Here is a 115,343-nt window from a genome sequence, read left to right as displayed (position 1 = left end):
TCTTGATCACCTGGCTGTTGGCGCACACGACAACGCTGCGCATTGGCTCTGGCGGCGTGATGTTACAGCATTACAGCCCGTATAAGGTTGCGGAGAATTTCCATGTAATCAGCGCTCTGGCCGGCGGGCGTGTGGACTTGGGGATCGGCAAAGCACCGGGCGGACTGCCGCTGGCGACGCGGGCGCTACAGCAGGAGATCGGTGAAACGCAGCGGGTTGCCTTTACGGAAAAGCTACATCAGCTAAACCGCTTTCTCGACAGTCATGACGAGACGGCCGAGCGCCTGAATGCGACGCCATTACCTGAACATACGCCGCAGCGCTTTCTGCTGGGTGCCAGTCAGGAGAGTGCACGGCTAGCCGCCTCGCTGGGCTGGAGTTTTGTCTTCGCCGGGTTCATCAATGCCAGTGAAGCGCTGTTGACGGAATCTCTCTTGAGCTATCGGGAGTTGAAACCCGCCAACGCCCAGACGCTGCTGTCGCTGTCGGTGATTGCTGCCGAACGTCATGAGTATGCGGAGGCGCTGGCCAGCACGCAGCATAACTATAAAGTTTACATTGAGAACAAGCCGCCGCTGACGGTAGGCAGTCAGGAGCAGGCTGATAACTTCGTTCGGCAGGCGGGCGCGACGGATTTCCGTATCGTACAGGAGCCGCGTAATGTGCTTTATGGTACGCCAGAGCACATCCATCAGCGTCTGGAAAGTTACCATCAGCGTTTTGGCGTGGACGAGTTCATTATCCATACGCCCGTGACGTCCCCCCGCGAGCGTGAAGCGTCGATTCGGCTGCTGGCACAGCGCTGAAAACGTGAGCGATGACAAGGCGGCGCTGCCGTTTGATCGGTAACCTGATTTTGTATAGCAGAATAGTCGGGGGAGATGATGGCGGTGCCAGAAAGCAAAGAAGCCTTGATCAAGGCAATCAACAGTCAGTTTGTGCTGTTAATGAAGCGAATCGAGGCCGTTCCCGCCGATCGCGCATTCTCACCGGAAATGGCAGGACATGCGCAGGGAACGCAGATGAGTGCGGCAAATCTGGTGGCGTATTTGCTGGGCTGGGGCAATCTGGTGCTGAAATGGCATCAGCAGGAAGAGCAGGGTAATCCTATCGATTTTCCAGAGACGGGCTACCAGTGGAATCAGCTTGGTTTACTCGCGCAAAAATTCTATCAGGACTTCGCACACATTACAGAGTGGCCTGAACTGGTCGCGTTGCTTGTCGCGAATAAACGGGAACTCATCACGTTGGTTGAACGTTATACCGACGCACAGCTTTACGGTGAATGCTGGTACGGTAAGTGGACGCGTGGTCGGATGATTCAGTTCAATACCGCCTCGCCTTATAAAAATGCGGCAGGGCGGCTGCGCGTGTGGGAGAAGAACGCATAACTCACTGATAGAAAATAAAAAAAACAGTGCTGATTGTTTGCCTTCTCTTTCCCTTCGTCAGTGGCGCACTAGCGGTGTTTTTTCAGACAAAACCTTACATATTCCCCCTGCTTGATTGTTCTATACTCAGTAGTAAGCAAGATAAGTTTTACTGACAGATGAGATAAATAGGGGGAAGAAAAATGATTGGTCTTAACCTAGTTTCTCCAGTGTCATATAGCGCCATGCCTGACAAACCTGATCATGTTCAGGGCATTTCCCGCTCGTCGCAGCTGTCTGGTTACCCTAATCAGGACGCGTCTACCCGAACCCGGACGACGTACGACAATAGCGCGTCGGTCTTTAAGCCACCGATAGCCGATGGGGTTAATCGCCCAACGGAAAATAACCAGCTTAACGTTTACGTTTAAGATGGTATCAGACGGATAGAAATGGGCAATCACGTGCTGTAAACGATCGTTTCGGTGCGTAGGTTGCCCTCTTTTTTTCACTTTATTTGCATCAAGCCCTCCTAAAAAAGCATCTTCTTCTATAGTAGTCATTACGCTAGGGATAGTCGGTTTAATCGCGTATTTTTTAGCGTGTCGGCTTCCTAAACTGCGTCGCTTTTGTGTTTCCATGAGCATTGGAATGGCAAATATTTCTATGAGAGATGACAGATGAAGAAATTACTTAATATTGCATTAATAAGAAGATTTACTGTTATTGCACTGTTTGTTTTTTCAGCATCGGCATGCTCATTGAATCAGGGTACTAGCCATTTCGAAAAAGCATTGCTCACGCCTGAACAGATCAACGAAGCAATCGTTTATCAAAAGGATGCAGATAAAAATAGCGATGTTAAACCGAAAGAGGGGGAAAAATGGTTTAACGTCATCTTAGGGCAGGAGCCCATTATCATTAGCGCCCCTCATGCTACCGAACCGTTTCGGGATGGAAAATATCGTTTCTCTGACGGAGGAGGGACGGCAGCGCTGGCAATCATGTTGGGAAAACTGACGGGTTCGACGGTCATCTATACAACAAAAGCCTCTCCTTCAGACCCTAACTACTACGATAATAATGATTATAAAGCGAGGCTAGCTGAATTAATAAAATCACAAAAGCCGAAACTCATTATTGATATCCACGGCAGCCACCCTTACCGACCCTATGATGTCGATATCGGAACCATGAAGGGAAAATCTCTGCTGGGTAAAGACGAACTGGTGACCAAACTCATCGCCTCATTGCGAAATGAAGGGATTTCCAATTACTCAAACAACTATTTTGCCGCTTCCAAGAATGAAACCGTCACAAAGTTCGGTTCAGCACATGGCGTACCAACGATCCAACTGGAGGTCAACAGCGTTTGGATGGTGCCAGGTGAGGGTAATTATGAATCACATCGGTTTGCGCAATTGCTCCAGGGCATGGTTCGTTACGTCAATAGCGTAAAATGACAGTCGAGCACGTACGGTTGAATCACGTCGATCGGGTTATCTGTATTAGCTCAGACCTGAGCTGGCAATGTTGCTGCGCAGAGCTAAACGTGATCTGACGGGCGGCTCTGTGCCAGGTGCGGACGTTGGCTTGAAGCGTCATTTTCTGTGATGCTCGCCAAAAGTAGCGGAGCTATAAAAAAACACTCTAGTCGGTATAATCTCTTTCATGTTTTTCTTTTCGGTATCTAACACCATGAGCATGTCAGCATTACAACCGCAGATAGTTAAAGCAATGAAACCAAAACATGGAAAGGATTGGATGTTAGTCCGTGGAGACACGGTTTTCGTCCGCTTTTTAGCTCAAAATGATGATGGTAATTCTTTTGAAGTGCAGACACCAACGAGGCCCGAAGAGAGAATTCGCATAGGGGGTGGTTTGACTATCGGATACAAGCTGCCAGTAGACCAGAAGCTCCTTTTTTCGGTCGCTGAGACGTTAGCCCAAGAAAATCATCTTCAACCTGAGAATAAAGTAGACCGCTTTCAGAATAATTGCATCTCCATGTTTTCCATTACTATAGATCACGGCAAAACTATACAAGATGAGGTCAACGAGGAATGGGTCACTCGCTTCTTTGAGCTCTTCGATGCTCATGGGATTTCGACGAATATTGTCGAACCTGGCATGGTCGATATTTATTCTGACCTATGTGTTGAGGATGGCGAAGACGTTTATCTGAGTGATGGTATGTACATGCGCCCGAACGGGACAATTTACGAACGTTGATAATGTAGGTGCGAAAGCATAAATCAATTCCCGGCTGATAGCCGGGATATTACTTAACCATATCCGACAATTAGTCCAAGTAGCCCCACTTCTTCAGGCGACTTTTCGTATTCATGACCACTCTATGAGTTAGTTCGCCGCCACGCTCTGGACTTATCTCCTCTGCTTTCAGACGATCTGCTATTTCCTTCTCTCTTTATACATAGACAAAAGTCCGCTCCGTGCCAGAAGCGGGCATTGCTACATCACAATATGTTAATCACCGCGAACAGGTCAGTCAGATGATGGAGGGAGTTAGTTGCCAATGTTGTCGCCCGCCATCCCCCTCAGCAGGGATTTTTGACTGTACGCCTCTCAGTTACAGGTGCTTTAGTCTGTAGTTTTTAATGTAAAAGCTAAATAATTTCGTTGGTTGAAGTCCTTCTTATACAACCTAATAGTTTCTTTGTTTCTCGAAAATATAGTTTTGCAAGAGGCGCGGGCTACTTTAACATTGAGCATGTGTACTTCATCGTCACTTAGATGATGGCTCGGAAAATATTTTACACCACTGGTGTTTATTAATAGAGCCTTACTGGTGGATAATGGGTAATAATAATCAACAAATTCACCTTCACTTCCTTCTGGATTCAGATTTATTACTGGTTGGTCAGATGTAATGAAGTCAATATTGGACTTATTCTCAAGCAGAATGACTTTTCTGCTGCTGTTCAAGGACATGTCATAGGAAAGGTTTGTTGCCATAAATGAACACATAAACCACCAGTTCCTATTGTAAAAATCCCTAAGACGATCCCGGATGTGTGTTTGGGAAGGAATATTATCTAGTGACAAAATTAATAATTGCTTCATTTTCTGTGTTCTGGAAAATTGATGCCCTAAGAAATAACAAAACTCATAATAAGTGCTTTTATCATCTAGGGAAAGCAAGTTTCCTGTTTTTAATTCACTTAAAATTTTTATGGCGCTCGATTCTTGCTCGGATAAATAATTCTCGAAAATATTGCTCTGTATAATGTCTTGTAAGTTTATTCCAAGCTTTACATCAAGAGAAGGTGATAATGCGGAGACCATCTTCTGTGTTTCGAATATTTTGTTCACAAACTTCCAATGAAGTTCTTTTACTGTTTCATTGCATTTGTTTGTGAAGAGAGCTATGAGTTCTTTGTCACTTTCCTTCAACATACCCATTTTGTAGAAATCTTTTTCAAGACCCAGACCTCTGACACTGTCAGATGCAATGTTAGATTTCTTTGTGATGTAGTAAATGTTGGTTCCATCAACTGTCCAATCCTGAAGGTAGTGAGCCCATACATAATGATGTTTGGTTTTTTTCTCAAGAATTTTCATTGGATTCCTGTCGATGATAACGATAGTGAGTGATTTATAAACCATGTTACAGTTTTTGTCTTCGGTAACTTAGAAGTCTGCTGGATTAACTTTTTGTTTTTTCCAATCAATGAGTCACGCGCAGTATGACTCCATACCTTAGGGGGGGAAGTCTCGGGCTAATCCACACCATTCTCTTTTAGAGATCCTCTGCGATATGGCTGAGAGCGAACTTCCGCTCCTCACTCAATGCAGCCTGTCAGATTTGATTGTGTTCTGCCCGCGAAAACTGTCAGTTCACGTCTATAAGCTAATGCAGTTATCTGCAATCTGCGGGGGGCTGTTTTTGTTGCCGTGAAAAACGGGGTCTGAAATGACCCCGTAGCAGATTCAAACGGACTGATTACCGTACGGCCCGTTCTGAATGGAATCTCTGACCTGTAGCTCCGACAAGAACAGATTTTCTTTCGAGAAATAGCCGCCGTCCAGCATCGCGATCAGGCGGTTAATCACTTCGTTGATCATATCGCTCACCGGATCTTTGACGCTGGAGAGCGACGGTTTCAAAAACGGGGCGGTGGGAATGTCGTCGAACCCGACGACAGAAACGTTGTGCGGTACGGCAACGCCAGCGTCATCCAACGCTTTTATCGCGCCAATCGCCATATCGTCATTGCTGGCGAGAACGGCACTGAACGATACCCGGTTATCGCGCAAGGTCGTAATGGCGAGCGAACCGCTGCGCGGCGTCCATTTTCCTTTCACAATCAACTCATCCCGTACCGCGATATTGGCCGCCGTCAGGGCATCTTTATAGCCGGAAAGGCGTTCGATAGCGGTCGGCGAATCCAGTGAACCGGTGATAAAAGCGATATCTCGATGGCCGCGCGCGATCAGATGCTGTGTGGCGTTATAGCTGGAACCTTTGTGATCGCAACAGATGCAGTGGCTCTGGTGTTTACGCAGTTTACGGTTAACCACCATGATCGGCTGCTTGTGCTTCTCGATGATGTCGTCCATTTCATCCACGGTGAGAAAACGGGGATAGATGATGATCGCATCACAGCGCAAGCCCAGCAGGAACTGAATCGCGGCGCGCTCTTCATCGGCGCTGTGTTTGCCATCGACCAGAATCAGCTGACGCCCGTTGTCTTCCAGCTTTTTGGCGGCCTGTGACAGCAACTCGTTAAAATAGCTGCCGTTATAGAGCGTGTTGGTCACCACCAAACCGATGCAGGCTGATTTGCTGCTCGCCAGATTCCGCGCCAGTAAATTTGGCCGATATCCCGTCTCCTCAATGGCCTGATAGACCAGCGTTTTGGTTTCTTCACTGGTATAGCCTTTGCCCGATAGCACGCGCGACACCGTCGCTTTCGATACGCCTGCTTTCTTCGCCACTTCCTGCATTGTCGACATGGGACATCCTGAGACGTTGAATACTCCCGTCATTTTACACACTTTGGACCGGTAGCAGGGTGATGAGTGCAAAACCGAAGCGATCGAGGGGGAGTAACACGCTATTCATGACGATCGCGATCACATAAGAAAAATATTCATAACAAAATTATTGAAATCGTATTCATATATAAACACTATCATGTGGAACCGGTTACCCATCGGCGTTTCATTACGTTTCATTACGTTGCATGGAGCAGGGATACCGGCATGAATACTTTCATAACTGTATGAAATTGAATAATAAATGTATGCGCATCAAATAATACTCCCGTTTTGGATACGTTGAGCGGTGTGTTGAATTGGGTGTAGCGTGCGCGATTACGAGAGATTGTCTATCCATGTCAAAGAATTATGCGGCTGTATCCCGTTCGATCGTCGATGCTATCGGTGGGGCTGATAACATCGCTGCCGTGACGCACTGTATGACCCGTCTGCGCTTTGTGCTGAAAGATAATGATGCGGCGAATGTGGCCGAATTGAAGGCGATAAGCGGCGTATTGGGTGTCGTGAAAAATGACAACCAGTGTCAGGTCATCATCGGCAACACCGTTTCTCAGGCCTACGCCGAAGTGGTGAAACTGCTGCCGGAAGGCGTGGAAGCTGAAAAAACCGTACCGGTGAACAATAAAATTACGCTGCGACGCATCGGCGCGGGGATTCTGGATGCGCTGATTGGCACGATGTCACCGCTCATTCCTGCGATTATCGGCGGCTCGATGGTGAAACTGCTTGCCATGATCCTCGATATGACCGGGCTGTTTGAGAAGGGCGCATCGACGATAACAATTCTGAACGTGATTGGTGACGGCGCGTTCTTCTTCCTGCCGATCATGGTGGCGGCGTCTGCGGCGGTAAAATTCAAAACCAATATGTCGCTGGCGATTGCTATCGCCGGGTGTGTTGGTTCATCCGACGTTTATCGATCTGATGGCAAAAGCGGCGCAGGGCCAGCAGGTAGTGTTTATGGGGCTGACCGTCACGGCGGTGAAGTATACCTATACCGTGATTCCGGCGCTGTGTATGACCTGGATTCTGTCTTACATTGAAAAATGGGTAGACCGCATTACGCCAGCGGTAACCAAAAACTTCCTGAAGCCGATGTTAATCGTGCTGATTGCCTCCCCGATTGCCATCATGCTGATCGGCCCGATTGGGATCTGGATCGGTAGCGGTATTTCTGCGGTGGTGTACACCGTACATGACTATCTGGGCTGGCTGTCCGTTGCCATCATGGGCGCTATCTGGCCACTGCTTGTAATGACTGGTATGCACCGTGTGTTTACCCCGACGATCATTCAAACCATCGCTGAAACGGGCAAAGAAGGCATGGTAATGCCGTCTGAAATCGGTGCAAACCTGTCGCTGGGCGGATCTTCACTGGCGGTTGCCTGGCGCACCAAAAACCCGGAACTGCGCCAGACGGCGCTGGCGGCGGCGGCCTCGGCCATTGTTGCTGGGATCTCTGAACCGGCGCTGTACGGTGTGGCTTTACGTCTGAAGCGTCCGCTGATCGCCTGTCTAATTACCGGTTTTATCTGCGGTGCCGTTGCCGGTATCGGTGGGTTGGCAAGCCATTCAATGGCGTCGCCGGGGCTGTTTACCAGCGTGCAGTTCTTCGACCCGACCAACCCGATGAGTATTGCCTGGGTATTCGGCGTCATGCTTCTGTCCGTCGTGATTTCCTTCTTCGTCACCTTACTGCTGGGCTTTGAAGACATCCCAGTCGAAGAAAAACCGGAAGAGAAACGCGTACAGGGCGATGAAGTTTCCGCGCCGCAGCACGCAACGAACACGAATTAAATGAAGCACTAATTAGTACGAAGGAGAAGAGCGTATGTCTGCATCAACATTTCCCAATGGGTTCTTATGGGGGGGCGCGATTGCGGCCAATCAGGCAGAAGGCGCGTACCTTGAAGGCGGTAAAGGGCTGACGACGGTGGACATGATTCCCCACGGCGTCAATCGTCTGCCAGTGAAATTGGGGCAAGAACCGCGTTTCGCGCTGCGTGAGGATGAGTTTTATCCCAGCCATCAGGCGATCGATTTCTATCATCGCTATAAAGAAGATATCGCGCTGATGGCGGAAATGGGGTTCACGGTGTTCCGTACCTCCATCGCCTGGAGTCGGCTCTATCCGAATGGCGATGAGTTGACGCCCAACGCGGACGGCATCGCCTTTTATCGTGATGTGTTTGCCGAGTGCAAGAAGTACAACATCGAGCCGCTGGTGACGCTGTGCCATTTCGATGTGCCGATGCATCTGGTCACCGAGTACGGTTCATGGCGTAACCGGAAAATGGTCGAGTTCTTCGCCCGCTATGCACGTACCTGTTTTGAAGCCTTTGACGGGCTGGTGAAATACTGGCTGACGTTCAATGAAATCAATATTTTGCTGCATAGCCCGTTTTCCGGCGCGGGGTTGGTCTTTGCCGAAGGGGAAAATCAGGAACAGGTGAAATACCAGGCCGCGCACCATGAACTGGTGGCGAGCGCGCTGGCGACGAAGATTGCACATGAGGTTAACCCGGAAAATCAGGTCGGCTGCATGCTGGCTGGCGGCAATTTCTATCCGTGGTCGTGCAAACCGGAGGATGTCTGGGCGGCGCTGAATAAAGATCGGGAAAACCTGTTCTTTATCGACGTGCAGGCACGCGGCACCTATCCGGCGTATACCGGCCGTTTGTTTAAAGAGAAGGGCATCACGATTGCGTCCGAGCCGGGCGATGATGAGATTCTCAAGAACACGGTAGATTTTGTGTCCTTCAGCTATTACGCCTCCCGCTGCGCCTCGGCGGATATGAACGAGCACAACAGCAGCGCGGCGAACATCGTGAAGTCGTTAAAGAACCCGCACATCAAGGCGAGTGAATGGGGTTGGGGAATCGATCCGCTAGGCCTGCGCATCACCATGAACATGATGTATGACCGCTATCAGAAGCCGCTGTTTTTGGTCGAGAACGGGCTGGGCGCGAAGGACGAGATTAACGCACAGGGCGAGATTGATGATGACTATCGCATCAGCTACCTGCGCGAGCACATCAGCACGATGGCGGACGCCATTGGTGACGGTATCCCAGTCATCGGCTATACCTCATGGGGCTGTATCGATTTGGTCTCTGCCTCCACCGGTGAAATGAGCAAACGCTACGGTTTCATCTATGTCGATCGCGATGATCGAGGCGAAGGCACATTAGCCAGAAAGAAAAAGAAATCGTTCTACTGGTATAAGAAGGTGATTGCCAGTAACGGTGCTGACCTGAGCTAAAGGCAATAAGGCCGCTCGGCAATTCCTGCTGTAGCCCCCTGACGGAGACGTCTGGGGGTTATTTTTTGTCGTGTACCTGCTGAACCATTATCGTATTTCCTTGATATGTTTATAAACAGTAGCCCGTCCCATGGACAAAACCTTAGCAATATAATCTGCCGAGTTCCGGACATTGAAGGCACCCTGATTATAAAGCGAAACGACAACAGCCTTTTTCTGGCTCCGAGTCAACGTGGTGAGAGAGGTATTATTCTCGGCCAGCCAGGTATGAAGGTAAGTATTAATTTTTTCCTGCCAGTCATGTTCAAAAAGCTGTGTCGGCTGTGGCTGCAAGCGGTTTACGGATAAGAAAAGATCAAGCGCATTGCGGGCATCTTCAAAGCGCGAGGTACTGAAATTGATGCAGAAAACGTATCCCAGGCTATCTTGTTGTGGAATAAGGATGCTGACTGAGCGCATTTTTCTTCCATCCCAGTTGAGTTTTTCGTACGGCCCTGTCAGCGTACTTAACTCTCCCAGCTCGAGCTGCTCGAGCCCGGCATCATCTCCAATCTGCCGTCTGGAAAGGTTGTTTGCCAGATAAGCCACCTTCCCCTTTTTTACATCATGAATGGCGACTTCCACGGCCGGAAAAAATAAAGCGGCAATGCCGTCGGCCATCGACTTCAGGGTGTTAAAACTAAGCTGCTTATCATTGTGTTGCGGTGCCATATGCCTTCCTCCGATGCAAACCGCGACACTTTACCGAATGTTCTGAAAAGTGTCGCTACGTTTCCTTGCTCCCTGCATCAGGTTAAAAGCATACAGAGCCGGGTATATACAGCCGTTCCTGAATACTTTTTCAGCCCAGCGTTGACAGAATGCTGGCAGAAATTTGCGCATCCTGAATACCCAACCCAGTGAGATCGGCAATCGTGATATGTGACGGATCGCGTTGATACAATGAAGGGGTTGTCAGCAAGGTGCCTATTTCCACGATCAACTGATTTTCCTGATATTGCCCCTGACAGTGACTCAGTTCCCCATAGGCACGGCATTGCGCCAAAGCATCGACAAGAACCATATCTGCTGCGCCAACCAGCGCGGCATCCAGTTCCTGTTTGCCGGGAGCGTCAGCACCGACAGCGGTAATATGCGTCCCAGAGCTAACCCATTCATGCTGGATAAGCGGGGTCGTTGAAGGTGTCGCGGTGACGATGATCGAAGATAAGCGGGCTGCTTCTTCCTCATTTTGCGTTAACACGATGTTGGCATTAAGATCGGAAAGCCTTTCTTTCATGTGCTGCAGCGATTTCTCACTTCTTCCCCATACAATGACATCGCGACAGTCTGTCAGATTACATAACTGCCGGAGTTGCAGTTCTGCCTGAAGACCCGTACCGAAAATAGCGATGCGCTCAATTTTTTCTGGAAGCAGAAGTTCCGCTGCAATGCGACCGGCAAGCGCGGTACGCATACCGGTTAACCAGCCATGATCGTCCAGTAAAACCAGAGGTTGTCCTGTTATGGCTGAAAAAAGGAGGTTAAGGCCATCATTACTTGGCAGGCCCGACGAGGGATTTTGATAAAAACCACTGGATACCTTCACGCAAAAACTGTCTGAGCCTTCCATCCAGGCAGATTTGATACAACAGTCACCCTGTACATCCTTAAAAAGAAATTGCTGTACCGGTGGCATCTGCACTTTATTAGCCGAAAATGCTTGAAAACCAGCGCGCAATTTATTCAGTGCAGTTTCTTCATGGAACAGGGCGCGGATTTCATCCAGATTTAAAATTTTCACTTTATGGCTCCGACAAATTTATCAAGCGCAATATTTCGGCCGCATAAAACCACAGCGACCCGCTTGCCACGCCACTTATCGGCCTGCTGCATAAAGGCTGCCATTGCTACCCCGGCAGCACCTTCAATCATCCAGCGCTCATAACGGGCAACGGTTTTAATGGCTGACTTAATTTCTTCTTCGCTGACCAGAACACAATCATCCACAACCTGCTGACAGAGCGGGAAAGTTATCGTACCCGGTTCAAGACCGCCAGCCGTACCATCAGAGAGCGTATCATGTTCCTCTGGTTCAACGATTTTGCCGGCTTTCAGCGATTCGTACATTGCTACGGAGGCGGTCGGCCAGCAGGCAATGATGCGAGTATGCTGTGACAGTTGTTTCATTACTGAACCGACACCAGAAATCAGGCCACCGCCGCCGACGGCAATGAAAATCGCATCAAACGACTCTTCCTGCTCGAGCATTTCAAGCGCGATAGTTCCCTGACCAGCGATGACATCTACATCATTATATGGTGAGACCCAGGTCGTTCCCGTGCTAGCGGCTACTTCGGCAGCAGCAAGTTCGACGCCTAGCCCATCTTGATCCAACGTAATGACCGTTGCCCCGTATGCTTTGATGGCATCGAGTTTTAGCTGCGATGCCGTTGAAGATTCATAGACCGTTACCGGCACATTGGTTGTTGCTCCGGCAAGCGCCATACCCTGACCGTGATTTCCAGAAGATGCGGTGATAACCCCTTGTTTTTTTTGTTCAGTCGTAAGCAAACGGATTTTATTACTCGCCCCACGAAATTTGAATGAACCGGTGTGCTGCAAGTGCTCTGCTTTGAAAAACAGATCGCACTCATAGAGAGAGGATAAAGAGTGGCTACGATCTAGAGGTGTCACTTTTACCTGAGGGCGAAGCGCGATATGTGCCTGTTGGCTGCCCTTCAATATGTCGACGGGTGTGGTCATTACTTATCATCCATAAGAGAATAAAAGTCCAATATAGACAAATTGTACACATTGTCTATTTCTTAATGAAATAAGATGAAGTGTTACCCAAATGCGAAGAACGTGAATTGTGGTAGCCTGTGTCTTTGTGCATAATCGAGCAGATTAACTGTGCAATATAATGCACAATCGAGCCATAGTAAGCATTGCGATTTATCATCGTCAATGTTCAACAACGCCGTCATGCCAACGCAATAGGAAGGTAAACACCATGAGTCAGTCGCTTCCCGATATTGCTTTTTTTCATGAACTCGCCACGCTGGCTAGTCAGGAAACGTTACCGCGTTTTCGTGCCCTTACCGCCAACCAAATTGAGACGAAGCCCAAAGAGGGCTTTCGCTTTGATCCGGTCACGGAGGCCGACCGAGAGGCTGAGCGGGTCATTCGCGAGCACATCACGCGCCATTACCCCGATCACGCGATTATGGGCGAAGAATTTGGACTGAGCGGGGAAGGTCCGGTGCGTTGGGTTTTGGATCCGGTTGATGGAACCCGGCCTTTCTTATGCGGATTACCGGTGTGGGGAACGCTCATCGGCCTGCTGCACCATGAACGCGCCGTGATGGGGATGATGAGCCAGCCGTTTACCGGGGAGTGCTTCTGGGCCGATGGTTCACAGGCGTGGCGCAGTGATCGACATGGGGAAATGCGTTTAAACACTCGCAAAGGCGTGTCGCTCGAACAGGCGATTCTTCACACCACCGCTCCAGAACCGCTGGCGATGCACCCGACAGTTCGCTTCGCCGATCTAGCAGAAAGCACGCTTATGACGCGCTACGGCGGCGAATGTTACGCGATGGCGATGCTGGCAGCAGGCCAGATTGATATCTGCGTGGAATTTGCATTGCAGCCCTACGACATTGTCGCGCTGATCCCGATTATTGAGCAGGCGGGCGGCATCATTACCGATCTCAACGGACAACGAGCGGAAGCGGGCGGCACGGTAGTCGCGACCGGTAATCCCGAGCTACACCAACAGGTGTTAGCCATTCTGAATGGAACGCGGTCATAACCGCTTGTTTGTAAAACCAGTAAAAGACAACGGCTAAGAAGGAATCATGATGAAAGTGGCACACGTGGCGTTATGGACAGCCGATCTGGCTGCGCAGGCGGCATTTTGGCAAGAATTCTTCTCCGCTAAGGTGGGGGGAAAGTATGTGAGCCGGAATCGCCCCGGTTTTGAATCGCATTTTGTTCAACTGGGTGAAGGCGCCTCTATTGAGCTGATGACGCTGCCGGTGTTGGCAGAAGCCTTAACCAATAAAGAAGGCTGCGGCTGGGCGCACGTCGCAATTTCGGTCGGGAGCAAAGCGGATGTGGAAGCGTTAGCCAGCAAAGCAGCAGAACGCGGCATTCTGGTTGCTCAGCCTCGAATGACAGGGGACGGATTTTACGAAGCGATCGTCAGCGACCCAGATGGTAATCTGATTGAGATAACCTCAGACTAACTAGGGACGCTTTCATATGCTGCACAAACTGCCTTCATTCGATCGACAACATACTGCGATGCTGATTTATGCTGGTGAAATTCGGTTCGGTCCGCCTTATTTTTCGCTCTCCATCGACGGGAAAGCACTGGACGATCGCATTTTCGGCAAGGACATGCTGTGGTCGCCGGATTCGCGTTATCTGGCAGTGCAAGAGTGGCTCTCCACGGCGGAACGCGACGGCCCGCAAACGGCTTTACTCTGTATTGATGTGCTAGAAGAAAGGCAGTGTCAGGTTTCTCAGGCGGCGGGGGGATTTTCATCCCTTTAAAATTTTAGAGGTGATACTAACAGCTAGGGGAATGTGCGCTTCTCTGATTAAAAACCATTGGGATTTGAGTAACTAACTCAATAGATTAGGTTGAAAATTGACCTGCGATTCCCTACCAGATTTCTACCTGTGAACTTAAACTCATATTGCTATGTATCATTGGAATACTATCCCAGTAGTTGTAGCTTAAGCAGATGTGAGTAAGTATGAACAGAAATTTTACACCTTCCCTGGTGCTATTACAGAATGTGAAACTATTCGCCCATCATTTACGCCTTATGGTCTTAACATGACGCAGGCTCAATATAATTTCTATGGTACCTGTCGGGAAGTGGTCGATGGTGATTTTCCTGAATTAAAGGCAATGGTTAACCGAAATGAAAATATTCGTTTCTTTGTCCGTTATATTTTTAACGGTAACGTTCGTTATGATTATCTTGGCGAATTTCCAACACTATCAATCGCTCAGGCTCGCAATAAAGCCCGATATATTGCCAGCAGCAATGAGGATGAAGCTACTTATGCCGATCTCCCATTTTGATTGAAGGCTGAACAGTAAAAAAAGCAGGGGCATTTGCCTCTGCTTTTCTGTTATCACAAGGAAGGTAACTGAGCCGTGATTCGCTCAGCCAGAAGCTGACTGGTATTCTGTAAACGCTGAGGATGAAGATGCGCATAACGCTGTGATGACTGACTATTGCGATGTCCTAACTGAACCTGAACGTCATACAGTGTACCGCCGTAGGACACGATGAGCGCGGCAACCGAATGGCGACAGGTATGAATACACACTTCTTTGTCGAAAATCCCCGCCCGACGCACGATACGCTGAAAGGCTTTAACCGGATTATTCAGCGGCATTCCCGGTTTTTTACCGATAAACAACCACGGATTCCCCCGTTGCGTAGGCAGCGCTCTGATAACGTCCATAGCCAGTGAGTTAAGGTGAACAACACGGCCATAACCATTCTTTGTTTCCGGAAGCCATAAGGTGCGTTTGACGGGGTCAACGTGCTCCCATTTTGCCAGACGCAGCTCATCACGACGAAGGCCAGTCAGTAGCAGCAGTTTGACATAGCGGGCAGCGACGGGGCTGGTATCGTTATCGGCGGAGAGGAAAATACGACGAATTTCATCCTCGGTGAAATAGCGCTGTCGGGCGTTGTTCTCCCTGAGAAGCTGTACCACTCTTGCCGGATGGATAGAGGTAATGCCTTGCCTTCCTGCCCAGGTAAATACCGCTTTAACTAGTACGATGACACGATTACAGGTTGCTGCTGACAGTGAAATGCTTAACGTCTGCTGGAGGCGGAGAATCCTGGCTGGTGTGATATCACTCAGTAGCATTAGACCTAAGGCGGGACGGATATGATCCCGGTAGCGCTGGAAATCCTTTCCCCAGCTACGTTTAGCAGATTTTGCCCATACCAGATAATGCTGGTTAAAGAGCTCATCGAATGTCATTTCTTGTCTCTTGTTTTCACGTTCCTGCTTAGGGTCAGTTCCGGTGGCAAGTGAGCGTTTATGCTCCATGGAAATCTTACGGGCTAAGGTGACGTCCACCTCAGGCCAGTGACCAATGGCTATGGCACGTTTTCGTCCATGATAGAGGTAGCGTAGCAAAAATTTTTTACGTCCTTCCCCTTTGCTGACCAGACACTTCAGGCCAGAAATTTCGGTATCGCTGTATTCGGCATCGGTGCTGCGTGAATCTGATGTGTTAGGGGGCAGGGATTTAATGAGCTGATTAGTAAAACGGAAGCGTTTCGGGCTGGACATATTACCTCCTGTGACTGGTGTAAAGAACGTCAGGGTTGACCCATCCCCGGCACGGCGTTGTTAATGGCTAAGTTGATTTTCTAGTGTGGCGAAGGGAATGCTGGTGCCACATGAGATGATTGAAGACGAGAAATACCGCAAAAACGGCCTTTACGGTCTGATTCTGGTCTTTAGGGGGAAAGATGCCATTGGGGGATGCGCCCACAGAAATAATATGTGTTTCAGTCAAGAACAATTACATGCCATGAGGATCAAGAAGGTTGCCCGTATATGGCAGGTATCAAAGTTGGTTATTTGTAAAAAGCGGATGTTGACAAAGCATAGTGTTATTAAAATATAAGAAGTGATAACTTTATGTTTTTTAAGTAAAAGTTTAAATTTTCGTGATGCATTTCACTAATGTAGATAACATCATTGAAAGTATGAAATTGTTTGAAAAAAAATCATCTTTGATCAACCTTAAGATTGTTTCTAAATGGTAAAATCTTCATATGGGAAAGAGCTCACTGGTAAGGAAGACAAATCCTGATGGGGATCATCGTACGAATTCTTAAAGCTAACCATGGCGATTGCATTTTGGTGAGTCATGAAAGCAGTTTAGGCACTCTCAACTTGCTCATTGATGGGGGGCCTGCGACGACATTCAGGTATGGCATTAGGCAGCGCTATTCTGGAGCATTGAGTAATGCTCTTGATGATCTGAAAGGAAAGGGGCAAAACATTGATCTTGCTATCCTGACCCACATTGATGATGATCACATAAATGGTTTTATCAAGGCATTCGAGAGTCCAAACTATCTGCGTCAGATGGTTAAATCGATCTGGTTCAATTCTTCGAGGTTAATCACACATCATTTTAATGTGCCTGAAATTTGTGAAAATAATATTTTCTTGCAGGAAGTTTCCTCTGAAACTAGCGTTAAGCAGGGGCATGAATTTGAGGCATTACTTGATGAAATCGGTTGTGCGCGAGCACCGCTCATTATGGCAGGGCAAATCTATAAAGTAGGCCCGATTACATTAACAGCACTGTCACCTGAACGAAGACAACTCGAACAGCTTTTGCATAAGTGGCCAACGGAAGTAAGTTCAGCTGATACTTCTTCACATGAGAATGATTATCACTATTCATTGGGCGAAATTTGGGCAGATGATAGATTTGAATCTGACCCATCTATTTATAATGGAAGCTCAATTGCATTTTTACTGGAAGCAGATGACAAAAAAATGCTTTTTTTAGGAGACGCCAGTGACCAAGTTGTTACAAAAAATTTAAGAGCATTGGGATATAGCGAAATGAACAAGTTGAAGCTGGATCTGGTTAAAGTTTCGCATCATGGTAGCCAATACAACACAAGCAACGAATTTCTTTCAATACTAGATTCTCCATGTTTTGTTATTTCAACCAATGGTTCGAAGCATGGTCTTCCTAATAAAAGAACTATTGCGAGGATCTTAAAGGAAACAGATGGTGATGTTTATTTTAATTACAGCAATGTGATTGCTCCGCTGCTTTTAGCGCATGAAACTGAGAGCTATTCTTCTCGTCTAAAAGTGCTAGGTGATGAGATTAAATTCTAACATGACAGTTTACGAAATAATGCAGTCCCATTGCGTCATGGTTAATGGTGGCAGTGGTGTATTGGTCAATGCAATGACACTGGATTACACTTATGTACTGACTGCATACCATGTTATTCGTGACACCCTCGATAATATCGAAGTTACCGATCACAATGGCAATAAACTTAAAGTATTGGCTGTGCTCCTATATCCAGATATTAAAAAGGTGAACGAATCCCATTATGACTTCGCAATTTTAAAAATTGAATATCAACCAGAAGTTACACAAAGTTGTTTTACTGCTTCGACGTTGCCTCCTCGGGCTGAGCTTGCATTAGTAGGATTTCCAAATACTGAAAGAAGGAGTTCGGATCCTATAAAATATTATGATGGGCATATGACTAGCGTGGTCGATGAGCTTGTCATTTTCACTATTGATGGTGTACCTGGCTTAGCCACGATAAAGGGGATGTCAGGTGGAGGTGTATATCACATAGTTGGTAGAAATACATTTCTTGTTGGTGTTGAGTTCAGGATGGATGGCACTGAAGAGGAACAACAGTTTGGCCGAGTGCAATGCCATAGCTTAGCAAAGTTTGATGAAATAATAAGAGCATACAATAGTGCACCGATGATTCCTGCCCATTTGGAATGCTTTTCTCGAATACAAGACAAAATATTTAAATTTAATGTTATTGATCAAAATAATGTTCGTAATCTTAAAGACGCGTTAGAAACCCTTTCCGCATCGCTTATAGCTAGTGGGATGTCTCCGCCTTATAAAATTATGGGGCAATATGGATTGCAGCTTTTGATGGAGCCTAAAACTCCTAATGAGCTCAGCAACAAAGAGTTATGGATTTCTTATTTTGAATTTTTAGTTATTTGCTCTGTGATAGATAATGTAGGTATTGTGGATGATGCATATCTAAAAAGTTTGGAGCGAAAGCGGCGGCTGTTATATACCAGTGATGGTGCGAACTGGATTAGCCGTTTGGAAGAGCTACTCAAAACGGCACGAAAACTTTTAGATAAGGATGGAACTTTAATCGTTGCATCACCTGATGCTGCTGCAAGTGTCTTGCCTCCGAACTTTCGACTTAAAAATGTAATAAGTAATATAGCGGTAGTGCCAAACCAGGGGCCATTTGCTATCGATGAAGTTGAAAGTTCTATTTATACAAGCTTCAAATTAACTCATCTGGAGGGACTCCGCAAAAGCTGCGTAATAGACAGTGAGGATGAATATCTAGTAGTTCCAGCAGGTGTACCACAATTGCAGTTATTTAAGGAGAAGCTTAATGAAATTATTAAGTAAGGAAGTTGATCTGAGTGTTTTAAGTGTGAAATATGATAAAATCAGATTTCACATGTATTGCTCAGATGATCCACTTTCTTTTATTTCCTGTATAGTATGTGTATGTGAGACTTCAGCCGAGATTTTGGAGAATTGGCGTACTATTCAAAATGTGGTTTCTGTTCACTATCAACCATCGGGTGACTTAGCATCTTGGAATATGTATATTGTTTTTTTGACAACTGATGTTTTTCCTGTATGGGATAAATATGAAATAGAAAACAATAAGTTTGCTGCTCGCAAGATTATTATTGATAAATTCTCAGGTGTCCCCACCTCTGTTCAGTTAGTCACTGAGTTGCAAAAATATTTATTGGGAACAGACTTAAGACTTGATCCGAGAGTCAATGAGTCAAAAGAGGCTTTATTGTCTTTAGAAAAATACGTTCGTGGTGCTCCATTAGATTCAAAGAATGAGTCCAGAGAAATCCGCGCCTCCATGGTCAATGAAATAATTAAATTTTTGAACAAAAATGAAAATTAAAAAAGTTGAGATTGAAGCATTTCGTGCCTACAAATCTAGGTCAGATGGCACGTTTGATTTCACGAATGATGGAGATGTTGCTGCAAATTTTGTTGCGATCTATGCTCCTAATGGTTTTGGTAAAAGCTCTTTCTACGATGCTGTTGAATGGGCAATTACCAATCACATGGCAAGACTTGGCGGAGAATATAATAAATCTAATTATGAGAACGCTGCCAAAATCACAAAGGACGATAATGTTGGGCAAGAAATTTTACGTAATAAATATGTAGATAAAAATATACGCACGAAGGTAGTGGTAACAACCACCCGACCACTCCCTTTTGAGCGTAAACTACCCAAAATTAGATCTAATGGGCGTGATTTGCGATTCGGAGATAATAGTCAAAGAGAAAATGATTTTTTCCGACAAGTAATTCTAAGTCAAGATGAAATTGATAGATTTCTTCGAGAAGCCAAACCGCAAGAACGCTATGCGAAATTTATGGAAAGTTTCGGTGGAGATATTGAAATTGCCCGTAAAGAGTTATCAGTACTCATAAATGATAATAAGATTGAGTTGAATAATCTCAATAAAAAGAGAGAGTCTATTCTTGAACAATTAAAAAAACCAATAGATGCTTCAATTTTCCAAAAATTCAATTCTATTGCTACTGAATTGAATAAGTTGGGTGAGAATATTCAGTTACCTGATGAGAGTTTTTCATCTCAGCATGAATATGCTCTTAATGCTAATCTTATATCGCGACGCCATGAGCTCGACTCATCACGTTTAACGAACAATCGAACGGTGGAAGCACTGGAAGACAGACTTCTAAAAATATCTGAAACTGAATTACATGTCCGCAGTTTAGCAGAGCAGAACTCACATCTTGCTAAATTAGTGAAAGGAGTGGCCGACGCTGATAAGTACCAATCACTTTTGGATTCATACGAAAAATGTGCAGAAGATCAGAAAATCACACACACGCATATGACTCGTATTATAGAAATAATTGATTGTATTGAAGATTTTTTAAAAATTGAGTCACATATTCTCGAGTTAGCTACTAGCCAAAAGATAATTTCTGAAGAGCGCACTAAGATCTGTGCGCAGCTTGCAGGTTTTGAAACAACAATTAATCAATTGAATATGGAGCTTAAGGCTGTAGATGATAGGGTCGCTATACTTAGGAAGACCGTTGATAACGCCGGGCTAGTATATATGGAGCTCTCAAATAACAGGGCTCGAGTAAGTAACTTAACACAGCAAATATCAAAAAAAGAAATTTCTATTCAGATAGATAAGTCTAGACTTGAGGAGTTGAATCGTGAGCTTACTAGGCTTTCTGAACTCAATGTTAATGGCACCTCATTATCAAACGGAAATCTAGGGGCCTTGCTTTTAGAACCTACAAAAGTTGAACAACTGACGAGATGTTACGCCGAGTTCGATGTGCTTGAATCACAAATTCAGGCTGTGCATGTTACTCAAAAAGCATTGTCTGAGCAGATGGAATTGCATGAACGACTGATTGCCATTGGAATTGACTATCTTAGTGTACGACCATCCAGCATCTGTCCTTTATGTACAACTCCTCACCCATCTGCGGACGGCTTACTGGATAAAATTAAGGGCCAGAACCTTTTATCAGAATTAAGTGAGGAGAATTCTAAACAGCTTTTATTTTTCACTGCACGCCAGAAAGAAATTCTTCAATCAATTCAGGATATTACTCAGTGCGCAATTGATTCAAAGGCTAAGTTGATTATTAACATAAACAAGGAATTGAGTGAGACTGACGAGAGACTTACTATTGCAGGTAGAGAGATATATACAATAGAAGCAGAGTTAAAAACTCTTGAGAAACGGACCACAGAGTTAGAAAGTTTAGTTTGGGAACTTTCACATGATGAGCTGGTCTCCCGAATTGAAAAAGAAATTGGTGAGCTTTCAATCAAAAGCTCAAAGTTCCTACAAGGAAAAGCATTAATTACCCCTCAGGTTGAAATGCTTAATGAATCACTCAAAGAAAAAGACTCTGCGCAGCAAAAAATAGCTTCGGAGATGGAAGGTATCTTCAGCGAAAATATCTACATTACAGTTCATAAATACTTAAATGAAAATGCGATTTCGTCTTCATCCCTCAAAAAGCACACTGAAAACAGGAAACTAGAGATTGAGGCGGAAATAAATAAGTGTAAAGCCACTATTGAGTTTATAACTGAACAATGTAATGTTTTACAGCAAAAAATGTTAAGTGATGGCATGTGGGTGGATTTTGTTCAGTTGAGGCTGCAAAAAGAAGCTTTAGAAATAAGTGTTGCCCGCTCTCAATCAGTAATTAACACGTTTTATGAGAGTTTATCTGACCTTATTATTATCCGTCCTGAGTACAGTCTTGAAAAAGTCAAAGAGCTCATAATCGCTAAAGTTCAGGATTGTCATCTTCGTACGAAAGAATTTGATATGCTTTCAAATAATATTCATTTACTCATAGAGCTTATGAGTTCGTTTGAGCCATATATTAAACATACAGCGCTTCAGAAAGATTTAATGGCTGAACAGATGTTAATAAAACAGCGTGAAAGAGTCGACACTACTTTGAACGCAGAAAGAGCTGCAATAGTGGATAGACTAAAACTTCTTATCAATAATTTCTTCTATGAAGACCTTATTAATTCTATTTATAAGAAAATAGATCCACATCCTGCCTTTAAAAAAGTAGAGTTTAAGGCTGACTTTGATTCTGATAAGCCAGGCCTAAATATTGTGGTTAGTGATGAGGTTGGAGAGCAAATTTCGCCAATACTTTATTTCAGTGCGGCTCAAACGAATATTCTAAGTTTAAGTGTATTTTTAGCTAGCGCACTTCATGCGAAAGATGATGAGGGCAATCCCATCAATGTTGTTATGATTGACGATCCAATCCAGTCAATGGATTCGATTAACATACTTTCTACGATAGATCTTTTAAGAAGTATATGTATTCAATTTGATAAGCAAATTATTATCTCAACGCATGATGAAAACTTTTTTGCCTTACTTCAGCGCAAAATTCCTGCCCAAATTTTTGGTTCTAAATTCTTGCAATTGGAAAAGTTTGGTGTAGTCGTCCCGGTGCAACCCTTTATGAACTAAAGTGCTTACACTGCTTCTAAATAATCTTCATGCACATCTCGTTGTCTAAATTTGAAACGAGTGTGCATTGCTCATGACCTGCCCCCAGGATTACATGTAACGTTCAGTTAGAAATGTCCGTTTGGCGCGGAATATAAAAGAGTGTCTAATCACTTAAATATGTGCGTTGAAGAAAGGCCAACATCAAGTCAGCCTCAGAAGACTAGGGGATATTTAATTCAAAAGCCATTCAAGTAAGGAGTAGTCGCCTCTGGAAGCTGCTTCATCTTCAATACAATTCAAGAACAGGGTGAGATATGTAGCAGTGGTCTCAACTTTACCATTCGCAGGGAATTTATTATATTTCTTTGATTGAGGGGAATACATATAAAAACCAGTATCTGGCAAGCAGAACATCACACTTGGTATATTTTCTGTGACACCCCATTTTGACAGCGCATTATCCAAATCTGTTATAGATTGCTTATAACTGAAGCAACTAACCATAGGGTAGTTAGATTTTCCATCTTCAAGATTCCCTTTTTTAGCCGTTTTTAATCCTTGTGGGTTGTCAGGATGTAGTGACCATGCAAGGTTTAAAGTTTGATGCATCCCCTCTGTATTTAGGTCGCTCTTGATTTCGATTGCTCTATGTACGGAATCTATGAAGTAGACACCTAACCCATTCTGTTCAATGATTGGTGGTATTTTCCTTTTGTCATAAATGATGATGTCTGCCTGTGGTGAAAATCTATCCCATTTATCAACAATCTGGCCTGAGCCGATACCAAAATGAGATGGTAGTAGTGATTTAATAATCGGAATGAGAAAACTCTCTCTGAATGTGCCTTTGACAGTAGTATGGGATATGTCAGAAACAGCCTCTGCATTGTCATATGCTTGCTGAATTTTGTTATGAAGAATGGTTTTTAAAAACTGACTAGGCATGGTCAATCTTTCCTTGAATTAGTTTGATGCGGTGGATAACTAAATTTTGCCACTTTAACAGATATGTTAATTTCCGCTTGTCGCTCACAGTGGACCTTCTGCTCAGTTAACTTACTCGCTTTGTGCCAAGAGCGGGCATTGCTAATAGTTAGAGTGTGTGACCTGCTCCACGTTGATTAAGCACAAGCGCTGTATTGGTTCGTTGAACCCGCTGCTCAGAACGGACAATTAGTGTTAACACTCCAGAGCGTTTAGCTCAAGTAGTATTACTATAGATAAATCATTACATGATGGCGTGGAGAACGGGGGATTCTGAAAACGGTAAGAAGTGAAAGGGAAAGAAGAGCTTGTTGCGGGTGGACGGACTGGTGAAGATCCGCATGTGAATGGTGGAGGGTGTATGCTGCCAAATTTCCCCGCTTGCTATTGGGTGTTTCCCCACCTTATTCCCCACGACAAAATCACGTTAAGACCAGCGGATTAAGGAGAAATGATAATTCCCCCGTTTTCCCCCGTATTCTCTGCTTCATTATGAATAATCTTAGAGAAAGGAACCGTAGAGGACCGTAGAAAGACCGTAGCAGTGGGGTAAGGAAGAGGCACATCAGAGGGTGTGGAGGTGTCTAAAAGTAACGAGCATCTGCGAAAATGGCGAGAAATCCAGCAAACAAATAACGTGTTGCAACGACCAGAAATCTACCGTAGCTAAGAAAGGAAAAAGCCCCGCTTTGCAGCGAGGCCTTATGAATATTGGTGCCCGGACTCGGAATCGAACCAAGGACACGGGGATTTTCAATCCCTCGCTGTTCGTGCTGTGCGAGTTCAAGTTCCCTCATGGGTGAAACGAAAGCACACTGCAGCCTAGTGATGTAAAACTGGATGTGTCGCTTCTAACATAGATAACTGTGCCGCCTTGCCTGCATTCCTCAGGTGGAGTGTGGCGTAGAATCAGGTTTTCATAACCTTTGAGCAACTATCGACCTTGGTCGCAGACCTCTTTAATGCGCTTAATCACCATCCCTCTGCACATCTGATGTTCTTCGTGCATCGCTCTCGGATGAGCTATTCTGAAACAGATCGCATTCCCTGCTTTAAACTCCCATAGCTTTCCTGAAATGACTGATGAAGTCTCATAGCCGCCTAACTCAGTAAGCAATTGTTTGATGATGTAGTCTGTTCGCCGGGCTCCGGATGCAAAGATAATGAAATCAGGCTCCAGATATCTAATTTGTGTAGCAAGCAGCTTCAGTGAGGCCGATATCACTTCCTGTACTTCATTCTCAGGACGAGTGAGTGGAGTCAGACGGTCGTAATCCCACGCCAGTAGGTTGGCGTATACGATTGCCTGAGGGGCAATGTTTCAACTCATTAGCCAGTCGGAAATGATACTGTATGAAGCGACTACGTGATTTGAGATTAAGCGTCCCCGTCAGATGTTTCCTGTAACGAGTTATAGCTTCTTCAACTACAAGCTCTGTGGTGACATCAGGTATAAGTCCTAGGACTCGGGAAATGGTATTCTTCCCATTTAAGGTATTCCAACCCGCTGTTTCACGCCCAACCAGCATAACTTTTACGGTGGATCGCCAGTATTCATCGGAGGGAACGGGTAAAAATACGCCAGAGTATTTATCCTCCTGTAGGTTGAATGGCCGGGTGTTAAGCCCCTGCAGTATTTGTATATACGCTTTTACCAACGTTTCCATGTTTTACCTACTCCGAAATGAAAAGCCCCTCAGATATATATTATTTTCATGATATCAGTCCGATACATGAGGGTAACTATGAAAAAATCCTTCCGTGATTTTTCCCTTTGTTCAGCAATAACGAGCCCCCGTCTACCGAACTTCCACGCAGGAATGCGATGCGGGGGGCTTCTGTCTGCAACGTGTCTGGCAGGGTAACCCCGCCGACTTTAATATTATTAGACAAAATCAAACTCTCAATGATTTTTCATGTTCGTATTGTTATGTTATAACATATCAAATAATGTAAAAGGAGATTATCGCGATGGGTGTTTAAAAGCGAAACATTCGTGGCGATGAATCATTCCAAAGCAGAACAGTAAAAATGCAAATCATTAGAGAGTGTGAAATATGGCTGACGTTGTAGCTCGACAGAAAGCAGATGCAAGACTACCTGTGACCGTACTATCCGGCTTTCTCGGCGCGGGAAAGACCACGTTACTTAACCATATTCTGAATAATCGCGCTGGCCGCCGCGTCGCGGTGATCGTCAACGACATGTCAGAAGTGAATATTGATGCTGCGCTGGTGAGGGAAGGCGGCGCTGAGCTTTCACGGACGGACGAAAAGCTGGTTGAGATGAGTAACGGCTGTATCTGTTGCACGCTGCGTGAAGATCTCCTGCTCGAGGTTAATCGGCTGGCGAAAGAGGGGCGTTTTGATCAGTTGGTCATTGAATCAACCGGTATCGCGGAACCGCTTCCGGTCGCGGAGACCTTCACGTTTGCGGGTGACGATGGGGAAAGCCTCTCTGAAGTGGCTCGGCTGGATACGATGGTGACCGTTGTCGACGGCTATAATTTCTTAAAAGATTACACGTCGGTGGACAGCATCCATTCACGCGGAGAATCGTTAGGAGAGGGTGACGAGCGCAGTGTTGTGGATTTACTGATTGACCAGATCGAGTTCTGCAATGTCATTATCCTTAATAAAACTGACCTTATTGATGCGGCGCAACAGCAAAAGCTGGTTGCGATTATTCGTTCACTTAATCCGGGCGCAAGAATACTTCATGCACAATTTGGTGCTGTGCCGTTGAACGAGGTGCTCGACACGGGATTGTTTGATTTCGACAAAGCGGCGCAGGCTCCTGGATGGTTGAAAGAGCTACGCGGCGAGCATACGCCTGAAACGGAGGAATATGGCATCACCAGTTTTGTTTTCCGCGCGCGTCGGCCGTTTCATCCTGCCCGTTTCGCGCAGGTCATGGAAAACTCGCTCACCGGAGTTGTCAGATCCAAAGGCTATTTTTGGTTGGCAAGCCGCCCGGAATATGCCGGATCGTGGTCTCAGGCAGGCGGCGTGGCGCGTCAGGGGCTGGCCGGTTCATGGTGGGTCAGTGCACCAAAAGAAAAGTGGCCGACAGATAGCGAATCGCTTGATTACATTCGTTCCATATGGGTGGATGGCGTGGGTGATGCACGGCAGGAACTGGTGTTTATCGGTATCGATATGGATGAATACGTGCTGCGGACCCGTCTGGAGGCTGCACTGCTGACGGACAAAGAAATGACAGAAGGTCTGGCGATGTGGCTAGATTATCCGGACCCGATAGAGCCTTGGTTTGCGTCATAACGTGTGGGTAATTTAGAAAAGGCCTGATTGCTCAGAGGGTGGAAGATTTATCGTCCCCGCGCGTGTCGAGGACGATAAGTTTTTCTATGAAAAAATATAGCTTGGTGCAGAAAAAACGGTATCACGGAATACGAGATCCCGTTTACCGCGCTTCCACTGCGTTAGCTTTCATAGCTAACCGCATGCGCTTCCGTCGGTGCGGGAAGCTCCCATTTCGTCAGCATACCTTGCAGCGTTTTGTTGCTCAATGTGGTGTCTCGTTTCCTGTTGCGGCGCAGCAATTCCTGACGCGGACGCTCCAGATAGACAATCTCCACTTCTGCGCCGTAGGCGTAGCACAGATCCAACGTGCGGGTGCGCATTTGCTGGCTCAGGTGTGTGGCGTTCCACACGAACGGTTCATGCGTTCGCAGCAGTGAGCGTGCTTTGTCGGTCGCCCAATGCACGGCTTTTCCTTCGTTTTCTCCGTGTTTCAGCCCCAGCTCAGTTCGTGCATCGTCGAAAGAAACTACGGGTAAATCACGCCGATGCGTCCGCACCCAGGTGTCTTTTCCCGACGCGGGCAAACCGCACATCACGGTGACTTTCGATCCCGGTTCCTGAAACAGCGGATAGTCTGGATGAACATCGGCACCGCGAAAATAGCTCAGTCGCGTGTGGGCATCGACAAATGCTCTCGGCTGGCCGTAACAGACTTCCTCCCGCGCCAGCTCGCGAAACAGCTCAATACTGTCGAGCACGCGTGATTGATCCTGACAGATGCGCCCACGCATATCGGCTTCCGCCAGCGTTGCGAGCAGCGGAATGCTCAACTGCCAAGACAGTTCGCGAATCGTAAAGATCGGCGACATCCGACGGCGCTCATCCTCAAGGCAGTAAAACGGCACTTGATGCACCGAAATTAAGCGGCAAATCGCTTCCCGAATCGCAAACGGAACGCCGGCATCCCACAGCAGCACCCGGGCGTCGATGGCGCCTTTGCGAGAATGCCCTGGCTGACCAATCTGACCCGTTACCGGGTCAATCACCGTCGTGCGGTACTTTGCAACGTCATGCAGCAACGCGGAAAAAAACAAGATTTCCTGCTGCTCGCGCGTGGCTGTCTGGTAATCAGGAAGCTGCAATAGCGACTCGATCACCATGATGGTGTGTGTCCAGACATCGCCTTCGCCGTGATAGCGCGGCTCCTGCGGCGTCTCTTTGGCGCGTTGAAGCACCGGAAACGCGTCCAGACAAGCAGCAAAATCTGGCTGCGCGCCAGAGGCGGGGACCAATCCCCTAATGGTATTCCAATCCATGATAATCATACTCCTTACTTATCGGGCATCGCGGCGGCGAGCGCGTCCAAAGAACGCAGCGTATTCAGCCCCAACATTTCCCAGGATACGGTTGGACAGGGCGCGTACAGATCAACGCCGTCAGCCAGCTGGTTCGGCAAAATCGGGCGTCGAGAATGATGCGAGCCGCTGTCCAAAATGGTCTGGATGAAGTCATGGCGTACCAGCTTGTAACGTGCCAGTACCTGTTCATCATCTTCAACCTTCAAATAAAGGCCTTCCGAACGGTCCGATTTATCGGTTTGCTGCCAGCACAGCGCGAGCGGTAAGCCTTCACGCTGCACGGTGGATTCAAACGCGGTCTTCCAGTTCTGGCTTTTCGCCAGCGAACGGAACACCAGTTTCCACAGCAACGCCGGATTTGTTGGCATCTCCCCGGCGTAAAGTACCGGAACGGACAGCACGGGCGAACTGGCCAGCATCGCGTGTCGGCGCGCCGTCGATAAAAAAATGCCGTCACGACGATCGTAAATATCAAATTCGTGAAAGTAATGCGGCAACCGGTCGTAAAACACGGAATGCTTGCTGTACGCCCATTCGCCGTACATCACGAAACGGTCTTCCAGCAGCTCAAGAAAACGCATTTCGTGCGCGGTGGCCCAGAGCTTGAACTGGTTGAACTGCCGTTCCCGTGAGCCGCCAGCCAGATAGTGGCCGCGCGACTGAAGCAGGAGTTCCGCCGTTTCATTGAAGGACACGCCGCTGTTTGCGCCGTCGATCTTTTCTTCGATCACGACGTAACGGCCTGCCAGCGCTTTCAGTGCGATTTGGTCCGACGCATCGTCGCCAGACTGTAAACGCGAACCTTCCAGATGCGGGGTACGCGGATACTTTAATAACGGTATTGAATGTAAATACATGTTTTTCGCCTGCTGCGTTATTGGCGCAGCCAGGCCCATCTACGGTAAAAAAGAGGGCCGACGAACGTGTTCTGGCGCGAGTCAATAGCTGGCCGCTGGCATTCCAGAGGTCAGAGTCGCGGGGGAGGAAGCGGGAGGTTCGTTTTCTGCTCCGCACAATAGCGGGGAAAACAGGGAACTCGTACCGCAGCCAACGCTGGCGCAGACTGCGCCGAATCGAGGCTGCTTAATGCAGTCGTCGGCGGTTAGTGGGGGGCTGACGTACAGGGCACTTTATGGCTCCAAATGACACATGGGGGTGAGTAAACGGCGCGATTCTAGCGAAGGAACTCTCCGACAACAAGTTTTTGTATAAAAAATGCTATTCTTTCCTGTAGTTGTAGAATGTGTTGGCGCGTGTAAACGTGGTAAAAAGGCCAGAGGCTATCGACGTCAGCGTGATAAGAATAGCGAGTGGTGAGATAGGGGATGCACACAATGAAGAGTCGAGGAATATAATGAAAATCAGTGTGATAAAGAAAGGGATTGCGGGTCTTTTACTGGTACTGCCGTTGTACGGTGTCGCAGAGACAAAAGATCCAGATTTGTTCGTCGGCTATACCACGCAGGATCTTACCGATGCATTACCTGCGCAGCTGTTGAACATGATTCAGCGAGACAAAGTGGTCGATGCGGCAAACCACATGGTGCAGACCGAGTATGTTGACCCTACGACAGGCAATAAGGCGCTGGTTTCATTGTTCATGCTGCCGCCCGATAGAGATGGAAATGTTCCGATTGCCTCCAAGCCCAGCGATCTGGATGCGGTGATTGCCAGTACCGAGAAAGAGATGCTGCGCCAGCGCATTAAGCCCGACCAACGTGCGGGAAACATTGACGGTGCGACGCCTTTTCGCTGCTTACAAACGATTCTGAATAATAAGGTCCTGCATTCGCTGTGTTCGACGCTGATTAAAGGACGCGTGCTGGAAGTGCAGGCGATCAACACGGTCGATAACATTCAGGATGAAGCCGGGCTGAATAAGGTCATCGGGCAACAGAATGAGTTTGTTATCGGAATGGGAAAAACGCTGCTGGCGCTCAAAAAGTAATCCGTACTGACGCAGCAGGTAAACGTCAGCGGTGACAGATCGCCGCGGTTTCTCATCAATATTCTTGAGCGAAGGCGAGCACCTTCGCTTTTTTTGCACCAAAAATCCCCCGGTTCTCCCTTGCCAGATTCTCAGCGTTCGTGCATAACTGCCGGTGCCAAAGGGCCGATGCCTGAAATCAGGCATGACGAAACGACACCGGATAAACGCTATGCTTTTGTTACTCGTTTTGGCTGTGATTGTAGTCGCCGTTTACGGCTGGTTAAAACAGCCGCAGTATGTATCACCAGAGGTCAAGCCCCAGCCGGAAAACCCACTCTTTCGCGATGGCGCGTTTCATAACCCAGTGGCTCGCCCGACGGTCGATAGCCAGAACCGATTTGCGCTGCTGTACCGTTTTCTTTTCGAGAAAGACGCTGGCGCGTTGCCAGATACCCGTCTGCCGTCGGAAAAGACCGATTTGCACCAGTTGAGTAAAACGGATAACGTCATCATCTGGATGGGACACTCCAGCTATTTCATTCAACTGGAAGGGAAAACGTTCCTGCTGGATCCGGTATTTAGCGACAACGCTTCGCCGGTGCCGCGTACCAATGTTGCCTTCAAGGGCAGCAATGTGTATTCACCGGACGATGTTCCCACCATCGACTATCTGCTGATCACCCACGATCACTGGGATCATCTGGATTACCCCACGCTGGACGCGCTACGCGGGAAAATCCGCCGCATCGTCACGCCAACGGGCGTGGGCTCCTATTTTGTAAAATGGGGTTTCCCGCAGAAAGACATTACGGAAGGCGGCTGGTTCAGTTGCCTGAAAGAGAACGGAGTCGAGATCCATGTACTTCCGACACAGCATTTTTCCGGCCGACTCCTCAAGCATAATCAAACGCTGTGGGGCTCATTTGCGCTGATTACAGAACAACATCGTCTGTATCTCGGTGGGGACAGCGGCTATGGCGCTCATTACAAAGCGATCGCCGAGCGCCTGGGCGGATTCGATATTGCGATACTGGAATGCGGGCAATACGATCGGGATTGGCCCCACGTTCATATGACGCCGGAAGAGAGCGCGCAGGCGGCTAGTGATTTGCAGGCTAAAGCGGTATTACCGAGCCATAACAGCAAATTTAAGCTGGCGCACCATCGCTGGAACGACCCGCTGGAACGCATTTCTCAGGCGAGTGAAAATCAAGGCTGGCGACTGATGACGCCCCGCATTGGCGAACGCGTTCAGGTCGATAACCCGCAGCAAACGTTTAGTCAGTGGTGGAATGCCTAAATGGCATGAGTGAGATCAGCGTCAGGGACAGAAGACCTCTCCTGTCCCTGATAGGTTCCTCTGTGCAGAGCCGAGGAACCTATATCATTACGGTGTTGTAGGATTAATTGAGGCGTTTTTTGATTTTTTCTACCATCGCCGCAGTGGAAATACCATAGCGATCGTGCAGGGTTGGCAGGGCACCCGCATGCAAGAACTCGTCGGGCAACGCGATAACATCCAGTTCACAGTGCACGCCTTTGCGCATAAGCAGGGCGGCAATGGCTTCGCTTAATCCACCCACACAGGTGTGGTTTTCGGCGATGATGACCAACCGCCCGGGCTTAGCGGCTTGAGCAAGAATCGTCTTCTCATCCAACGGTTTTATCGTGGGAACGTGGAGTACAGCCGCGCTGACGTTGTCTTTACGTAGTTTTTCAGCCGTCTCCAGCGCGCGCATTGTCATCAGCCCTGAAGAGATAATCAGCACATCATTACCGTCCTCCAGAAGTTTTGCTTTACCCAGTTCAAACTTGTAGTCGTATTTGTCCAGTACAAGTGGAACTTTGCCGCGCAATAAGCGCATGTAGACTGGGCCTTGATGTTCCGCGATTGCCGGAACGGCCTGTTCAAGCTCCAACGCATCGCACGGGTCAACGATCGTCATCCCCGGAATACCGCGCATGATTGCCAGATCTTCAGTCGCCTGATGGCTCGGGCCGTATCCGGTTGTCAATCCTGGTAGGGCAGCACAAATCTTCACATTCAGATTTTCTTCTGCAATGACTTGATGGATAAAGTCATAAGCACGACGCGTCGCAAAGACCGCATAGGTGGTCACAAATGGAATGAACCCTTCTTTTGCCATTCCGCCAGCCGCCCCCATTAGCAGCTGTTCTGCCATACCCATTTGAAAGAAGCGCTCTGGGAATGCGTTAGCAAAAATATGTAGATCGGTGTATTTGGACAAATCGGCCGTCATGCCAACAATTTCACGCCGTTCTGCAGCGAGTTTTGACAGGGCGACTCCGAAGGGAGCCGCTACCGTTTCCTGGCCTTCATCGGCAATGGAGGCAATCATGGCGGATGTCGTTAAACGAGGTTTGACCTGCGCTGTCTGGCTCATTACAACACTCCTTCAGGTTTGTTTTCATCGAGTACTGAGAGCGCTTTCTGCCATTCGTCAGCATCAACGCGAATGAAATGGTTTTTATCGCGCGTTTCCAGAAACGGTACGCCTTTGCCCATCAGTGTGTCGCAGAGGATCACCCGTGGTTTGTTTTCTGGGTAACTCTTCGCATTATCAAATGCCTTAATCACGGCGGCGAGATCGTTTCCGTCAATACGCTGAACATACCAACCGAAGGAAGACCATTTGTCTTCTAGTGGTTCAAAGCCCAGTATTTTCCGGGAGTCGCCATCAGCCTGTTGTTTGTTGACGTCCACGATATTGATGAGATTGGACAGGCCATAGTGTGCCGCAGACATGGCGGCTTCCCAGGTTGAGCCTTCATCCAGTTCGCCATCGGACATAGAATTGATGACCAGCGCTGAATTTTGCTTCTGCTTAAGGCCCAGCGCCATGCCGACAGCAATGCTCAGACCTTGCCCCAACGAACCGCCTGAAATCTCCATCCCCGGTGTATACGTAGCCATACCCGACATCGGCAAACGGCTATCATCAGAACCGTAAGTCTCCAGTTCTTCCCGAGGAATAATGCCCGCTTCAATCAGTGCTGCGTAATAAGCGATAGCGTAATGGCCGTGTGAAAGCAGAAAACGGTCGCGTTCTTCCCATTTTGGTTCTTCGGGGCGGTAATTCATGATATGGGCGAATGCGGTGGCGAGGACATCGGCATACCCCAATGCTTGTCCGATATAACCCTGGCCTTGCACTTCCCCCATCAAGAGGGCGTAACGACGAATACGCCAGGCGGCAGCCGCTACTTTTTGAAAATCGGTTTGTGACATTTATCTGTCCTCACATTAATGGATTAGCATGCCGCCATTGACATCAAGCGTAATACCGGTGGAGTAAGAGGAAAGATCGCTTGCCAGGAATAATGCGGCCTGTGCAATATCAATCGCGTCGCCGAGTCGGTTAAGCGGAATCCCTGCCAGAATAGAGGTTCTCATTTCATCCGTTAATTTCCCGGCAGTAATATCCGTTTGAATCAGGCCAGGGGTGATGGCGTTCACGCGAATATTATCAGGCCCGAACTCACGAGCCATCGCTTTAGCCAGGCCAAGAACGCCTGCTTTTGCTGCGCTGTAGTGTGGACCGCCAAAAATGCCACCGCCGCGTTGTGCCGAGACGGAAGAAATACAAACGATGCTGCCTTTATTTTGTGCCCGCATAGCTGGGATTACGGCCTGTGACATCAATAACGTGCCACGCAGGCTAACATCTAAAACCGCATCATAATTGTCACGCTTAATATCGAGCGTCTTAATCGGCTGTGTAATGCCAGCGTTGTTGACTAAAATGTCTATACGTCCAAACTTAGCAATGATTTGTTCAATAGCTGCATGTACCTGCTGCTCATTAGACACGTTAGCTTTCAAACCTAAATGTTTGTCGCCAAGAGACGCCGCCGCTTTTTCACTTGCCGCTTCATCGAGATCAATAATGACAACATGGGCACCATTTTCTGCAAATAACTTTGCGGTAGCAAAGCCCAAACCACGTGGGGAGGCTGCCCCTGTAATAACAGCGACTTTATTCTTTAATAACATCATTTACTCCATTTTTGTTGAGATAATCAGAAGGTTATTTCGGTTCGTCGATCATTAATATAAAAATCAAACCCAGTGCGGCGCAAATTCCAAAATAAGAGAATACGGTATTAAAACTTCCCGTTGAGTCCAGGATAAATCCTGCGAGCATTGGAGAAACAAATCCCCCGAGGTTGCCTCCAGTATTAATAATGGAGGCGGCGATAGGATAGATTTTAGTATCAGACACAGCCATTCCGTAGGCTGTAAACGCAGGCCATCCAATATTCAAAGAGAGACCAACAAAAAACAAACCCGTACATACCGCCAAAGTATTGCTTGGTATATTCAGCATGATGGCCATCATAATAACCGTGCTTATCGCGGTAAAAATCATGGTGGGTTTTCTGCGGCGACCTAATATTTTATCCGAAACGTACCCGCCAAAGATGGCTCCGATAAATCCGCCGATGCAGGGCATGGCTGCGACAAACCCCATGCTCATAAAGTCGAACCCTTTCTCTTTCACAAGATAGAGCGGTATCCAGGTCAATAGTCCGTATAACACGCTGACCATCATGAAATAGGCCAGGGAGTCTCCAATTATATTTTTTGAGGTTAAAAGCCCTTTTACTGTCGAAACAGGTTTCAGCGCTTTTACGCGGATTATTTTATCCAATGTTGTGAATTTTTTATCAGGGACAATATTGCTTTCCCGATGTGAAGCTTCCTGTTTATCTGAATTGATATAATCGAGCTCTGCCTCTGAGACAAAGCGACTCTCGGATGGTTTCGATTTCACCAACAAATACCAGGCGATTGCCGCAATGACGCCCGGAATGGCGAATGAGAAAAATACCCAGCGCCAGCCCCATGTGACCGCGATCCATACCGCTAATGGCGGAACCAGTATTGGCGCGAACATGGTTGCAGCAATATAGACGCCCGTTGCTGTTGCTTTTTCCTTTTTAGGGAACCAACTGTTGATTGTCGACGCCAGCCCAACAGGACATGGGCCTTCTGTAAGTCCGAGCCCCAGACGTATGAATTTGAGTCCGAGGATTGACGTTGCCGTTCCCATCAACCAGGTAAAGGCTGAGAACCCGAAAATGGATACAGATATGAGCCCGCGAGTTCCCCGTTTGGCGATAAAGAAACCCGCTGGGATCTGGCTAAGTGCATAACCCAGGAAAAACATACTGGCTATGGCACCGGCTTCGAAGTTACTAATATGAAATTCTTGGATAATAAAAGGAAGCACCGCCCCAATGTTTGTACGATCGGCATAATTTATTGTATAGACAATGAAAATCAATGCCAGCACCACAAAGCGGTAGTTGGTTTTCTTTATTTCTGAGTAGGGTACGCTTTGTTCTATACGAGACATTTTTTACCTCATGGTATGAACAACTATTTTTATTAGGACCACTAAGTGGGTTCACCGCTGACTATAACGACAGGATGGAAAAATGGAATTAAATAAAACTCATTTGTAGTTGAGAAAAATTTTTATCATGAATTGGATCATAAAAATGGCTCTGCTTAGCCGTAAAAAAACACATGGTAAGACTAAATTGTGATATCCATCACAAACCTATATCTAAAAAAACTCGCCATTTATAAAAAATAGGTACTATTGCTGCTTATTACTTCAAATAAAAACTAGTTGTCACCATGAAAAAAGAGAATAACGACAATCTTCCAATCCCCTCTTTGAGGAATATTCAAGCTTTCCTTCAGGTTGCCAATTGCAACAGTATAAATACTGCCGCAGAACAGCTTAACATCACGCCATCGGCCGTTAGTCATCAAATATCAACGCTTGAGCGGTTTATCGGGAAGAAATTATTTATTCGCAATGGCAGGGGCGTTAAGTTGACATTGACGGGTGAGAAATATTTACGTGATGTATCTGGCGCGATAAGCGAAATAGGGCGGGCAACAGATCAAATAATTAATGAAGGCGGGAAGGAAATCCTTCGCGTTCACTCCTCGCCAACGTTTGGATTAACCTGGCTAATGAGGCGGTTAGGGTATTTTAGAGATCAATATCCTGACATTACGCTAAATTTGACATGTTCTTATGAGAATCTTCAGTTCTCCCGTGATAATATCGACATTGATATCAGGCATGGCATAGCCGATTGGGATGCCTATAAAGTATTGACGATAAAGAAAGACACGATGATTGTTATGGCATCTCCTGCATATTTAAAACAGCATCCCGTGATAAACCCAGAAGATTTATTGACCTATGAACTCATTAGCTCAACAAGTACGTTGATTAATTGGGATAAATGGTTTTCTTACCATAATTTATCCAAGTCACATATAAATCATAGCCTCAGTTTTGACCGTTCATTTATGAGTTTTGAAGCCGCAAAAATGGGATTGGGTTTTATTCTGGAAAGTAAAATGCTAGGCACAGATTTCCTTCGCGAAGGTTCCCTTGTTCCTGTCCTTTCTGAAGATTATGCCATTCCTGTTAATGCACATCACATCGTCATGCCACATGTTAATGAACGAACACCAAAGATAAAGGCTTTCACTGACTGGGTTCGCAAAGAACTCCAGACCAATGGGTTTTCTATCTGACTGACATCCTCACCATCAACCAAATGTTTTCTCACTCAGGCAGTCAATAAATGCCCGGAGTTTGGGAGACAGATCGCGACTGGCGGGCCAGAGAATCCACATTGGGCTGCTATTTTGAGTGAAGTCATCAAGGATGGTCTGTAATCGACCATCGCGCAGGTATTTCGCCACGCTGAAATCTGGCAGGCAGGCAATGCCTTGGGCCTGTCGGGCCAAATGGATGCGCATTTCTATGCTGTTGCAGACCAGCGAGAGCGGAATGTCGTAGGCGTTTTCCTCTGCTGCTGACGGGAGCGGCCACGGTTCGAGACGACCCGAGCTGGGAAAGCGGTAATGCAGACAGACATGCGTCTGTAGATCCATCGGGTGTTGCGGCAGTCCGTGTTCCTTAAAATATTCCGGCGCACCGACCAGAACGCGGCGGAACGTGCCCAACTGACGGCGCTTGAGTCCTGAATCTGCCAGCGTTCCAGTGCGTATCGCGGCATCAAAGCCATCACCAATGACATCCACTAAACGATCGGAGAAATCCAGATCCAGTTCTACTGCCGGATAACGCCGCATAAAATCTGCGATGACAGGCTCGAACAGGCTGCTGTGTCTGGGTAGGCTGACGCGCAGTTTACCGTGTGGCGTCTCGCTGGCCTGCGTCATTTCCAGTTCAGCGGCTTCGACCTCGCTCAGAATGCGGCGGCAGCGCTCAAGGAACTTTTCACCTTCGGCGGTCAATGCCAGCGTTCGTGTGCTGCGATGAAAGAGGCGCACACCCAAGCGTGTTTCCAACCGTGCAACCGCTTTGCCGACAGAGGAGGGAGAAACCCCCAATTCGCGGGATACGGCGGAGAACCCAAGCCGTTCCGCCACGCGCACAAAAATGCCAATACTGCCCAGTTTATCCATCATCACGCCGACCTATTTAAGACATTTTTGTCCGAAGTGTTGATAACCTTATCCTATTTTTCTCGTTATGGCTTTGGCTTAAGCTGCAGGAAACGCCCGGTGACCTCTGTTGGTGTCTTTGGGCATCACGTTATTGCAGACGAGAACGATGACTTCACTTTCTTTTCCCTCCGCCAGAATCTGGCTTCAACTGCTGGCCGCTTGCCTCACTGGCTTATTGATTCCGCTGTGTTTCACTGGCCCGGCGGTCGTGCTACCGGCGATCAGTCAGGAGTTGGGCGGCAGCCCAGTGCAACTTAGCTGGATTATGAACGCTTACATCCTCAGCTATGGCGGCGCGATGATGGTATCGGGCAGCCTGACTGACATCTACGGGCGCAGGCGTATTTGGCTGATCGGGCTGGCTTGGTTTTGTGTTTTTACCTTTGCGATTCCGTTTTCCCCCAGCGTACTGTGGATCGATCTGCTGCGGTTGCTACAGGGGCTAGGCGGCGCGGCGGCTTTTGCCGCGGCGATGTCATCGCTGGCGCCGCTTTTTGCTGGGCGAGCCCGCGCACGTGCTTTCAGTTTACTGGGTACCACCTTTGGCCTCGGGCTGGCTTTCGGCCCGCTGATATCAGGATGGATGGTTGAGGCCAGCAGTTGGCAGGGCGTCTTCTACGCTACGGGCATTGTGGGCCTGCTTGGCTTGGGGCTGGTCGCGATAAGCACTCGACAGGTGCATGAGACGAACTCTGGCACGATGGACTGGCCGGGCATGATCAGCTTCACGCTGGCTTTGGGACTCTTCACCTACGGCATGCTGCTGGTACCAGAACTGGGATGGCGCAATCCGATGGTTGTCGCCATGTTGCTCGCGTCAGTTGCCGTGTTTGTCGGTTTTGTGGTTATCGAACGGCGGGTAGCACAGCCGATGCTGGATTTGGGATTCTTCCGCTCTCCCGGATTTATTGGTGTACAGGTGCTGGCCGCCTCGCCCGCCTTCCTCTTCATCGTGTTGATTGTGATGCTGCCGGGGCGCTTCATCGGCATTGACGGCTACAGCGCATTGCAGGCAGGGCAGATGATGGTGTGGCTGGCAGCCCCGTTGCTTGTGGTGCCATTTTTGGCGGCGCTGCTGACGCGCTGGTTCACTCCCGGCTTGCTGTGCAGCGTCGGACTGTTTCTTGTGGCGGGCGGACTGATCGGGTTAGCGCATGGTTTTGCTCAGGGCGGTGAGTCGTTACCGTTGCCGCTGTTGCTGATTGGCATCGGTATCGGCCTGCCGTGGGGGCTCATGGACGTGCTGGCCGTCAGCGTAGTGACGCCGGAACGGGTTGGTATGGCTACGGGGATTTTCAATACGGTGCGGGTATCCGCAGACGGTGTCGCTATCGCCATGATTAGCGCCTTGCTTGCCACGTTGATTCAAAATGGCATGGAGCTGGAGATGGGGGAATCGGTCTCACAGGCTGCGCTTCTGGAAGCGGCCAGCCGCACCGCATTAGGAGAACTGCATACCGCCGTGTCGATCCTGCCTGAGTATGAGGATCTGTTATTACAACGCTATGCGGAGTCGTTCATCACCGTCATGTACGTATTGGCAGGAATCGCCGCACTGACGGCCTGCGCGGTATTCGTTTTGCTGCGTGAGCGGCCAGCGGGTGCGAGTACCAGCCAGCGGACATAACATGGGGTTTCATCACTCGGTTGTATTAATGAAATGACCCGTGTTGAGTGATAGGCAGAATGGTTTCCATTCATACGAATTCGCGGGTAAACGCTTTAATATCGATAAACTATCGCGATTAAGCTTTGTGAAAATCGATGGAAAACCCTTGTTGCTGCCAGTGAGAGAGTTGTTCACTCTGACTACGAGACAACGCTTTGCCTGTCCATACTAAAATGTGTTGGCCAGGAAAGAGTTCTGGGCGAAGGGAGCTAAGTGGTTCCGCTAATACTTCAATGCTCCAGCCCTGTTGTGAAAGACGCCACGCTTCTAGCCACAAACGCGTGCGGTCATTGTTATCCCATGCAATAAGTAAAGCTTCTTTCCCTTGTTTTTTACGCGACTCAGCAAGGCATAGGACAGCATACTCAATAAGAATACCATCTAGCAGGCTAGACATAATCTGTGACGTATTTTGATCAAGGCTAAGGCGTTGACGCACTGGGATAAAAATATGATCGATGAGTGAGTCGGCAGAATGCTCTCGACTTATTGCCACGATCATGGCTCGCAGTTTGGCGGGGCGAACATGGCGCAATATGGTCATCATTTCTTCCTGAAGTGCTGACCAGCCATCATTGATGGAAACGCTCTTTTTTTCTAGCAGTGCTTTAACCTTACCAACAGGAACGCCACTTTCTACCCAACGCTTAATTTCTTCGATTCTCTGAATATCACTTTCATCAAACTGGCGATGCCCGCCTTCGCTGCGCTGCGGTTTCAGCAATCCATAGCGCCGTTGCCAGGCTCGCAGTGTTACGGGATTAATTCCACATCGTTCGGCTACATCACCAATACTATAAAAAGTCATTGACTCCCTCATGCTAAAAGCCGATCTGCTCACTGCTAAAACTAACTAATCATGACAAGTTGTACAAATTTTTTTTACTGTACAAGTATGGGAACCTGACGATTACCTCAATATTGTGCTTATTCTAAAAAACTGACTTTTTTTCTGGCCAGGCGATCGCTGGGATTGTGCCAATCTCTGGTTTGGCGAACAAATATCCTTGAAAAAGAGAGATTCCGGCAGACTCCAGCCACATCCACTCTTCAGGTTTCTCTATACCTACGGCGGAAACCGAGATTTCAAGCGAGGTGCAACATTTGATAATGGCTTGAATGATGGCCTGCCGAGAGCCACTTTTATGTACGTCTTTGATCAGATCTCGGTTGATTTTGATCCTGTCAGGTTGAAACTGGGCAAGTAATAACAGCCCAGCAAAACCCGCACCAAAGTGGTCAATGGCTACACGAATGCCTGCCGCTTTCAAAAGCCTGACGGCGTCAGTAAATTCGTCAAAGCGCGAGATAACCTCACTTTCGGTAAATTCTATAATGATTTGTTCCGGTACAAGCCCGTTTGTCTGAATTTCCTGCAAGAGAAAGTTAACTGCCTGGGGGATCTTAACCAATGTCATCGGTCTAAGATTAACCGATAGACTCTGTTCCCCAAGCTGTAGCGCAGAGGCCATAGCAAATGCTATTTTTTTACTTCTGAGATCAGCCTCGTAGATTTCATCCTCTGTCAGCCCCTCGAAATAAGAGTGGGCTTGGTCGCCGGATGGTGTACGGATTAGTGCTTCCAGCGACACAATCTGTCGTGAAAGCGGGTCGATGATTGGCTGAAAAGCGAAACTACAGTCTGATGATTTATCGGTGAAAATAGTTTTTGGCTGAGCGGTATTCTCATCAAGAATGAAATCCCATGAGTCAGCAGGGGGGATTTCAAAGTAGTTCTCTTTTTCCCTGTCTTCAACAAACGTTCTGAAGAATTGAAGAGCACGGTCATCATAGGTTAACTGATATTTGGACGTGCCTTTGTCCAGTACATTCTGAAGCACTTCATTCCTGTCATATTTTCTTAAATCAAAGAGCTCCATCCCAGTCTTACCAAATCGCCGTGATGGCGCGTAGTCATACAAAAGCTCTACCACGTTATAGTGGCGATTGTCTTTGCAGATGTGGCGGTAGATAGGGATAACACTTTCTTCAGGACCTTCAAGTAATTGGAAGAAATGGGTGCCATTGAAAAGCAAAATGCCCGTTACATCAACTCGGCTATTTTTTTCATTTGCAGCAGCGACCATGTCTTCTAGTGTGTTAATCGGGATGTTGTCACAGATATGGCTACGGTAAATGATGGTCGTGAGCATGATAGTCCCGAGGCAAAAAATAAATGAACCAATACAGTAACAGATGCTTATCTACACGTCTTGTGAGGAATGCAGCTTGGCCAAAGAGATGCGATGTGTAATACCTTGACATCACAACGCTTTTCTGACGAATTGACATTTTATCTCAGTCCTTCTAATCCCTTTAGAGAGCACGTACAAATTTTCAGGTTTTTCCAACTGTTTGTTTTTTGTAATTAATTGAATTTAAAGATTTTTATATGCAATCGCCATTTTTATTGATTTATTTGTACAATTTTAATGTACGGATCTTCTTTTTTTGTATAAGTTTAATGATAATTTCATTGATTACTAAAGATTAGAGGAGTGACATATGCATCAGAATGGTTACATTCCAGATACTGCTAATGCCATTACCCGGTATTTCAATAAAGCCACGTTACCTAGCCAGCAGGAAACATTAGGACACATTGTGGTTGAAATTTTAAGTGAAGGGAAAAGCCTGAGCCGAAAAGCCATTTGCAATAAACTGTTTCGTCGAGTTGAACAGGCTTGCGATGAAGAAGAGGAAAGACACTATTATACGTTAATCGGTCTGCTTTTTGACCGTTAAACGCGTTCGCTGACCGTAATAAATACCTTAAGCTCATGTTATTAAAGTCAATTCTGGCAAGGAGTGGTGAAAGTTTCGCAAGGGGGGCTAACCTTTCTGCCTGACACCTCCATCAGAGCACCTGACTAATGCCGCTTTACGTTCCGAATATTGCGGCACCAGAGACGCAGTTATGAAAAGTAGTAAAATTAATCAACTGATAGATGAGTTAATCGGAGAGGCTGTACTGTCTCTCCTCAGGGAACATTGTCCCATCAGCCTTCAAGCACTTATCGTGAAGCTGCAAGCAATGGAGTCTCATGAACCGAACGAAGGGCGACGAGAGACAATAGTACGAATTATTGCTGAAATTACTCACAATAATGGCACGTCTATGTATCTCAGCCCAACGAACGAGGTCGGTGAATGGGATGAAGATGAAATAGATAATGTCTATCCATTGTTTGGTGGCCGTCAACAAGGTAGTTCCGATAAAAAGCACTGACAGTATCTAATGACAAATAAATGAATAACGGTGTGAATACATGAGTCAGACTACACTTAAAAAGCCAGAAAATTATGCAGATCTTCCTGATACGGTATTGTCTGAATATTTTCGTAATGCGGGAGATATGCTGGCAGATGAGTCCGCGATGCTTGGTGCGGTTATCCGTAGTATCCTCGCTAACGGCGAGACACTGAGCAATAAAACGATTATTCTGCGACTGATGGAATTGCTTGAATCTACGAATGATGTGGTTGAGGGAGATGTTATTCGTAAGACATTGGAAATTATCGTCGACCATACAACGGACGATATTTGAATATCCGCAGCATCAATAGACACTATGCTGCCAGCTACGGCCAGATAGATATTGAGAGTGGCGACGGTGCGCAGAGTAAAGTCGTAGTTGCTGCTCCACTTGTACACATCCCTATGCGTATTTTTGACTGCGCTTCCATATCACCTGAGACACCATGAAAAAAAATCCACGCAATCGCGTGGATTTTATGGGTTTGTCAGTCTTCATGCGATGCATTGAGATCGCATGAGACAACAGAAGCGAATTAGACGTTGAACAGGAAGTTCATCACATCGCCATCTTTAACGATGTATTCCTTGCCTTCTGAACGCATTTTTCCGGCTTCTTTCGCGCCTTGTTCACCTTTGTAGGTGATGAAATCTTCAAAGGCGATAGTTTGCGCGCGGATGAAACCTTTCTCGAAGTCGGTGTGAATCTTACCGGCGGCCTGCGGGGCGGTTGCACCGACAGGGATCGTCCATGCACGAACTTCTTTCACGCCAGCAGTGAAGTAGGTTTGCAGATCCAGCAGTTCATAGCCCGCACGGATTACGCGGTTCAGGCCCGGTTCTTCTAACCCTAACTCAGCCATGAATTCTTCACGGTCAGCATCGTCCAGTTCGGCAATATCCGATTCAACGGCGGCGCATACGGCCACAACGACAGAACCTTCAGCGGCGGCGATTTCGCGCACTTTATCGAGGTATGGATTGTTTTCGAAGCCGTCTTCGTTGACGTTAGCGATGTACATCGTTGGTTTCAGCGTCAGGAAGCTCAGGTAGCGGATAGCTGCTTTATCTTCATCGCTTAAATCCAGCGAGCGCAGCATGCCCGCGTTTTCCAACTGCGGTAAACATTTCTCCAGCGCGGCCAGCTCAGCTTTAGCATCTTTATCGCCGCCTTTGGCTCTCTTCTGCACGCGATGAATGGCGCGTTCACAGGTATCGAGGTCAGACAGGGCTAATTCAGTGTTGATGACTTCGATGTCATCAGCTGGATCAACTTTGTTGTTTACGTGGATGATGTTGTCGTTTTCGAAGCAGCGTACAACGTGGCCGATGGCTTCCGTTTCACGAATGTTGGTCAGGAACTGGTTACCCAAACCTTCACCTTTGGACGCGCCTTTTACCAGACCCGCGATATCAACAAATTCCATGGTGGTAGGGAGGATACGCTGTGGCTTAACGATCTCAGCCAGCTTGTCCAGACGTGGATCGGGCATTGGCACTACGCCAGTGTTCGGCTCGATGGTACAAAACGGGAAGTTGGCCGCTTCGATGCCGGCTTTGGTCAACGCATTGAACAGAGTGGATTTACCGACGTTAGGCAGCCCAACGATACCGCATTTGAATCCCATGTTTATATCACCTTAAATAACTTATTAATCAGGCAATTACTATCTCTTGCCTGTCAGAATGGAAATATTTCGGCCGATTATACACGGAATGGCGATTTATCTCGATCTGCCATCCGCATTCTGACCAGATTATGCCGCTTTGAAGGCATGCAAGCGGTTCATCGCTTTGATCATGTCTTCTTTCATCAGGATTTCTGTGCAGCGTACAGCTTCGTCAATGGCATCGTCGATCAGCGTCTGCTCGCTCGTCGGCGGTTTGCCCAGCACAAAACCGGTCACTTTGCTTTTATCGCCCGGATGGCCGATACCGATGCGTAAACGATGGAAGTTCGGGTTGTTACCCAATTTACTGATGATGTCTTTCAGACCGTTATGGCCGCCGTGCCCGCCGCCCAGCTTAAGTTTGGCAATTCCCGGTAATAAATCCAGTTCATCGTGTGCAACTAGAATTTCATCAGGCTGGATGCGGTAGAAAGTGGCCATTGCCGCGACGGCTTTGCCGCTCAGGTTCATGAACGTGGTGGGAACCAGCAGACGTACATCTTGCCCAGCCAGATTCAGGCGGGAGGTGTAACCAAAAAATTTGCTTTCTTCTTTCAGCGGCTGACGGTAAGCGTCCGCCAGACGATCGACAAACCAGGCGCCCGCATTATGGCGGGTGGCGGCATATTCAGCGCCGGGATTCGCCAGGCCGACAATTAATTTAATGCTGCTCACGGTATATTCCAGATTACGTGCTTAAACTGACGCAGGGTAGTGTGATAACGAAAGCGCTAGTTTACACACCGCATGAGGGATAGCCAAATATCGGTGTTGGAATGTAAAAATATTGTTATTTGTTTAGTGGTGTGATTATTCGGATTTTTGTCTATTTATTTGTTTAAACGTAAAAAAATATTAATCATTCCCCTTATCTGTGATCCCTCCCGCAATCATCTAAGTACATTATTGTCTATAATTACATCAATAATACGACAGTAAACAGTAATGGCACTCCGATTCATCCACAGAATTAATCTGGAGGTGGCAGATGAAACGCAAGAACGTGACAGTACTAGGTAATATATTGATGGGTATCGGGATGATCATGATGATTGGCGGTATCGGTTTTTCTATTGCCAGCCAGTTCCCGAAACTGAATGTTCCTGAATATATGACTTACATTGATCTGGTCAGTATTTTTTCTGGCGCAATATTTTGGTTGGCGGGGGCGCGTATTAGCGGGCGTGAAGAAGTCGCGGATCGTTACTGGTGGGTTAAGCACTTTGATAAGCGTTGTCGCCGCCAGCGCCATCAATAACCGTTAATTACCCATAAGTATTAATGAAAATGAACAATAGAGCCGCTGTAGCCTCGCTATGGCGGTTTTTTGTTTTTTATAGTGATAGGCAATTGGTAGCGATAAAAATAAGAAAGCCACCTTGTTACAGGTGGCTCCCTCATTATCGTTTTTGATCGATTATCTGATCAGCGGCGATTAATGTTCAAACATTGCAGAAATGGACTCTTCGTTGCTGATACGACGAATCGCTTCGGCCAACATACCGGACAGTGTCAGCGTACGAACATTCGGCAGTGAACGAATGTTTTCCGCCAGCGGAATGGTATCGCAGACAATCACTTCATCAATTACAGAGTTCTTGATGTTCTCGTAAGCATTGCCTGAGAAGATCGGGTGTGTGGCATAAGCGAATACACGTTTAGCCCCACGTTCCTTCAGCGCTTCCGCCGCTTTGCACAGCGTGCCGCCGGTGTCGATCATATCGTCAACCAGCACACAGTCACGGCCAGCGACGTCACCGATGATGTGCATTACCTGAGAAACGTTGGCACGCGGACGGCGCTTGTCGATGATCGCCATGTCGGTATCGTTCAGCAGTTTAGCGATTGCGCGGGCACGCACAACGCCACCGATATCTGGAGAAACCACGATCGGGTTTTCCAGATTCTGTTGCAACATATCTTCCAGCAGGATCGGGCTACCGAATACGTTATCTACTGGCACATCGAAGAAACCCTGAATCTGCTCAGCGTGCAGATCCACAGTCAGAACACGGTCAACACCCACGCTGGACAGGAAGTCAGCAACGACTTTCGCGGTGATTGGCACACGTGCGGAACGCACGCGACGATCCTGACGGGCATAGCCGAAGTAGGGGATAACGGCGGTAATACGTCCCGCGGAAGCGCGACGCAGAGCATCGACCATCACAACCAGTTCCATCAGGTTGTCATTGGTGGGTGCACAGGTGGACTGGATGATGAAAATATCACCACCGCGTACATTTTCATTGATTTGCACGCTGACTTCGCCATCGCTAAAACGACCGACAGCGGCGTCGCCAAGGCTAGTGTACAAACGGTTGGCAATACGTTGTGCTAGTTCCGGGATGGCGTTACCAGCAAAAAGCTTCATATCAGGCACGAGAAGAACCTCAGGCTTGCGTCCAGAGAAATATTGCACCTGCCAAGCAAGGAAGAACAACAGGTACAACATGCATACGGGTGTATGAATTAAGTTTGCTACAGACTGGCCGCATGGCAGCCGGTGTGTGGCAAAACCTAACGTTGCCCAGAAAGCGTACGGTGCAGCGGAGAGATATTAACACCTTTCGCGACGAAACCGTTTAACCATTCCGGGGCCTGGTCAAGCACCTGACGGGCTGCGAACTCGGTGTCAAACTCTGCAAACACACAAGCCCCCGTTCCAGTCAGGCGCGCCGGGGCATATTCTAGCAGCCATGAAAGTAGCTGTTCAACCTCACGAAAACGTTTTCTTGCGATAGCTTCACAATCATTGACGAAGGTCTGGTTTAATAAAGTTTCTAAATCACGAATTGGCGAATTCCGCGTCAACTCAGGATCGCTGAAAACCAACGGTGTGGCAATACTCACGCCAGGGTGAGCGACCAGATACCATTTTTCTGGCGGATTCGCGGGGGTTAACTGCTCGCCAATGCCTTCGGCAAAGGCAGAATGCCCACGAACAAAGACGGGAACATCGGCACCCAATTGCAGCCCCAGTTCGGCCAACGTATCCACGCTCAGCCCGCTTTGCCACAAATGGTTGAGGGCAACCAAAACGGTCGCGGCATTGGATGAACCGCCTCCCAGCCCGCCGCCCATCGGCAGGTGTTTCTCAATGCTGATGTCTGCGCCGAACTGGGCAGGGCGAATATTGTAGTGTTCGCAGTGCTGCTGTAATAAGCGAGCGGCGCGGACGATCAGATTTTGCTCGTTCGCTACACCGTCGACAGGGGTAAGCAGGTTAATCTGGTCGTCATCACGCGGCCGAATCGTCAGGGTGTCACCGTAATCCAGAAACTGGAATAGCGTTTGCAGCAGGTGATACCCGTCCTCTCTCTGACCGGTAATATAAAGAAACAGGTTCAGTTTGGCGGGGGCAGGCCATGTCTCGATAACCGTCGGTTGCATCGCTTATTTAACCATCCAGTTATTCATCTTCAGCTTAATACGCTGTTCACCCTGAACCAGCTCCAGGCTGGTTGGCAGCGGAGGCGTCAACTCGGTGTTGTAGCTCTGATAGCTGACATTCCAGTTTTGGTTGCCCTGACGATAGGTGATGGTTTTCAGCAGATAGCGTTCATCTAGCGTGAATTCGGTGGCGTCACCTGGGATGCCGAGAATCCACTGGCGCAAATTATTCAGTGGGATCGCCATACCGGTCAGTTGCTGAATCATATATTCGGCATCTTTACCCACGTAACGCTTGCCCTGATTGTCGGTGATTTGCACGCCGTCAGGCTGGGCACGCAGTTCTAATTCGGTGCTGCCGAGCGGGTTGGTCAGCAGCAGTCGATAACGCTGTGGCGGTGTGTCCTGCCAGAAGAAATTGGCTGATACCCTTTTGCTATCGGAGATATAGGCAAAAGCGCCGCGCGTCTGGTATTGGCTGAGCTGCTGGACTTTTTGCTGATGCTGCTGCCACTCTGGCGAGGTGGTACTTTTACCCGTTTGGGTCGGTTGATTAATGCTACAGGCGGCAAGCAATACGCTGGCTAAAGGCAGTAAACGCAGGCATCGGACGGTTTTGGTTGGCATGTTGGTCGTATCCTGTAAATGAACGAAGTCCGTGAAATACGTCACGCTAACGGGCTTACCGCTCAGCGTCAATGATTGTTATTCGTTAATGCCGTTTATTGTTTTTTGTCAAAAAGTGACTACCTCAGACGAGGTGTATCGCGTGCTGTCGCTTTTCTTGCACTCCCGCATCAAGTAGAATGCGGTTCAGACGAAATCCATACTAAGACCGGTATTACTCAGAAACAGCCTAATGACCCTGCTTGCGCTTGGTATTAATCACAAAACCGCACCGGTTTCTCTGCGTGAACGTGTTGTGTTCTCACCAGATAAACTCGGCGTGGCCCTCGACAGTCTGCTACAGCAACCGCTGGTGCAGGGCGGCGTTGTGCTGTCTACCTGCAATCGTACGGAACTCTATCTTAGCGTTGACGAACAGGAAAACCAGCGTGAGCAGCTGATTCGCTGGCTGTGTGAATATCATCAATTGCGCCCAGAAGAAGTCAACGGCAGTCTGTACTGGCATCAGGATAATGCCGCCGTTAGCCATTTGATGCGTGTTGCCAGCGGTCTGGATTCTCTGGTGTTAGGCGAACCGCAGATTTTGGGGCAGGTGAAGAAGGCGTTTGCCGAATCACAGCGTGGTCATTCCTTGTCCAGCGAACTGGAGCGGCTGTTCCAGAAATCCTTTACCGTTGCCAAACGGGTTCGTACGGAAACGGATATCGGTGCCAGCGCGGTGTCGGTGGCATTTGCCGCCTGTACGCTGGCGCGGCAGATTTTTGAATCACTGTCGGATGTCACTGTGCTGCTGGTCGGTGCCGGAGAAACCATTGAACTGGTCGCTCGCTATCTTCGCGAGCACAAAGTGCAGAAAATGGTGATCGCGAACCGTACCCGTGAACGCGCGCAGGCGCTGGCAACGGAAGTGGGCGCAGAAGTCATCACGCTGGCAGAGCTGGACGAACAGCTCGTTCAGGCTGATATCGTGATCAGTTCAACGGCAAGTACGCTGCCGATTATCGGAAAAGGGATGATGGAACGGACGCTGAAGGCGAGACGGAATCAGCCAATGCTGATGGTGGATATTGCGGTTCCGCGTGATATTGAGCCGGAAGTCGGTAAATTGCCGAACGTTTATCTCTACAGTGTGGACGATCTGCACGCGATCATTCAGCATAACCTCGCTCAGCGCAAAGCAGCGGCGGTGCAGGCTGAATCTATCGTGCAGCAGGAAAGCTCCGACTTCATGGCGTGGCTGCGTGCGCAGTCCGCGGTGGAGACCATTCGCGATTATCGTGCTCAGGCCGATGAATTGCGTGCGGAAATGACGGCCAAGGCGCTGGCTGCCATCCAACAAGGCAATGACGTTGAAGCGGTGATTCAGGAACTGACACACCGTTTGACCAACCGTCTGATTCACGCGCCGACCAAATCCCTTCAGCAAGCCGCTCGTGACGGCGACCAACACCGGTTACAAATTTTACGTGACAGCCTTGGGCTGGACTAGCATTCATCTCTATTACAGGATTTAACCGCCCGCATGAAGCCTTCTATTGTTGCTAAACTGGAAGCGTTACAAGAACGCCATGAAGAAGTCCAGGCGTTACTCGGTGAGCCCAGCGTCATCGCTGATATGGATCGCTTTCGCGCGCTGTCGCGAGAATATGCGCAGCTCACTGATATTACCCGCTGTTTCCAGCAATGGCAGCAGGCGCAAGAGGATCAGCAAACCGCAGAAATGATGCTGGACGATCCTGAAATGCGCGATATGGCGCAGGAAGAATTGAAAGAGGGGAAAGCGACGATTGACGCACTGGAGCAACAGCTTCAGGTGCTGTTGTTGCCGAAAGATCCCGACGATGAGCGCGGCTGTTTTCTGGAAGTGCGTGCCGGAACGGGCGGTGACGAAGCCGCGATCTTTGCCGGCGACCTGTTCCGTATGTACAGTCGTTATGCTGAATCACGCCGCTGGCGCGTTGAGGTGGTAAGCGCCAGCGATGGCGAACATGGCGGCTATAAAGAAGTTATCGCCAAAATCTCCGGTGACGGCGTGTACGGCCAGCTCAAATTTGAATCCGGCGGTCATCGTGTTCAGCGCGTTCCCGCGACGGAATCGCAAGGGCGCATTCATACCTCAGCTTGTACGGTCGCCGTGATGGCGGAAGTGCCAGAAGCAGAGATGCCGGACATCAACCCGGCGGATTTACGCATCGATACCTTCCGCTCTTCTGGCGCGGGCGGTCAGCACGTTAACACCACCGATTCCGCTATCCGTATTACCCACTTGCCAACCGGTATTGTCGTGGAGTGTCAGGACGAGCGTTCACAGCACAAAAACAAAGCCAAAGCGCTGTCGGTGTTGGGCGCGCGTATTCGTGCCGCAGAAGTGCAGAAACGTCAGCAGGAAGAAGCGTCAACCCGCCGTAACCTGCTCGGCAGCGGCGATCGTTCCGACCGTATCCGTACCTACAACTTCCCACAGGGAAGGGTGACCGATCACCGCATTAACCTGACGCTTTACCGGCTGGATGAAGTCATGGAAGGGAAGCTGGACACGCTGATTCAACCGGTCGTGCAGGAATACCAGGCCGATCAGCTTGCTGCGTTGTCCGAGCAGGAATAATGACGTATCAGGATTGGTTAATCTCTGCCGCGGCGCAGCTCGCGGCAGGAGAAAGCCCGAAGCGAGATGCGGAAATTTTGCTGGGCTTTGTAACCGGCAAGTCCCGTACGTTCCTGCTGGCGTTTGGTGAAACTGAGCTGAACGCGGCTGAACAGCAGCAATTAACTGAACTGTTGGCGCGTCGTGAACAGGGAGAACCCATCGCCTATTTGATCGGCGTGCGCGAGTTTTGGTCACTGCCGCTGGCTGTGTCGCCCGCCACGCTGATTCCTCGGCCCGATACCGAGTGTCTGGTCGAACAAGCCTTGCTACGCCTGCCTCAAACGCCGTGTGCCGTGCTGGATCTGGGCACGGGAACCGGTGCGATTGCACTGGCGCTGGCGAGTGAACGGCGTGATTGCCGGGTGACTGGCGTTGATGTTCAACCCGATGCCGTTGCGTTAGCGACAAAAAACGCCCAGCAATTGGGGCTCGACAACGCCCATTTCTTATCCGGAAGCTGGTATTCACCGCTTGATCACACGCGCTTTGCGCTTATCGCAAGTAACCCACCGTATATCGATGAGGATGATGTGCATCTGTCGCAGGGCGATGTCCGTTTTGAGCCTGCCAGCGCGCTGATTGCCGCCGATAAAGGATTGGCGGATCTACGTACCATTATTGAATCCGCTCCGCATTATTTATATTCCGGTGGCTGGCTGCTGCTGGAACACGGCTGGCACCAGGCTGATGCGGTGCGTCAGCTCTTGCAGGCCCGAGGATTTACACAAATAGAAACCTGTCAGGACTATGGTGGCAATGACCGCGTGTCGTTAGGACGCTGGTCGGATGCCCCAATTTATTAGGAGCAATGGACGTGATAACTCTTTACCCAGCCACGATATATCTGCATCTGGCAACGGTTGGCATTAGTATTTCCCTGTTTGTGATTCGTTTTTTTTGGCTGTGCCGACAATCCGCTATGCTGCAACAGCGCTGGGTGAAAATCCTGCCACATATTAACGACACCTTGTTATTAATCAGCGGTATTGGTTTAATCACGCTTAGCCATACGTATCCGTTTACTCCCGAGCAAAGCTGGCTGACGGAAAAACTGTTTGGCGTTATCATTTATATCCTTCTTGGCGCTATCGCCTTGGGGAAACGCCCCCGTAGCCAGAACGTTCGCTGGTTGGCGTTTGTATCTGCTTTAATATGCTTTGGTGTAGTCGTGCTGCTGGCACTGACACAGTCACCGTTGCTGATGGAATAATTATGAGTGCTATTGCTGATTTTGAATTCAACCAGTCACTGCTAAGTGATGGTGTCGTGTTGGTTTCACAGGCGATTCGCCGCGACTTTCCCGCTCAGGATGTGCGGCAAAATCTGCAACAGCTGGTTGAGAACGCTCGAGCCGCTATTCCTGACGACCTTGAGCAAGATCTTCAGCTTGAAAAGCTGATTGAGCTGTTTTATCACACCTGGGGATTCGGCGGTGCGGGCGGTGTTTATCGCCTGTCTGATGCGCTGTGGCTCGATCAAGTGCTTGAATCGCGTCAGGGCATGCCCGTATCGCTTGGCGTTATCTTTTTGCATATCGCCAATGAGCTTGGCTTGCCGCTGATGCCGGTGATTTTCCCGACGCAGCTGATTCTGCGCGCCGACTGGCTCGACGAAGAGATGTGGCTGATCAATCCGCTAAATGGCGATACGTTGAGCGAGCATGTGCTGGAAGTGTGGCTGAAAGGTAATATCGGCCCGTCAACCCGCCTGCTTGATGAAGATCTGGATGAAGCTGAGAACGTCCTGATCGTGCGTAAAATGCTCGACACGCTGAAAGTCGCTCTGATGGAAGAAAAACAGATGGAGCTGGCGTTGAGAGCCAGCGAAGCGGTGCTGCAGTTTGACCCGGACGATCCCTATGAAATCCGCGACCGCGGCCTGATTTATGCTCAACTGGATTGCGACCATATTGCGCTGTCCGATCTCAACTATTTCGTTGAACAGTGTCCGGAAGACCCGGTGAGTGAAATGATAAAAGTGCAGATTCACTCGATAGAGCAGAAACAGATTGTCTTGCATTAAAAAAACAGTCTTACATTAAGAAACCGTTTTGCAGTAATGCTACGTTAATTTATTTCCCGACATGAAGGTAAAAGTATGACGAATAAAGTGGTCAAGATAGGGGATATCCCCGTCGCCAACGATCTGCCTTTTGTGCTGTTTGGTGGCATGAATGTTCTTGAATCACGCGATCTGGCGATGCGCATTTGTGAGCATTACGTCACGGTCACGCAGAAGTTGGGCATTCCTTACGTGTTCAAGGCGTCATTCGATAAGGCTAACCGTTCCTCTATTCACTCTTACCGTGGTCCCGGCCTGGAAGAAGGGATGAAAATCTTCCAGGAACTGAAACAGACCTTTGGCGTAAAAATTATCACTGACGTGCATGAATCGCATCAGGCTCAGCCCGTTGCCGATGTGGTTGACGTGATCCAACTTCCTGCGTTTTTGGCGCGCCAAACCGATCTGGTGGAAGCGATGGCGAAAACCGGTGCGGTAATCAACGTGAAAAAGCCGCAGTTCGTCAGCCCGGGTCAAATGGGGAACATCGTCGATAAGTTTATCGAAGGTGGCAATGATCAGGTGATTTTGTGCGATCGCGGCAGCAACTTCGGTTACGACAATCTGGTTGTCGATATGCTGGGCTTCAATGTCATGAAGCATGCTTCCAACGGTGCGCCGGTGATTTTTGACGTTACGCATGCGCTACAGTGCCGCGACCCGTTTGGTGCGGCGTCCGGTGGCCGTCGTGGTCAGGTGACTGAACTGGCGCGTGCCGGTATGGCCGTCGGTCTGGCAGGGCTATTTATTGAAGCTCACCCGGATCCTGCGAATGCGAAGTGTGATGGTCCGTCTGCGCTGCCGCTGGATAAACTGGAGCCGTTCCTGCAACAGATCAAAGCGATTGACGATCTGGTGAAAAGCTTCCCTGAACTGGACACCAGCAAGTAATCTTACTCACGGTAGATTGATTACTGGTATAAAAAAACCCGCGATATTGCGGGTTTTTGTGTTTATAACGTTCGTCGTTTTCTACGACACAGCGCGATGGCTGTTATTTATAGAGATCCGCGCTGATCGTGAGGTTGTTGCCTTTACCTTCCCACTGTCTGGTGATGTGGTAGTACTTAGCACCTTTCTCGCCCGCACGTTTAGCAACGGCTTCAGACACCTGCGTCATGTTGGTGTAGTTTCCGCGGAATTTAATCGAATCGAAAGGCACCATCTGCGCTGCCGTGGCATTGTTCAGTTCTTGGATTTGTGTGCCATCAGATAGCGTTACCGTGTAACGTCCACCTTTTGACGACTGCGTTTCGAAGAAATTACCTACGTTACGGCTAGGGCTGCCAGAGTTGGCAACACCAGGAATTTCCACCTTGGCAGCTTCCGCACCACCGGCAGCCAGCGCCGCACGGCCTGCATCAGAATCCGCTGGGATGACGTCGGTGCTCTGGGTCTGGCGCTTCGGTGCGTCGGCTTTATAAATGTAGGCGGTAATTTTTTGGTTGCCGCTATTCGAGTTCACATCAACCTGACGAACGATGTAGAACGAATCGGCATTCTTCTCTTTTGCTGCTTTCGCAATGGCGTCGTTCACGTCCGGTTGGCTGCGGAAGAATCCGCCAACGGTGACGGTGTCATAAGGTTCTAATCCGTACGCCACATCTTTCGGCAGCTCTTTCACACCGTAGAAGGTGCGAAATTGGACATCCTGATTCGCCTTTGGCGCATCTTTGCGATACAGGTCGACCGTGACATTCCAGTTGCCACTCGAATTAGCGTCATCCATCGCTTGTACATAAAACGACTCTGCGCCCAGCTTGTCGGCGCGTTTTGAGGCTGCGGCTACCGCTTCATTGATCGCGTTAAAACGTCCTTTAAACGTAATTCGTTCAAAGGGTTGCAGGGATTCTGCTTGCTCAGGCGTAAGTTCCTGTGCAGCCTGCGCTGAAAATGCCGAGAGTGATAACAACAATGTAGATGCAATAACAGTAGTCTTCAGCTTCATAAAAAATCCTTTCGCCTTCCTGCCACTCGAATTATTTAAGGTATAGCAATCAACCTGTAACGGAATAGGGCTGATTATCGCACGGAATAAATTCTTGTGCTTTAGCATTTTCAGCGGGCTGAAAAGCCATGATGCTTCGGCTCGCAACAAGAAAAGTGCTAATAATAACGGTTAATGATTGTTTTGACATCATAAGGGATATTTATACAATTTATCGCATTAACAACCTTGTAACACATCGTTTTTGTGAAACAGCCCAGAAAAATACTTCTGTAATAATGCTACAAAAGGCAGAGAAGAGCATGATTTTCGACCAAGAAAGGCTGACAGAACCTGTGATAACTCGGCTTTTCTGTGAAATTCATTTTATTTATGGATCATCGATCACATTTTCAGTACGTTATAAATGAGTTCGCCTACAGTGAGACGCCTCAAAAAACGTGTGGTAAGAAGATGATAAGACCCTCTTCCTACCGCGTGAATACGGGGATATAGGGTGCAGTAGGTCTCGGCGAATTCGAATAACAGAATAGGGTGAGAATAATAACCTTCGTTAAAATAAGCGAAAAGGGTATCAGCATGCGTATTGGTGTACCAAGAGAGCGGTTGGCCAATGAAGCCCGTGTAGCAGCGACGCCGAAAACGGTTGAACAGCTGCTGAAACTGGGCTTTACGGTCTCGATAGAACGTGAAGCGGGAAAACTGGCAAGTTTTGACGATGCGGCATACGAAGAAGCCGGTGCGTCGATTGTTGACAGTTCGGAAGTCTGGCAAGCCGACATCGTCCTGAAGGTGAATGCGCCGCAGGATGATGAAATCGAACTGACCCGAGCGGGCAGTACGGTTGTCAGCTTTATCTGGCCAGCCCAGAACCCAGAACTGCTGGCGAAGCTGGCTGCCCGTCAGGTGACGGTGATGGCGATGGATTCCGTGCCGCGTATTTCGCGCGCGCAGTCACTGGATGCGCTCAGCTCGATGGCTAACATCGCGGGCTATCGTGCCATCGTTGAAGCTGCTCACGAGTTTGGCCGCTTCTTTACCGGACAGATTACCGCCGCAGGTAAAGTTCCGCCTGCTAAGGTTATGATTATCGGGGCTGGCGTGGCTGGTTTGGCTGCGATCGGTGCCGCAGGTAGCTTAGGTGCTATCGTTCGTGCTTTTGATACTCGCCCTGAAGTAAAAGAGCAGGTTAAAAGCATGGGGGCTGAGTTCCTCGAACTCGACTTTGAAGAAGAAGCAGGCAGCGGCGATGGCTATGCCAAAGTCATGTCTGAAGCCTTTATTAAAGCCGAAATGGAACTGTTTGCCGCTCAGGCAAAAGAAGTCGACATTATCGTCACTACCGCATTGATCCCTGGAAAACCGGCGCCACGCCTGATCACCAAAGAAATGGTGCTGAGCATGAAGCCCGGCAGCGTGATTGTCGATTTAGCGGCACAAACGGGCGGAAACTGCGAATTGACCGTAGCCGATCGCGTCACCGTGACGGAGAACGGCGTCAAAATTATCGGTTACACCGATTTGCCTAGTCGTCTGCCGACGCAATCCTCACAGCTTTACGGTACGAACCTGGTTAACCTGCTGAAATTACTCTGCAAAGAGAAAGACGGCGAGATTGACGTCGATTTTGACGATACCGTGATTCGCGGCGTGACCGTCATTAAAGAAGGTGAGATCACCTGGCCGGCACCGCCTATTCAGGTTTCAGCACAGCCACAGCAGGCAAAACCTGCCGCTGCAGTGGTGAAGGAAGAAGCCAAGCCGACGTCGCCGTGGAAGAAATATGCGTTCCTCGTGATCGCCATCCTGCTGTTTGGCTGGCTGGCCGATGTTGCGCCTAAAGAGTTCTTGTCTCACTTTACCGTTTTTGCGCTGTCCTGCGTGGTGGGCTATTACGTTGTCTGGAATGTCAGCCACGCATTGCACACGCCATTGATGTCAGTCACTAACGCAATATCAGGCATTATCGTTGTCGGAGCATTGTTGCAGATCGGCCACGGCGGATGGGTGTCGTTCTTCTCATTCATTGCCGTATTGATCGCCAGCATCAATATTTTCGGTGGTTTCACCGTGACTCAGCGCATGCTGAAAATGTTCCGTAAAAACTAAGGGGTAACACATGTCTGGTGGATTAGTAACTGCTGCATACATTGTTGCCGCAATTCTCTTTATTTTCAGTTTGGCTGGGCTGTCCAAGCACGAAACGTCGCAACAAGGAAACATCTTTGGTATCAGCGGGATGGCGCTTGCGCTGATCGCGACGATTCTGGGACCGGATTCTGGCAACGTGGGTTGGATCATCGTCGCGATGGCGATCGGTGGATCAATCGGTATTTATCTGGCGCGTAAGGTTGAAATGACCGAGATGCCAGAACTGGTCGCGATTCTTCACAGCTTTGTGGGCTTGGCCGCGGTACTGGTTGGCTTTAACAGCTTCCTCGATCACGGTGAAATCACCGATCCAGTGATGGTCAATATCCATTTGACGGAAGTCTTCCTGGGTATCTTCATCGGTGCCGTGACCTTCACGGGCTCAGTGATCGCGTTCGGCAAACTGCGTGGCAATATCTCCTCCAAGCCATTGATGCTGCCTCATCGCCATAAAATGAATCTGGCGGCGCTGGTTGTGTCCTTCCTGCTGCTGCTGGTTTTCGTCAATACGGGCAGCGTGGCGTTGCAGGTACTGGCGCTGATCCTGATGACGGCGATTGCACTGGTATTTGGCTGGCATCTGGTGGCATCGATTGGCGGTGCGGACATGCCGGTCGTTGTTTCTATGCTGAACTCCTACTCCGGTTGGGCGGCAGCGGCAGCGGGCTTCATGCTGAGCAATGACCTGCTGATCGTGACTGGTGCTCTGGTGGGTTCTTCTGGTGCGATTCTCTCTTACATCATGTGTAAAGCGATGAACCGTTCCTTTATCAGCGTGATTGCCGGTGGTTTTGGTACGGATGGCGTGTCCTCTGGTGAAAGTGAAGAAGTCGGCGAGTACCGTGAGGCTTCAGCGGAAGACGTGGCTGATTTACTCAAGAACTCAACTTCAGTCATCATCACGCCGGGATACGGTATGGCCGTCGCGCAGGCGCAGTATCCTGTGCATGACATCACTGCAAAACTGCGCGCACGTGGCATTAACGTTCGCTTTGGTATTCACCCGGTTGCAGGGCGTCTGCCTGGCCACATGAACGTGCTGTTGGCCGAAGCAAAAGTTCCTTACGACATCGTGTTGGAAATGGATGAAATTAATGATGATTTCACCGATACCGACACCGTACTGGTCATTGGTGCGAATGACACCGTTAACCCGGCGGCGCAAGAAGATCCACACAGCCCAATCGCTGGCATGCCAGTGCTGGAAGTGTGGAAAGCGCAGAATGTTATCGTGTTCAAGCGTTCCATGAATACCGGTTACGCTGGCGTACAGAACCCGCTGTTCTTTAAAGAGAACACGCAGATGCTGTTTGGCGATGCCAAAGACAGCGTTGAGGCGATTCTGAAAGCGCTGTAAGCGTGACAGGAAGTAGAAAACGAAAGGGGCGAAGTCGCCCCTTTTTTACATCTCAAATCTAGTGATGCGTGGCATCGCAAAAATAATGCCAGCACTGAGGCTGGCATTATTTGGTGCTGAACGTGATGACACGAGTAATCAGCTATTATCACCGTCTTCGAGCGTAATCGGTGACACGAAATCATCGGGTTTGATGGCAAGTAAATCGCACTTCAAGTGATCGATAACATGCTCGACGGTGTTGCCGATAAAGGCAGCGGAAAGACCGGTTCTACCCAGCGATCCCAACACCACGACGCCCGCCTGCAAATGCTCAGCCAGATCGGGAATCACTTCTTCTGGCAACCCTTTTTCCACGTGCGTTAGGCGTTCATCCAGGCCGAATTTCTGCCGTAGCGACTTCATGGCGATAAGGTGCTGCCCTCGAATGGCATCGTTATAGACGCTGGGATCGAAATCAGGCAGTTCAATGGCGATATTGATAGGGGTAACAGGGTAGGCACCGACCAGATGAACCTCAGTCTGATCAACATGCTGTGCCAGCTCCAGCGTTTCCGATACCAGTTTGATATTGAGCGGATCGTGATACGGATCTTCGCTAGCCAGATTGACGGCAACCAGCGCACGGCCTTCGACTGGCCAAGGCTGATCTTTTACCATCCACACGGGGCAAGGGCACTTGCGCAATAGCTGCCAGTCGGTTGGCGTAAAGATAACGGCTTCCAGCCGATCGTGCTGATGTGCCATTTTCAACAACAGGTCATGCTGACCGGAAATCACTTCACGAATAATGGCTTCAAAGGGCTTGTTGTGCCACACCACTTTGATTTCTATCGAAACGCCCGCTTCAAGGTAGTATTTGCACTGTTCCGCAATCCACTCGGTCCGTTGCTGAATAACGCCCTGACGCATTTCCACCCGTTCATCGGGAGAAAGCAGGGTGGTCATTTCATAAGAGAAATCATAAATCGGCAGAAATGCCTTGATACGGCCGCCAAGTCGCTGAACCAGGTAAACCGCCCGACGCAGCGCTGGTTGGTCATCCTGATTTGGGTCAATAGCTACCAGTAAGTTCTGATACTTTGCCATAGCTCCTCCAAACAGCTGTTACTCCACAGCCTGTCATTCAAGAGTACCGCAATGGAATCGTTTTGGACAACAGAGATAAGCCGCAGAACAACAAAATAGGAAATATCACGGATGGGGCGGAAAAGAGGGGATAAAATTGACGTTGCCACAGTAAAAAAAGCGGCAACGTCAAATAGTTAGGCTGGAAAGATTATTTGCGCGAGGAACCTGCTAATTCGGAAAGCGCATCAAGATTCTCGATCGTGATGTATTTTCCTTTTACCGCCAGCGTTCCGCTTTTCTGGAAACGACCCAGCAGACGACTGATGGTTTCAACGGTCAGCCCCAGATAGTTGCCGATATCACCGCGCGTCATGGTCAGACGGAATTCGCGAGGCGAGAAACCACGCTGGGCAAAACGGCGGGAGAGGTTGTAGACAAACGCCGCCAGACGCTCTTCAGCATTCTTCTTTGACAGCAGCAGAATCATGTCCTGATCGCCACGGATTTCGCCGCTCATCAGGCGCATCATCTGCTGACGCAGGTTAGGCATTTTCCCTGAGAGATCGTCCAGCGTCTCGAAAGGAATTTCGCAGACCATTGAGGTTTCCAGCGCCTGAGCGAAGCTCGGGTGTTGGGCTGTACCGATAGCATCAAAGCCCACCAAGTCACCCGCCAGATGAAAACCGGTGATTTGCTCGTCGCCTTGCTCCGTGATGGTATAGCTTTTTATCGTACCGGAGCGGATCGCGTACAGCGATCTCAGCTCATCGCCAGCCTTAAACAGCGCTTGCCCCTTCTGGATAGGCTTCTTCCTTTCGATGATATTGTCGAGCTGATCGAGCTCGTGTTCATTCAGGGTGAAAGGGATGCATAGCTGACTGATACTGCAATCCTGACAGTGGATTGCACAACCGCCAGACTGGATGCGTCGGATAATTCGCTTTTCCGGGATCATAGGCTTTGCTCAGGCAATAATTGATATTGGTCAATTTTAACAGCTTTTATCGGCTCTGATAAGACCAGTAATCACCGGAATAGACCAATAAATAGTGAACTAACTATAATTTTTCGATTTTTCTGGGAAATATTCCGATATATAAGACCCGTGCAGAGGTCATATTTTTGTCTATTACGTTACAGTACGGTTAACACATTGATTAATCCGAATTGCTTACGGTGATAAGCAATTCGGCGGGCATGTTCGCGTGTCGCGAAGCGTAAATTATAACGGCAAATTATTCAGTCTAGGTAAATAGTTGTCGAGGTAAATAACCTTCGTGAGCGAGCAGCCACTGTTTACGGTGAATGCCGCCCGCATAGCCTGTCAGCGCACCGCCCGTACCAATAACACGATGGCACGGAACCACGATGCTGACAGGGTTGGAGCCGTTTGCCATGCCGACCGCACGTGCTGCGCCGGTGCGTCCCAGTAACGTCGCAAGCTCGCCGTACGTGGTAATTTCTCCACAGGGGATTTTACGTAATTCCTTCCAGACCTGCTGTTGAAATTCGGTTCCTACGGAAGCTACGGGCAGCGTATCAATAATCGCTAATTCGCCATCAAAATAGCGTTGCAGGCTCTCTGTCAGGCCACCGGGATTATGACGCGGCTGTAACGAAAAGGGATCATTTCGATAACTGCGATTGAGCAGGCGAAATAAATCGTCTTCATACTCGCGCCACTCGACGGCACGCAAATGATTATTTTCATCCGCAATAATCAATAACTCCCCAAGCGGAGTTGCCATCGTGTCCTGAAAAAAAATCTGCATAGTGATTCCTTACGCGCTTATCGCTTTCTTGCTTCTCTCGTGAGTGACGTGCCGATTATCCGGCATCCTCCGACGGATTGAAAATAAAATGCGAGATATGTCACGCGGTAAGGTGAAAAAAGAGAAAACCGTCACGATCGTATCCACCGTGTTGGGTAGCGCCACGTGAGAGCAGATCCCGTTGATGCGCGAACACTTAAGAGAGGCAATGCACATCCAGCGTGGAGTATGCGAGGGTGTCCTGCCAACATTACCAATAAAATCAATCGCTAATGTAGGAAATGCTCAATTTGTATTTATGAGAGATGGAACATGCCAATCTTCATCCTACTGCCAGATAACATCGTCGCATGGCAATAATATGAAGGTGAACGAGGTTGGGATGCTCTATTTTTTTATGGCAAAGGCCATGTGTCCTACGTTATTTGGAGGAAATGCGCAGAATGAAAAAAAAATATGCCGTTGTGGGAACGGGAGGCCGCGCGGGCCTTTATCTGGAATCGATCGCCAGGGATTATCAGGATCAGGGACAATTTGTTGCTTTTTGCGATACCAACCAGACGCGAATGAATTACGCCAACCAGATTGTCCATAAGTATGGGCACGATAATGTGCCGACGTACCGCGCCGAACAGTTCGAGCAGATGATCGCGGAAACCAAGCCGGATGTGGTTATTGTGACGTCTCTGGATCGGACGCATCATCACTATATTATTCGGGCAATGGAATTGGGCTGTGATGTCATCAGTGAAAAACCGATGACGATTGATGAAGAGAAATGTCAGGCGATTATTGATGCGATTAACCGTACTGGCCGTAAATTGCGCGTGACCTTTAATTACCGCTACGCCCCGCATCATAGTAAAGTTCGTGAATTAATTGCCGCTGGGGTGATTGGCGAAGTCTATTCCGTTCACTTTGAGTGGCTGCTGAATACCGAGCACGGGGCGGATTATTTCCGTCGCTGGCACCGTGACAAACGCAATAGCGGCGGGTTGTTGGTACACAAATCCACGCACCATTTTGATCTGGTGAATTTCTGGCTGAATAGCGAACCGGAAACGGTCTATGCGCAGGGTGATTTACGTTTTTACGGTAAAGCGAATGCCGAAGCGCGCGGCGTCACAGAGTTTTATTCCCGGTCACATAATAGCGCAGCGGCAGAAAACGACCCGTTTGCGCTGCACATGAATAAAAGCGAACAGCTGACCGCCTTATATTTAGACGCCGAACATGAAGATGGCTATTACCGCGATAAAAGCGTGTTCGATGACGGTATTAATATTGAAGATGTACTGGGTGTGATGGTGCGCTATAAGAGCAAAGCTATCATGACGTACTCATTAAACGCCTATTTACCCTGGGAAGGGCTGAACGTGGTGTTTAATGGCAGTAAGGGCCGGTTAGAAATGAAACTGGTAGAAAAATCTTATGTAAACGGAGGCGGACAAAAAGAGGATGAAGGTGCGCTGAATGACTGTGAAATAAAGATCTATCCGATGTTTGACGAGCCTTATGTCGTACCGGTTGAATTTAAAGCGGGCGGACACGGCGGCGGCGATCAGGTCATGTTGAACGATCTGTTTGGTACACCGGAACCCGATCCATTACATCGCGCAGCAGATTATCGTGATGGGGCAATGTCTATTTTAACTGGCATCGCTGCCAATCGATCATTACGCACCGAACTGCCAGTGAAAATAAGCGAACTGGCCGTTAACCTGAAAAGAGGGAATTAATCAGAGTACCTGCCATTTCAGGCAGCAAATGCTTCCGCATCCGTAGTACCTGTCTGTCCGCATACCGGCAGGCAGGTGGAAACCTCCGAATACTATTATAAGGGTTTTATTATGGCGAAAACACGGAACAAATTATCTCACCTACTCCTGCTCTGTGCTGCGCTGCCCGTGGGCGCGGCATTCTCTCAATCTGCTGACGCCGCCGAGATCCGTATCTCCTGGTGGGGGGGCAATCAGCGGCATGAGGCAACACTCGCGGCGATTAACGCATTTCAAAAAGCCAATCCGACGATTACCGTCAAAGCCGAATATGCTGGCTGGGACGGCTACCTTTCTCGCCTGTCAACCCAGATGGCCGGGGGGCAAGAGCCTGATGTGATTCGTATTGACTGGAACTGGCTGCCGCAGTTTTCCCGCAATGGCGACGGCTTTTATGATTTGAATAAGCAAAAAGATATTCTGGGGCTGGGAGATTTTTCGCCTAACGCTCTGAAAACGGCGGACGTAAAAGGGAAGCTGCAAGGTCTCCCGATTTCGATGACGTCCCGCAGCATGATTTACAACAAAACCACCTGGGATAAAGCAGGCGTCGCCTATCCGCAAACCTGGGATGAGCTGTTTGCCGCTGGCCCGGTGTTTAAACAAAAACTGGGCGACAATTATTACCCGCTTGGCGTTGCTCAAGGTTCAAGCGATCTGCTGGATATTCTGACGCTCGGCCGTAGCTATCTGGCACAGAAATACGGCATCGATATGATCGATGAGAAGAAGCAGAGCATTGCCTATAGTCGCGATCAGGTACGGGAACTCTTCGGCTTTTATAAAAAGCTGGTTGATTCCCATGTGATACCCGATCAGCGCTATTTCTCCTCATTCGGTCGCACCAACGTCTATGAGATTCGCCCCTGGATTAACGGTGAATTAGCCGGGATGTATTTATGGGATTCGGCCATCTATACCTATTCCAGCAATATGCCGAAGGATGCCGTGCTGGAAACGGGGCCGTTCCTCACTATGCCCAATGCTAAAGATTCGGGGCTGATCACCAAACCGTCTTCGCTGTTCGCCATCAGTAAGAACAGCAAGCATCCGAAAGAAGCGGCGATGCTGATGAGTTTCATGCTGAGTAACCCGGAAGGCGTGAAGGCATTAGGCTTGCAAAACGGGATGCCTGCTAACCCGAAAGCGCAAAAACTGCTGGAAGATATCGGCGTGATCAACCCCGGTAACCTGTTAGCAAACGCCTATCGGGCGGCAGCGGAGCAACCGGCGTCTAAGGTGCCCGTTTCACCGTTTATGGAAAATCAGGAGCTGGTTCAGCTGTGGACGAGCAGTCTGCAAAAACTGGATTACGGTAACGGAGAGGTGAATAAGGTTGCCGATGATTTCCTGAACAGTGCTAACCGTATCTTAAAACGTGCTATCCGCTAACCACCGCTGTTAATGTGCGATGCCATGTCGAAACGAGATGGCATCGCACGTCTCGAACGTGACGCCTTACTTAATCACACCACACGCCATTCTGGCTCCGCCACCGCCCAGTTTTGCTGGCGTGTCAGCGTAGTTGTCTCCGCCGACGTGAACCATCAATGCATGGTTTTTCACCTCAGACAGCGATTTTATCCGAGGAGCCAGAATCGGATAGGTTGACGTGCCGTCCGCATTCACAACCAGGCCGGGCAGGTCGCCCAAATGTCCCTGATCGTTATAAGGGCCAAGGTGTTTGCCGGTTTTTTTCGGATCGAGATGGCCACCTGCCGCCAGAGCAGGAACCGGTTTGCCGTCTTGCTCAGCAGGTTCACAGCTGGCATTTTCATGCACGTGGAACCCATGAATTCCCGCTTTCAGTCCTTTCAGGTTCGGCGTGAAAAGCAGGCCGTACGGCGTTTCCGTAATGGATACCTCACCGATACTTCCACCCGTGCCTGTTGGCAGCGCTTCATTCAGCGTCACCGTGGTATCTGCCGCGAAGGTGGAACAGGAAAAGAACACGCCTGTCAGGATAAGTGCCTTCAGTTTCATTGTCTTTTGCCTCTTAGGGGTTGAGTGTAAAGAATCAGTCGCGATGCTTTGTGCTCATGGTCTTTCTGCGGTGAGCTGTACCGTGCTAATGGTGCGTGCGCGAAAGCCCGCCTCACAATAGCAAAGGTAAAACACCCACAGGCGTTGGAACGGTTCATCAAAGCCCTGAGCACTCAGCATATGCCACTGCTGATAAAAGCGTTGCCGCCATTCGCTGAGGGTGCGGGCATAGTCCTGACCGATATCAAACAGGTCACGGGTGATAAAGTCGGTATGCCGCGTCATGGTGGCGGTCATCGCGGTAATTGAGGGCAGAAAGCCGCCGGGGAAAATATAGCGTTGGATAAAATCGACATTGCGGCTGTAATGACTGTAGCGCTGGTCGGCAATCGTGATCGCCTGAATTACCATGCGGCCTTGTGGACGCAGCAGTTGCTGGCAGCGCTTGAAGAAGGTGGGCAAATACGCTTTTCCGACCGCCTCGATCATTTCAACCGACACCAGTTTGTCATACTGACCAGTCAACGAACGGTAATCCTGTAGCAGCACCGTCACTTTATGGCTCAGGCCTGCTTGCTGAATGCGCTCAACCGCGTAGTCATACTGCTGTTGCGACAGTGTCGTAGTGGTGACGTGACAGCCATATTCACGTGCGGCCAGCTCGGCTAATCCTCCCCAGCCAGTGCCAATTTCCAGTAAATGATCCGTTTCACAGAGTGCCAACTGTTCGCAGAGGCGACGCAGCTTGGCGCGCTGTGCGTCTTCCAGCGTCATTTCGGGTTGCTGATACCAGGCGCTGGAGTAGAGCATTTCGCTATCGAGAAAGCTGCGGTAAAAATGGTTGCCCAGATCGTAATGGGCGGCGATATTTTTCTGCGCCTGTTGCGGGCGATTACGACGGCACCAGTGGATGAAACGATGAAATGGCCCGGTCAGCCAGCCAAAACGCGTTTCAAGCGTATCGACTAGCGCCTGATTCTGTGCCAAAAGCTGGAGGACGAGCGTGAGGTTGCTTGAGCTCCAGTCGCCATCGATATAGCTTTCACCCGCAGCGATGCTGCCACCCAACAAGACACGGCGATAAACACGAGGGTTGTGTATCGTGATGTCGCCTTGCAGAGCCGCGTGTCGATCCCCGAATAACGTTTCATTGCCTTCTGGTTCGCGAAGGTGCAACCCTCCGCCTTCTATTCGACTAAGCAGAAGAAATACCACTTTTCTGGCCCGCGTATAGCGAGCGGTATTGCTCGGGTGACGCACCAACTGTGTTTCCGTTGAACTCATGAGTTGTCCTTCTTTTCAGACTGCGGATGAGGATAAACGGGCGAGCGTTTAATCCACAGTTTCAAAGCCTGCCAATATATGGTGCAGGCGGTTTTCATCGTCATTAACGGCAGAGACCAAAGCTGAGCGCGCAGGGCGGCACGAGTGAGCGGCTGACGGTGTAGCACCAACGTCGCGTCAAACTCGCGTCCTTGCCGGTGGTTCTCGATGTGGATCCGCAGACGCGCGTCGGGCGGCGTGAGTCGCCAGTGATACACCATGTCCATCGGGTTAAAGGGCGACACATGAAACGCTTTGGAAATCGGCGTAGAACCATCGGGGACGACGGCATAAGTATGACGTTCGTTCCAGGGCGTATTACGCACTTCTGCCAATAACCAGCGTAGTTCGTTATGCTCATCGTACAAATAATAGAAATTGACCGGATTGAAATAGCAGCCCAGATAGCGTAGCTGGCACAGCAGCAACACCTTCCCCGTGAGGCGTTCTCCGGTCAATTCTGCAATCCGATCCTGCGCTTTGGATTTGATATCGCCACCGCCGAGATAATCGCCGCGACAAAATGACGCAGGGGAAAAGCGCTCCAGCGCAATGCCGACATGCGGCAAGGCGGGAATCTCATCTAAATCGATTAACGCCATAAATAACGCATAGTCAAAACGATGCGTGACGGGCGTGAAGCGTCGATGGCGAACCTTGCCAACATACAAGGCGCTATTCATCTTGCACACTCTGATGGAGGAGGTTGACGACATCCAGCGCGCTTCTGACGCCATCTTCGTGAAAACCGTTGTACCAATAAGCACCACAAAACCAGCTGCGGTTGTGCCCATTAATACGTTCGCGCTGCTGTTGATACTCTGTCGTCTGTTGAGTAAACACCGGGTGATGATAAATCGCGTGGTGCAGTATTTTATTTGGGTCGATATCCTGCTGGGGATTCAGCGAGATGCAGAAGGTGGTGGATGAACGAATGCCTTGCAGGATGTTCATGTTATAGGTCACAGAGGCCCGCGCGCGGCTCAATGCCTGATCGACTGGTAGACGGTAATTCCAACTTGCCCACGCTCGCCGATTATGGGGCAGAAGCCGGGTGTCGGTATGCAGGATCACGTGGTTCGGCTGATAGTGCATGCCACCGAGAATTCGCTGCTCATCGGGCGTACTCGTTGCCAGCAGCGCCAGCGCCTGATCGGAATGGCAGGCGAAAATCACCTGATCGAACCGATATGTCTGATCGGCGGTATGCACCGTCACACCCGCATCATCGCGTATTACCTGACTGACGGGTGTCTGTAGGTGGATCGTCGCTCGATCGCGGATACGTTCTGCGAGTCGCTGCACGTACTCCCGTGAGCCACCGGGCACGACCATCCACTGCGGGCGATTGACCAAATCCAGTAACCCGTGATGGTTGAAGAAGGTTAGGAAAAGCGACAGAGGAAAATGCCGCATATCCTCAAGCGACGACGACCAGATCGCCGCGCCCATCGGCAAAAGATAGTGTTGGGCAAAGAACGGCGAGAATTTTTCCTGCTGCAATAAATGGCTTAGCGTCAGCCCCTGATAATCGCCGTTGGCAAGATACCGCTTGCAGACACGGTTAAAGCGCACAATTTCCGCAACGAAACGATAGAAACTGGGGCGGAGCAGATTGCCGCGCTGGGCGAACAGCGTGTTTAACGTATGGCCGTTATATTCCAGACCCGAAACCGGATTACTGACCGAAAAGCTCATTTCTGTCGGCTGACCGGTTAATCCCAGCTCATCCAGCAGCGCAATAAAATGGGGATAGGTCCGCTCGTTGTAGACAATAAATCCCGTATCGATGGCGTAGGTCGTGCCATCCTGAACCACATCGACCGTTGCCGTGTGGCCCCCCAGATAATCGTTCGCCTCAAATACCGTCACCTGAAAGCGATCGGATAACCTGAGTGCACAGGTTAAACCAGAAATGCCGCTACCAATAATGGCAATCTTCATACTTTTACCTTACTAACCGGCTGGCGAGCAGACGTTGCCATGACTGTGGGAGAACAGAAACCGCTTTGAGCAACAGTGCAAAGCGCAGAGGGAAGGCGATTTCGCGTTTTTTCTTTGCCAGACCACGTCGAATAGCCTCCGAGGCGTGTGATACGGAAATCAGCATCGGCATGGGGAAATCATTACGAGCGGTCAGAGGGGTATCGACAAAACCGGGCAGGATCAGCGACACTGTGATATTACGAGCCTGCAAATCCAGCGACAGGCTGCGGGCGAAGTAGGCCAGCGCGGCCTTTGACGCGCCATAGGCTTCCGCTCTTGGCAGCGCAACGAGGCTGGCGGTCGAACCCACCAGCGCCAGATGGCTTCCGTTGGCAAGCTGTGGCAATAACACCGACAGGCAATTCACCGGGCCGATCACGTTGGCTGTCAGCACCCGACGGACTTTTTCCGCTTCAACGACGCCGTTATCCAGATACTCACAGGTTCCCGCACTGAGGATCACTAGATCGACCGTGACGCCGTCCAACGCCTGTTGCGTATCCATCAGGTTCGTCATATCAAAGGCTATCGTGCGAATGGTTGGGAAGGCGGCAGTTAATGCATTAAGTCGTTGTTCATCGCGCCCGCAGGCGAGGACGTCCCAGCCGTCTCTGGCATAATCCAGCGCCAGTTGCTGGCCGATTCCAGAACTCGCCCCGGTAATCAACACGCGTTTCATGTCTGAAGTCTCGACTTCAGGTGGCTGATGAGCGAACCCAGCAGGGGAACATGCTGATAAAGCATAGCGCCCATGTCGTAATAATCACGGTGATAGATCACTTTGTTGTCGGCGAAGAGCAGGTGGCTACAGCCTGCTAACGTCAGCGGTGCGTTGCGCTTTAACGACGGATGCGCATAGTGCATCGTCCAGAACATCGTCGCACCGCCGCGGAAGGTATGGACATCAGCGATCTCGAACTGACAGTAGCTCAGATTATCGAGTGAATGAGAAAAGTAGCGATGCAAAGCATTCAACCCATGATGGCTGGAAACGGGGTCGATAAAGTGAATATCCTGATGATAGATATCACCCAGCTCCGTTAATTTCTCGGCTGTCAGCTCTCGATAAAATGCCCTTATTTTCAGCAGAATAGGTTCGTACTCACCATTTTCTACCGAGATGCCGTCTTCCTCGCGCGCTTTTTCTATCGTCATAACCACTCCTGTTAAGGTCACCCATTCCCACACGGTGGAAATGGCCAACAGATAGAGGAACGTCAACGCTTATTAATTGAAAGATATCAACTTAGGTATAGATTGAATCCACCGTTCGTCAATAAGATTTTTCAGAACGATAAGGGGGATAAACACAGATGGAAGGAAGATATGGCAGAAAAAAGGAAACATGGCGCAAGATGTAGTGACAACGTCACGCCATGTTTCCTAGGCCGACAGCAATAGGCCGAATGTTATTTCTCAGCAGGCTTAATCAACGTCAGAATCGTGCCCAACTGCTCACGCTGTTCATCGCTGACTTCGCGCGCAGCGGAATAGCCCGCATTCTGAATAATCATCTCATTCAGACCCACCAGCCAGTCATAGATATAAAACGCGGTATTGTTGGTCGGCGTCAACGACAGCTTAGTTAAGCGCTGTGAAGCACCAAAACTGACAGCCTGCTTTTCGGGTTTAGCGAAAATTTTATGACCGCGATTAATGCGGCTGGCAGGGCGCAGGGATTCATCGAGCTGCTGGAAGCCGAGCCAGGCAACGAAGTCACCGAGAATGGTCAGCACGCGTGAAACCTGACGGTCGGCCTTATTCTCGCGGTTGATGCCCAACTGCTCACCGTCGACCAGCATATCGACCAGTGCCTCTTCGATCCGCAAACGGATGCTGCCGGTAATCAATTCTTCAACCAGCATTTCGATCGTCGCTTTCGGCACGTTCAGCAAATCGAGAAGTGGGGCATTTTCCGGCAGGCCGCGCAGATAGTTAATCCAATAACGATAAACGCTGTGCGCGTAGTCTGCCTCATAGCCGTGGTCGATCGTCAAAATCGGCGGTGCAGGCTGATCGATAGCGATCGGCTCATCAGCAAACAGATCGATTTCGATCCCGACACCAAACGGATCGCTATGAGCTGACGGGGCGGAAAGGTCTTCGGCATCGGCGTGGAAACCGCCATAGTTTGCCCCTTTCTGTTGCAGATACAGACGGCGCAGTTCATCACGCGAAGGCAGCAGCCGTTCCAGCAGTTCACCGTGCACGCCAGTGCGAGTCTGGAGCGATTTGAGCAAGGTTTCTGCGATGCGCTGTTTTTCCGCCGGATCGTCAACATCAACGGGCAGATACCAGTTACCCAGCAGGTTATCGCTGAGTTCTCGTTGGAGTTCGTTAAGCTGTTCGCTGATACGCCCCAGTTTTACATCCCGGTGAACTTCCGCGCCCAGCCATGTTGCCATCCGCGCCACGCCGCGTTTATCCATCGCTAGCATGGTTCCCCAGGCATCGCCCGGATTACCGACATAGCGCTGTACCGCGGCATCATAGTTTTGCCCGTGCGTAATACGGCGATCGTGGCGGGTGACCGCCCAAATCAGCCCCGGTTTACGGTGGCTACGAACCTGTGCGTTTTCGCCTTGCGTCTGTTTAACCCAGTGGTCCAACGCCTTGCCGACCACCTTAACGTCGGCGCGGTTGCCCGCGGCGCTGCATACCATCAGTACGTTCATTTCCTGATTATCGGTATAACGCTCCAGCAGATAGGCGCGTTTCGCTCGCAATAGCGTGTGCGCCAGTGGATGCTGTGTGCTTTGCTGTCTTGCTGGTGGCTCGTTCCGCGTCTCGCGGATCTCACCAAAGCCGGGGAAGTCCAGCACATCAACCTGCTCGAACAGTGCTTCTTTAGGCGGCAAATGCAGTGGGATAAGCAGCTCCGCCGTCAGCATCGTTAACTCAGCCAGCGAAAGCTCCGTCGTTTTCCCTGCACGACCATTCTGAACCGGCCGCACCAGCACGCCGGGATCGTCGGCGCTGTGCAAGCGTTCCAGCGCAGAACCGTCGATCAGACCGTCTGCCGGATTTAACTCATCATCCACCAGTATCCGCAGCGGTGCTAACAGCTTGCGCGTACCGGACAGGTGTTGCAGCGTGTGGCTGAAATGACGATATGCGGTGGTCAGTGAATTCAACTCGCCCCACAGGACGGAGAAGAGCTGGGCGCGATCGTCAACAGTGAGATAAGGCGCTAATTCAATCGCCACCGGCCAGAAGTGGGCTTCCAACTGTTTTTGCCGTTTGACATCGTGACGCGCGAGATAGTCCCAGAGTTCGACGACTTCATCGCGGCTCATCCCTTCAACGGGTTCTGGCTGACGGTGCATCAACAGCGTTTTAATGTGTTCGGCAATATGGCGCTCGTCCAGCTCTTCAAACGTGGTCTCTTGATTGAGATCGTTTAAAAACGCGTTGGCCATGATCTTGCCGATATCCAGTTCGCTGAGCAGTTGCAGCTGAACAGGGAACGATTTGTTCTTCACGCCCGACTGTCGGCTAAAGCGCGTGACGAGCGCGGTGGCGCGATCGGACGGATTAATATGATCGATAAAATCCAGCTGTTGCCCTTCAAACGCGGTTTCCAACTTGCCGTTTTCGCCCCCGGCCAGCGCTGCGATCAGGTAGGATTTCCCTGCCTGAGACAGTCCAAAAAAGCCGATGGCGATCTCTTTCTGCGCCACGTCGGACAGGTGTTGCGCTTTATTGTGATTACGGCGTAGTTTGACGATCAGACGGTCGGCTTCGATATCCAGACGCGGTGCGTTCTGGCGTGTGCTTTCGACCCAGTCGATCGCCTGTTCAACACCTTGCGCGACGGCCTGTAGCTGGCCGTGAAGTCGGGTAGAGAGCTGTTTGGGCGTTAGTCGTTTCATTTTTTAAATACACTCCCACTATCGATCCAATAATGGGTCGCACCTGAGCCGTTAGCGGATAATGTGTTCAATTTGAGTCGTAAATGCTGTGGCGGAACGCGGGTGCCGTCTTCCAGCACCGCATCGGCAATCTCAAAGCGTTCGGGGCTGTCTTGATCGTCGCTTTTCGTTACGGCCAGTCGGACGCGCAGCTTACTGTCGCCGACGACCTTACGCGCTAAATCCTGATCGACAATTGAGAGCATATAAAGCGAGGACGCAGGCCAGCGTTCGTTGTCCAACTGGCGGAAGCCGAGGCAGAGTGAACCGCGTACCTGGAAACTGAGTTTCGGGTCAAGCTCGAAATCTGGCGCATCCAAATCAATATCGCTGTAGTAAACGTTATCCAGCGTCAGCGCGTTGCTGCTGTCCATCATGCCGAGGTAGCGCACCGTAGAATAAGGCTGGAAATCACCGACCTTAAAGTAAAAGCCCGGCAGGCGCAGATCGAGCGCCAGCAGGCACAGCATCGCGCCGACGGCGGCAGTGGATTTCGGGTTATCGATGCGTCCACGTTTGTTAAACGGATACCAGTCGTTGGTGTGATAGCCATCCAGCGACAGCATCCGGTTAATCGGCAGCGGCTGCAGGTGGCGGAACAGCGCCTGAATTCCTGGGAAGCGCGAAGGGCGACCGGTCAGCAGCAGCACATCGCACGAATACAGCGACACCACTTCAGACATCAGGCGTAGATTCTGCGTGATGTTCATCTTGTTAGACAGGAATTCGCCGTGCAGCTTGTTCAGTTTGAGAATCAGCGGCACCTGCAAAATATCGAAGACCTTGTCGCTGACTGGCAGCTCGCGCTGTACTTCTGTATTGATGTATTCCAGCACTTTTTCCGTCGGCGCCTGTTCCAGCAATTCGCCGAAGGTGGATTCGATCTCGGCGCTGGTGTCCAGCGGGTCAAAGCGCTCATAGGCTTCCAGAATCGCCCGGCCGATCGGGATGAAGACCTGCAACGTTACCTGCTGACGCAGCGTGAGCTGAGCATCCATACGGCCTTCATTGCCAAACAGCTTCGCCATCAGCGTATCTGGGCTGGACATTCCGGCGGTTTTCAGCGCGGCCTGTAGAGCGGGGAGGATATAAAGCTGAATCACATCCAGCAGAATATCGTCGCCAGCGACCTTAAAGCCTTCACGGAACAGCAGGCGGGGAATGATTTTAACGTTGTTGCCGACACCGTCATCGAGCAGATATTGCGTAATGGCGAGGTCGGTGGTGCCGCCGCCGATGTCGATTGAGGCAATGCGCAGCGTTTTACCTGCGGGTTCACCTTCGTCGAGCTCTTTATCCGGGCGCGCCATGCTGGCGAAGAAATCTTCCGCACGGCCGCCAAAGTTCACCTGCGCTTCGTTATACAGGTAAACCATCTGTCCGCATGTGGCTTCATCCCATTCGATTTGCACGTCAGGCACTGGAACCCGGCTCTGCTGCTTGTCGGCTGGCGTGGTGAAATCCTCATCCATCGGATGCCAGTCCATCGCTTTCCAGACCAGCGCGATCGCTTCATGCATGCGGCGGCGGAAAATTTCACGCTCGGGTTTTGGCATCGCGGAAGGTAGCGTCAGAATGATATTTCGCAACTGGCGCGGCGCGCTGCTGTGGATCATCTTCAAGCGCTGAGCGGCGCTGTTCATCTGCATCAGCGCCTGTGCCAGCAGCTCGGAGAGCATGAATGTCATGATCGAACTGCGGCTGTAGTGCGGTGAAAACACCGGTAAACGCTCTTCCAGCGGCTGGTTGTAGAGCGGCTGGCCTTCATCATTCAGCATGATAGTCAACGGCATGGCTGTCGCTAACGGTTCGGTCTGCGAATGTGCGTCCGTCTGGCTGAAACGCCAGCCTGGCGCATAGCTTTCTTCATCCCACAGGTAGCGACGCGGGCTGGAAATACCGCTCGATCCTTCCGTTCCCTGACGCAGCAGCGCCATGTGGCTGGCTTCGCGTCCGACGCGGGTGATTGACGGCCAGATGAACGCGTCATCACGACCGCTTTCCACGGAGAAGTTGTCTTTACCGAATTTCGCCTGCGAGAACTCGACGCGGCTCTCAAACAGTTCGTTGTACAGATAATGTGGCTCACTCAGATCGCGCAACTGCAGTTCATAAGTCTGTTTCAGACCGTTACTTTCGTCTGCATGATCCTCAACCAGAATGCCGCAGGTGTGTGAGTTACCGACATCCAAAATCAGGTCAACGTTGACTGCGGGTTCCTGCAGCGTACTGGTATTGATACGGATTTCCGGTATTTCGAGCTGGTTACCCAGCATATCCAACACATTCAGGTAATGTGCCTGATATTCAAACCCTCTGAGCGCCACTTTTACATCGTGACTGTCGCGGTTTTCCAGCGCTTTAACTCGCTGAGTAAAGACTTCGCGCAGCCAGCCGTCGACCCAGGTTTCATCAAGGAATTCACCCAGTTCGTCGCTGTGATAAGCCAGCGCGAAACTCCCGCCGGTTTTGATGTCATTGGCATTCGGTGCCAGCGATTCGTACTCGTGGCCTTCCGGATAGGTTTTGGTATCGAACGCCAGACAAATGCGGTGCGTATTGCCGTCCTGATCGGGCTTATCCAACGCAAGAATCTGCATCCGCGCCCAGTTATCCGGCCCGCCCATGAAGGTGCGCGGCGGATTAAAGCGGAAGAAGGGCAACGGCAGCCAGATGTTCTCCAGCAGTTTCAGCGATTGCTCAAGCGAAATACTCAGCTCAGGCTTCACCACTTCTGGCGGCATTCCGGTGGCAGAAGGCAGCAGGAATTTGTCCGAGTGTTCATCGTACAGCAGGTGCAGCAGAGGGCCGTTGGCACTTTTACGCACATAGCGGTTAGGCTGCTCAGCCGAAAACTGCGGCTTTAAGGCAAAATCCAAAAACTGAATTCCGCTGTCCTGAATCAACGTAATGCGTTGTTTATAATCGGTAATCGTCGCCAGCATGATTATTTACTCTCGCGCTTTATCGTCATCGGGAAAACGGTGTCTGCGTCGTAACGACCGATACACTCCGCAGCAGCGCCGGAAGCGCCTTGTTTACAGACCAGTTCTGGCATTTGGAAACGAGAATTATCGGAACAGCGGGCACCGGAACGGCTGTTGATGATCAGATTGCCAGAGCTCATTAATCCTGCCTCAACGTTAGCGCGACACGTGACACCGTCACCATGAGTGATACGTGCTGTGCCTTTTCCATTTTGAATCTGGTAGCGCAGGCTAGGCGGCCTGCCGGTAATCGGCGCTTTGCCATCAACAATGACGCGCCAGTTGCCGTTCAGGAATTTGATGGAGCCGATTTTCACCGCGTCGGCTGGCATGACGAGATCGTCTTTGCCTGCAGGCATCGCGGGGACTTGCTCAACAACGGGTTCAACTGGCGGCGCAACAGGCTCTTTGGGTTCCGTAACCGCAGGCGCTTCCGGTTTGGCCGCTTCTGCTACAGGCGCAGCAGCAACCGGTGCCGTAGCGACTGGTGGCTCAGCGGCTTTCACGACCTCTTTTTCTGCGACAGGTGGAACAGGCGTGCTTTCTTGCTGTGGCGCAGGTTCAGCCGGAGCAGAAGAAGGCAGGGCGCGTTTTTCTGACTTGACCGTCGCGGCTACATCGGAGGTCGGTTTGTCATCTTGTCCTGACACGCAGCCACGTATCTGCAATGCCAAAATCGCTAACAGCGCGGCGGCAGGTAACAGCCACCACAGGCGGAAGAACGGCGGGCGTGCGGGTACTGCCGCGGCGGCGGCAGGCGCTGGCGTTGGCTCGACGGCTTCCGGTGGGCTGACCGGCTGTGGCTCAGGTTCAGGCTCGGAAATGGGTTCGACCAGCGGCGGTGTTGGTGCGCTTGCTGCGGGAGCGGGTGCAACAAAAAGCGGTTCCGCTTCCTTGATGACAGGTCGCAGGCAGTCCAATGCATCAAGACGGGATTTCTTATCGAGATTGACGAAGCCCCAGAACGTTAAGACCGGTTTGCCATCAACCAGATAGACGTGATTCGCTCCAGGGAACTGTATCGCTTTTGCCAGCAGGACACCGAAAAGTTTCTGCCCGGCTTTTTCGGCATTTTGCGCACGCTGGCTGATATCGGCAACCGCAGCTTGATAGGTTTCCAGTAACGCCAGCGCCTTTTCTCGTTCTTCTTCGCTCGCGGCAATCCAGGAGGTGACTTTACCGTCAACCGGCGAATACCAGTCAATGCGGTCGCCATGCTCGTTGGGTTGGGGAATCGCCAGGCAATCGGCAATCTGCTGTTGTTTTCTGAGACGTAACGTTTCCCGCAATTGAAGTGCTGATGCGTAAACTGGCTGCCCGTTCTCACCCAGCGCCAGAAAATCATCCAAACTTCCACTACGTAAAAATAATTTTGCCACGCAAAAGAGACCTTTTGTAATGATGCCTAAAGCAGAAAATAGAGTGTAATCTGCGACAGGGTATACTGTAGTGCGAATGATGGCGAATCAAACGCTTAAAGAAGTGATAAAACTAACAAATATTTAAGCAATAGAAAAAGTGGGAAACGGGAAGTGTACGCACGTGCAGCGGGCCACGTCCAGATAATATGATGAAAACGCTGACAAAAACGGTGCATTCTCTTTCAGTTATGATTTGCGGAAACGAGGGACGCTGCGCGACGTCAGCCTCCCTCAAGGCCGTGAGAATTAAAGCTGGACGTTACCCGTGATCAGGTAAGCGGATGAGGTGCTTTGTGACATCGGTGGCAATGTATCGCTGAGGACATTACCTTTTACGTCGGTAAATTCAATCGGAATATCGTTCATTCCAACGTGCTCAACAATAAAGTGGTTATAATCGGTTTTCTGTGCAGCAATCCATTGGTTATTGCGCATATATTTCATTTCAATAACGGGATATTTTACGTTCCTGAATTGCACCGCGGCCCAATAAGGATTTGAACCTTCTTTTATACGATAAATAACGTTGCCATTTACTGGCGCTTCGATCAGCGTCCAGTCGATATTAATTTTCCCATCTCGCAGATCGCCTATTTTCTCAAAAGCGTTAAACGATAAATCCAGTGCACAATCGCCGCCTTCAGGATAGAGGTCGGTGACATAAACCACCGTACTGCCTTTTGGTCCATTCACTTTCAGGTAGGCTCCAGCCAGCGACGCCTTTACGCCACGATAATCCAACTGGTTCCGGTTTAGCGCCGTGATCTCCATGTTCTGCGGGATCGGATCCAGCAAAAGGGCACCGCCCTGATAGCCAGAGCCTGTTGCGGTGGCGTAGCCGTAACAGATGTCGTCCAGTTCCCACTGGGCGTGGGCGGTATTAATCAGGGGAATAACGCATAATGCAGACAAGGCTAATGAGGTTATTTTATTCATGTTTCACATCCAATATGATTCAAGATTAATAACATAGGTGAGTGGTAAAAATAAAAAACCAAAACGGAAATCCATTTTTTGGCGCCTGAATAATCGGTCTTTTGTATAAATAGGTAAATCGGTTTTATCTTAAAAGAGTAAAGCAGTGAATATATCACTGGGTTTATTTCTATAGAGTGAAATGATTATGTGAGTAAATAATCGATTTGGATTTATTCGGAATGTGTTCTACGGTTTAAAGGGTAGGCCGAAAATATTATTTCGCGCCAGCGCGGATGATAACGACCAATAGCTAATCTAGAACGATGAAGAGGAGACAACATGACCATTCATAAGAAAGGGCAAGCGCATTGGGAAGGGGATATCAAGCAGGGAAAAGGCACTGTCTCAACGGAAAGCGGTGCACTGCAACAGCAACCTTACGGCTTCAATACCCGTTTTGAGGGCAAACCCGGCACGAACCCGGAAGAACTGATTGGCGCGGCGCACGCGGCCTGTTTCTCTATGGCGCTCTCGCTGATGTTAGGCGAAGAAGGGCATAAACCTGAGTCGATCGATACCACGGCGGATGTGTCGCTGGATAAAGTCGATGGCGGGTTCGCCATCACCAAAATCGCGCTGCACAGTACGGTGAAACTGCCGGGTATTGATGAAGCTACGTTTGATAGCATCATCCAAAAAGCGAAAGCGGGCTGCCCGGTGTCCAAAGTGCTCAAGGCCGAGATTACATTGGCCTATCAGTTGAATTAAGTGCGGGCAGTTGAACTGAGAACACGCTGCTGATCCAGGCTGTTCCGATAAAATTGTGCTGATAAAAAGGCTTACCGGTATCGTACCGGTAAGTTTTTTTACATTTATACAATTAAAAACAACGAAACGATTAAAAATAATTTAACATCTTTACGATAATAACCATAAAATTAGCATTGTCATCGCTGCGTGATACGGGCTATGGCGTAGGACGCAATATAACAAGAGCAATATTGGGCTGGCCGGTTTGTGGTGGTCAGATTCTCTGAGTATGTCGTGCTGTGGAACACAAGCGAGAGTTCAAGATGAATAAAATGACCAAGATCTGTTTTTCTGTGCTGTTGGCCGGTAGTTTGCTGACCCCTGTTTTGGCAAACGCTAGCACGTCGGAAGACATGCGCGGTATGCAGAAAAGCTATACCGCCGCGACGAAAGCGGACGATGCTGCCGCGCTGAAAACCGCGCTGAGCGAATTCCGTGAGCACGTCGAGCACGCGAAAACACAGGTTCCGCCTGATTTCGCCAAACAGCCTGCCGATGGTCCAGACAGAAAAGCCTATGTGGAAGGTCTGGATAAGATTTTGCAAAAAGTGGACAGCGCACAGGCTCTGGCGGATTCCGGTAAACTGAACGAAGCCAAAGCGGTGTTAGCTGAAATCAACGCGTTGAAAGGCGAATACCACAGTAAATTGAGAGGCTAAGCCGCTTTTCGTTTACCATAAAGCCGCCAGTGGGATCGCACTCACTGGCGGTTTTTTTTATTATAAACGTTACGACAGTCAGGATTGCCAGCTAAGGGGAAACGGGATGACGTCACCATCACACGATGCAACGCATGATGGCAAAGATACACAAAGCAGAATTCTTGAAGCCGCATTGGAAGTCATACTGGATCACGGCGTGAAAGGGGCAACCTACCGAAAAATCGCTCAGCAGGCCGGGTTGTCACCGGGGACGTTAACCTACCGCTACAGCAGTATTGAATTGCTGTTGAGCAGCGCGTTCGTTTATATGGTCGATAGTATCTCACAGGCATTCCGTGTCCGCCTCAAGCAGGCAAAGGATATCGACAGCGCGCGTGAAGCCGTAGTTGACCTGATCTGTGGCGACATCTGGGCAACGCCGCGTCACCTGACGTTAAGTTTTGAACTGTACGCGCTGGCATCGCGGAAAGAAGAGTATCGGCTGATATTGCAGGAGTGGATGACGCGCAGCAGAAAATCGCTTCACCTCCATTTTAGCATTGCAACCGCATGTTCACTGGATGCGATGATTGAAGGATATACGATCCATAACTATCTCAATGATGAAGCCGTCAGCCGTGAAGACATCCTCAATACGGTAATCAAACTGACCTCCTGATCCCGCCTGGCGCGATCCTGTCAGGCATTTTTCCATTAAAAAAGAACCTAATGAAACAGGTGCAAAACGGTGTATATTCGTGCGATAGTTGTTCGTACGTATGTACGAATTGGTTTAAATAAAGACGACGAGAGCTATGACCACAAAACCTGCGATTAATAAATTTGCACTGTTCGGGCTGATGTTCATTCCCGGTTTTACGTGGGCAACCTGGGTGACTCGAACCCCCGTTATGCGTGACGTTCTGAATGCCTCAACGGAAACGATGGGCATGATTCTGTTTGGTTTTTCATGTGGTTCCATGCTCGGCGTATTGGGGGCAGGTAAAGTCATTAATGTCCTCGGCATCCGTAAAACTATGGCCGGAGGATTTCTGCTGCTGCTTCTTGGGCTACTTATACTTGCTGCATCGCTTTCGATTCAAAGCACGCCCAGCGCCTTTATGGGATTGTTGATTTTCGGCGCAGGTGTCGGCCTGGTTGATATCGCCATCAACATTGAAGGGGCGGCGTTTGAACAGCATCTGAATAAAAGCCTGATGACCACGCTGCACGGTTTTTTTAGCCTGGGAACGCTGGTCGGCGCGCTGACAGGGATGGCGATGACGGCGTTCGGCATCAATACTACCCTGCATTTTGTGGTAGCCGTAGCACTGTCGATACTCACCGCGATTGTGCTGATGCGCCAAATGCCGTGGCTGAGTGATTTGGCCCGTTCTGAGCAAGAGGAAAAGGGCGACTACAAGACACAGGTCTTCAACGAACTTAAAGATAGCCGTTTACTGATTCTCGGTGTGGTGATTCTTGCGATGGCGCTTGCCGAAGGTTCTGCCAACGATTGGTTGCCACTATTGATGATCGATGGTCACAACTTTGGTCATACGTCAGGGACGCTGGTTTATGTCGGATTCACTGCCGGTATGACGCTGGGCCGCTTTGCCGGAGGATATTTTGTCGATCGCTTTGGTAAGGTCAATGTGCTCCGTTTCAGCGCCGCTTCCGCCGCGCTTGGGCTGGCGCTGGTCATTTTCTCTAATGCACCACTGCTGGCCGCTGCTGCCGTTATTTTCTGGGGTATCGGCGCATCACTGGGCTTCCCACTCACCATTTCTGCCGCAGGAAGCGGAGAAAACAGCGCCGTTCGCGTCACGATCGCGGCAACATTGGGCTACTTTGCTTTCCTCGTCGGTCCGCCTGCACTGGGCTTCCTTGGCGAGGTTGCGGGGTTACGTATCGCCATGCTGCCGGTGCTTGTCATGGTGATTTTGGCATTTATTTGTTCGTCTTCCGCCCGTGAACGTGCGACCAGAACGGCATCTGACACCCCATCCTGACATTTCTGCGCGGTTCCGTTTCGTGTTACCGGAACTGCGCAATCTGTTCCACGCTATTGATTCCGTTGATCATCAATGATGTGATAAGTCACGGTTGCGAGACTGGCTGTTACTCCGAACTAGGAAAGTGAACACAATGGTAAATTTAACGGATATGGCTGAAGGGGATTACCCCGAATATCGCCAGTTTTTTATTCTTGAATATGCTCAGGATCTACAAGAATCCCGGGGATATGACGCGGAAAAGGCGAGGGCGATCGCCACGCAATCGATCGATATTGCGCTACCGCAGGGCGTTCACACGAGAGCCAATAAGTTATGGTGCATTCATTCCTCAAATAATGCAGGCGTCCTCATTGGTTACTTGTGGGTAGTTCTGCAAGAAAACGCAGCCTGGGTCTCTGATTTTTGCCTTCTGCCCGCGTGGCGGGGGCGTGGTTTCGGTAAAGCCTCACTTGCTGCGATGGACGTAGCGCTCACTGTATTAGGTATTGGCGAAATCGGACTGAGAGTAGCCGCACATAATCCAGTTGCCAAGGCGTTATATGAGAAGAATGGCTTCCAAATCACCGGTTTTAACATGCACAAAAATCTGGAGCCGAACCCTCCATCAGACCGCCATTAACCCGATGAAATAGAGCAAGTACACCTCAACGACCACTGGCCCCCCAATGCCACTATTTTGTTCACATCTGTGTAACTAAAGTTCAAAAAAAAGACGCCGATAAACAAATAGTAGGAGCTCATTGCAACGGAATGTTGATTACGATAAGTATCAACTCTAGGGGAGCCATAATGGCCAAACAATTAATACAAAAAAAATCAATGAGTACCCGCGCTCAAGTGCTGCTAACTGGCGCATTAACTATCGCACTCGGTTTCGCTGTCACCATTGGGGTGCTCAGCTGGCAGTCTAGTAAGGAACAAAAGTCTCTGGCCGAACGCTATTTGCAGCAGATAGCCCAAAGCGAAGCATTAAGAATTCAACAGGAACTCAACTACGCCCGGGATGTGGCACATAACCTCGGACAAGGGCTGGCTGCGTTGCCTGCCGCAGGCATTAAAGACCGCGTAGTGGTCGATAAAATGGCGGAATATGCTCTGCGGGATAACCCAGAATACCTCTCGGTTTCAGTCATTTTTGAAGAAAATATGTTTGACGGCCGTGACGCCGAGTTTGCCGATCAGCCGGGTCAGGCACCTAAAGGTCGCTACGCCTGGTTTGTCGACCGCGATCAGGCTGGCAATTACAAGATGCATCCTCTGCTTTCCTACCTGACTCCTGGTCAGGGCGATTACTACCTGTTGCCGCAAAAGAGCCAGAAAGATACGCTCATCGAACCCTATTCTTATGCTTACAACGGCGTTCCTACGCTGCTGACGTCAGTCGCTGCACCAATAGTCAGTCAGGGGAAACTATGGGGCGTCGTGACTTCAGACATCTCCCTTGCATCATTACAGCAAAAAGTTAACCAGATTAAGCCTTGGGAAGGTGGCGGCTACGCGATGCTGCTATCCAGTGAGAGTAAAGTCATCTCTTATCCTGATAAATCCCAGACGAGCAAAGCCTGGCAAGGGCCGACGGACAACTTCACGTCCTCAGTGGTACAGCACGACGATGCCATTCTTGGCGAAGAAGCACTGATTACCTGGCAACCCATTACTATCGGCAACAGCACAGATAAATGGCATTTGGCCATTGTTGTCCCGGTGAGTCAGGTGATGGCCGCTTCTGAACGCCAGTTAATGAATGCCGTCATCATGATGGTGATCAGTATCCTGCTGGTGAGCGCGCTGCTGGGCTGGGTATTCAGCCGTAAAGTGCTTAAACCACTGGGTGGCGAACCACGCGAAGCGGCCACCATTGCGCTGGCTGTTGCGGAAGGTCGACTGAGTAATGTGATTGACGTACAACCCAATGATCGTAACAGTCTGTTCTTCGCGCTGAATACGATGCAGTCACAGCTGCGTCAGGTGGTTGGACAGATCAAAGACGCCAGTGATTCCGTGCGGCAAGGCGCGGCGGAAATTGCCAGTGGTAACCTCAACCTTGCATCGCGTACGGAGCAGCAGGCTGCTGCGCTGGAACAAACCGCGGCGAGTATGGAAGAGATCACCGCAACGGTGAAACACAATGCCAACAATGCTCATCAGGCTACGACGCTGACAGAGAATGCCACGAAGATTGCTCAGCGCGGCGAATCGCTGGTCAGTCAGGTGGTTCAGACGATGTCGCAGATTGATGAGAGCGCGAAGAAGATTGGCGATATTACCTCCATGATTAACAGCATCGCTTTCCAGACCAACATTCTGGCGCTGAACGCCGCAGTAGAAGCGGCACGAGCGGGCGAGCAGGGAAGAGGATTCGCCGTTGTGGCATCGGAAGTGCGCAGCCTGGCACAGCGCAGTGCCAGCGCGGTGAAAGAGATTGCCGCACTGATTGAGGAATCCAGCCAGCGCGTTGAAAGCGGCGTTAAACTGGTGAACGATGCCGGTAAAACCATGCAGGATATGACACACGCGGTCAGCTCGGTGCAAAGTATCATCGGTGAGATTGTCACGGCATCGGATGAACAGGCGAAAGGCATTAGTCAGGTCACGATTGCCGTCAATGAAATGGATGGTGTCACGCAGCAAAACTCCGCACTGGTACAGCAGATGTCGGCTGCAGCTAGTTCGCTGGAAGATCAGTCCATGTCGTTAGCGCAGGCGATAGAGCATTTTCGCTTGGAACAGCAGCACGTGTCACCGCGTGCGCTCTTAAAGTAAAAAGTGACGCTGTCACCCGGCTGCTTAACGGTTGCCGGGTGATATCTTTAATCCTTCCGTGAAAGTTGTCCCGAGCCTTTAATTAAGGCAAATTAAATCATCCCGATATTCCTAAGAAAAAATAACCATGCACTTGAATTACCCCTGTCTGAGAGCGTTCATGGAGATTGTCCGCAGCGGCAGCTTTGAAATTGCGGCTCGTAAACTCCACGTCACGCCGTCTGCCATCAGTCAGCGTATCAAGCAGTTAGAAGATCAACTTGGTCAGGTACTGATCGTAAGGGGCAATCCCTGTCGAGCAACGCTGACGGGGCAAGCGTTACTTCGACACGCAGAACAGATAGATATGTTGGAGAGTGAGCTTTTCAGCACGCTTGAAATGCCTGCCAGACAGAGTCTTTCAGTGGCTGTGAATGCGGACTCAATAGACGGATGGTTTCTGGATGCGATGGATAATGCCTGTCACCAATCCAGTATTTTGCTCGATATCCTTGTAGAGGATCAGGAACATTCGGCAACCTTGCTGCGTGAAGGTCGTGTCATGGCAGCGGTCAGCGCCAGCCCGGAACCGATTCAAGGCTGCGGTGTGGAATACTTAGGAACGATGCGCTATCGCGCCTATTGCTCCCAGGCGTTTCACGACATGTACTTTGCTGACGGCATCAACGCGGACAGTCTACAGAATGCGCCGCTTCTGATATTTAACAATAAGGACAGATTACAATCCTTATTTATAGCATCGCTGGTTCCAGAAGCGATTGAACCGCCGCAGCAATTCGTTCCTTCAACGGCGGCTTTTGTCGGTGCCATTCTCAGAGGGCTAGGGTGGGGGATGATCCCGGAACATATGGCATCATCCCATACGGAAAAAGGAGAATTAGTGCCGTTTCAAGCCGGAAATCCTATCGATATCCGTCTGTACTGGCACCGTTGGAATATCCGTTCTGCATCGCTGGAAGCGTTAAGTCAGAGCGTGCGAACTGCTGCCGTTCGGCATCTTTTTCGGTAATGGTGTCAAGCCAAGGACACGAGCGAGCTCGACGTAAATGCTAACGACGACCCCGTAGGTTTGTGCTGGCTGACCATTCATATGTTGCTGAGGAATCAGGTTTAAACTTATTTTTCTTCTTCTCAGCCTTCGCCTGTTTTGCTACGGATTCACGTTCCTTCATAAGCTTATCGATATAATCATCTTTAATATGATTACTCTCAGAGTTGGTCAGCGTGCGACCCTGTTTTTTTCGCGCCTGATCGAGTAACGTCTTAAGCTGACGTTGTTCACTTTCGGTCATGTCTTTCTGAGTCAGTCTTTGCATGGGAATGAACCTGATAAGCGGGCTAGAAAATACATTGTAGAGGAAAACGTTCTGAGGCCCAGATAAATCGTACCGCGAGCCTTCCTGATTTCTTGATAATTAGCACACAATTTATTTATTCAAACACAGTAGAAAAACACATAGTGGGGAAAAATGATGTTACCAGAATCGGCCGTAGCGGCACAATTTAAGGCCTATAACGAACATGACATCGATGCATTCGTGTCATGTTTTGCACCAGATTTCAAAGCATACCGTATGCCAGCAGAAACGCCGTCGATGGTAGGAAAAGAAGCACTGAGAGAGTTTTACGTGAATAACCGGTTCAACAACCCAAAACTGAGAGCGGAATTGGTTTCTCGTACTGTGTTAGGCAATAAGGTATTTGACCATGAGTTAATACATGGGCTTTCAGCGGAGCCTATAGAAAGTATTGCCGTCTTTGAGTTAGATAACGGGCTTATTAATACAGCTTGGTTTTTCTTTTCGTAGTCAATAATTCACGAGCGCGGAACTAATGATTTCAGAGACACAAAAGTTACAGTCGCTGATTGTGCATTATGAAAGACAACTTCATTGCCAAGTAACGCGCTGCCAGAAAGGCGTCATTGATAATCTGCTGCACCGCGACTTTTTTGAAATTGGTCGTTCTGGAATGCGGTACGACAAACAGCAGGTTATCGATGCATTGATTTCTGAAACGGCCGAACAACAGATTCAGGCCGATAACTTCGAGTTATCAGTGGTAGATGAAAAAAGTGTGCTGCTGACATACCTGAGTTACAAGGCTGGCGAGAATAACATCGTCAGTAAAACATGGCGGACATCGCTATGGGTTAGAAATACTGACAGCCCAAATCCCGATGATTGGAAAATGCGGTTTCATCAGGGAACACCAACAGCAAGTTCTGAAGCAACAGCTAACGATTGATGATATGAGAGGCATGCTGGAAGTGTTTTCTAAATGGTTCTGAGCCATTCCGGTAGAATGGGGTTGGGTTTACCGGAATGGCGATGGTTCGTATTTACACATAACGTGCTTATGCGAATCATTGACTATCTTTAGGATTGATATTAATAGTCACCTTCGGGATAGTATTCAGTGATAAAGTTATCGACTTTTTCCTGAAATTGGTTGTTTAAATAATTCCAACCAAAATCTACCGATGTATATGTAAATTCACGAGCATTTAAAGTTATGCCAAATATAGCTAAATCATTAGATTCTGCATAATCACCGGGTGCTAACCAAATCTCATGCCATCCCAACGAAATAGTATTAATGACATTTACATTTTCGTTTCCAATCATTGCGCTAGCAACAGCTTTGCTTGGCGCGGGGACTGGTTTGAAATAAGTAACATTGTCTTGATATGCTGTTCTGTATATAACTTTGTAAAAACGTGCTTTTTTAGCCATGGAGAACCCGTTGTGAGGAATTTTATTTGAAATTCAATTGATCATTATCACTGCATGAGCAGTGATAGCTCTCATTTTGAAAAAAGCTAACATCTGATGAACGACCTTTAAACATAATAACTCCCATGCATATAATTTTAGATTAAAACGAATTAGATTTTTTGCCGCTTACGGTTCGGGGTTCTGTGACACCCGAACTTTACCGTGGTTTTCGACGATTTTAAGCAGGACGGGCGATACTGTAGCGTATGTTAGTGTAGCACTGAATTTACATTTATCTCTATTGAGAAACAGAGGTTTACCTAGCTAAAATCGGTGGAACAGAACCGCCAAAGCAGTTTGTGGCTATGCCAATACCATGTTACTCAGGCTTTGGGAGCGCAATGGTTGATCGCCGATAACATAGGTCGTAGTTTCAAACAGGCAATTAGGCAAAATTGTCTAATCGGAGTTTGGATACGTGAAGCGGAAAATGACTAGACGCAATAAGCGTTTTTTGACCAGCCTGTTAGATAAAGTTTTGCAATGGGATTTGCCGCTGCATAGTGTTGTGGCGCTATCTGTCAGTACAGCGGAAACGAAAAATGCCAGCAGGCTGGCACGGCGTGGAAAACTTTTGCCTGACTGGGAACGAGTCGAGCCGTGGGGCGAGGAATTTTTACTGCCGTTCGCTGGCCCGAGCGGGAAAATCCATCGTTATCGGGTTGTCAGCCACAGGGGCGATTTTTGATGCCGGAAAAAGTGTTTTGCCGTATGCGGGGATTTTCTCAGTGGAATGGCCAGTTCCCGCCTGTGCCTTCATTGGTTCGCATAATGTTGTCGACGTTATGGTAAAAAGGCCGCTGCGAAAATCAAAAAATGCGCAGCGGTCTCTTTACCATAACGCACATTATGCGGGACCCCATTATCCAAAAATTCAAAAATAATGGTCAATTTTTTTCGGGGACGTTCTGTGGCCTAAAATATAGTTTGCTTGTTTTTTATTCGGGGGAATGATGCGTAACCTAAAAAACATTTTAGATGTGTGTGATATTTACATTTCGGGGGAGTTCGTAGGGTGTGCAAGCTTGGATTTTTATCCTGCGTGCGGGTTGCACGCACTGGTCATTAAAAAAATGAATTTTGGTTTTACAGAGAGCTATTCAATTTTGGTTCCCGCCGCCGATTTTGAATATGTTAGAAAATTGAATTTGGTTTCTGGTGAGGGAATTTCAGTTCCAGTTAAAGTTAATTTTGATTGCGAACACCCGATTATTTGGCTGTCTGATAGGTGTCATATTGCTAAAAAATAGTTTTTTCTTATTCATATGGTGTATGAATAAGGGATGGTGAAAATATTTTAGCTATTTTGTTTTTTATCCCACGTTTTGTCGTCTTTTTCGCTGTATTCTTCCCGCTACAGAACATAATTTTTATTTTTTCCTTTTAAATCATGGAGATTTATTTTTATTGTCTGGGTTTTATTTTTTGTTTAAATTTTTCGGCGAAAATCATTTTTTATTCTAATCTGGAGTTGTCGTATGATGTTGAAGAGCGCTGAAAATTTTTTTAGAGCCTGCGAAATTTGTGTTTCTGGGAATTTTGTCGAAATTCGCGAGGATGAGATTTATCCGGGAGTCGGCGTGATGAATTTTCTTGTTATCGATCATGACCGCTACGGTCAGCAGGAAATTTTTATCCAATTGCACGATCTGCCGTTCGTGCTAGAGCTAGAATTGTGCGTGGGTTCGAAATTGTTGGTTCCAGTGGAGGTCTGGCAGGAGTCGGGGGCTGCTGAGCCCTATCTAGCCCTGTCGAGTTTGCGGGATATCGAGAAAAAATAAAATAAATTTCACTAGTAAAACGGCCTCGCACTAGCGAGGCTTATTTTTTCTTCCGCTATGTTTTTAGATGAATAAAAATTGGAAAATATTTTCATCATTCCTATTTTTACCCCCCGTTTTGTCGCCTTTTCTGTCAATTCTTCCCGCTACAGCACATCTATTTTATATTTTCGCATTTCTTGTAGATCAAAACACCACCCAATATAAGCCTAAGTCATTGATAATATCAGGTTAATAAAAATCAAATTTTGCATAAAACTTTATTTCTGGAATTGATTTTACTTTTTTGATCAAATTGCTCCATCAGATTATTCAGGAGTTTTTCTATGCATTCCCAGCGATTGGCCATTGCAGACGAAAATTTTTCCAATTTCAAAAAATTGGGACGGATTTATTTGTGCGATCGTCAGGAAATTGCCTTCACAGCCCGTGAGTTGGCTGGCGAATTTATGTCGCTTATCGGTGAGTCAAACATCAAAAAATCTATTGATGCTAGTTTCAGAAATATTTTCACATCGCATTATTATGCCCATGTAGATCTCTGTTTAGCTGATATTTGCACCGCCGAATTCGAGAAAAATTTTGAGCGTGATTTATCTGGTGAACTATCCAAATTTTATTTTGAAGGATCCTTATCGTGCCCGAATTCTGAAAAAAACTGTTTTTCTGAATCTAAAGCTTTTTTCGAAAATTCAGTTTTTATGCGGGTTTGTCGTGCCGTCCGCGCCTATGGACTGGAAATGCCAAAAATACGGGAATTACGCGATATTTTGGCATTTCCATTCTCTGATTGGCCGGATGAGGCGAAAAATCTTTTTTACGGTGCGTTGGCGCGTGTCACTGAGCCGAATTTTTGGGTAAAAACCTTGTGGCGTATCCGCTGCCACTGGATGGGGTGCAGGGACACTGCGCGTAATCGCGTCCATAAAATGATTTCCCCATATATTTCTGTCCGAGCTCTTCGAGAATTTGCAGATGCTCAGCAGAGGATGAAACATTTTCTTGAAAACAACGATATGGAATCTGACGGCGACAGAATTTCACTGGAAACCGCCTACAATTCTGGTAATTCCTGCCCAAAAAACCGTCGAACCGAACTAATGGTCCGTTTGCGCCACACGGGGGAGTTTTTCACCTCCGAGGGATTCTCTGGGTGGTTCTTAACCATCACCCTCCCGTCGCGGTATCACGCAAACACAGTAAGTGGTCGTGAGAATCATCGTTGCACGGTTATTAACCCCCGTGCGGGTCAGGAGGAGCTGTCACGAATTTGGCGCAACATCCACCGAAAATTCGCCCGTGATGGCATTTTTTCTGCCGGATTTCGAATGGTGGAACCGAATCATGACGGTACACCACACTGGCATTGCGTGATCTGGTTCCGTCCGGAACAGGCTGAGGGCGCATTAAAAATTTTCCGTGATCGTTATTGTGCGCAGGATTATCAAACGATCGCACACAATCCATCGATCCGTTTCAAATCCCTGCCTATCGACCCCGAGCGTGGCGCAGCCGCCTATTGTGCGGCATATGTGAGCAAAAACATCGATGGGTTCGGGTTAGATGGAGATTTAGAGGCTGGCCTATCCGCTGTTGACGGCGCAACCCGTGCGACCGCCTGGGCGAGGCTGTACAGAATTCGGCAGTTCCAGCAATTTGGCTGTGTAGGCGCGACAGCATGGCGCGAACTGCGCCGCCTGCGGACAGCACCGGCTGATTGTGATCCAGTTCTGCGGGATTTCTGGCAGGCCGCTGATGCGGGGGATTTTGGGCAGTTTATCCGCCTGTCACGGGAGCACGGTGGCGTGAGTTTATACCGCGCTGATGCCGATTTTTCTGGTTGCGAGTTGAGAAATCAGTGGGGCGAAAAAACGACCAAAATTCGCGGTATCTGTCTGTCAGCGTCCCCGCTAGTTCGTGTTCAGACCCGCACGCGTGACTGGGTGATCGTACCCAAACAGACCAAACAGACTGAAGGTTCGGCGGTTTCTGTCGCCGTTCGCCCTGATGCTGTTAGGGCGTGCGGGACGCGCGCCCCTTGGACCAGTGGGAATAACTGCCCGCACACTGATGCTGCGGTTCAGGCCGATTCCGATTTTTTTATCCATCACACCCACAACAACTATGACGAGGTCCCGGATGGAATTGCCCGATTACGAATTTGATGATTTTTTAGACGAGTGCGGGATTTTTGTCAGTGGGTACGCCGAGGGGCATTACGACCTGCGCATTGCCACTGTAGACGGCGAGTTTTTTTTCTGCATCCCAGAGGAGAAACTGACTGATTTTATAAGGAATTTTTTCAGTGGGAATGGAACAAATTTTTTTGATTTTAATTTCTGGATCGATGGTGAATACCTCGGGTGCCGCCCAGAGGCTGACGGGCTGATCGAGATCGGAATCGGCTCGGAAAATGGTCTCGAACTGTCTATTTTTTGCCCCGAATCCGCGTTTCAGGATTTCCCGCAGGCGTTGCTACAGGGGCAGTGGGCGAAATTTCCGATTTTTTTATGGCCAACATCGGGGGAAATGGTTGTCTGGCTGCGTTCAATAGATGTTCAAATTTTATAGGGGATAAATTATGTCGTTGTTATTACAGGGTAAATTTCTAGGTGCTAGAAATCGTGAATTCACTAACGCCTCTGGTTCGTATTCGTTCTATGAGCTGGGCGTCGAAAACCTGCGCCCAGATGGCTGGGGTGGTCAGCAGTCGGTTCAAACTGCCGTCCGCATCCCGAAAAAATTTGTTGATGCTGGAATTCTCGATAAATTTCAGCGTCTTGTAGGTAAAAATGTTCTCGTTCCTGTCTGGGTAGATGCGTATACGGGGAAATCTGGCGCGGCTGTCCAGATAACACTGGAATCGGATTTGATCGATGTCCTGCCAGACCAGAAATAATAGTTTTGGGAGGGTGAAAAATGATAGATGCGATTTTTTATGGCGTGGTTCTCGCAGCGGCGGTTTATAGAACTGGGGATTTTTTAAAAAATTTTTTCATCGCTGTTCGCGCCCATTACTGGGGGTGACGTATGAGTGAGTTGTGGGCGCAAAATAACGATTTTTTCTTTTTTGCGTTCAGTAGCGTTCTGGGTCTCTGGCTCGTATCCCATTGTTGTGGGGTACTGCTGCGACTAGTGCGGTTCGGCTAGAAATAGCCAGAAATTTGTTTATCAATCAATTAATTAATCTGGGGTATTTATTATGAAACTGAAAAATATTTTTGTATCTGTAGCGGCCGCATCTGCGGCAATTCTGGCTCCGAGTGTCGTTCTGGCCGCTGAGGGGGCGTCGGCAGCGCTGGATTTTTCCGGCGTCACCGCAGGGTTTAGTGTTACTGCGGTCGTGACCGCAGTGATGGCGATTGCCGCCGGATTGATGGGCCTGTACCTGTCAATTCGCGGTGTCCGGGTGATTATGGCGTTAGTTCGCGGCGGGAACTAATGCCGCAAGGGAGGGCTAGTCCCTCCCAATTTTATTATTTTCATGAGGTGCGGGATGGATTGGCAAATGATTTTTTTCCTCTGGGGACTGGTCAGTGCCTGGGCCGTCATCTGTGGATTGAGGGGATTTTAATGTGTGAGCTGATTTTTACTGATTCCGGCCAAAAAGGCATCGTTCTACTGGTCGCAATTTTTTTTATGTTCCTCTTTTTCGTTTTGATTTTATTAAAATGGTGAAAAAAATTGTTTTACTGGCAGCGGGGATTGCACTGTTCTGCGCCGCAGCTCACGCGATCATCCCAGCTCTGGTCATCGGCGCAGAGACGATCGGCGGTTTTGCGCTCAGGTCGGCCATTTCACGAGGTGCGGCACAGATGGCCGTATCTGCGGCAGAGCGTCAGGTTTTGATTAATGGAACAAAAACCGCGTTAAATCAGTCTGTTGCGAGGCTAGCTACGGGGCACGCGAACCCAACTCGACTCCAGCTCGCTAACGGTGCGTTTTCATGGGCGATCATAGGGGATTCCCTACTGAAAATTGGCGACGAAATTTTCGGTTCAGACCCCAACGCAGGGATTTCGTCCAGCCCCGATATTAAAACCGTTGATAATGGCCGAAAATTTTATATCGGTGCGGGGAAAGGTGGTAGCGCCCCGATTTTATCGGGCGACCATCCAGAAAATCTTGTTCTGTCGGCCTACAGATATAGGTCGGAAAACGGTGCACTGTACTGTCCGAGCGGTGCGCAATGCACCTACGGCTCAGGCCTCCGGATGAATCGTGTCACCCCCTCCGGCGATGGGCGATTCACCCAGTACGAGGCGGGGTATGACATCACCTATGGCGGTAAAACTGTTTCGCTCGGAGAAATTTTTTCCGTTCATAAAAATTCTAGTTATGATCAAAACATAGTCCCAACATCGCCGGATATCACAACAGCCCAGCAGGAAAACGCCAAAAAAACGCCTCTCAATTCCCAGCAGATGGCCGATACGCTCAATGCGTTGCTGCTGGATGCAGCCAGCCAACCCAGCTATCAGGGGATCCCGATTTCCAGCGGTCAGCCGTTTGTCACGGCGCAGGACATTCTCGATGCCGCCGCCGCCGTTGGCCGTCCCAGCCCGACACAGGCGGAATGGACTACCCCGTGGTCTGACCTGCAACCAGAAACGCAAACACAGCCACAGCCCGAGCCAAATCCTCAACCCCAGCCGGAGCCGCCCGCCGTTCAACCAACACTGGACAGTCCGCCAGACGGAAAAGCTATTTTAGCGCCTCTAATTGGGGCATTTTCTGAATGGGAAAATTTTTCAGTTGGTTCTCGGTCAGCTCAATGCCCCGTGGCTGAATTCACTATCTGGGATAAAAATTTCGTCGTCGATTCTCACTGTGGATTGATTGAAAAAAATCGGGAGCTAATACGAATTTTTTGCCTGATTTGTTGGGGGTTTGCGTCATTCAGGCGCGTGATGTCTGCCTAATATAATAGAGGGTTTAATAATGTTAGCTGCACTATATGCGGGAATCTCGTTTATTTTTCGCTCAGTAGTAATGAAATTCGTGGTCATGTTTGGCCTGTTTTTTATCGTTCAGGAATTTTTTCCGATTCTGCTGTCATTAGTAAATGTTTCTCCACTGCCGCTGATTGAGTTATTTGGTCAACTGCCTGATTCAGTTTGGTATTTTCTAAATTTATTTCAGGTTCCGACTGGAATCGCGATGATGGTTTCCGCAATTATCGCGCGATTTATTATCCGCCGAATTCCATTAATAGGATAAATATCAGTGGCAATTTCAGCATACGTTGGCGTGCCGGGCAGTGGAAAAAGTTTCGAGGTCGTGAGGTCGGTGATAATCCCCGCAGTGGCTCAGGGTCGACGGGTTGTATCGAATGTTTACGGTTTGAACCCTGAGAAAATATATGAGCACATCAGGAAAAACCATAAAACTGAAAATATGGGCGAGGTTGTCCATGTCTCCAATGAACAGGCTCAGGATGAGTTATTTTTTCCCTATAAAAACGCTTTGACCGATGGGAAAAATACATTTTGTCAGGCGGGTGACCTCATCTGTATAGATGAGGCATGGCGAATTTGGGGTTCTGATTCAACCGTCCCTCAAAATCATCGCTCGTTCATAGCTGAGCACCGTCATTTTTCCCACCCTGAAACAGGCGTGACCTGTGATCTGGTAGTCATAAATCAATCGATTTCTAATCTGCCTCGATTTATCCGTGACCGGACAGAAACCACCTACAGGATGACAAAACTGAAAAGTCTCGGTCTGAGTTCGATGTACCGAGTCGAAATTTTTGGGGGCGCAAAACTCACTAAAACTGAGCGAGTCTCAGTCAAAAACTATCGTTACGACAAAAGAATTTTTCCTTTATATCAATCATATGACGGTAACGGTTCTGAACAGGTTGTTGATAAAAGGCAGTCAATTTTTTCAAATCTGACCCTGTTGATCACTATCGCAGTGCTAATTATTTTAGTGTCAGCGGGAGGCTGGTATTTGTGGGGATTTTTTCACCCAGAGAATAAAAAAACACCCGTTCACCAAAATCAGCCTGCGGGAACGGCCAACCAGTCCCAGCAAAACCCCACCGCTCCTGCGCCTGCGCCGATTGCAGCCCCAAAAATTTCAACACAGTGGCGTGTCTCTGGAGTAATTCAGGACAAAAACGGTCGATTTATTGTGCTGTCTGGCGTTGATGGCCGTCAGCGGGTCGAACCGGCCGCGGGGTTTGTTGTGAGCGGCGCGATTGTGTCAGGCGTGTTAGATGGCGAAATTGTTACCACATGGTCAGGGAGTGCTAAATGAAAAAAATTGTTTTGTCGATGCTGTTGGCGTTTTCATCCCCATGTTTTGCGGCTGGGTCTGGGGTTGATTTCGAGCTGAAATCTTTCGCGGTTCCTGATGCGCTGTCTGTTTTTTACACGCAAATCCTAAAAAAACCGTTCCGGCTCTCGCCTGACGTGGTTGCCATGCCGGAAAAAATATCATTCAGGTTGATGCCCGAACAGGACGCCAGAAAATTTTTAATCGACTATATGGCTGATATTGGTTTGGCGGTAAAAACCAAAAACGGCGTCGATTTTTTCTATAAACCAGCTCAGGTTGAGAAAAAACTAGCGCAATTCTCATACACTTATCAGCCTCGTTACCGTTCGGTCGAATATCTGGCCGCGCAATTGGCTCCGATGGCGGGCGAGGGTGGGAAATTTAACTCCTCGGCTACTGGTGATAAAAACTCTCCAGATTCGTTGGTGTTTTACGGCACTCGGGCTGAAATTAGGCGTATTACCGAGGCACTGCCTCTGGTCGATGTGCGGGCGGATGAGGTTGTTGTTTCTGGATATGTGTATGAAATTCAGAGTAATTCTCGTGATGGCTCGGGGTTGCAACTGGCGACTAACCTGCTGAATTCAAAACTAAATTTTCAAATTGGTGGTTCTGATTCTCGAGGTTACGACAATTTCCTAAAAATCAGTTCGGGGTCGATGTCGGCTCTGATAGAGTTATTCAAAACGGACACGCGTTTTACCACCGTTTCCTCGCCAACACTGAGAGTCCGTTCAGGCGCTAATGCAGTTTTTTCGGTAGGCAACTCTACGCCAACGCTAGGGAATACCAGTTTTCAGGGACAGTCGGCGATACAGTCGGTTGTCTATAGGGATGCAGGGATAATTTTTGATGTAGCGCCCGCAGTCCGGCTGGACGTTATTGACCTAAAAATCCGGCAGGAACTCAGCAATTTTGCAGCCACGCAGAATGGCGTGAATGGCTCGCCCACGCTGATAAAAAGAGAGATCTCTACCGACATATCTCTGGTCGATGGCGACATAATTTTATTGGGTGGTCTGGCGGATGATAAAAAAACATCCTCAGAAACTGGCTTTTCGTGGTTGCCTTCATTCACCAGTCAGGGTTCTAGTGCAGATAAAACCGACATTCTCGTCGTTCTACAGGTCAGAAAAATCCGCTGACCGCTCACCGCAGCGCCCAGCGAGGAGGGCGGTCAGTGGGTTTTTCCCGCTGTAGCACATCGGATTTTTCGGCGTTTTTTTGTCCTGAAGTCCTGAGTGGTTGCATTTAATTAATTGAATTTAAATGGCTTTAATTTTCTGTCATGCACGGCATCAGGGAATTCTATTGCATGTGCTGTAGAGGGGATTTTTTGGGGGGCACTGATGTCTGTAAAAAATCGCGTTCGAGATAGGCTGCCTAGTGGGCGCATGAAATCCCACAGGCGCGTTGGTGAAAAATTCGCCAGTTGCGCCAGATTTTTCGATAAATCGCCAGGCTGGTTCCGAAATATGATGGGCACGCGACCAGAACGTCGCGCGGTTAGACTGTTGTTAAAATCGGGTGCTGACCCTGACGGAATTGCGTTCCCAGCCAGAAAACGGCCTGCGGTGTATTGGTGGTGAGTAAAATGCAGAAATACCGTGCTCGTCAGGCTGAGAGAATCGCAGCTATGATCCGAGCTATAGATGAGGGAAAAACCACCATCGTGTCATCGCACACGCCGCCATGGAAAATCATCCGATGTGTTTTAGCGGAACGCCGGACGGCGCAAAAATTTATTTTTGGGCTGTGCGGGGTTGGCCGCAGGCTACAATCTAGATGATTCTCCCGCGCTGAATTGATATTCAACCAATTGATATTAGGTGGTTCATATGAAATTTTCAGGGCGAAATCCCGCAACATACGATGTCGCCAGCCTGAAACAGATGAGCCCGTTGGAGCGGAAAACCTACGAGATGGCACAGCTAAAAAACTCATTCGATGCCGCTGTTGAGGATGGTGCGCTGCGAGTTCAGGTTGTATCAGAGCGAGCCGTGGAATTATTCGAGGGCGATGCTGGTCTGGCTGAGCGCTGGCTATCAGAGCCGAATCGCGCACTGGAATGGAAATCACCCAATGAAATTTTATCCAGTCAGTCGGGAATCGACGAGGTGCTCAGACTGATAACGCAGTTGCAGCATGGCGTATATCGATAAGCAGTTTTAGGGGTATAATTTCAAAAAGACAATTCTGTCTAATCATTATAATCCACATATACGGTAATACAGTTTCTCAGATAAGGTATCAGGTATTAAATCTTCCCATTCGCTTTTTGAGTTATTACCCTTGTAAATCAATTCCTTATGGTAATTAAAGTGTGTTTCATTTATTAATTTCATTTTTCGCTTATGACAATCAAAGAATACTCTTGCTATCTCTGTCTCTATTTTCATTTTCTTTTCTGAATCACAGATTTGATGTTCATCAATAGACATATAGAAAGGTTCTTTATTACATACGTTTAGCGAGGGGGAGTTTATTCTATACCATGTCGATATAATATCACCGTCAATAACGCCTCCTTTGATATAAATTTCGGCTCCTGATTTGGTTTTATAAAACACCCTCCATTCATCGAAATTCATAAATTCTTCTGACGTGAGAGACATAGCAAAAAATGGTGTAAGTATCATTATAATTAATAGTTTAACTCGCACGTACAGCCCTCCGTGTCTGTGTTTCTTAGTTGTGTAGAGTGCCGCGAAGCGGTTCGGGGTTCAGTGACACTCAAGCCAGTGTAGCACTAAGTTTATCTCTATTGAGAAACAGAGGCCTACATCTGCGGAACAGAAGCGCCAAAACAGCGCGTAGTTAGTACAGTGTGAATCAATCTCTGTCTACGATAACATTGATCGTAATTTTAAGTCGGCAATTAGGCAACATTGCCTAATTGGGGTTCGGGCGTATGAGACGGAAAATCATTTCTCGTAATAAACAGCATCTAACTCGCTTGCTAGGCATGGCTATGCGCTGGGATTGGCCGTTGAGTTCGGTTGTTAATTTTTCGACCGACAGTGCTGAATCCAAAAATGCGCAGCGTCTCGCACGGCGTGGAAAATTGCTGCCTGACTGGGAACGAGTCGAGCCGTGGGGTGAGGAATTTTTGCTGCCGTTCGCTGGCCCGAGCGGGAAAATCTATTGTTATCAGATTGTCAGCCGTAGGGATGATAACTGATGTCAGAAAAAGTATTTTGCCGGATGCGGGGATTTGCTCCGTGGGATGGCCAGTTTCTGCGAACGCCTCTATTGGTTCGCATAATGTATATTATGTTAAATAACCTCCATGGGTCTTTTACTTCATGGTTCTCTGGTGCAGCCACAGAAATCAGCATATTGTGAATTTTGAGATACCTCCCTTTTATTGCATTAGGTCTGTCGTACATTTACTTCACCTCATGCTGATTGTTGGGTGTTTCTATGTACTCACTTACCCAGATTGTAAGTTCAAACGGCCGAAGGCTCTGGATTCTGATGGATGTAAAAATCTGTTTGCCAGCACTTTATCCGCTTAGGTATCTAGTTGACCATCTGGAGTATCGTTCGCTTTCAACTCAATCAGCTTCCCTCCAAGCGATTAAGTTTTTTTATGAGTTCTGGTTCTTGAAGCATAGAGCTACATTCTGCTCTTCGGTATAACGTGTCTTTTTCATGCCGGATGACCTCTTTTTGACGGAGAAGAAAGGCCGAAAACTCTACTTTACGCCGGTACTGAACAAAGGGAAGAGATCACATAGGCTACCTGATCGCTACTTATGTATCTCCGTACTATCGAAATGAAACGCCAAAAGAATTGTCTCGTCATGCATCCCGTCTCAACACTCGTTTGCTGATATGCAAAGAAGATTTTAAAACTCTGGAAAGAAGCAATCAGCGGTATTATTCTCGAGTCATTCAAGGGTTTCAGAGTATGACTGGTGATATGGTTGAAAACGTATATCGCATAGTCGTACCAAGCTCAAAACATAAAAATAACTTTCTAAACCCCTTCCCTTCTGGATTTATTCAGTTTCGCAATTATTTAATTATGCGGTTAATGCTCAACTATGGGCTGCGTGTTGGTGAGCTGTTATTGTTAGAGTGCGCGTCGGTTAAAACTAGTATTAAAGGAGATAAATTTAGCTTAAATTGGTGGCCGGTCAGAACTCATTTCCCCATCTCCCGCTGTTGGCTTGTTTAAAACCATCTCCTCTATGTATTTATCAATTGATCTATTCTTTTGAACGCATTGATTTGCAGTGTTATGCAATGAATGCCACCAAATTTTTACCTCATTATCATTTTTACTCATATGTAGCAGATGACATTTCAAACACAGGAATATTTTCAAATATATCCTTACCATTATTCATAAATACTGTGGATGACTCTAGTGCATCAAGGGTCAACCATTTCCATAAATCAATAGTATATTTTGATTTTGCAGCAGTAGTACTTCGTCTGATAAGCATTCGACGTTTAATTTCTATCACATCACTTAAAGATAAGTCATGGTCAATTGCTATGCCGACTATTTCTTTAACCAAACTAATGGACTTTGCACTATAAGTTTCTAATAAACCAAATTTTTTGACATGAAACAATGCTCTTTCATATTCAATTGTATCAGGTGCATAGTTTATATCAAAATAAATAACATTATCCCTCCCGGAATACGTAGCTATTAACCAGTTGTGATTATAAAAAAGATCGAATAAGGGATGGATTAATTGTTTTTCTTTTGTTAATGAATAATATTTTGATTTAGTACGATTACAATAATCACATGCAGGTATAAGATTATTGTACGATATTGATAAGGAAGGAAAGATATCTTTAGGTAAAAAATGATCTAGTGTGCTCGCCTCACCAACATGACAAAGCAGACATTTTCTATCAGGACTGCGTTTAATCAACTCATTATAATATTTTCTAGGTTGGGTTCTTTTTTTTGATAATCTTTCATTATATAACCTTAACAACTCAACAGAATCGTAACTAGGAAAACTATCGCATTCTTTATATTGATATAGCAATCCATAAAGCGCGTACAATTTATATATTTTGTGACACCCTCTTAAATACCCACCCTGATCTTTTTCTTTTTGTGTAAAATCTCTTTTACATCTACCTATAACACAACTTTTATATACATCATCAAAAATAATATGCATTATATTACCCTTTATGTTTCATTGCAGAGTAAACAACGGCACGACCTTCTAAGCCAATTTGATCATTATAAACATTAAAAAGTTCATTGGCGGTTCTGTATAATTTAGAGTCCTTTTCAAGCAATGAATAAAAACCAGAGTTTCTGACATCAAGATTAAACACCTCAGACGTAATTTCACCTACTCCTTCGCCAAATGTTTCAATTGAAGGGCGTTGGAAGTCTGTATCGTCCTCACTTGAGCGAAACATTTTCCAAATACAAGTTCTCGGAGTTTCTTGTAAAATCACAGGGCAGTGGGTAGCAATCACGGCCATTCCATTATTTATTTTAAGAATTTCAGACAACGTCCGAACAAAAGCAGACAATAATGGTGGGTGCAAATGGTTCTCAGGCTCATCAAATATGCATATAGTTTTATTTTCAATTAACTCAATAACATGTGTTATATAATAAATAACCGCCGCGTGCCCAGAACTTAGTGACTTAAATACTTCTGTAGACTCATGCGTGAACTCCTCTTGAGTGACTGTCATAAGCTTAGATAGTCCTAAATCACTGAAGTTTATATCAACTTCTAAGGATTTTATAACTTCAGACCAGATTTTATTTTTAATTTCAGATCCATAAATACAATTATAAAGTGAGGCAGAAAAATCTTTCGCTAAATCATTATTGATATCTTTTAGCTCTCCACTATCTTGTTTATAAAGACCAATGTATTTTTTCTTTGTCTGAGTTGTACTAAACCTGACTTCATTAAAACTAACCTTTTCAAAAGGCTTATCAAAGACACTTAAAGAAAAATACAACAACAATCCAAAATCATAGACGGAAACAGGCTCTCCATTAGTCTTTGTTACCACATTATTGTTAATGTCTATGTTTTCAACAATAGTTCTTAATAAGTGACTCTTACCAACACCATTCCGTCCAATAATTACATGAACATTTTTAGGTGGTTTTGAATCAGATTCAACAACAAATTCTGGAGACACACCATTCTCATAATTAACTCGAAAACCAAAATGCCTTAATGAAACACCATGTTCCAATATATCACCGAACTGCTCAACGCTCGAAATACTCACGTATCGAGTAAGTGAATCAATAAAAACAGTCTCAGCGTGAACATCTTCGAATATATTTCTATCATAAACTACATCTTTCAACCCAACTAAAATTTTCACTTGTAAATCCTGAGGTAGCTTCCTCAATTCTTTATAATACTCGGGAGATTGACCTAGTGAAAAATAATTATCAGGCAAATTTTCAAATTCGTTATTTAGGCTTTTATGCGTATGAACTGACTTTTCCTGGTCTTTATACCCTATTTTTATCTCACCGACCTTGACCACTCTGCCGTCAAAGGAATAACTTAATATAAATGATGTTTCAAATGAAAAATCATTCCAATTCGTTATTGGTGATAAATATAGTGAAAGTGTCTGACTTAACTGAGTAGGACCAATTTTTATAAACACATAAACTCCTTGTGATTCCATTTAAAAAAAATACCTAAAATAATTTTTTCAGTGGATTTAAATTTACAACATCCTTAAGATGCTTTGATGGAAAATACGCATATCTCATTGTTTCACGAATATTAGAGCGGTCGAGAATCCTTTGTAATATAAAGGTATTCCCGCCATTCAACATAAGTGCGCACTAAATGTGTGACGTAACATATGAGTTTTCTGTACTTCAGCAAGCAAAAGCATTTTTTTGAATTCCCGATAGCAAGGCTTAAACATTCACTCTTGTCTCGTAGATAATTTTTCGTAAAGCCATTTTTGAATCGGAACGGTGCGATTTTTTTGCCTTTAGTTTTTGTGAAAGCCAGTTTGTAGCGCGAAAATTAAGGCCGAGTTAATCGTTCACCCTCACCCCAGCACGCACCTGTAGCCAAACAAATTTCGGCAATCTGCGTGAGGTCTTCTTGTCCATACTAGTGACATGCCAGTAACAGTTACGGGATTGTAAAAGTAGACAAAGGACTGAATAAACTCATTAACATGAAAATTTCCTGCTAAGCAGTGAATTTATCTTGCGCCAGAAAAACCAATCAACTTGGACAACGCTACCGCCCTCAGAATCATCAGTTCTGATTAGGTATTACCGTATCTGAATATCACTGAAATTCATGATTTTTCAATCGCGCAATAAGATATTACCTAAAATTGGCAGTCTTGGATATCCGATTGTGGAGAGAAATGGTTTGTATAGCCGGTTGTCAGGAAATGCTTTGAAGAAGAAGACTTTATGTTAGTTCACGAAATCCTCCGAAAGTGAATTCAGCTTTACACTTAAAATTCCAAATTAAATCAAATGGATACAAAATTTATATTTTATGAACTGGATTCTCGCTCAACATAAGTTAAATTTCCTGTTGTGATTAATAAGTTCATAAGCATTCACAAACTTCTACCAATCATACACTTAACTCATGTGCTCCCTTCCTCCCTGGTCGATGGCCCCATATAACGACTTATCATGATGCACCACACTCTGTCACCGAAAGTAAATTGGCAGGGTTTCTGCTGACCGTATCCACATTGGAATGAACTGCGCTGAGTTCAAATGTGAGTACCTAAGTTTGAGCTTTTCATAAAATCACCCTGCCCGGCAAACTTGCAGGGTGATTGAAGTCACTATAGTTGCTTCAGAGGGTAAGAATTAGATGTGCTTGAACCGTCGCTGTATACCTCGGTGATGATAATTTTTTTACCATTAATGGCATATTTTACAGTGCCGTCTGCCGGATTATCTCTCCAGCGTCCGGAACTGTCAGGGTTGTCAGATGCCCACATGACTTGATCGCCTATGAGTTTGCATTTAATGGCCCACCGAGTGCTATCACTCTGTCTGATATAATGTACGTAGGCTATGCCTGATTCCACTTTATCAAGTTTCATGATCTTATGGTCACGGCCAAACATTGCTGCGGAAGCAGCCTTACAAATCTGCCCTACAGTGACTTCAGAAGCATGTATTGGGGCACTAAAAATCAGCGGAAAAAGAAGTAAGAGTTTTTTCATCAGGTCCCATCCGGTTTGTTTATCTTTGTGAGCGATGTTGGTGCTCTTCCGTTTCATTAAATAAAATGAATAATCATATATTACTCAGTTATTAATGATAGTTTGTAATTAACGCTAGGGATATTGTTTTTGTATGCACCTTATCCTTCCTGAACTTTGACTAGAGTGATAATGATAATCATGGAAATAATTATTAGTCTAAGTTGATTTATAAAAATAGCTTGGAAGTTATCACTCCAAATGTATATGTTTAATAGGTTTTGATTGCATAAATCATCACGTTCAGTAGACCGCATTTAATAAATAAACAAGTCTTAGCTATAACACATTGATTACACAAGTAAGAAATACCAAAAAAGAAGGTTCCGACCGTTAGTGCTTTGTGACCTAACGTCGAAATCTAAATGCCCCGGGCGAATCTAATTCTATTAGAGGGTCGCTTGAGGAATAAATTTATTATTTCTGAAGGAATCCAAACATGGCAGACAGAACTAACATTACCAAAAATAACTTTTTCGCATGGTCTCTGTACACGGCTTATCGTAACCCCATTACGATTGGAAACTGGGTTGCCGCCGAATGGCCCGGCCAGGCGATTTCCAGTGCGCAGGATATGCAAAATGATATTGATTTTCGCATCGATATGCTCATCAATGCTCTGAACGTTGCAATTGCCAGCGCCGCCAATTGCAACAACTGGGTTCGTTACTTTGTTGTGCCAGAATTCTATTTCCACAGTGCCCACGGCCCATATCCTGGACTGACGATCAACGGCAACTCTGCTTTTGAATACTTAATGAGCCAACTTAGTATGCGTGTTAAAAACACGCTTGCAGCGTCCTCAGAAGCAGGCCGAGACTGGGTGATCTGCACGGGTAGTGTACTGACCACAAATATTACCGATATTAAGCAATTTCTGAATGGGCCAGAAGTCCAAAAGCGTCTGACGGCGTTGAATGCGGCCTATAATAGCTCGCTGCAAAAAAACGCCTCTCCCGAACCAACAGCGCACATAGGGTTGATGCGGCTGAAACCACTTGAGACAGTATTATCCCAATCCAAATCCAACACTAGTTATGATGAGTTAAACGCGTTGGTAAATTCATACCGACAGGATCCGCTCTGCACCGTGCGCAATCGTGCGGGGATTCTTGTTTACAATGGTGGTCCCACTGGCAAGATTTTGTCTAATATCGTTGAAAAACAGGCTGAGTCTACTGTTGACCTGACTTTAGGTGTACTCCTGAACGGTATGATTGATACCGGTGGGCAGATCACAGAATGGCTGGCCAATTATCCCCCTGTCAGCATACTAAGTGGCGATAATCAGGGAACAGGTACTGGTATCTACCGCAAGCCTGGGGCCCGAATGCCTATTGTTTCTTATGGTCAAAATGTCGAACTGGGAGTAGAAATTTGCCTAGATCATCGACTACAACGACTTCGTCGCACCGTGGAAATGGTGGGTAATAGCCCTCTTGATATTCAGCTTGTTCCCTCGGGTGGCATGCAGCTCCTGGACTACGGCATCGCCGGTGGAAGTAGCGGCGCTATTTTTAACGCAGATGGCTGTGACTATATCCTGGATCAATACAATGCCAGCGGCAAACCCGTCATCACTACAGATGGTCAGCCTAGTAATGGCACCGCCAAACAAGTTATCACAGGGGTTTATACCTCGTCTGCCCAAACCCGATCCGAGTCTAATGGCATCGCTTATTTTAGCCATAGCCAACTGGCCTATCGCACGACCGATGTCGGCCCAGCGGGCTATGTGAACCCTGAAGATATAAACAATCCTGGCGGTATTACCTTTAGTGGTGACGCTTCCAAACCGGCTAACGCATACCTCGACTTATATAATTCGCCAGTAATAACAGCGGTAACCTCTTCTAATCCGGCTGTTAATGACTACTTCACTGCTGGTCTTGGCGAGGTGCATCAATACTCTCCGCGAGGCTGATTGACATAACGATTCTCTTTTACTCGGCTGGGCCTCTTGCCCAACCGGGTAAAAGATCCACGGTCAACGGAAAAAATGTGAAGGCCTCGACCAAGACCGATCAACGCATGGTTAATCCGCCATCAACCGAAATTGACTGGCCAGTGACAAAAGAAGATGCGTCGCTGGATAACCACAGAACCACATCAGCAATTTCATCCGCTCGGCCATGACGCTGCATTGGCACACTTTTAACCATCGCATCCAGAGCCTCTCGCTGACCTGAAGCCGCCATACTTTCAGCCATTGGTGTCCAGATTAACCCAGGACATACGGCGTTCACTCGGATATTACGGGCAGCGTACTCAAGAGCCGCGCTTTTGGTCAGTCCTAAAACACCGTGTTTTGCTGCATGGTAATTTGCCCGTTCTGCGCCACCAACAATACCGCCAACCGATGAGCAGTTTACAATGATGCCACTCCCCTGCTTACGCATCTGCTGAAGCTCGTATTTCATGCATCCCCAGACACCGCGTAGGTTCACCGCGTTGACGCGATCAAAATCTTCGGCTGTTGCATCGGCGATCTCTACCAGTACATTCTGAATACCCGCGTTGTTGAATGCGATATCCAAACGACCATAAGCAGCAACGGTTTCATGAATCATTGCTTCAACGTCTTCGAGATTTGCTGCATTACAAGTGATAGCCTTAGCGTTGTATCCTCCCGCGATGAGATGGTTCGCCGCAGCATGTACTGCTTCTGAATTAACGTCTGCCAGTACGACAAAAGCGCCCGCTTTTGCGTAGGCCTGAGCGGTGGCAAGACCAATACCTGATGCCGCACCAGTAACCAAAGCGACTTTATTTTCAAATGAAAAAGTCATATATAATCCTCTGATTATTTTCAAATGTGTAAACGGGTTATTCAAATTAACCGATATATTTTTCGACTATTCCGAAATAACCCCGTGTGTTTTTTATTTCAGGTGCTATTTAGATAATTACAGGTTCTTCCCAAAGAATTCTGCCAGTTTGTTTAATGCGGGATTAACAAACTGAGGTTTATCGTACAAATCAAAATGAGAGGCGCCGGGAATAATCATTAATTCTTTTGGCTGCTTAGCATTATCATAAGCTTGCTGACTGAATATACGCGTTTCTGCCTTTTCCCCTGCGATCAACAGCACGGGCCTTGGTGATACCTGATCCATATGTTCCAGAGGGTAATAAGCCATATGTAATCCAGGACTTGTTACCACATAGCGGTTTTGAACATTAGGATGATTGCCACGAGGCGTAAGGTAGTAATCTGTGGCTTCACGAACAAAATTGGGGGTACTGGCATTTACCGTATTCCGTGGTGGAAGCAATGACTGAACCAGCAAAGGCGCGCCAGCGGCTTCTTTGTTTAGCTGTTCATCTACACTTTGCATCAATTTCTGGCGGTCCGACGCCGAAACCGGCATTCCCTCAATTCCGTTACGAGTCGCTTCACCGATGTCATACGTCACCACCCCAGCCACGGCCTTGACCCGAGCATCTGTTTGCGCTTCGTGGAGGGTATAGCCGCCTCCAGCACAGATACCTAACGTGCCAATGCGTGCAGCATCAACCTGTGGCAGGCTACTGAGATAGCCGACGGCACTGCGGATATCCTGAACACGGTCAGCCGGATTCTCAAGATTGCGAGGTACGCCTCCGCTTTCTCCATAATGAGATGCATCATAAGCCAGTGTAATGAAGCCGCGTTTTGCCAACTGTTGGGCATAAAGGCCGGAAGCCTGTTCTTTCACGCCTCCCCAGGGATGGGATACCACAATGGCAGGGTACGTTTTCGTACTGTCATAGTTTGGCGGCAGATATAAGTTAGCCGCCATTCTGACAGAGCCGTTCTGAAATGATATTTTCTGTGAACCAACAACATTAATACCTTCAGCTACCGTGGACGGATTACTTGCAGCAAAGGTAGAATTCGCAATGAATAATGACGCGCATAGTAACGAAATTTTCAGTAATGACATAAATTCCTCGTGCGTTATAACTTTTTAAAAGATAGGTTTTTATTGATAGAAAAATTCATCAACTGATAAATACTCAGTTGATTTTTTCAGTAGGTGTTTAGTTTAAAATGATGCGGACTGCAAGATTAATAAATCAAGCAAGGAGGCCTATTATATATCACAGGCTTAAATTAATTCACCCGGCAGCCCAGTGTGATAAAAGCGTCTGTAATTTAACGCCGTGATGATTACGTATCATCACCTGTCATTAATTTATATCACCAGCCTCTTATTAACCAGAGCCTCTGATTGTTTGCAGTTATAACTCAGATTCATTAATCTACGGAGTATATTTTCTGGCGGTATACAGGTGTGTTAGGCTCAACGATATTGATTAGACTCGGTAGGATCTTTTTCGTGAGTAAGGATAAACATGGCGCGTGAAGGTTTCACTGATTTAATCGCTCTGATCGCGGTGGCACAAACAGGGAGTTTTACCCGAGCGGCAGCCCAACTGGGTGTCACGCAACCCGCCCTGAGCGCGAGTATCCGGGGGCTTGAGGAGCGACTCGTTGTGCGCCTTCTGTTACGTAGCACCCGCAGCGTAACGCTGACAATGGCCGGGCAGCACCTTGTGGATCGCATCGTTCCTGAATTTGAGCAAATCGATAATGAGCTAAAATCCCTGAACGATCTCCGGGACAAACCCACGGGCACACTGCGCATCACCGCGATTGATTATGCCATCAGGTCCGTTTTGTGGCCCAAATTATCCGTCTTTCTGCAACAATATCCGGACATCACCGTTGAGCTCATCAGTGAGTATGAAAGCGTGGATATTGCAGCAAGAGGTTATGATGCCGGGGTAAGATTTGGAATGGAACTCGCTCAGGATATGATATCCGTACGTATCAGCCCCGATATTAAGAATGCCGTAGTCGGTTCCACAAGCTATTTAGCCAGGCATGCAGCCCCGCAAGTCCCTGCCGATCTCAGTCAGCACAAATGTATTCGGCTGCGTACATCAACATATGGTGGCCTTTATGACTGGGAGTTTACTGATAATGGGCGAACCTTTGATGTCAGGGTCACGGGTTCAGTGATATGCAATAACGCCTATGACATTCTGGAAGCCGCCAAAGATGGTTTTGGTCTTGCCTATCTGCCACAGGACATGGTTCAGCCCGATATCGATTCAGGCAAAATGGTTTCCGTCCTTCAGGATTGGTGCCCTGTCTGGCCTGGCTTTCATCTCTATTATCCGAACCGACGCCAGCACTCAAGAGCGATGGCGTTAATGGTCGAGGCACTACGCTATCAGGAAAAGCAGACATGATTCATCGTTCACGTCTCACCATCCCTGATACAAAGGCCTTTCAGACACAAACTCCTTACTTAGCCGTTGATACAGGCTATGTTTCCGCCAGAAATGAGGCAGGCCATGTCAGGTGAAAATTTCAAAGATATTGTCGCGTTCATTACCGTGGCGAAGGAACGCAGTTTTACCCGGGCGGCGGCGCAATTGGGGGTTTCTCAGTCAGCGCTGAGTCATACTATGCGTAATCTTGAAGAAAGGCTTGGGCTGCGCCTGCTTACCCGGACAACCCGGAGTGTATCTCCAACGGAAGCGGGAGAGCGATTACTTGAGCGCGTGGCCCCTCGCTTTGATGCGATCGCAGATGAGCTGGCTTCCCTGCGGGAATTGAGTCATAAGGTCGCGGGGACAGTCAGGATAACCGCGTCAGATTTTGCCTTTAATGCTTTTGTCTGGCCCAGACTGTCAGGGGAATTACTGAAGTATCCTGAGATAAAACTGGAGATTTCCAACGACCCTGCACTAACAGATATTATTTCTGAGCGATTTGACGCTGGCATCAGGCCCGGTGACCAGATCGGGAAAAATATGGCGTCAGTGAGAATTTCTCCAGACCTGCGAACGGTAATGGTTGCGTCCCCTTCTTATTTTCGGGAAAACGCCATCCCTCTGACGCCCGATGATTTAGAGAATCATTCATGTATAAACACGCGTTTTTCTCTGAGTGGCGGCATTAATGCGTGGGAACTGAAGAAAGAAGATAAAATCCTGCAATGCCGTGTGGATGGGCCTCTGATCTTTAATTCTGTTTATGCTGCCCTGGATGCGGCTCTGGCGGGATTTGGACTTGCCTATATACCCGAAATCCTCGCCCGTCCCTATCTCGCCAGCGGTCGTCTGCAGAGGGTGCTTCAGGACTGGAGTCACCTGCGTCAGGGCTTTCACATTTTCTATTCAAGCGAGCGCCAACTGCTGCCGGCACTGTCACTAATCATTGAAACGTTACGCTATCATCCAGAAGTATGAACAACGCCGCCATCATCGCGATAAACTGGCTGAATATCAAAACAGGTTAATTGATCGGCAGAAACAGTAGCGTTCTTAAAGCACACCCCAAGGCTGACTTCCAAGCATTGCCGCTCGCCCTGCTTTCTTGTAACCTTCCCTTGCTACACGCCGAATCCTGAACACAAAAACCTGAAACTACTGGACGTTACATGACTGCTCATACTTCTAAAGATCCTTTGCATGGCGTCACGCTTGAAATGCAAGTCAATGCGTTGGTTGCCCGTTTTGGCTGGGTTGAGTTGGGTAAACGGATCAACATCAATTGCTTTAAAAGCGATCCAAGCGTCAAATCCAGTTTAAAGTTTCTGCGTCGGACACCCTGGGCGCGAGCCGAAGTTGAAGCACTGTACCTTGATTCTCTCGACGGTTCTGCTCCCGTAAAATCAGATGATAGCGCCGTTGATCCATGGGCTAATAGCCGCAGAAATAAGAGCTAGCCAACGTGAAAAAGCCAGTCGTACTTATTGCCGCTGCGCTTCTACTTGTCAGTTGCGCGTCTAAGCCACCGAGTTCGCTTGTCACCCCGCTTCCTCCTGTTAAACAGCCTCTTCCGGCGAAATCTCAGCAGAATAAGGAACCCATGCGCGGTGTCTGGCTGGCGACCGTTTCCCGCTTGGATTGGCCGCCGATAGCATCCGTCAATGCCAGCAGCCCTGCTATACGCATAGCTCAGCAGCAGGAAGCGCTGAAAGGCAAACTGGATAAATTGAAAAGTCTCGGTATCAATACCGTATTTTTTCAGGTTAAGCCTGATGGTACCGCGCTCTGGCCTTCTAAGATATTGCCCTGGTCAGATATGTTAACGGGCAATATTGGTGAGGATCCGGGCTACGATCCGCTCCAGTTCATGCTGGATGAAGCGCACAAACGCGGTATGAAAGTCCATGCCTGGTTAAATCCCTATCGCGTCTCCGTTAACACTAAACCGTCAACTGTAACGGAGCTAAATCGCACCTTGTCGCAGAACCCGGCCAGCGTATTTGTATTGCATCGTGACTGGATCCGCACGGCAGGCGATCGCTTTGTGCTCGACCCAGGTATCCCAGAAGCGCGAAACTGGATCACCAGTATCGTGGCCGAAGTTGTGGCGCGTTACCCTATTGATGGTGTGCAGTTCGATGATTACTTCTATGCCGAATCATCCGGTTCGATGCTCAACGATGGTGAAACCTTTAAAAAACAGGGTCAGGGATTTGGCTCAAAGGCAGACTGGCGGCGGCACAATACACAGCTGTTGATTGAGCAGGTGTCGCGCACTATCAAGCAATTGAAACCCGAGGTTGAATTTGGCGTCAGCCCTGCGGGCGTATGGCGCAACCGGTCACACGATGCGGCAGGTTCCGACACGCGAGGCGCGGCCGCCTACGATGAAGCGTATGCCGATACCCGCCAGTGGGTGCAACAAGGACTGTTGGATTACATTGCCCCGCAGATATACTGGCCTTTCGCACGTGACGCGGCTCGTTATGATGTCTTGGCAAAATGGTGGGCTGATGTGGTGAAGCCCACAAACACACGCCTCTATATTGGCGTTGCGCTGTATAAAGTGGGTGAGCCTTCAAAGAATGAGCCTGACTGGACGGTAAATGGTGGCGTGCCGGAGCTGAAAAAGCAGCTCGATTTGAATGAGTCTGTGCCACAAATTAACGGCACGATCCTGTTCAGAGAGAACTATCTCAATCAGCCACAGACCCAGGAAGCGGTTAATTACCTCAGAAACCGCTGGAATCCGATTTAACGAAAGGCAGAGGCTTCAAAACCTCTGCCCCTTCCTCTGGTGCTGATTCATGCCTGAATCAAGCGCTTAAATAATAATTGCTGAATATCTTGTCGGTGAGCAAGAAGAGCATGGACGGTAACCAGATTATTTTCGATTGAATAGAGGACTCGATATCCTCCCGAAGTATTATATTCCCTGTATTTTCCGCACCCGATTTTCAACAGTTCCGGGCTGATCTGACAGCTCAAAGGAAACTGCCGGATTTTACTCTCAAATTGGTCCAGAATTTCATTGATCATCGGACCGGGTTCTACATCAACACGGCGGAGATGGCTGACAATATCGCTGATACAGACTCTGACCGTCGAGGTGTATTCTATCGTTACTCTCGGTTCTTCCATTTAGCGTCCCTTCCTGATGACATTGTCAGTTCAGAATTCCAGCCCATCCAGCAATTGCTCCCTGCTGAACACTTTTCCTTCAGCTTTGTCTTTCTCAGACAGTGTTAAAAGCTTCAGCAGTGCAATGGCATTTTCCCGTTCCTGCTGTTGATCGTAGGATTCAATAACGTAGGCAGGAACGCCATTTTGGGTCACCAGAATGGGTTCAGCGAGGTCAAGCGTGGCTGCGTTTTTCTTTATATAGCTAATCGTCTCGATCTTCATGGTGCTTTCCTCCTGATATCGATTTCAGTCTTAATTTAGTCTTTATATAGACTGAAAACAATGTGTAAAGCATCATCACGACTCTCTCTTACTTGTGGTTTTCTCCCTGATCGCTATAGCTAAACGTGCTGTTTACCCCTCTTATTGCCACTTTTTCGGTTCAGGAATTCTGCGGTAGGCGGATTTTTTTTGCTTATTTAATAAGCATGTAAAGTAGCTATGACATCATGATTCGTAGAAATTCAATCAACCAATTGATTTTTATGTGAAAAAATAAAAGTTTCGAAACGAAATAAATCATTGAGTCGGTGACTGAAAAAACCTATATTGGCCGCGTTTTTCTTATAGTAGTTACGTGTTTAATTCATTTATTCAACTGTGGTTGCCTGCGAGCTCACGGTTGTAGGAGAGATATGATGACGGATAAAGTCCGTATTGACAGTTTAGGTGCGAATTCATTAAACGGAAACAATGAAACCTATTTGGCAAGACAAGCTGAATTTGAATCGAACGTGAGGAGTTATCCACGCAAATTGCCTCTGGCAATTGCGAAAGCCGAAGGCGTGTGGATTACTGATGTTGAGAATAATCAATATCTTGATTGTCTGGCTGGGGCGGGAACGCTGGCGCTTGGACATAACCATCCTGACGTGCTGCAAAGCATCCAACGTGTCATTACTAGCGGCTTGCCGTTACATACACTGGATCTGACAACGCCGTTGAAAGATCAGTTCTCCGAATATCTGCTTTCCTTACTGCCTGGTCAGGGCAAAGAGTACTGCCTCCAGTTTACGGGCCCTTCTGGCGCCGATGCTGTTGAAGCTGCGCTGAAACTGGCAAAAAAATACACCGGTCGCGCTGGTGTGATCAGCTTCTCCGGTGGTTACCACGGCATGACGCATGGCGCACTGTCCGTAACCGGTAACCTGTCGCCGAAAGAAGCGGTCGACGGCATGATGCCTGAAGTCCAGTTCATGCCTTATCCGCACCTGTACCGTTGCCCGCTGGGCATTGGCGGTGAAGCCGGCGTTAAAGCATTAACCTACTACTTCGAAAACCTGATCAATGACGTTGAGAGTGGCGTACGCAAACCTGCTGCTGTCATTCTGGAAGCCGTTCAGGGCGAAGGCGGCGTTAACCCGGCACCTGTCGAATGGTTGCAGCGCATCCGTAAAGTGACGCAGGAACACGGTATTCTGCTGATCATCGACGAAGTTCAGGCGGGCTTTGCTCGTACCGGTAAATTCTTTGCCTTCGAACACGCTGGCATTGAGCCAGATATCATCGTGATGTCTAAAGCAGTAGGTGGCGGCTTGCCATTAGCTGTGCTGGGTATCAAAAAGCAGTTCGATGCCTGGTCACCGGGTCACCACACGGGTACTTTCCGTGGTAACCAACTGGCGATGGCAACTGGCCTGACGACGCTGAAGCACCTCAAAGACAATCAGGTAGCAAACAAAGTCGCTGAGCAAGGTGAATGGCTGAAAGCCAAACTGGCTGAGCTGCAAAAACGCTATCCGGTGATCGGCCACATTCGCGGTCTGGGATTAATGATCGGGATTGAGATTGTTAAGCCTAATGAAGCGCAGGATCACATGGGTTGCTACCCGGCTGACGGCGAGCTGTCTGCCCTGTTGCAGAAAAAATGCTTTGAAACGGGCCTGATTCTGGAACGCGGTGGCCGTCATGGTTGCGTTCTGCGTCTGCTGCCTTCCCTGCTGATCAGCAATGCTGAATTGGAAATCTTCCTGGATAAATTTGAAAACGCCCTGCTGTCTGCTGGCGTGAAGCCAGTCTGAGTGGAGCGAATGACCACGATGTCCCAATTAGTGGAAACAGAAGCAGTGGAAACAAAAATCAACCCGATTCTGGCCTCTTCTGCACAGAGTATCGAAGCCTATCAGGAAGCGATTACGCAGAGTAGCCAAGCCGTCATGCAGTGGCTGCAACAGCCTGAGATGTATCAGGGCAAAACCGTTGCTGAACTGCGTGAACGCATCACGCTGGATTTTAATCCGCAGGGCCTGGGTAACCAGGCCGCTATCGAGCGTGCGATTGAGTACTTTTTGAAAGACAGCCTGTCGGTGCATCACCCACAGTGTGTCGCTCACCTGCACTGCCCGAGTTTGGTGGTCAGTCAGGCGGCGGAAGTCTTGATTAATGCCACGAACCAGAGCATGGACTCCTGGGATCAAAGCCCGTCAGCCACCATCATCGAGATGAAGCTGATTGAATGGCTGCGTACTCAGGTTGGCTATCAGTCTGGCGATGCGGGCGTATTCACCAGCGGTGGTACCCAGAGTAACCTGATGGGCCTGATGCTGGCGCGTGATGCCTTCTTTGCCCGTCAGGGACATTCGATCCAGCAAGATGGATTGGTTGGTAACCTGAAGAAAATTAAAGTGTTCTGTTCTGAAAATGCCCATTTCTCGGTGCAAAAGAACATGGCTTTGCTGGGGCTGGGTTATCAATGCGTTACGCTGGTGAAAACCGATCGCTTCGCGCGTATGGATCTGAACGATTTAGCTGAGAAAGTGGCGCTGGCCAAAGCTAACGGCGAGCAGATTCTGGCGATTGTGGCGACGGCCGGTACCACTGACGCGGGTGCGATCGATCCTTTACGGGCGATTGCCACGCTGGCGGCAGAACATCAGATTTGGGTACACGTCGATGCAGCCTGGGGCGGCGCACTGCTGCTGTCCGAGAAGTATCGCGATTATCTGGACGGCATTGAATTGGTGGATTCCATTACGTTGGATTTCCACAAACAATTCTTCCAGACTATCAGCTGCGGCGCTTTCTTGTTGAAAGAAGCGCGTCACTATGAGCTGATGCGCTATCAGGCGGCTTACCTGAACTCTGAGTTCGATGAAGCACAGGGCGTCCCTAATCTGGTGTCAAAATCATTGCAGACGACGCGCCGTTTTGATGCGCTGAAACTGTGGATGGGTCTGGAAGCATTGGGCCAACAGCAGTACGCGGCGATCATCGATCACGGCGTTACGCTGGCACAACAGGTTGCACAGTATGTGGATCAACATGCCTCGCTGGAATTGGTGATGCAGCCACAGCTGGCAAGCGTTCTGTTCCGTTTCCGCCCGCAACAGCTAGCGACAGCGGATGACGTGACTATCGCATTGCTTAACCAACGCATTGGCGATGCATTGCTGGAATCAGGTCGTGCCAACGTAGGTGTCACCGAATTTAACGGTGTTACCTGCCTGAAACTGACGTTGCTGAACCCAACGGTCAACCTGGACGATGTCAAAGTTCTGCTGGATCTGGTTGAAAGCACGGCACAGCCTCTGCTGACCGCGTAATTCCCCTGCTTTACTGCATCGTGAAAAGCCGATAACAATAATAGGTTATCGGCTTTTTTATTGCTGGGTTTTCTGGCCGTATTATTTCACTGGCACACGGATACCGTGGTTAAGGAATAAACAGTCACGGAATAAATCGAAACGCTAGGATAGATGAATAAATGACATCACAAAAAGCAACGCTAATAGGGTTAATCGCGGTCGTACTGTGGAGTGCGATTGTCGGGCTGATTCGGAGCGTAAGTGAAGGATTCGGCGCCGTCGGCGGCGCGGCGATGATCTATACGTTAAGCTCGGTGATGCTATTAGTGACAGTGGGTTTTCCTAAAATAAAAACCTTCCCGATATCCTACCTCATCATCGGCAGTATTCTGTTTGTCTGCTACGAACTGTGCCTCTCCCTCTCTCTTGGCTATGCCAACAACAGCACGCAGGCAATAGAAGTCGGCATGGTTAATTACCTCTGGCCGAGCCTGACGATCCTGTTATCCGTATTGGTTAATCGGCAAAAAACCAGTCTGGTTATTATCCCCGGCATGTTGCTTGCGATCACGGGAATTGGCTGG

Annotated in this window: 109 protein-coding genes and 3 pseudogenes (2 of these 112 cut by a window edge); 65 read left to right on the top strand and 47 right to left on the bottom strand. The window is 48.4% G+C overall.

Features of this window, described 5'->3' with window-relative positions; genetic code table 11:
- From HP572_RS09180 to HP572_RS09160, 5 genes are all read left to right on the top strand, one after another.
- Positions 1-806, top strand: the 3' portion of a protein-coding gene (locus HP572_RS09180) for an LLM class flavin-dependent oxidoreductase (protein ID WP_240585415.1). It extends 175 nt beyond the left edge of the window; 806 of the gene's 981 nt are visible here — the last part of the coding sequence; its start codon lies off the left edge, out of view; the stop codon is at positions 804-806.
- A 78-nt stretch (positions 807-884) separates the two neighbouring features.
- Positions 885-1,391, top strand: a complete 507-nt coding sequence (locus HP572_RS09175; protein WP_240585729.1) for a ClbS/DfsB family four-helix bundle protein — start codon at positions 885-887, stop codon at positions 1,389-1,391.
- A 182-nt stretch (positions 1,392-1,573) separates the two neighbouring features.
- Entirely contained in the window at positions 1,574-1,801 is a 228-nt protein-coding gene (locus HP572_RS09170) for a hypothetical protein (RefSeq protein ID WP_072012457.1), read from the top strand.
- A gap of 249 nt (positions 1,802-2,050) precedes the next feature.
- On the top strand, positions 2,051-2,833 hold the full coding sequence (locus HP572_RS09165) for a hypothetical protein (protein WP_240585414.1): 783 nt from the start codon (positions 2,051-2,053) through the stop codon (positions 2,831-2,833).
- A gap of 241 nt (positions 2,834-3,074) precedes the next feature.
- Complete coding sequence (locus HP572_RS09160) at positions 3,075-3,602, top strand: hypothetical protein (protein WP_240585413.1); 528 nt, start codon at positions 3,075-3,077, stop codon at positions 3,600-3,602.
- A 369-nt stretch (positions 3,603-3,971) separates the two neighbouring features.
- Here the strand turns inward: HP572_RS09160 and HP572_RS09155 are convergent, their stop codons facing one another.
- Both HP572_RS09155 and HP572_RS09150 read right to left on the bottom strand, forming a co-directional pair.
- Complete coding sequence (locus HP572_RS09155) at positions 3,972-4,952, bottom strand: DUF4238 domain-containing protein (protein ID WP_240585412.1); 981 nt, start codon at positions 4,950-4,952, stop codon at positions 3,972-3,974.
- Positions 4,953-5,321: 369 nt separating this feature from the next.
- Positions 5,322-6,347, bottom strand: a complete 1,026-nt coding sequence (locus HP572_RS09150; RefSeq protein ID WP_240585411.1) for a LacI family DNA-binding transcriptional regulator — start codon at positions 6,345-6,347, stop codon at positions 5,322-5,324.
- Positions 6,348-6,727: 380 nt separating this feature from the next.
- On the opposite strand from HP572_RS09150, the pseudogene ascF reads away from it, so the two are divergent.
- Together ascF and HP572_RS09140 are read left to right on the top strand one after the other, a co-directional pair.
- Positions 6,728-8,189: pseudogene (gene ascF, locus HP572_RS09145) on the top strand (PTS cellobiose/arbutin/salicin transporter subunit IIBC).
- Between the two features lie 34 nt (positions 8,190-8,223).
- Positions 8,224-9,654 carry a 6-phospho-beta-glucosidase gene (locus HP572_RS09140; RefSeq protein WP_240585410.1) on the top strand — a complete coding sequence of 477 codons (1,431 nt, stop codon included), beginning with the start codon at positions 8,224-8,226 and terminating at the stop codon, positions 9,652-9,654.
- A gap of 87 nt (positions 9,655-9,741) precedes the next feature.
- Here HP572_RS09140 and HP572_RS09135 read toward each other — a convergent pair whose 3' ends face one another.
- From HP572_RS09135 to HP572_RS09125, 3 genes are all read right to left on the bottom strand, one after another.
- Positions 9,742-10,365 (bottom strand): transcriptional regulator, encoded by a 624-nt coding sequence (locus tag HP572_RS09135; protein WP_240585409.1) that lies wholly within the window; start codon positions 10,363-10,365, stop codon positions 9,742-9,744.
- A 130-nt stretch (positions 10,366-10,495) separates the two neighbouring features.
- Entirely contained in the window at positions 10,496-11,437 is a 942-nt protein-coding gene (locus HP572_RS09130) for an ornithine cyclodeaminase family protein (protein WP_127156415.1), read from the bottom strand.
- Complete coding sequence (locus HP572_RS09125) at positions 11,434-12,399, bottom strand: threonine/serine dehydratase (RefSeq protein WP_240585408.1); 966 nt, start codon at positions 12,397-12,399, stop codon at positions 11,434-11,436. The genes HP572_RS09130 and HP572_RS09125 overlap by 4 nt, the downstream gene beginning before the upstream one ends.
- A 250-nt stretch (positions 12,400-12,649) precedes the next feature.
- On the opposite strand from HP572_RS09125, the gene hisN reads away from it, so the two are divergent.
- From hisN to HP572_RS09105, 4 genes are all read left to right on the top strand, one after another.
- Positions 12,650-13,450, top strand: coding sequence for a histidinol-phosphatase (gene hisN / locus HP572_RS09120; protein WP_240585407.1), 801 nt, complete (start codon positions 12,650-12,652; stop codon positions 13,448-13,450).
- Positions 13,451-13,499: 49 nt separating this feature from the next.
- Complete coding sequence (locus tag HP572_RS09115) at positions 13,500-13,886, top strand: VOC family protein (RefSeq protein ID WP_240585728.1); 387 nt, start codon at positions 13,500-13,502, stop codon at positions 13,884-13,886.
- A 16-nt stretch (positions 13,887-13,902) separates the two neighbouring features.
- Positions 13,903-14,196: a hypothetical protein gene (locus tag HP572_RS09110; RefSeq protein ID WP_240585406.1), complete on the top strand. Its 294-nt coding sequence runs from the start codon at positions 13,903-13,905 to the stop codon at positions 14,194-14,196.
- A gap of 196 nt (positions 14,197-14,392) precedes the next feature.
- Positions 14,393-14,737, top strand: a complete 345-nt coding sequence (locus HP572_RS09105) for an Arm DNA-binding domain-containing protein (protein WP_240585405.1) — start codon at positions 14,393-14,395, stop codon at positions 14,735-14,737.
- Positions 14,738-14,790: 53 nt separating this feature from the next.
- On the opposite strand, the gene HP572_RS09100 is transcribed toward HP572_RS09105, so the two are convergent.
- A complete protein-coding gene (locus tag HP572_RS09100; protein ID WP_240585404.1) occupies positions 14,791-15,975 on the bottom strand; it encodes a site-specific integrase in 1,185 nt (394 codons plus the stop codon).
- A 528-nt stretch (positions 15,976-16,503) separates the two neighbouring features.
- Here HP572_RS09100 and HP572_RS09095 point away from each other — a divergent pair.
- The 4 genes from HP572_RS09095 to HP572_RS09080 are packed head-to-tail and all read left to right on the top strand — an operon-like array spanning position 16,504 to position 22,500.
- Positions 16,504-17,556, top strand: a complete 1,053-nt coding sequence (locus HP572_RS09095; RefSeq protein ID WP_240585403.1) for a ComEC/Rec2 family competence protein — start codon at positions 16,504-16,506, stop codon at positions 17,554-17,556.
- Positions 17,540-18,856 carry an ABC-three component system protein gene (locus tag HP572_RS09090; protein WP_240585402.1) on the top strand — a complete coding sequence of 439 codons (1,317 nt, stop codon included), beginning with the start codon at positions 17,540-17,542 and terminating at the stop codon, positions 18,854-18,856. The genes HP572_RS09095 and HP572_RS09090 overlap by 17 nt, the downstream gene beginning before the upstream one ends.
- Positions 18,840-19,379: an ABC-three component system middle component 1 gene (locus tag HP572_RS09085; RefSeq protein WP_075202187.1), complete on the top strand. Its 540-nt coding sequence runs from the start codon at positions 18,840-18,842 to the stop codon at positions 19,377-19,379. Before HP572_RS09090 ends, HP572_RS09085 begins: the two co-directional genes overlap by 17 nt.
- On the top strand, positions 19,369-22,500 hold the full coding sequence (locus HP572_RS09080) for an AAA family ATPase (RefSeq protein WP_240585401.1): 3,132 nt from the start codon (positions 19,369-19,371) through the stop codon (positions 22,498-22,500). The genes HP572_RS09085 and HP572_RS09080 overlap by 11 nt, the downstream gene beginning before the upstream one ends.
- Before the next feature lie 213 nt (positions 22,501-22,713).
- Here HP572_RS09080 and HP572_RS09075 read toward each other — a convergent pair whose 3' ends face one another.
- On the bottom strand, positions 22,714-23,427 hold the full coding sequence (locus HP572_RS09075) for a DUF6602 domain-containing protein (RefSeq protein WP_240585400.1): 714 nt from the start codon (positions 23,425-23,427) through the stop codon (positions 22,714-22,716).
- Between the two features lie 973 nt (positions 23,428-24,400).
- Positions 24,401-25,133 (bottom strand): annotated as a pseudogene (locus tag HP572_RS09070) (hypothetical protein).
- A gap of 390 nt (positions 25,134-25,523) precedes the next feature.
- On the opposite strand from HP572_RS09070, the gene zigA reads away from it, so the two are divergent.
- Complete coding sequence (gene zigA / locus HP572_RS09065) at positions 25,524-26,747, top strand: zinc metallochaperone GTPase ZigA (protein ID WP_240585399.1); 1,224 nt, start codon at positions 25,524-25,526, stop codon at positions 26,745-26,747.
- Positions 26,748-26,908: 161 nt separating this feature from the next.
- On the opposite strand, the gene HP572_RS09060 is transcribed toward zigA, so the two are convergent.
- Positions 26,909-28,054, bottom strand: coding sequence for an AAA family ATPase (locus tag HP572_RS09060; protein WP_371745307.1), 1,146 nt, complete (start codon positions 28,052-28,054; stop codon positions 26,909-26,911).
- A gap of 5 nt (positions 28,055-28,059) precedes the next feature.
- A complete protein-coding gene (locus HP572_RS09055; protein WP_240585397.1) occupies positions 28,060-28,944 on the bottom strand; it encodes an RNA ligase family protein in 885 nt (294 codons plus the stop codon).
- Between the two features lie 497 nt (positions 28,945-29,441).
- On the opposite strand from HP572_RS09055, the gene HP572_RS09050 reads away from it, so the two are divergent.
- Positions 29,442-30,035 (top strand): hypothetical protein, encoded by a 594-nt coding sequence (locus HP572_RS09050; protein ID WP_205550343.1) that lies wholly within the window; start codon positions 29,442-29,444, stop codon positions 30,033-30,035.
- 211 nt (positions 30,036-30,246) lie between these two features.
- Entirely contained in the window at positions 30,247-31,317 is a 1,071-nt protein-coding gene (locus HP572_RS09045) for an MBL fold metallo-hydrolase (protein WP_240585396.1), read from the top strand.
- A gap of 103 nt (positions 31,318-31,420) precedes the next feature.
- Here the strand turns inward: HP572_RS09045 and HP572_RS09040 are convergent, their stop codons facing one another.
- Genes HP572_RS09040 through HP572_RS09025 form a run of 4 tightly spaced genes read right to left on the bottom strand, consistent with a single transcriptional unit; the run spans position 31,421 to position 35,398 of the window.
- A complete protein-coding gene (locus HP572_RS09040) occupies positions 31,421-32,422 on the bottom strand; it encodes a transketolase family protein (RefSeq protein ID WP_240585395.1) in 1,002 nt (333 codons plus the stop codon).
- Positions 32,422-33,267 (bottom strand): transketolase, encoded by an 846-nt coding sequence (locus HP572_RS09035; protein WP_240585394.1) that lies wholly within the window; start codon positions 33,265-33,267, stop codon positions 32,422-32,424. The genes HP572_RS09040 and HP572_RS09035 overlap by 1 nt, the downstream gene beginning before the upstream one ends.
- A gap of 15 nt (positions 33,268-33,282) precedes the next feature.
- Positions 33,283-34,032 carry an SDR family NAD(P)-dependent oxidoreductase gene (locus HP572_RS09030; RefSeq protein ID WP_240585727.1) on the bottom strand — a complete coding sequence of 250 codons (750 nt, stop codon included), beginning with the start codon at positions 34,030-34,032 and terminating at the stop codon, positions 33,283-33,285.
- A 34-nt stretch (positions 34,033-34,066) separates the two neighbouring features.
- The gene (locus HP572_RS09025) at positions 34,067-35,398 is read right to left on the bottom strand and encodes an MFS transporter (protein ID WP_240585393.1); all 1,332 of its coding nucleotides are present in this window, start codon (positions 35,396-35,398) and stop codon (positions 34,067-34,069) included.
- 287 nt (positions 35,399-35,685) lie between these two features.
- On the opposite strand from HP572_RS09025, the gene HP572_RS09020 reads away from it, so the two are divergent.
- Positions 35,686-36,606 (top strand): LysR substrate-binding domain-containing protein, encoded by a 921-nt coding sequence (locus HP572_RS09020; protein ID WP_240585392.1) that lies wholly within the window; start codon positions 35,686-35,688, stop codon positions 36,604-36,606.
- Positions 36,607-36,621: 15 nt separating this feature from the next.
- On the opposite strand, the gene HP572_RS09015 is transcribed toward HP572_RS09020, so the two are convergent.
- Entirely contained in the window at positions 36,622-37,509 is an 888-nt protein-coding gene (locus HP572_RS09015) for a LysR family transcriptional regulator (RefSeq protein WP_240585391.1), read from the bottom strand.
- A 145-nt stretch (positions 37,510-37,654) separates the two neighbouring features.
- Between HP572_RS09015 and HP572_RS09010 the strand changes: the two genes are divergently transcribed.
- Positions 37,655-39,175, top strand: coding sequence for an MFS transporter (locus HP572_RS09010; RefSeq protein WP_240585390.1), 1,521 nt, complete (start codon positions 37,655-37,657; stop codon positions 39,173-39,175).
- Positions 39,176-39,293: 118 nt separating this feature from the next.
- Here the strand turns inward: HP572_RS09010 and HP572_RS09005 are convergent, their stop codons facing one another.
- Both HP572_RS09005 and HP572_RS09000 read right to left on the bottom strand, forming a co-directional pair.
- Complete coding sequence (locus HP572_RS09005) at positions 39,294-40,025, bottom strand: MerR family transcriptional regulator (protein ID WP_240585389.1); 732 nt, start codon at positions 40,023-40,025, stop codon at positions 39,294-39,296.
- A gap of 124 nt (positions 40,026-40,149) precedes the next feature.
- Positions 40,150-41,370, bottom strand: a complete 1,221-nt coding sequence (locus tag HP572_RS09000; RefSeq protein ID WP_205550353.1) for a diguanylate phosphodiesterase — start codon at positions 41,368-41,370, stop codon at positions 40,150-40,152.
- A 352-nt stretch (positions 41,371-41,722) separates the two neighbouring features.
- Here HP572_RS09000 and ycgZ point away from each other — a divergent pair, with 352 nt between their 5' ends.
- The 3 genes from ycgZ (at position 41,723) to HP572_RS08985 (ending at position 42,765) form a co-directional block, all read left to right on the top strand.
- Positions 41,723-41,962 (top strand): regulatory protein YcgZ, encoded by a 240-nt coding sequence (gene ycgZ, locus HP572_RS08995; protein WP_240585388.1) that lies wholly within the window; start codon positions 41,723-41,725, stop codon positions 41,960-41,962.
- A gap of 172 nt (positions 41,963-42,134) precedes the next feature.
- The gene (locus HP572_RS08990; protein ID WP_205550357.1) at positions 42,135-42,446 is read left to right on the top strand and encodes a hypothetical protein; all 312 of its coding nucleotides are present in this window, start codon (positions 42,135-42,137) and stop codon (positions 42,444-42,446) included.
- A gap of 40 nt (positions 42,447-42,486) precedes the next feature.
- Positions 42,487-42,765 (top strand): biofilm development regulator YmgB/AriR family protein, encoded by a 279-nt coding sequence (locus tag HP572_RS08985; RefSeq protein ID WP_205550359.1) that lies wholly within the window; start codon positions 42,487-42,489, stop codon positions 42,763-42,765.
- Between the two features lie 244 nt (positions 42,766-43,009).
- Here HP572_RS08985 and ychF read toward each other — a convergent pair whose 3' ends face one another.
- Both ychF and pth read right to left on the bottom strand, forming a co-directional pair.
- Positions 43,010-44,101: a redox-regulated ATPase YchF gene (ychF, locus tag HP572_RS08980; protein ID WP_039480662.1), complete on the bottom strand. Its 1,092-nt coding sequence runs from the start codon at positions 44,099-44,101 to the stop codon at positions 43,010-43,012.
- Positions 44,102-44,230: 129 nt separating this feature from the next.
- On the bottom strand, positions 44,231-44,818 hold the full coding sequence (pth, locus tag HP572_RS08975; protein WP_010274897.1) for an aminoacyl-tRNA hydrolase: 588 nt from the start codon (positions 44,816-44,818) through the stop codon (positions 44,231-44,233).
- A 313-nt stretch (positions 44,819-45,131) separates the two neighbouring features.
- On the opposite strand from pth, the gene ychH reads away from it, so the two are divergent.
- On the top strand, positions 45,132-45,401 hold the full coding sequence (gene ychH, locus HP572_RS08970; protein ID WP_205550365.1) for a stress-induced protein YchH: 270 nt from the start codon (positions 45,132-45,134) through the stop codon (positions 45,399-45,401).
- Between the two features lie 177 nt (positions 45,402-45,578).
- On the opposite strand, the gene prs is transcribed toward ychH, so the two are convergent.
- From prs to lolB, 3 genes are all read right to left on the bottom strand, one after another.
- Positions 45,579-46,526: a ribose-phosphate diphosphokinase gene (gene prs, locus HP572_RS08965; protein WP_010274915.1), complete on the bottom strand. Its 948-nt coding sequence runs from the start codon at positions 46,524-46,526 to the stop codon at positions 45,579-45,581.
- Between the two features lie 137 nt (positions 46,527-46,663).
- Positions 46,664-47,536: a 4-(cytidine 5'-diphospho)-2-C-methyl-D-erythritol kinase gene (ispE, locus tag HP572_RS08960; RefSeq protein ID WP_240585387.1), complete on the bottom strand. Its 873-nt coding sequence runs from the start codon at positions 47,534-47,536 to the stop codon at positions 46,664-46,666.
- 3 nt (positions 47,537-47,539) lie between these two features.
- Complete coding sequence (gene lolB, locus HP572_RS08955) at positions 47,540-48,163, bottom strand: lipoprotein insertase outer membrane protein LolB (protein WP_240585386.1); 624 nt, start codon at positions 48,161-48,163, stop codon at positions 47,540-47,542.
- 232 nt (positions 48,164-48,395) lie between these two features.
- Between lolB and hemA the strand changes: the two genes are divergently transcribed.
- The 6 genes from hemA to kdsA all read left to right on the top strand — a co-directional run bounded on the left by hemA (position 48,396) and on the right by kdsA (position 53,762).
- The gene (gene hemA / locus HP572_RS08950; RefSeq protein ID WP_039496291.1) at positions 48,396-49,652 is read left to right on the top strand and encodes a glutamyl-tRNA reductase; all 1,257 of its coding nucleotides are present in this window, start codon (positions 48,396-48,398) and stop codon (positions 49,650-49,652) included.
- A 33-nt stretch (positions 49,653-49,685) separates the two neighbouring features.
- Positions 49,686-50,768, top strand: a complete 1,083-nt coding sequence (gene prfA / locus HP572_RS08945; protein WP_205550371.1) for a peptide chain release factor 1 — start codon at positions 49,686-49,688, stop codon at positions 50,766-50,768.
- On the top strand, positions 50,768-51,613 hold the full coding sequence (prmC, locus tag HP572_RS08940) for a peptide chain release factor N(5)-glutamine methyltransferase (protein ID WP_240585385.1): 846 nt from the start codon (positions 50,768-50,770) through the stop codon (positions 51,611-51,613). Before prfA ends, prmC begins: the two co-directional genes overlap by 1 nt.
- Before the next feature lie 5 nt (positions 51,614-51,618).
- On the top strand, positions 51,619-52,020 hold the full coding sequence (locus tag HP572_RS08935) for a SirB2 family protein (protein WP_010274936.1): 402 nt from the start codon (positions 51,619-51,621) through the stop codon (positions 52,018-52,020).
- A gap of 2 nt (positions 52,021-52,022) precedes the next feature.
- Positions 52,023-52,832 (top strand): invasion regulator SirB1, encoded by an 810-nt coding sequence (gene sirB1 / locus HP572_RS08930; RefSeq protein ID WP_010274939.1) that lies wholly within the window; start codon positions 52,023-52,025, stop codon positions 52,830-52,832.
- Positions 52,833-52,907: 75 nt separating this feature from the next.
- Positions 52,908-53,762: a 3-deoxy-8-phosphooctulonate synthase gene (gene kdsA, locus HP572_RS08925; RefSeq protein WP_010274945.1), complete on the top strand. Its 855-nt coding sequence runs from the start codon at positions 52,908-52,910 to the stop codon at positions 53,760-53,762.
- A 103-nt stretch (positions 53,763-53,865) separates the two neighbouring features.
- Here kdsA and ydgH read toward each other — a convergent pair whose 3' ends face one another.
- Positions 53,866-54,819 (bottom strand): DUF1471 family protein YdgH, encoded by a 954-nt coding sequence (ydgH, locus tag HP572_RS08920; RefSeq protein WP_240585384.1) that lies wholly within the window; start codon positions 54,817-54,819, stop codon positions 53,866-53,868.
- Between the two features lie 579 nt (positions 54,820-55,398).
- On the opposite strand from ydgH, the gene pntA reads away from it, so the two are divergent.
- Complete coding sequence (pntA, locus tag HP572_RS08915; RefSeq protein WP_010274963.1) at positions 55,399-56,928, top strand: Re/Si-specific NAD(P)(+) transhydrogenase subunit alpha; 1,530 nt, start codon at positions 55,399-55,401, stop codon at positions 56,926-56,928.
- A gap of 10 nt (positions 56,929-56,938) precedes the next feature.
- Entirely contained in the window at positions 56,939-58,327 is a 1,389-nt protein-coding gene (gene pntB / locus HP572_RS08910) for a Re/Si-specific NAD(P)(+) transhydrogenase subunit beta (protein WP_010274967.1), read from the top strand.
- Between the two features lie 138 nt (positions 58,328-58,465).
- Here the strand turns inward: pntB and uspE are convergent, their stop codons facing one another.
- From uspE to ogt, 3 genes are all read right to left on the bottom strand, one after another.
- Positions 58,466-59,416 (bottom strand): universal stress protein UspE, encoded by a 951-nt coding sequence (uspE, locus tag HP572_RS08905; protein ID WP_240585383.1) that lies wholly within the window; start codon positions 59,414-59,416, stop codon positions 58,466-58,468.
- A gap of 190 nt (positions 59,417-59,606) precedes the next feature.
- Positions 59,607-60,353 (bottom strand): fumarate/nitrate reduction transcriptional regulator Fnr, encoded by a 747-nt coding sequence (fnr, locus tag HP572_RS08900; RefSeq protein ID WP_010274971.1) that lies wholly within the window; start codon positions 60,351-60,353, stop codon positions 59,607-59,609.
- Positions 60,354-60,642: 289 nt separating this feature from the next.
- Positions 60,643-61,170, bottom strand: coding sequence for a methylated-DNA--[protein]-cysteine S-methyltransferase (gene ogt / locus HP572_RS08895; protein ID WP_240585382.1), 528 nt, complete (start codon positions 61,168-61,170; stop codon positions 60,643-60,645).
- Between the two features lie 443 nt (positions 61,171-61,613).
- Between ogt and HP572_RS08890 the strand changes: the two genes are divergently transcribed.
- Both HP572_RS08890 and HP572_RS08885 read left to right on the top strand, forming a co-directional pair.
- Positions 61,614-62,909 (top strand): Gfo/Idh/MocA family oxidoreductase, encoded by a 1,296-nt coding sequence (locus HP572_RS08890; RefSeq protein WP_240585381.1) that lies wholly within the window; start codon positions 61,614-61,616, stop codon positions 62,907-62,909.
- A gap of 111 nt (positions 62,910-63,020) precedes the next feature.
- Positions 63,021-64,340, top strand: coding sequence for an ABC transporter substrate-binding protein (locus HP572_RS08885; protein ID WP_240585380.1), 1,320 nt, complete (start codon positions 63,021-63,023; stop codon positions 64,338-64,340).
- A 66-nt stretch (positions 64,341-64,406) separates the two neighbouring features.
- Here the strand turns inward: HP572_RS08885 and sodC are convergent, their stop codons facing one another.
- The 10 genes from sodC to HP572_RS08835 all read right to left on the bottom strand — a co-directional run bounded on the left by sodC (position 64,407) and on the right by HP572_RS08835 (position 77,495).
- Positions 64,407-64,931, bottom strand: a complete 525-nt coding sequence (gene sodC, locus HP572_RS08880; RefSeq protein ID WP_240585379.1) for a superoxide dismutase [Cu-Zn] SodC — start codon at positions 64,929-64,931, stop codon at positions 64,407-64,409.
- A gap of 54 nt (positions 64,932-64,985) precedes the next feature.
- Entirely contained in the window at positions 64,986-66,215 is a 1,230-nt protein-coding gene (locus HP572_RS08875; RefSeq protein WP_240585378.1) for a cyclopropane-fatty-acyl-phospholipid synthase family protein, read from the bottom strand.
- Positions 66,212-66,937 (bottom strand): DUF1365 domain-containing protein, encoded by a 726-nt coding sequence (locus HP572_RS08870; RefSeq protein ID WP_240585377.1) that lies wholly within the window; start codon positions 66,935-66,937, stop codon positions 66,212-66,214. The genes HP572_RS08875 and HP572_RS08870 overlap by 4 nt, the downstream gene beginning before the upstream one ends.
- Positions 66,930-68,198, bottom strand: coding sequence for an NAD(P)/FAD-dependent oxidoreductase (locus HP572_RS08865; protein ID WP_240585376.1), 1,269 nt, complete (start codon positions 68,196-68,198; stop codon positions 66,930-66,932). The genes HP572_RS08870 and HP572_RS08865 overlap by 8 nt, the downstream gene beginning before the upstream one ends.
- A 4-nt stretch (positions 68,199-68,202) precedes the next feature.
- On the bottom strand, positions 68,203-68,919 hold the full coding sequence (locus tag HP572_RS08860) for an SDR family NAD(P)-dependent oxidoreductase (protein WP_240585375.1): 717 nt from the start codon (positions 68,917-68,919) through the stop codon (positions 68,203-68,205).
- Positions 68,916-69,395 carry a nuclear transport factor 2 family protein gene (locus HP572_RS08855; RefSeq protein WP_240585374.1) on the bottom strand — a complete coding sequence of 160 codons (480 nt, stop codon included), beginning with the start codon at positions 69,393-69,395 and terminating at the stop codon, positions 68,916-68,918. Before HP572_RS08855 ends, HP572_RS08860 begins: the two co-directional genes overlap by 4 nt.
- A 254-nt stretch (positions 69,396-69,649) precedes the next feature.
- Positions 69,650-72,112, bottom strand: coding sequence for a putative virulence factor (locus tag HP572_RS08850; RefSeq protein ID WP_240585373.1), 2,463 nt, complete (start codon positions 72,110-72,112; stop codon positions 69,650-69,652).
- Positions 72,109-75,096 (bottom strand): virulence factor SrfB, encoded by a 2,988-nt coding sequence (locus HP572_RS08845; protein WP_240585372.1) that lies wholly within the window; start codon positions 75,094-75,096, stop codon positions 72,109-72,111. Before HP572_RS08845 ends, HP572_RS08850 begins: the two co-directional genes overlap by 4 nt.
- Positions 75,097-75,098: 2 nt before the next feature.
- Positions 75,099-76,517: an SrfA family protein gene (locus HP572_RS08840; protein ID WP_240585371.1), complete on the bottom strand. Its 1,419-nt coding sequence runs from the start codon at positions 76,515-76,517 to the stop codon at positions 75,099-75,101.
- A gap of 288 nt (positions 76,518-76,805) precedes the next feature.
- The gene (locus HP572_RS08835; protein ID WP_010275007.1) at positions 76,806-77,495 is read right to left on the bottom strand and encodes an expansin EXLX1 family cellulose-binding protein; all 690 of its coding nucleotides are present in this window, start codon (positions 77,493-77,495) and stop codon (positions 76,806-76,808) included.
- A 321-nt stretch (positions 77,496-77,816) separates the two neighbouring features.
- On the opposite strand from HP572_RS08835, the gene HP572_RS08830 reads away from it, so the two are divergent.
- The 7 genes from HP572_RS08830 to HP572_RS08800 all read left to right on the top strand — a co-directional run bounded on the left by HP572_RS08830 (position 77,817) and on the right by HP572_RS08800 (position 84,718).
- Positions 77,817-78,245 carry an OsmC family protein gene (locus HP572_RS08830; protein ID WP_010275011.1) on the top strand — a complete coding sequence of 143 codons (429 nt, stop codon included), beginning with the start codon at positions 77,817-77,819 and terminating at the stop codon, positions 78,243-78,245.
- 305 nt (positions 78,246-78,550) lie between these two features.
- A complete protein-coding gene (locus tag HP572_RS08825; protein ID WP_205550399.1) occupies positions 78,551-78,946 on the top strand; it encodes a cytochrome b562 in 396 nt (131 codons plus the stop codon).
- Positions 78,947-79,052: 106 nt separating this feature from the next.
- A complete protein-coding gene (locus HP572_RS08820) occupies positions 79,053-79,607 on the top strand; it encodes a TetR/AcrR family transcriptional regulator (RefSeq protein ID WP_240585370.1) in 555 nt (184 codons plus the stop codon).
- A gap of 136 nt (positions 79,608-79,743) precedes the next feature.
- Positions 79,744-80,940, top strand: coding sequence for an MFS transporter (locus HP572_RS08815; protein WP_240585369.1), 1,197 nt, complete (start codon positions 79,744-79,746; stop codon positions 80,938-80,940).
- A 136-nt stretch (positions 80,941-81,076) separates the two neighbouring features.
- Positions 81,077-81,565 carry a GNAT family N-acetyltransferase gene (locus tag HP572_RS08810; RefSeq protein ID WP_240585368.1) on the top strand — a complete coding sequence of 163 codons (489 nt, stop codon included), beginning with the start codon at positions 81,077-81,079 and terminating at the stop codon, positions 81,563-81,565.
- 170 nt (positions 81,566-81,735) lie between these two features.
- The gene (locus HP572_RS08805) at positions 81,736-83,709 is read left to right on the top strand and encodes a methyl-accepting chemotaxis protein (protein WP_240585367.1); all 1,974 of its coding nucleotides are present in this window, start codon (positions 81,736-81,738) and stop codon (positions 83,707-83,709) included.
- A gap of 127 nt (positions 83,710-83,836) precedes the next feature.
- Positions 83,837-84,718: an HTH-type transcriptional regulator ArgP gene (locus HP572_RS08800; RefSeq protein WP_240585366.1), complete on the top strand. Its 882-nt coding sequence runs from the start codon at positions 83,837-83,839 to the stop codon at positions 84,716-84,718.
- Between the two features lie 40 nt (positions 84,719-84,758).
- Here HP572_RS08800 and HP572_RS08795 read toward each other — a convergent pair whose 3' ends face one another.
- Entirely contained in the window at positions 84,759-85,025 is a 267-nt protein-coding gene (locus HP572_RS08795; RefSeq protein ID WP_205550409.1) for a DUF3811 domain-containing protein, read from the bottom strand.
- A 156-nt stretch (positions 85,026-85,181) separates the two neighbouring features.
- On the opposite strand from HP572_RS08795, the gene HP572_RS08790 reads away from it, so the two are divergent.
- Complete coding sequence (locus HP572_RS08790) at positions 85,182-85,517, top strand: nuclear transport factor 2 family protein (RefSeq protein WP_240585726.1); 336 nt, start codon at positions 85,182-85,184, stop codon at positions 85,515-85,517.
- Between the two features lie 25 nt (positions 85,518-85,542).
- A complete protein-coding gene (locus HP572_RS08785) occupies positions 85,543-85,956 on the top strand; it encodes a DUF4440 domain-containing protein (protein WP_240585365.1) in 414 nt (137 codons plus the stop codon).
- 143 nt (positions 85,957-86,099) lie between these two features.
- On the opposite strand, the gene HP572_RS08780 is transcribed toward HP572_RS08785, so the two are convergent.
- Complete coding sequence (locus tag HP572_RS08780) at positions 86,100-86,444, bottom strand: hypothetical protein (RefSeq protein ID WP_240585364.1); 345 nt, start codon at positions 86,442-86,444, stop codon at positions 86,100-86,102.
- 472 nt (positions 86,445-86,916) lie between these two features.
- On the opposite strand from HP572_RS08780, the gene HP572_RS08775 reads away from it, so the two are divergent.
- The 13 genes from HP572_RS08775 to HP572_RS08720 all read left to right on the top strand — a co-directional run bounded on the left by HP572_RS08775 (position 86,917) and on the right by HP572_RS08720 (position 96,714).
- Positions 86,917-87,174 carry a hypothetical protein gene (locus HP572_RS08775; RefSeq protein WP_240585363.1) on the top strand — a complete coding sequence of 86 codons (258 nt, stop codon included), beginning with the start codon at positions 86,917-86,919 and terminating at the stop codon, positions 87,172-87,174.
- A gap of 262 nt (positions 87,175-87,436) precedes the next feature.
- Positions 87,437-87,736: a hypothetical protein gene (locus HP572_RS08770; RefSeq protein WP_240585362.1), complete on the top strand. Its 300-nt coding sequence runs from the start codon at positions 87,437-87,439 to the stop codon at positions 87,734-87,736.
- Between the two features lie 228 nt (positions 87,737-87,964).
- Complete coding sequence (locus HP572_RS08765; RefSeq protein ID WP_240585361.1) at positions 87,965-88,267, top strand: hypothetical protein; 303 nt, start codon at positions 87,965-87,967, stop codon at positions 88,265-88,267.
- Positions 88,268-88,593: 326 nt separating this feature from the next.
- On the top strand, positions 88,594-90,432 hold the full coding sequence (locus tag HP572_RS08760) for a replication endonuclease (protein WP_240585360.1): 1,839 nt from the start codon (positions 88,594-88,596) through the stop codon (positions 90,430-90,432).
- Positions 90,407-90,838, top strand: a complete 432-nt coding sequence (locus tag HP572_RS08755) for a hypothetical protein (protein ID WP_240585359.1) — start codon at positions 90,407-90,409, stop codon at positions 90,836-90,838. Before HP572_RS08760 ends, HP572_RS08755 begins: the two co-directional genes overlap by 26 nt.
- Positions 90,839-90,848: 10 nt before the next feature.
- Positions 90,849-91,166 (top strand): DNA-binding protein, encoded by a 318-nt coding sequence (locus HP572_RS08750; protein WP_240585358.1) that lies wholly within the window; start codon positions 90,849-90,851, stop codon positions 91,164-91,166.
- A 303-nt stretch (positions 91,167-91,469) separates the two neighbouring features.
- Complete coding sequence (locus HP572_RS08745) at positions 91,470-91,709, top strand: hypothetical protein (protein ID WP_240585357.1); 240 nt, start codon at positions 91,470-91,472, stop codon at positions 91,707-91,709.
- A gap of 229 nt (positions 91,710-91,938) precedes the next feature.
- Positions 91,939-93,189 carry a hypothetical protein gene (locus HP572_RS08740; RefSeq protein WP_240585356.1) on the top strand — a complete coding sequence of 417 codons (1,251 nt, stop codon included), beginning with the start codon at positions 91,939-91,941 and terminating at the stop codon, positions 93,187-93,189.
- 19 nt (positions 93,190-93,208) lie between these two features.
- Positions 93,209-93,487 carry a DUF2523 family protein gene (locus tag HP572_RS08735; protein ID WP_240585355.1) on the top strand — a complete coding sequence of 93 codons (279 nt, stop codon included), beginning with the start codon at positions 93,209-93,211 and terminating at the stop codon, positions 93,485-93,487.
- 6 nt (positions 93,488-93,493) lie between these two features.
- On the top strand, positions 93,494-94,531 hold the full coding sequence (locus tag HP572_RS08730) for a zonular occludens toxin family protein (RefSeq protein ID WP_240585354.1): 1,038 nt from the start codon (positions 93,494-93,496) through the stop codon (positions 94,529-94,531).
- Complete coding sequence (locus tag HP572_RS08725; RefSeq protein WP_240585353.1) at positions 94,528-95,697, top strand: type II secretion system protein GspD; 1,170 nt, start codon at positions 94,528-94,530, stop codon at positions 95,695-95,697. Before HP572_RS08730 ends, HP572_RS08725 begins: the two co-directional genes overlap by 4 nt.
- Positions 95,698-95,901: 204 nt before the next feature.
- Complete coding sequence (locus tag HP572_RS23000) at positions 95,902-96,141, top strand: hypothetical protein (protein ID WP_102119551.1); 240 nt, start codon at positions 95,902-95,904, stop codon at positions 96,139-96,141.
- 249 nt (positions 96,142-96,390) lie between these two features.
- The gene (locus HP572_RS08720) at positions 96,391-96,714 is read left to right on the top strand and encodes an MbcA/ParS/Xre antitoxin family protein (RefSeq protein ID WP_102119552.1); all 324 of its coding nucleotides are present in this window, start codon (positions 96,391-96,393) and stop codon (positions 96,712-96,714) included.
- A gap of 45 nt (positions 96,715-96,759) precedes the next feature.
- Here the strand turns inward: HP572_RS08720 and HP572_RS08715 are convergent, their stop codons facing one another.
- Positions 96,760-97,143 (bottom strand): surface-adhesin E family protein, encoded by a 384-nt coding sequence (locus HP572_RS08715; protein ID WP_240585352.1) that lies wholly within the window; start codon positions 97,141-97,143, stop codon positions 96,760-96,762.
- Between the two features lie 320 nt (positions 97,144-97,463).
- On the opposite strand from HP572_RS08715, the gene HP572_RS08710 reads away from it, so the two are divergent.
- Entirely contained in the window at positions 97,464-97,733 is a 270-nt protein-coding gene (locus HP572_RS08710; protein WP_146003436.1) for a hypothetical protein, read from the top strand.
- A 1,105-nt stretch (positions 97,734-98,838) separates the two neighbouring features.
- Here the strand turns inward: HP572_RS08710 and HP572_RS08705 are convergent.
- From HP572_RS08705 to HP572_RS08690, 4 genes and pseudogenes are all read right to left on the bottom strand, one after another.
- A complete protein-coding gene (locus HP572_RS08705) occupies positions 98,839-99,708 on the bottom strand; it encodes an HNH endonuclease (protein WP_240585351.1) in 870 nt (289 codons plus the stop codon).
- Positions 99,709-99,712: 4 nt separating this feature from the next.
- Positions 99,713-101,191, bottom strand: coding sequence for an AAA family ATPase (locus tag HP572_RS08700; protein ID WP_240585350.1), 1,479 nt, complete (start codon positions 101,189-101,191; stop codon positions 99,713-99,715).
- 34 nt (positions 101,192-101,225) lie between these two features.
- A pseudogene (locus tag HP572_RS08695) lies at positions 101,226-101,655 on the bottom strand (tyrosine-type recombinase/integrase); the annotation flags it as partial.
- Between the two features lie 703 nt (positions 101,656-102,358).
- Complete coding sequence (locus tag HP572_RS08690; RefSeq protein WP_095701909.1) at positions 102,359-102,745, bottom strand: hypothetical protein; 387 nt, start codon at positions 102,743-102,745, stop codon at positions 102,359-102,361.
- A 478-nt stretch (positions 102,746-103,223) separates the two neighbouring features.
- On the opposite strand from HP572_RS08690, the gene HP572_RS08685 reads away from it, so the two are divergent.
- Positions 103,224-104,708 (top strand): hypothetical protein, encoded by a 1,485-nt coding sequence (locus tag HP572_RS08685; protein ID WP_240585349.1) that lies wholly within the window; start codon positions 103,224-103,226, stop codon positions 104,706-104,708.
- Between the two features lie 100 nt (positions 104,709-104,808).
- Here HP572_RS08685 and HP572_RS08680 read toward each other — a convergent pair whose 3' ends face one another.
- Together HP572_RS08680 and HP572_RS08675 are read right to left on the bottom strand one after the other, a co-directional pair.
- Positions 104,809-105,573 carry an SDR family NAD(P)-dependent oxidoreductase gene (locus HP572_RS08680; protein WP_240585348.1) on the bottom strand — a complete coding sequence of 255 codons (765 nt, stop codon included), beginning with the start codon at positions 105,571-105,573 and terminating at the stop codon, positions 104,809-104,811.
- A 117-nt stretch (positions 105,574-105,690) separates the two neighbouring features.
- Positions 105,691-106,710 carry an alpha/beta hydrolase gene (locus tag HP572_RS08675; protein WP_240585347.1) on the bottom strand — a complete coding sequence of 340 codons (1,020 nt, stop codon included), beginning with the start codon at positions 106,708-106,710 and terminating at the stop codon, positions 105,691-105,693.
- A 412-nt stretch (positions 106,711-107,122) separates the two neighbouring features.
- Here HP572_RS08675 and HP572_RS08670 point away from each other — a divergent pair, with 412 nt between their 5' ends.
- From HP572_RS08670 to HP572_RS08655, 4 genes are all read left to right on the top strand, one after another.
- Entirely contained in the window at positions 107,123-108,025 is a 903-nt protein-coding gene (locus HP572_RS08670; RefSeq protein ID WP_240585346.1) for a LysR family transcriptional regulator, read from the top strand.
- Between the two features lie 105 nt (positions 108,026-108,130).
- Complete coding sequence (locus tag HP572_RS08665; protein WP_240585345.1) at positions 108,131-109,030, top strand: LysR family transcriptional regulator; 900 nt, start codon at positions 108,131-108,133, stop codon at positions 109,028-109,030.
- A 191-nt stretch (positions 109,031-109,221) separates the two neighbouring features.
- Positions 109,222-109,509 carry a VF530 family DNA-binding protein gene (locus HP572_RS08660; protein WP_109225199.1) on the top strand — a complete coding sequence of 96 codons (288 nt, stop codon included), beginning with the start codon at positions 109,222-109,224 and terminating at the stop codon, positions 109,507-109,509.
- A gap of 5 nt (positions 109,510-109,514) precedes the next feature.
- Positions 109,515-110,810: a glycoside hydrolase family 10 protein gene (locus HP572_RS08655; protein WP_240585344.1), complete on the top strand. Its 1,296-nt coding sequence runs from the start codon at positions 109,515-109,517 to the stop codon at positions 110,808-110,810.
- Positions 110,811-110,857: 47 nt separating this feature from the next.
- Here HP572_RS08655 and HP572_RS08650 read toward each other — a convergent pair whose 3' ends face one another.
- Positions 110,858-111,193 carry a type II toxin-antitoxin system RelE/ParE family toxin gene (locus HP572_RS08650; RefSeq protein WP_240585343.1) on the bottom strand — a complete coding sequence of 112 codons (336 nt, stop codon included), beginning with the start codon at positions 111,191-111,193 and terminating at the stop codon, positions 110,858-110,860.
- A 30-nt stretch (positions 111,194-111,223) separates the two neighbouring features.
- Positions 111,224-111,457 (bottom strand): type II toxin-antitoxin system Phd/YefM family antitoxin, encoded by a 234-nt coding sequence (locus HP572_RS08645; RefSeq protein ID WP_010296028.1) that lies wholly within the window; start codon positions 111,455-111,457, stop codon positions 111,224-111,226.
- Between the two features lie 413 nt (positions 111,458-111,870).
- Here HP572_RS08645 and HP572_RS08640 point away from each other — a divergent pair, with 413 nt between their 5' ends.
- The 3 genes from HP572_RS08640 to yddG form a co-directional block, all read left to right on the top strand.
- Entirely contained in the window at positions 111,871-113,256 is a 1,386-nt protein-coding gene (locus tag HP572_RS08640) for a diaminobutyrate--2-oxoglutarate transaminase (protein ID WP_205550419.1), read from the top strand.
- 9 nt (positions 113,257-113,265) lie between these two features.
- Complete coding sequence (locus HP572_RS08635) at positions 113,266-114,777, top strand: aspartate aminotransferase family protein (RefSeq protein ID WP_240585342.1); 1,512 nt, start codon at positions 113,266-113,268, stop codon at positions 114,775-114,777.
- Positions 114,778-114,938: 161 nt separating this feature from the next.
- Positions 114,939-115,343 carry the start of an aromatic amino acid DMT transporter YddG gene (yddG, locus tag HP572_RS08630; RefSeq protein ID WP_240585341.1) on the top strand. 507 nt of this gene lie beyond the right edge of the window, so 405 of the gene's 912 nt are visible here — the first part of the coding sequence; it begins with the start codon at positions 114,939-114,941; its stop codon lies off the right edge, out of view.

This window comes from Pectobacterium sp. PL64 (genome assembly GCF_022477975.1).
Taxonomy (GTDB): Bacteria; Pseudomonadota; Gammaproteobacteria; order Enterobacterales; family Enterobacteriaceae; genus Pectobacterium; species Pectobacterium jejuense.
This window is presented reverse-complemented; position numbering and strand designations above follow the sequence as displayed.

Coding starts and splice junctions, on each gene's coding strand:
- HP572_RS09005 (WP_240585389.1), bottom strand. CDS start 40,025: ATGACTTTTTATAGTATTGGTGATGTAGCCGAACGATGTGGAATTAAT.
- HP572_RS08935 (WP_010274936.1), top strand. CDS start 51,619: ATGGACGTGATAACTCTTTACCCAGCCACGATATATCTGCATCTGGCA.
- HP572_RS09050 (WP_205550343.1), top strand. CDS start 29,442: ATGAAAATCAGTGTGATAAAGAAAGGGATTGCGGGTCTTTTACTGGTA.
- HP572_RS09095 (WP_240585403.1), top strand. CDS start 16,504: ATGGGGATCATCGTACGAATTCTTAAAGCTAACCATGGCGATTGCATT.
- HP572_RS08885 (WP_240585380.1), top strand. CDS start 63,021: ATGGCGAAAACACGGAACAAATTATCTCACCTACTCCTGCTCTGTGCT.
- HP572_RS08770 (WP_240585362.1), top strand. CDS start 87,437: ATGATGCGTAACCTAAAAAACATTTTAGATGTGTGTGATATTTACATT.
- prmC (WP_240585385.1), top strand. CDS start 50,768: ATGACGTATCAGGATTGGTTAATCTCTGCCGCGGCGCAGCTCGCGGCA.
- HP572_RS08735 (WP_240585355.1), top strand. CDS start 93,209: ATGTTAGCTGCACTATATGCGGGAATCTCGTTTATTTTTCGCTCAGTA.
- HP572_RS08810 (WP_240585368.1), top strand. CDS start 81,077: ATGGTAAATTTAACGGATATGGCTGAAGGGGATTACCCCGAATATCGC.
- HP572_RS09035 (WP_240585394.1), bottom strand. CDS start 33,267: ATGTCACAAACCGATTTTCAAAAAGTAGCGGCTGCCGCCTGGCGTATT.
- HP572_RS08740 (WP_240585356.1), top strand. CDS start 91,939: ATGGTGAAAAAAATTGTTTTACTGGCAGCGGGGATTGCACTGTTCTGC.
- HP572_RS09015 (WP_240585391.1), bottom strand. CDS start 37,509: ATGATGGATAAACTGGGCAGTATTGGCATTTTTGTGCGCGTGGCGGAA.
- HP572_RS08845 (WP_240585372.1), bottom strand. CDS start 75,096: ATGCTGGCGACGATTACCGATTATAAACAACGCATTACGTTGATTCAG.
- HP572_RS08670 (WP_240585346.1), top strand. CDS start 107,123: ATGGCGCGTGAAGGTTTCACTGATTTAATCGCTCTGATCGCGGTGGCA.
- HP572_RS08720 (WP_102119552.1), top strand. CDS start 96,391: ATGAAATTTTCAGGGCGAAATCCCGCAACATACGATGTCGCCAGCCTG.
- HP572_RS09075 (WP_240585400.1), bottom strand. CDS start 23,427: ATGCCTAGTCAGTTTTTAAAAACCATTCTTCATAACAAAATTCAGCAA.
- pntB (WP_010274967.1), top strand. CDS start 56,939: ATGTCTGGTGGATTAGTAACTGCTGCATACATTGTTGCCGCAATTCTC.
- HP572_RS08775 (WP_240585363.1), top strand. CDS start 86,917: ATGACTAGACGCAATAAGCGTTTTTTGACCAGCCTGTTAGATAAAGTT.
- HP572_RS08870 (WP_240585377.1), bottom strand. CDS start 66,937: ATGAATAGCGCCTTGTATGTTGGCAAGGTTCGCCATCGACGCTTCACG.
- HP572_RS08860 (WP_240585375.1), bottom strand. CDS start 68,919: ATGAAACGCGTGTTGATTACCGGGGCGAGTTCTGGAATCGGCCAGCAA.
- HP572_RS08650 (WP_240585343.1), bottom strand. CDS start 111,193: ATGGAAGAACCGAGAGTAACGATAGAATACACCTCGACGGTCAGAGTC.
- hemA (WP_039496291.1), top strand. CDS start 48,396: ATGACCCTGCTTGCGCTTGGTATTAATCACAAAACCGCACCGGTTTCT.
- uspE (WP_240585383.1), bottom strand. CDS start 59,416: ATGGCAAAGTATCAGAACTTACTGGTAGCTATTGACCCAAATCAGGAT.
- HP572_RS08755 (WP_240585359.1), top strand. CDS start 90,407: ATGGAATTGCCCGATTACGAATTTGATGATTTTTTAGACGAGTGCGGG.
- HP572_RS09040 (WP_240585395.1), bottom strand. CDS start 32,422: ATGAGCCAGACAGCGCAGGTCAAACCTCGTTTAACGACATCCGCCATG.
- HP572_RS08745 (WP_240585357.1), top strand. CDS start 91,470: ATGAAACTGAAAAATATTTTTGTATCTGTAGCGGCCGCATCTGCGGCA.
- HP572_RS09090 (WP_240585402.1), top strand. CDS start 17,540: ATGAGATTAAATTCTAACATGACAGTTTACGAAATAATGCAGTCCCAT.
- HP572_RS08865 (WP_240585376.1), bottom strand. CDS start 68,198: ATGAAGATTGCCATTATTGGTAGCGGCATTTCTGGTTTAACCTGTGCA.
- HP572_RS08635 (WP_240585342.1), top strand. CDS start 113,266: ATGACCACGATGTCCCAATTAGTGGAAACAGAAGCAGTGGAAACAAAA.
- ychH (WP_205550365.1), top strand. CDS start 45,132: ATGAAACGCAAGAACGTGACAGTACTAGGTAATATATTGATGGGTATC.
- HP572_RS09110 (WP_240585406.1), top strand. CDS start 13,903: ATGCTGCACAAACTGCCTTCATTCGATCGACAACATACTGCGATGCTG.
- HP572_RS09000 (WP_205550353.1), bottom strand. CDS start 41,370: ATGCTCACGACCATCATTTACCGTAGCCATATCTGTGACAACATCCCG.
- HP572_RS08780 (WP_240585364.1), bottom strand. CDS start 86,444: ATGGCTAAAAAAGCACGTTTTTACAAAGTTATATACAGAACAGCATAT.
- HP572_RS08640 (WP_205550419.1), top strand. CDS start 111,871: ATGATGACGGATAAAGTCCGTATTGACAGTTTAGGTGCGAATTCATTA.
- HP572_RS08710 (WP_146003436.1), top strand. CDS start 97,464: ATGAGACGGAAAATCATTTCTCGTAATAAACAGCATCTAACTCGCTTG.
- zigA (WP_240585399.1), top strand. CDS start 25,524: ATGGCTGACGTTGTAGCTCGACAGAAAGCAGATGCAAGACTACCTGTG.
- HP572_RS08680 (WP_240585348.1), bottom strand. CDS start 105,573: ATGACTTTTTCATTTGAAAATAAAGTCGCTTTGGTTACTGGTGCGGCA.
- ogt (WP_240585382.1), bottom strand. CDS start 61,170: ATGCAGATTTTTTTTCAGGACACGATGGCAACTCCGCTTGGGGAGTTA.
- HP572_RS08685 (WP_240585349.1), top strand. CDS start 103,224: ATGGCAGACAGAACTAACATTACCAAAAATAACTTTTTCGCATGGTCT.
- HP572_RS09115 (WP_240585728.1), top strand. CDS start 13,500: ATGAAAGTGGCACACGTGGCGTTATGGACAGCCGATCTGGCTGCGCAG.
- pntA (WP_010274963.1), top strand. CDS start 55,399: ATGCGTATTGGTGTACCAAGAGAGCGGTTGGCCAATGAAGCCCGTGTA.
- HP572_RS08890 (WP_240585381.1), top strand. CDS start 61,614: ATGAAAAAAAAATATGCCGTTGTGGGAACGGGAGGCCGCGCGGGCCTT.
- lolB (WP_240585386.1), bottom strand. CDS start 48,163: ATGCCAACCAAAACCGTCCGATGCCTGCGTTTACTGCCTTTAGCCAGC.
- HP572_RS08800 (WP_240585366.1), top strand. CDS start 83,837: ATGCACTTGAATTACCCCTGTCTGAGAGCGTTCATGGAGATTGTCCGC.
- HP572_RS09045 (WP_240585396.1), top strand. CDS start 30,247: ATGCTTTTGTTACTCGTTTTGGCTGTGATTGTAGTCGCCGTTTACGGC.
- HP572_RS08765 (WP_240585361.1), top strand. CDS start 87,965: ATGATGTTGAAGAGCGCTGAAAATTTTTTTAGAGCCTGCGAAATTTGT.
- HP572_RS09165 (WP_240585414.1), top strand. CDS start 2,051: ATGAAGAAATTACTTAATATTGCATTAATAAGAAGATTTACTGTTATT.
- HP572_RS08830 (WP_010275011.1), top strand. CDS start 77,817: ATGACCATTCATAAGAAAGGGCAAGCGCATTGGGAAGGGGATATCAAG.
- HP572_RS08675 (WP_240585347.1), bottom strand. CDS start 106,710: ATGTCATTACTGAAAATTTCGTTACTATGCGCGTCATTATTCATTGCG.
- HP572_RS09010 (WP_240585390.1), top strand. CDS start 37,655: ATGACTTCACTTTCTTTTCCCTCCGCCAGAATCTGGCTTCAACTGCTG.
- sirB1 (WP_010274939.1), top strand. CDS start 52,023: ATGAGTGCTATTGCTGATTTTGAATTCAACCAGTCACTGCTAAGTGAT.
- HP572_RS09025 (WP_240585393.1), bottom strand. CDS start 35,398: ATGTCTCGTATAGAACAAAGCGTACCCTACTCAGAAATAAAGAAAACC.
- HP572_RS08750 (WP_240585358.1), top strand. CDS start 90,849: ATGTCGTTGTTATTACAGGGTAAATTTCTAGGTGCTAGAAATCGTGAA.
- HP572_RS08705 (WP_240585351.1), bottom strand. CDS start 99,708: ATGCATATTATTTTTGATGATGTATATAAAAGTTGTGTTATAGGTAGA.
- HP572_RS08665 (WP_240585345.1), top strand. CDS start 108,131: ATGTCAGGTGAAAATTTCAAAGATATTGTCGCGTTCATTACCGTGGCG.
- fnr (WP_010274971.1), bottom strand. CDS start 60,353: ATGATCCCGGAAAAGCGAATTATCCGACGCATCCAGTCTGGCGGTTGT.
- HP572_RS09135 (WP_240585409.1), bottom strand. CDS start 10,365: ATGGCACCGCAACACAATGATAAGCAGCTTAGTTTTAACACCCTGAAG.
- HP572_RS09175 (WP_240585729.1), top strand. CDS start 885: ATGGCGGTGCCAGAAAGCAAAGAAGCCTTGATCAAGGCAATCAACAGT.
- kdsA (WP_010274945.1), top strand. CDS start 52,908: ATGACGAATAAAGTGGTCAAGATAGGGGATATCCCCGTCGCCAACGAT.
- sodC (WP_240585379.1), bottom strand. CDS start 64,931: ATGAAACTGAAGGCACTTATCCTGACAGGCGTGTTCTTTTCCTGTTCC.
- HP572_RS08805 (WP_240585367.1), top strand. CDS start 81,736: ATGGCCAAACAATTAATACAAAAAAAATCAATGAGTACCCGCGCTCAA.
- HP572_RS09060 (WP_371745307.1), bottom strand. CDS start 28,054: ATGATTATCATGGATTGGAATACCATTAGGGGATTGGTCCCCGCCTCT.
- ydgH (WP_240585384.1), bottom strand. CDS start 54,819: ATGAAGCTGAAGACTACTGTTATTGCATCTACATTGTTGTTATCACTC.
- HP572_RS08820 (WP_240585370.1), top strand. CDS start 79,053: ATGACGTCACCATCACACGATGCAACGCATGATGGCAAAGATACACAA.
- HP572_RS08760 (WP_240585360.1), top strand. CDS start 88,594: ATGCATTCCCAGCGATTGGCCATTGCAGACGAAAATTTTTCCAATTTC.
- HP572_RS08690 (WP_095701909.1), bottom strand. CDS start 102,745: ATGAAAAAACTCTTACTTCTTTTTCCGCTGATTTTTAGTGCCCCAATA.
- HP572_RS09100 (WP_240585404.1), bottom strand. CDS start 15,975: ATGTCCAGCCCGAAACGCTTCCGTTTTACTAATCAGCTCATTAAATCC.
- HP572_RS09140 (WP_240585410.1), top strand. CDS start 8,224: ATGTCTGCATCAACATTTCCCAATGGGTTCTTATGGGGGGGCGCGATT.
- HP572_RS08985 (WP_205550359.1), top strand. CDS start 42,487: ATGAGTCAGACTACACTTAAAAAGCCAGAAAATTATGCAGATCTTCCT.
- HP572_RS09030 (WP_240585727.1), bottom strand. CDS start 34,032: ATGTTATTAAAGAATAAAGTCGCTGTTATTACAGGGGCAGCCTCCCCA.
- HP572_RS08835 (WP_010275007.1), bottom strand. CDS start 77,495: ATGAATAAAATAACCTCATTAGCCTTGTCTGCATTATGCGTTATTCCC.
- HP572_RS09020 (WP_240585392.1), top strand. CDS start 35,686: ATGAAAAAAGAGAATAACGACAATCTTCCAATCCCCTCTTTGAGGAAT.
- HP572_RS09160 (WP_240585413.1), top strand. CDS start 3,075: ATGTCAGCATTACAACCGCAGATAGTTAAAGCAATGAAACCAAAACAT.
- HP572_RS08795 (WP_205550409.1), bottom strand. CDS start 85,025: ATGCAAAGACTGACTCAGAAAGACATGACCGAAAGTGAACAACGTCAG.
- HP572_RS08990 (WP_205550357.1), top strand. CDS start 42,135: ATGAAAAGTAGTAAAATTAATCAACTGATAGATGAGTTAATCGGAGAG.
- HP572_RS09125 (WP_240585408.1), bottom strand. CDS start 12,399: ATGACCACACCCGTCGACATATTGAAGGGCAGCCAACAGGCACATATC.
- HP572_RS08825 (WP_205550399.1), top strand. CDS start 78,551: ATGAATAAAATGACCAAGATCTGTTTTTCTGTGCTGTTGGCCGGTAGT.
- prfA (WP_205550371.1), top strand. CDS start 49,686: ATGAAGCCTTCTATTGTTGCTAAACTGGAAGCGTTACAAGAACGCCAT.
- ychF (WP_039480662.1), bottom strand. CDS start 44,101: ATGGGATTCAAATGCGGTATCGTTGGGCTGCCTAACGTCGGTAAATCC.
- HP572_RS09155 (WP_240585412.1), bottom strand. CDS start 4,952: ATGAAAATTCTTGAGAAAAAAACCAAACATCATTATGTATGGGCTCAC.
- HP572_RS08645 (WP_010296028.1), bottom strand. CDS start 111,457: ATGAAGATCGAGACGATTAGCTATATAAAGAAAAACGCAGCCACGCTT.
- HP572_RS09085 (WP_075202187.1), top strand. CDS start 18,840: ATGAAATTATTAAGTAAGGAAGTTGATCTGAGTGTTTTAAGTGTGAAA.
- HP572_RS09170 (WP_072012457.1), top strand. CDS start 1,574: ATGATTGGTCTTAACCTAGTTTCTCCAGTGTCATATAGCGCCATGCCT.
- HP572_RS08850 (WP_240585373.1), bottom strand. CDS start 72,112: ATGAAACGACTAACGCCCAAACAGCTCTCTACCCGACTTCACGGCCAG.
- ispE (WP_240585387.1), bottom strand. CDS start 47,536: ATGCAACCGACGGTTATCGAGACATGGCCTGCCCCCGCCAAACTGAAC.
- hisN (WP_240585407.1), top strand. CDS start 12,650: ATGAGTCAGTCGCTTCCCGATATTGCTTTTTTTCATGAACTCGCCACG.
- HP572_RS09080 (WP_240585401.1), top strand. CDS start 19,369: ATGAAAATTAAAAAAGTTGAGATTGAAGCATTTCGTGCCTACAAATCT.
- HP572_RS08785 (WP_240585365.1), top strand. CDS start 85,543: ATGATTTCAGAGACACAAAAGTTACAGTCGCTGATTGTGCATTATGAA.
- HP572_RS09055 (WP_240585397.1), bottom strand. CDS start 28,944: ATGTATTTACATTCAATACCGTTATTAAAGTATCCGCGTACCCCGCAT.
- HP572_RS23000 (WP_102119551.1), top strand. CDS start 95,902: ATGTCTGTAAAAAATCGCGTTCGAGATAGGCTGCCTAGTGGGCGCATG.
- HP572_RS08660 (WP_109225199.1), top strand. CDS start 109,222: ATGACTGCTCATACTTCTAAAGATCCTTTGCATGGCGTCACGCTTGAA.
- HP572_RS08815 (WP_240585369.1), top strand. CDS start 79,744: ATGACCACAAAACCTGCGATTAATAAATTTGCACTGTTCGGGCTGATG.
- HP572_RS08790 (WP_240585726.1), top strand. CDS start 85,182: ATGTTACCAGAATCGGCCGTAGCGGCACAATTTAAGGCCTATAACGAA.
- HP572_RS08875 (WP_240585378.1), bottom strand. CDS start 66,215: ATGAGTTCAACGGAAACACAGTTGGTGCGTCACCCGAGCAATACCGCT.
- HP572_RS08715 (WP_240585352.1), bottom strand. CDS start 97,143: ATGAATTTCGATGAATGGAGGGTGTTTTATAAAACCAAATCAGGAGCC.
- ycgZ (WP_240585388.1), top strand. CDS start 41,723: ATGCATCAGAATGGTTACATTCCAGATACTGCTAATGCCATTACCCGG.
- HP572_RS08725 (WP_240585353.1), top strand. CDS start 94,528: ATGAAAAAAATTGTTTTGTCGATGCTGTTGGCGTTTTCATCCCCATGT.
- HP572_RS08855 (WP_240585374.1), bottom strand. CDS start 69,395: ATGACGATAGAAAAAGCGCGCGAGGAAGACGGCATCTCGGTAGAAAAT.
- HP572_RS09150 (WP_240585411.1), bottom strand. CDS start 6,347: ATGTCGACAATGCAGGAAGTGGCGAAGAAAGCAGGCGTATCGAAAGCG.